The organism is Luteibacter sp. dw_328 (genome assembly GCF_018449605.1).
Classification (GTDB): domain Bacteria; phylum Pseudomonadota; class Gammaproteobacteria; order Xanthomonadales; family Rhodanobacteraceae; genus Luteibacter.
Map to the genome: position 1 here is coordinate 57672 of NZ_JAAVUW010000010.1, position 111350 is coordinate 169021.

The 111350-nt window shown below is 64.3% G+C and carries 112 protein-coding genes and 5 tRNA genes (2 of these 117 cut by a window edge); 39 read left to right on the top strand and 78 right to left on the bottom strand.

The window, feature by feature from the left end:
* From secY to HB634_RS21275, 40 genes are all read right to left on the bottom strand, one after another.
* A protein-coding gene (gene secY, locus HB634_RS21080) for a preprotein translocase subunit SecY (protein ID WP_046967237.1) crosses the window boundary here: on the bottom strand, nucleotides 1-486 show its 5' end (the start). It extends 834 nt beyond the left edge of the window; only the first 486 of its 1320 coding nucleotides appear in the window; the start codon lies at nucleotides 484-486; the stop codon falls past the left edge of the window.
* Nucleotides 487-490: 4 nt separating this feature from the next.
* Nucleotides 491-922 (bottom strand): 50S ribosomal protein L15, encoded by a 432-nt coding sequence (gene rplO / locus HB634_RS21085; RefSeq protein ID WP_063570891.1) that lies wholly within the window; start codon nucleotides 920-922, stop codon nucleotides 491-493.
* 5 nt (nucleotides 923-927) lie between these two features.
* A complete protein-coding gene (gene rpmD, locus HB634_RS21090; protein WP_063570890.1) occupies nucleotides 928-1131 on the bottom strand; it encodes a 50S ribosomal protein L30 in 204 nt (67 codons plus the stop codon).
* Entirely contained in the window at nucleotides 1124-1633 is a 510-nt protein-coding gene (gene rpsE, locus HB634_RS21095) for a 30S ribosomal protein S5 (RefSeq protein ID WP_046967240.1), read from the bottom strand. The genes rpmD and rpsE overlap by 8 nt, the downstream gene beginning before the upstream one ends.
* 130 nt (nucleotides 1634-1763) lie before the next feature.
* The gene (rplR, locus tag HB634_RS21100; protein WP_063570889.1) at nucleotides 1764-2114 is read right to left on the bottom strand and encodes a 50S ribosomal protein L18; all 351 of its coding nucleotides are present in this window, start codon (nucleotides 2112-2114) and stop codon (nucleotides 1764-1766) included.
* 29 nt (nucleotides 2115-2143) lie between these two features.
* Nucleotides 2144-2671 carry a 50S ribosomal protein L6 gene (gene rplF / locus HB634_RS21105; RefSeq protein ID WP_063570888.1) on the bottom strand — a complete coding sequence of 176 codons (528 nt, stop codon included), beginning with the start codon at nucleotides 2669-2671 and terminating at the stop codon, nucleotides 2144-2146.
* Nucleotides 2672-2681: 10 nt separating this feature from the next.
* Complete coding sequence (gene rpsH / locus HB634_RS21110) at nucleotides 2682-3077, bottom strand: 30S ribosomal protein S8 (RefSeq protein ID WP_063570887.1); 396 nt, start codon at nucleotides 3075-3077, stop codon at nucleotides 2682-2684.
* 128 nt (nucleotides 3078-3205) lie between these two features.
* A complete protein-coding gene (gene rpsN / locus HB634_RS21115; RefSeq protein WP_063570886.1) occupies nucleotides 3206-3511 on the bottom strand; it encodes a 30S ribosomal protein S14 in 306 nt (101 codons plus the stop codon).
* A 13-nt stretch (nucleotides 3512-3524) separates the two neighbouring features.
* A complete protein-coding gene (gene rplE, locus HB634_RS21120) occupies nucleotides 3525-4064 on the bottom strand; it encodes a 50S ribosomal protein L5 (RefSeq protein WP_046967245.1) in 540 nt (179 codons plus the stop codon).
* Between the two features lie 12 nt (nucleotides 4065-4076).
* Nucleotides 4077-4388, bottom strand: a complete 312-nt coding sequence (rplX, locus tag HB634_RS21125; protein WP_063570885.1) for a 50S ribosomal protein L24 — start codon at nucleotides 4386-4388, stop codon at nucleotides 4077-4079.
* Nucleotides 4389-4402: 14 nt separating this feature from the next.
* Complete coding sequence (rplN, locus tag HB634_RS21130; protein ID WP_063570884.1) at nucleotides 4403-4771, bottom strand: 50S ribosomal protein L14; 369 nt, start codon at nucleotides 4769-4771, stop codon at nucleotides 4403-4405.
* A gap of 11 nt (nucleotides 4772-4782) precedes the next feature.
* Entirely contained in the window at nucleotides 4783-5043 is a 261-nt protein-coding gene (gene rpsQ / locus HB634_RS21135; protein ID WP_063570883.1) for a 30S ribosomal protein S17, read from the bottom strand.
* A gap of 11 nt (nucleotides 5044-5054) precedes the next feature.
* Nucleotides 5055-5240 (bottom strand): 50S ribosomal protein L29, encoded by a 186-nt coding sequence (rpmC, locus tag HB634_RS21140; RefSeq protein ID WP_046967249.1) that lies wholly within the window; start codon nucleotides 5238-5240, stop codon nucleotides 5055-5057.
* Complete coding sequence (gene rplP, locus HB634_RS21145; RefSeq protein WP_046967250.1) at nucleotides 5240-5653, bottom strand: 50S ribosomal protein L16; 414 nt, start codon at nucleotides 5651-5653, stop codon at nucleotides 5240-5242. The genes rpmC and rplP overlap by 1 nt, the downstream gene beginning before the upstream one ends.
* Nucleotides 5654-5664: 11 nt before the next feature.
* The gene (rpsC, locus tag HB634_RS21150) at nucleotides 5665-6387 is read right to left on the bottom strand and encodes a 30S ribosomal protein S3 (protein WP_063570882.1); all 723 of its coding nucleotides are present in this window, start codon (nucleotides 6385-6387) and stop codon (nucleotides 5665-5667) included.
* 15 nt (nucleotides 6388-6402) lie between these two features.
* The gene (gene rplV, locus HB634_RS21155; RefSeq protein WP_046967252.1) at nucleotides 6403-6738 is read right to left on the bottom strand and encodes a 50S ribosomal protein L22; all 336 of its coding nucleotides are present in this window, start codon (nucleotides 6736-6738) and stop codon (nucleotides 6403-6405) included.
* Nucleotides 6738-7010, bottom strand: coding sequence for a 30S ribosomal protein S19 (gene rpsS, locus HB634_RS21160; protein ID WP_029213892.1), 273 nt, complete (start codon nucleotides 7008-7010; stop codon nucleotides 6738-6740). The genes rplV and rpsS overlap by 1 nt, the downstream gene beginning before the upstream one ends.
* Before the next feature lie 13 nt (nucleotides 7011-7023).
* Entirely contained in the window at nucleotides 7024-7845 is an 822-nt protein-coding gene (rplB, locus tag HB634_RS21165) for a 50S ribosomal protein L2 (RefSeq protein WP_046967253.1), read from the bottom strand.
* Nucleotides 7846-7863: 18 nt separating this feature from the next.
* Entirely contained in the window at nucleotides 7864-8157 is a 294-nt protein-coding gene (gene rplW / locus HB634_RS21170; protein ID WP_046967254.1) for a 50S ribosomal protein L23, read from the bottom strand.
* Complete coding sequence (rplD, locus tag HB634_RS21175; RefSeq protein ID WP_063570881.1) at nucleotides 8154-8756, bottom strand: 50S ribosomal protein L4; 603 nt, start codon at nucleotides 8754-8756, stop codon at nucleotides 8154-8156. Before rplD ends, rplW begins: the two co-directional genes overlap by 4 nt.
* A gap of 11 nt (nucleotides 8757-8767) precedes the next feature.
* Complete coding sequence (gene rplC / locus HB634_RS21180) at nucleotides 8768-9409, bottom strand: 50S ribosomal protein L3 (protein WP_063570880.1); 642 nt, start codon at nucleotides 9407-9409, stop codon at nucleotides 8768-8770.
* Nucleotides 9410-9429: 20 nt separating this feature from the next.
* Entirely contained in the window at nucleotides 9430-9741 is a 312-nt protein-coding gene (rpsJ, locus tag HB634_RS21185; protein WP_036140140.1) for a 30S ribosomal protein S10, read from the bottom strand.
* Nucleotides 9742-10333: 592 nt separating this feature from the next.
* Entirely contained in the window at nucleotides 10334-11524 is a 1191-nt protein-coding gene (gene tuf / locus HB634_RS21190) for an elongation factor Tu (protein ID WP_063570535.1), read from the bottom strand.
* A gap of 51 nt (nucleotides 11525-11575) precedes the next feature.
* Nucleotides 11576-13699 (bottom strand): elongation factor G, encoded by a 2124-nt coding sequence (fusA, locus tag HB634_RS21195; RefSeq protein WP_213950021.1) that lies wholly within the window; start codon nucleotides 13697-13699, stop codon nucleotides 11576-11578.
* A gap of 29 nt (nucleotides 13700-13728) precedes the next feature.
* Nucleotides 13729-14196, bottom strand: a complete 468-nt coding sequence (gene rpsG, locus HB634_RS21200; RefSeq protein ID WP_063570528.1) for a 30S ribosomal protein S7 — start codon at nucleotides 14194-14196, stop codon at nucleotides 13729-13731.
* A 16-nt stretch (nucleotides 14197-14212) separates the two neighbouring features.
* The gene (gene rpsL, locus HB634_RS21205) at nucleotides 14213-14587 is read right to left on the bottom strand and encodes a 30S ribosomal protein S12 (RefSeq protein WP_046969520.1); all 375 of its coding nucleotides are present in this window, start codon (nucleotides 14585-14587) and stop codon (nucleotides 14213-14215) included.
* Nucleotides 14588-14760: 173 nt separating this feature from the next.
* Nucleotides 14761-18975: a DNA-directed RNA polymerase subunit beta' gene (rpoC, locus tag HB634_RS21210; RefSeq protein WP_063570529.1), complete on the bottom strand. Its 4215-nt coding sequence runs from the start codon at nucleotides 18973-18975 to the stop codon at nucleotides 14761-14763.
* Between the two features lie 25 nt (nucleotides 18976-19000).
* Complete coding sequence (gene rpoB, locus HB634_RS21215; RefSeq protein WP_063570530.1) at nucleotides 19001-23170, bottom strand: DNA-directed RNA polymerase subunit beta; 4170 nt, start codon at nucleotides 23168-23170, stop codon at nucleotides 19001-19003.
* A gap of 234 nt (nucleotides 23171-23404) precedes the next feature.
* Nucleotides 23405-23773, bottom strand: a complete 369-nt coding sequence (rplL, locus tag HB634_RS21220; RefSeq protein WP_046969517.1) for a 50S ribosomal protein L7/L12 — start codon at nucleotides 23771-23773, stop codon at nucleotides 23405-23407.
* A gap of 46 nt (nucleotides 23774-23819) precedes the next feature.
* Nucleotides 23820-24350, bottom strand: a complete 531-nt coding sequence (rplJ, locus tag HB634_RS21225; RefSeq protein ID WP_063570531.1) for a 50S ribosomal protein L10 — start codon at nucleotides 24348-24350, stop codon at nucleotides 23820-23822.
* A 344-nt stretch (nucleotides 24351-24694) separates the two neighbouring features.
* Entirely contained in the window at nucleotides 24695-25402 is a 708-nt protein-coding gene (rplA, locus tag HB634_RS21230; protein ID WP_063570532.1) for a 50S ribosomal protein L1, read from the bottom strand.
* A gap of 3 nt (nucleotides 25403-25405) precedes the next feature.
* The gene (gene rplK / locus HB634_RS21235; protein ID WP_046969514.1) at nucleotides 25406-25834 is read right to left on the bottom strand and encodes a 50S ribosomal protein L11; all 429 of its coding nucleotides are present in this window, start codon (nucleotides 25832-25834) and stop codon (nucleotides 25406-25408) included.
* A 201-nt stretch (nucleotides 25835-26035) separates the two neighbouring features.
* Nucleotides 26036-26596 carry a transcription termination/antitermination protein NusG gene (gene nusG, locus HB634_RS21240; protein ID WP_063570533.1) on the bottom strand — a complete coding sequence of 187 codons (561 nt, stop codon included), beginning with the start codon at nucleotides 26594-26596 and terminating at the stop codon, nucleotides 26036-26038.
* Nucleotides 26597-26604: 8 nt separating this feature from the next.
* A complete protein-coding gene (gene secE / locus HB634_RS21245) occupies nucleotides 26605-27000 on the bottom strand; it encodes a preprotein translocase subunit SecE (RefSeq protein ID WP_063570534.1) in 396 nt (131 codons plus the stop codon).
* Nucleotides 27001-27013: 13 nt separating this feature from the next.
* A tRNA-Trp gene (locus HB634_RS21250) sits at nucleotides 27014-27089 on the bottom strand.
* A gap of 51 nt (nucleotides 27090-27140) precedes the next feature.
* A complete protein-coding gene (gene tuf / locus HB634_RS21255; RefSeq protein WP_063570535.1) occupies nucleotides 27141-28331 on the bottom strand; it encodes an elongation factor Tu in 1191 nt (396 codons plus the stop codon).
* Nucleotides 28332-28394: 63 nt separating this feature from the next.
* Nucleotides 28395-28470: transfer RNA gene (locus HB634_RS21260), tRNA-Thr, on the bottom strand.
* Between the two features lie 27 nt (nucleotides 28471-28497).
* A tRNA-Gly gene (locus HB634_RS21265) sits at nucleotides 28498-28571 on the bottom strand.
* Between the two features lie 17 nt (nucleotides 28572-28588).
* Nucleotides 28589-28674: transfer RNA gene (locus HB634_RS21270), tRNA-Tyr, on the bottom strand.
* 166 nt (nucleotides 28675-28840) lie between these two features.
* Complete coding sequence (locus HB634_RS21275) at nucleotides 28841-29326, bottom strand: acyl-CoA thioesterase (RefSeq protein ID WP_159892979.1); 486 nt, start codon at nucleotides 29324-29326, stop codon at nucleotides 28841-28843.
* 101 nt (nucleotides 29327-29427) lie between these two features.
* Here HB634_RS21275 and HB634_RS21280 point away from each other — a divergent pair, with 101 nt between their 5' ends.
* From HB634_RS21280 to HB634_RS21290, 3 genes are read left to right on the top strand one after another with little or no spacing between them, the layout of a single operon-like run.
* Entirely contained in the window at nucleotides 29428-31341 is a 1914-nt protein-coding gene (locus tag HB634_RS21280; protein WP_213950022.1) for a SpoIIE family protein phosphatase, read from the top strand.
* Entirely contained in the window at nucleotides 31322-31747 is a 426-nt protein-coding gene (locus HB634_RS21285) for an ATP-binding protein (RefSeq protein ID WP_063573788.1), read from the top strand. The genes HB634_RS21280 and HB634_RS21285 overlap by 20 nt, the downstream gene beginning before the upstream one ends.
* Nucleotides 31744-32118 carry an STAS domain-containing protein gene (locus HB634_RS21290; protein WP_063573787.1) on the top strand — a complete coding sequence of 125 codons (375 nt, stop codon included), beginning with the start codon at nucleotides 31744-31746 and terminating at the stop codon, nucleotides 32116-32118. The genes HB634_RS21285 and HB634_RS21290 overlap by 4 nt, the downstream gene beginning before the upstream one ends.
* 15 nt (nucleotides 32119-32133) lie before the next feature.
* On the opposite strand, the gene HB634_RS21295 is transcribed toward HB634_RS21290, so the two are convergent.
* Nucleotides 32134-32601, bottom strand: coding sequence for a MarR family transcriptional regulator (locus tag HB634_RS21295; protein ID WP_213950023.1), 468 nt, complete (start codon nucleotides 32599-32601; stop codon nucleotides 32134-32136).
* Nucleotides 32602-32711: 110 nt separating this feature from the next.
* Between HB634_RS21295 and HB634_RS21300 the strand changes: the two genes are divergently transcribed.
* Nucleotides 32712-33011: a hypothetical protein gene (locus HB634_RS21300; RefSeq protein ID WP_213950024.1), complete on the top strand. Its 300-nt coding sequence runs from the start codon at nucleotides 32712-32714 to the stop codon at nucleotides 33009-33011.
* 174 nt (nucleotides 33012-33185) lie between these two features.
* Nucleotides 33186-33791, top strand: a complete 606-nt coding sequence (locus tag HB634_RS21305) for a DUF6338 family protein (protein WP_213950025.1) — start codon at nucleotides 33186-33188, stop codon at nucleotides 33789-33791.
* A gap of 256 nt (nucleotides 33792-34047) precedes the next feature.
* Here HB634_RS21305 and ychF read toward each other — a convergent pair whose 3' ends face one another.
* The 8 genes from ychF to HB634_RS21345 form a co-directional block, all read right to left on the bottom strand.
* Nucleotides 34048-35139: a redox-regulated ATPase YchF gene (gene ychF / locus HB634_RS21310; RefSeq protein ID WP_213950026.1), complete on the bottom strand. Its 1092-nt coding sequence runs from the start codon at nucleotides 35137-35139 to the stop codon at nucleotides 34048-34050.
* 34 nt (nucleotides 35140-35173) lie between these two features.
* Nucleotides 35174-35752: an aminoacyl-tRNA hydrolase gene (gene pth / locus HB634_RS21315; RefSeq protein WP_063573734.1), complete on the bottom strand. Its 579-nt coding sequence runs from the start codon at nucleotides 35750-35752 to the stop codon at nucleotides 35174-35176.
* Nucleotides 35753-35899: 147 nt separating this feature from the next.
* Nucleotides 35900-36553, bottom strand: a complete 654-nt coding sequence (locus tag HB634_RS21320; protein WP_213950027.1) for a 50S ribosomal protein L25/general stress protein Ctc — start codon at nucleotides 36551-36553, stop codon at nucleotides 35900-35902.
* A gap of 83 nt (nucleotides 36554-36636) precedes the next feature.
* Nucleotides 36637-37575 (bottom strand): ribose-phosphate diphosphokinase, encoded by a 939-nt coding sequence (locus HB634_RS21325; RefSeq protein WP_213950081.1) that lies wholly within the window; start codon nucleotides 37573-37575, stop codon nucleotides 36637-36639.
* Between the two features lie 71 nt (nucleotides 37576-37646).
* Nucleotides 37647-37723 (bottom strand) — tRNA-Gln (locus HB634_RS21330).
* A 39-nt stretch (nucleotides 37724-37762) separates the two neighbouring features.
* Nucleotides 37763-39151 (bottom strand): 4-(cytidine 5'-diphospho)-2-C-methyl-D-erythritol kinase, encoded by a 1389-nt coding sequence (ispE, locus tag HB634_RS21335; RefSeq protein ID WP_213950082.1) that lies wholly within the window; start codon nucleotides 39149-39151, stop codon nucleotides 37763-37765.
* Nucleotides 39152-39196: 45 nt separating this feature from the next.
* Nucleotides 39197-39811, bottom strand: coding sequence for a lipoprotein insertase outer membrane protein LolB (lolB, locus tag HB634_RS21340; protein ID WP_255548732.1), 615 nt, complete (start codon nucleotides 39809-39811; stop codon nucleotides 39197-39199).
* Complete coding sequence (locus tag HB634_RS21345) at nucleotides 39808-41547, bottom strand: tetratricopeptide repeat protein (protein WP_345777523.1); 1740 nt, start codon at nucleotides 41545-41547, stop codon at nucleotides 39808-39810. Before HB634_RS21345 ends, lolB begins: the two co-directional genes overlap by 4 nt.
* 107 nt (nucleotides 41548-41654) lie before the next feature.
* On the opposite strand from HB634_RS21345, the gene hemA reads away from it, so the two are divergent.
* The 3 genes from hemA (at nucleotide 41655) to ppk2 (ending at nucleotide 44893) form a co-directional block, all read left to right on the top strand.
* The gene (gene hemA, locus HB634_RS21350; protein WP_213950028.1) at nucleotides 41655-42926 is read left to right on the top strand and encodes a glutamyl-tRNA reductase; all 1272 of its coding nucleotides are present in this window, start codon (nucleotides 41655-41657) and stop codon (nucleotides 42924-42926) included.
* Nucleotides 42927-42957: 31 nt separating this feature from the next.
* Complete coding sequence (gene prfA / locus HB634_RS21355; RefSeq protein WP_213950029.1) at nucleotides 42958-44040, top strand: peptide chain release factor 1; 1083 nt, start codon at nucleotides 42958-42960, stop codon at nucleotides 44038-44040.
* Nucleotides 44041-44116: 76 nt separating this feature from the next.
* On the top strand, nucleotides 44117-44893 hold the full coding sequence (gene ppk2 / locus HB634_RS21360) for a polyphosphate kinase 2 (RefSeq protein WP_213950030.1): 777 nt from the start codon (nucleotides 44117-44119) through the stop codon (nucleotides 44891-44893).
* Here ppk2 and HB634_RS21365 read toward each other — a convergent pair.
* The 7 genes from HB634_RS21365 to HB634_RS21395 all read right to left on the bottom strand — a co-directional run bounded on the left by HB634_RS21365 (nucleotide 44887) and on the right by HB634_RS21395 (nucleotide 53586).
* Entirely contained in the window at nucleotides 44887-45738 is an 852-nt protein-coding gene (locus HB634_RS21365) for a cytochrome c oxidase assembly protein (protein ID WP_063573915.1), read from the bottom strand. The two genes, ppk2 and HB634_RS21365, sit on opposite strands and share 7 nt — an antisense overlap.
* A gap of 4 nt (nucleotides 45739-45742) precedes the next feature.
* On the bottom strand, nucleotides 45743-47605 hold the full coding sequence (locus tag HB634_RS21370; protein ID WP_213950031.1) for a Gldg family protein: 1863 nt from the start codon (nucleotides 47603-47605) through the stop codon (nucleotides 45743-45745).
* On the bottom strand, nucleotides 47602-48336 hold the full coding sequence (locus HB634_RS21375; protein WP_213950032.1) for an ABC transporter permease subunit: 735 nt from the start codon (nucleotides 48334-48336) through the stop codon (nucleotides 47602-47604). Before HB634_RS21375 ends, HB634_RS21370 begins: the two co-directional genes overlap by 4 nt.
* Nucleotides 48333-49268, bottom strand: a complete 936-nt coding sequence (locus HB634_RS21380; protein WP_213950033.1) for an ABC transporter ATP-binding protein — start codon at nucleotides 49266-49268, stop codon at nucleotides 48333-48335. The genes HB634_RS21375 and HB634_RS21380 overlap by 4 nt, the downstream gene beginning before the upstream one ends.
* A gap of 816 nt (nucleotides 49269-50084) precedes the next feature.
* Nucleotides 50085-51452, bottom strand: a complete 1368-nt coding sequence (locus HB634_RS21385; protein ID WP_213950034.1) for a polyketide cyclase — start codon at nucleotides 51450-51452, stop codon at nucleotides 50085-50087.
* A gap of 227 nt (nucleotides 51453-51679) precedes the next feature.
* A complete protein-coding gene (locus tag HB634_RS21390; protein WP_107912726.1) occupies nucleotides 51680-52321 on the bottom strand; it encodes a response regulator transcription factor in 642 nt (213 codons plus the stop codon).
* Nucleotides 52318-53586: a sensor histidine kinase gene (locus HB634_RS21395; protein ID WP_213950035.1), complete on the bottom strand. Its 1269-nt coding sequence runs from the start codon at nucleotides 53584-53586 to the stop codon at nucleotides 52318-52320. Before HB634_RS21395 ends, HB634_RS21390 begins: the two co-directional genes overlap by 4 nt.
* A gap of 203 nt (nucleotides 53587-53789) precedes the next feature.
* Between HB634_RS21395 and HB634_RS21400 the strand changes: the two genes are divergently transcribed.
* Genes HB634_RS21400 through HB634_RS21420 form a run of 5 tightly spaced genes read left to right on the top strand, consistent with a single transcriptional unit; the run spans nucleotide 53790 to nucleotide 56757 of the window.
* Entirely contained in the window at nucleotides 53790-54386 is a 597-nt protein-coding gene (locus tag HB634_RS21400; protein WP_063571634.1) for a GNAT family N-acetyltransferase, read from the top strand.
* A complete protein-coding gene (minC, locus tag HB634_RS21405) occupies nucleotides 54383-55156 on the top strand; it encodes a septum site-determining protein MinC (protein ID WP_213950036.1) in 774 nt (257 codons plus the stop codon). Before HB634_RS21400 ends, minC begins: the two co-directional genes overlap by 4 nt.
* A gap of 34 nt (nucleotides 55157-55190) precedes the next feature.
* Nucleotides 55191-56003, top strand: a complete 813-nt coding sequence (minD, locus tag HB634_RS21410) for a septum site-determining protein MinD (protein WP_063571636.1) — start codon at nucleotides 55191-55193, stop codon at nucleotides 56001-56003.
* Between the two features lie 2 nt (nucleotides 56004-56005).
* The gene (gene minE / locus HB634_RS21415; RefSeq protein WP_063571637.1) at nucleotides 56006-56275 is read left to right on the top strand and encodes a cell division topological specificity factor MinE; all 270 of its coding nucleotides are present in this window, start codon (nucleotides 56006-56008) and stop codon (nucleotides 56273-56275) included.
* The gene (locus tag HB634_RS21420) at nucleotides 56272-56757 is read left to right on the top strand and encodes a hypothetical protein (protein WP_213950037.1); all 486 of its coding nucleotides are present in this window, start codon (nucleotides 56272-56274) and stop codon (nucleotides 56755-56757) included. Before minE ends, HB634_RS21420 begins: the two co-directional genes overlap by 4 nt.
* Before the next feature lie 102 nt (nucleotides 56758-56859).
* On the opposite strand, the gene HB634_RS21425 is transcribed toward HB634_RS21420, so the two are convergent.
* Nucleotides 56860-58128, bottom strand: coding sequence for a multidrug effflux MFS transporter (locus HB634_RS21425; protein ID WP_063571639.1), 1269 nt, complete (start codon nucleotides 58126-58128; stop codon nucleotides 56860-56862).
* Nucleotides 58129-58218: 90 nt separating this feature from the next.
* Between HB634_RS21425 and crcB the strand changes: the two genes are divergently transcribed.
* From crcB to HB634_RS21440, 3 genes are read left to right on the top strand one after another with little or no spacing between them, the layout of a single operon-like run.
* On the top strand, nucleotides 58219-58608 hold the full coding sequence (gene crcB / locus HB634_RS21430; protein ID WP_063571640.1) for a fluoride efflux transporter CrcB: 390 nt from the start codon (nucleotides 58219-58221) through the stop codon (nucleotides 58606-58608).
* A 47-nt stretch (nucleotides 58609-58655) separates the two neighbouring features.
* Nucleotides 58656-59780 (top strand): cyclopropane fatty acyl phospholipid synthase, encoded by a 1125-nt coding sequence (gene cfa / locus HB634_RS21435; protein WP_213950038.1) that lies wholly within the window; start codon nucleotides 58656-58658, stop codon nucleotides 59778-59780.
* A gap of 35 nt (nucleotides 59781-59815) precedes the next feature.
* Complete coding sequence (locus HB634_RS21440) at nucleotides 59816-61252, top strand: MFS transporter (protein ID WP_213950039.1); 1437 nt, start codon at nucleotides 59816-59818, stop codon at nucleotides 61250-61252.
* On the opposite strand, the gene HB634_RS21445 is transcribed toward HB634_RS21440, so the two are convergent.
* The 3 genes from HB634_RS21445 to HB634_RS21455 all read right to left on the bottom strand — a co-directional run bounded on the left by HB634_RS21445 (nucleotide 61181) and on the right by HB634_RS21455 (nucleotide 63818).
* Nucleotides 61181-62434 carry a hypothetical protein gene (locus tag HB634_RS21445; protein WP_213950040.1) on the bottom strand — a complete coding sequence of 418 codons (1254 nt, stop codon included), beginning with the start codon at nucleotides 62432-62434 and terminating at the stop codon, nucleotides 61181-61183. The genes HB634_RS21440 and HB634_RS21445 overlap by 72 nt on opposite strands.
* Nucleotides 62435-62535: 101 nt before the next feature.
* A complete protein-coding gene (locus HB634_RS21450) occupies nucleotides 62536-63441 on the bottom strand; it encodes a PAS domain-containing protein (RefSeq protein ID WP_213950041.1) in 906 nt (301 codons plus the stop codon).
* A gap of 89 nt (nucleotides 63442-63530) precedes the next feature.
* A complete protein-coding gene (locus HB634_RS21455) occupies nucleotides 63531-63818 on the bottom strand; it encodes a hypothetical protein (protein ID WP_063572629.1) in 288 nt (95 codons plus the stop codon).
* A 153-nt stretch (nucleotides 63819-63971) separates the two neighbouring features.
* Between HB634_RS21455 and HB634_RS21460 the strand changes: the two genes are divergently transcribed.
* On the top strand, nucleotides 63972-64181 hold the full coding sequence (locus HB634_RS21460) for a hypothetical protein (protein ID WP_046980021.1): 210 nt from the start codon (nucleotides 63972-63974) through the stop codon (nucleotides 64179-64181).
* Here the strand turns inward: HB634_RS21460 and HB634_RS21465 are convergent.
* From HB634_RS21465 to HB634_RS21485, 5 genes are all read right to left on the bottom strand, one after another.
* Nucleotides 64156-64599: a hypothetical protein gene (locus HB634_RS21465; protein ID WP_213950042.1), complete on the bottom strand. Its 444-nt coding sequence runs from the start codon at nucleotides 64597-64599 to the stop codon at nucleotides 64156-64158. The genes HB634_RS21460 and HB634_RS21465 overlap by 26 nt on opposite strands.
* An 82-nt stretch (nucleotides 64600-64681) precedes the next feature.
* Nucleotides 64682-67114: a GH92 family glycosyl hydrolase gene (locus HB634_RS21470; protein WP_213950043.1), complete on the bottom strand. Its 2433-nt coding sequence runs from the start codon at nucleotides 67112-67114 to the stop codon at nucleotides 64682-64684.
* Between the two features lie 24 nt (nucleotides 67115-67138).
* Nucleotides 67139-68518, bottom strand: a complete 1380-nt coding sequence (locus tag HB634_RS21475) for a glycoside hydrolase family 125 protein (protein WP_255548737.1) — start codon at nucleotides 68516-68518, stop codon at nucleotides 67139-67141.
* Nucleotides 68519-68571: 53 nt separating this feature from the next.
* The gene (locus HB634_RS21480; RefSeq protein WP_213950044.1) at nucleotides 68572-71199 is read right to left on the bottom strand and encodes a glycoside hydrolase family 2 protein; all 2628 of its coding nucleotides are present in this window, start codon (nucleotides 71197-71199) and stop codon (nucleotides 68572-68574) included.
* Nucleotides 71199-73847, bottom strand: coding sequence for a TonB-dependent receptor (locus HB634_RS21485; RefSeq protein WP_345777524.1), 2649 nt, complete (start codon nucleotides 73845-73847; stop codon nucleotides 71199-71201). The genes HB634_RS21480 and HB634_RS21485 overlap by 1 nt, the downstream gene beginning before the upstream one ends.
* 565 nt (nucleotides 73848-74412) lie before the next feature.
* Between HB634_RS21485 and HB634_RS21490 the strand changes: the two genes are divergently transcribed.
* The gene (locus HB634_RS21490; protein WP_213950045.1) at nucleotides 74413-76278 is read left to right on the top strand and encodes a DUF3300 domain-containing protein; all 1866 of its coding nucleotides are present in this window, start codon (nucleotides 74413-74415) and stop codon (nucleotides 76276-76278) included.
* Nucleotides 76279-77047: 769 nt separating this feature from the next.
* Here the strand turns inward: HB634_RS21490 and zwf are convergent.
* From zwf to recQ, 4 genes are all read right to left on the bottom strand, one after another.
* Nucleotides 77048-78889: a glucose-6-phosphate dehydrogenase gene (zwf, locus tag HB634_RS21495; RefSeq protein WP_213950046.1), complete on the bottom strand. Its 1842-nt coding sequence runs from the start codon at nucleotides 78887-78889 to the stop codon at nucleotides 77048-77050.
* Nucleotides 78886-80712 (bottom strand): glycoside hydrolase family 15 protein, encoded by a 1827-nt coding sequence (locus HB634_RS21500; RefSeq protein ID WP_063571676.1) that lies wholly within the window; start codon nucleotides 80710-80712, stop codon nucleotides 78886-78888. Before HB634_RS21500 ends, zwf begins: the two co-directional genes overlap by 4 nt.
* A gap of 67 nt (nucleotides 80713-80779) precedes the next feature.
* Complete coding sequence (gene ybaL, locus HB634_RS21505) at nucleotides 80780-82444, bottom strand: YbaL family putative K(+) efflux transporter (protein WP_213950047.1); 1665 nt, start codon at nucleotides 82442-82444, stop codon at nucleotides 80780-80782.
* Nucleotides 82445-82604: 160 nt separating this feature from the next.
* Nucleotides 82605-84422 (bottom strand): DNA helicase RecQ, encoded by a 1818-nt coding sequence (recQ, locus tag HB634_RS21510; RefSeq protein ID WP_063571674.1) that lies wholly within the window; start codon nucleotides 84420-84422, stop codon nucleotides 82605-82607.
* A 177-nt stretch (nucleotides 84423-84599) separates the two neighbouring features.
* On the opposite strand from recQ, the gene HB634_RS21515 reads away from it, so the two are divergent.
* A complete protein-coding gene (locus HB634_RS21515) occupies nucleotides 84600-84890 on the top strand; it encodes a hypothetical protein (protein WP_213950048.1) in 291 nt (96 codons plus the stop codon).
* Nucleotides 84891-84902: 12 nt separating this feature from the next.
* On the opposite strand, the gene HB634_RS21520 is transcribed toward HB634_RS21515, so the two are convergent.
* Entirely contained in the window at nucleotides 84903-85262 is a 360-nt protein-coding gene (locus tag HB634_RS21520; RefSeq protein ID WP_046967019.1) for an MGMT family protein, read from the bottom strand.
* 76 nt (nucleotides 85263-85338) lie between these two features.
* On the opposite strand from HB634_RS21520, the gene HB634_RS21525 reads away from it, so the two are divergent.
* Nucleotides 85339-85743 carry a hypothetical protein gene (locus tag HB634_RS21525; RefSeq protein WP_213950049.1) on the top strand — a complete coding sequence of 135 codons (405 nt, stop codon included), beginning with the start codon at nucleotides 85339-85341 and terminating at the stop codon, nucleotides 85741-85743.
* Nucleotide 85744: 1 nt separating this feature from the next.
* Here the strand turns inward: HB634_RS21525 and HB634_RS21530 are convergent, their stop codons facing one another.
* Together HB634_RS21530 and HB634_RS21535 are read right to left on the bottom strand one after the other, a co-directional pair.
* Nucleotides 85745-86869, bottom strand: a complete 1125-nt coding sequence (locus HB634_RS21530) for an inorganic phosphate transporter (protein WP_213950050.1) — start codon at nucleotides 86867-86869, stop codon at nucleotides 85745-85747.
* A 13-nt stretch (nucleotides 86870-86882) separates the two neighbouring features.
* Entirely contained in the window at nucleotides 86883-87512 is a 630-nt protein-coding gene (locus HB634_RS21535) for a hypothetical protein (protein WP_063574362.1), read from the bottom strand.
* A 150-nt stretch (nucleotides 87513-87662) separates the two neighbouring features.
* On the opposite strand from HB634_RS21535, the gene HB634_RS21540 reads away from it, so the two are divergent.
* Nucleotides 87663-88985 carry a hemolysin family protein gene (locus HB634_RS21540; RefSeq protein ID WP_213950051.1) on the top strand — a complete coding sequence of 441 codons (1323 nt, stop codon included), beginning with the start codon at nucleotides 87663-87665 and terminating at the stop codon, nucleotides 88983-88985.
* A gap of 108 nt (nucleotides 88986-89093) precedes the next feature.
* Here the strand turns inward: HB634_RS21540 and HB634_RS21545 are convergent, their stop codons facing one another.
* The gene (locus tag HB634_RS21545) at nucleotides 89094-89858 is read right to left on the bottom strand and encodes an RNA methyltransferase (RefSeq protein ID WP_213950052.1); all 765 of its coding nucleotides are present in this window, start codon (nucleotides 89856-89858) and stop codon (nucleotides 89094-89096) included.
* Nucleotides 89859-89992: 134 nt separating this feature from the next.
* On the opposite strand from HB634_RS21545, the gene HB634_RS21550 reads away from it, so the two are divergent.
* Nucleotides 89993-90796, top strand: coding sequence for an inositol monophosphatase family protein (locus HB634_RS21550; protein WP_063572998.1), 804 nt, complete (start codon nucleotides 89993-89995; stop codon nucleotides 90794-90796).
* A 267-nt stretch (nucleotides 90797-91063) separates the two neighbouring features.
* On the top strand, nucleotides 91064-92113 hold the full coding sequence (locus tag HB634_RS21555) for a metallophosphoesterase (RefSeq protein WP_213950053.1): 1050 nt from the start codon (nucleotides 91064-91066) through the stop codon (nucleotides 92111-92113).
* A gap of 5 nt (nucleotides 92114-92118) precedes the next feature.
* Here HB634_RS21555 and hda read toward each other — a convergent pair whose 3' ends face one another.
* The 3 genes from hda to HB634_RS21570 all read right to left on the bottom strand — a co-directional run bounded on the left by hda (nucleotide 92119) and on the right by HB634_RS21570 (nucleotide 95025).
* Nucleotides 92119-92814 carry a DnaA regulatory inactivator Hda gene (gene hda / locus HB634_RS21560; protein ID WP_213950054.1) on the bottom strand — a complete coding sequence of 232 codons (696 nt, stop codon included), beginning with the start codon at nucleotides 92812-92814 and terminating at the stop codon, nucleotides 92119-92121.
* Entirely contained in the window at nucleotides 92811-93968 is a 1158-nt protein-coding gene (locus HB634_RS21565; protein WP_213950055.1) for an AI-2E family transporter, read from the bottom strand. The genes hda and HB634_RS21565 overlap by 4 nt, the downstream gene beginning before the upstream one ends.
* A gap of 70 nt (nucleotides 93969-94038) precedes the next feature.
* A complete protein-coding gene (locus HB634_RS21570) occupies nucleotides 94039-95025 on the bottom strand; it encodes a DUF2066 domain-containing protein (protein WP_213950056.1) in 987 nt (328 codons plus the stop codon).
* Between the two features lie 137 nt (nucleotides 95026-95162).
* Here HB634_RS21570 and purM point away from each other — a divergent pair, with 137 nt between their 5' ends.
* The 3 genes from purM (at nucleotide 95163) to HB634_RS21585 (ending at nucleotide 97689) form a co-directional block, all read left to right on the top strand.
* Entirely contained in the window at nucleotides 95163-96200 is a 1038-nt protein-coding gene (gene purM, locus HB634_RS21575) for a phosphoribosylformylglycinamidine cyclo-ligase (RefSeq protein ID WP_063573959.1), read from the top strand.
* An 8-nt stretch (nucleotides 96201-96208) separates the two neighbouring features.
* Nucleotides 96209-96847: a phosphoribosylglycinamide formyltransferase gene (purN, locus tag HB634_RS21580; RefSeq protein ID WP_213950057.1), complete on the top strand. Its 639-nt coding sequence runs from the start codon at nucleotides 96209-96211 to the stop codon at nucleotides 96845-96847.
* A gap of 140 nt (nucleotides 96848-96987) precedes the next feature.
* The gene (locus HB634_RS21585) at nucleotides 96988-97689 is read left to right on the top strand and encodes a DUF3108 domain-containing protein (protein WP_213950058.1); all 702 of its coding nucleotides are present in this window, start codon (nucleotides 96988-96990) and stop codon (nucleotides 97687-97689) included.
* A gap of 746 nt (nucleotides 97690-98435) precedes the next feature.
* Here HB634_RS21585 and murA read toward each other — a convergent pair.
* The gene (gene murA / locus HB634_RS21590; RefSeq protein WP_063573707.1) at nucleotides 98436-99695 is read right to left on the bottom strand and encodes a UDP-N-acetylglucosamine 1-carboxyvinyltransferase; all 1260 of its coding nucleotides are present in this window, start codon (nucleotides 99693-99695) and stop codon (nucleotides 98436-98438) included.
* Between the two features lie 52 nt (nucleotides 99696-99747).
* Nucleotides 99748-99987, bottom strand: coding sequence for a BolA/IbaG family iron-sulfur metabolism protein (locus HB634_RS21595; RefSeq protein WP_063573706.1), 240 nt, complete (start codon nucleotides 99985-99987; stop codon nucleotides 99748-99750).
* 170 nt (nucleotides 99988-100157) lie between these two features.
* Between HB634_RS21595 and HB634_RS21600 the strand changes: the two genes are divergently transcribed.
* The 13 genes from HB634_RS21600 to HB634_RS21660 form a co-directional block, all read left to right on the top strand.
* Nucleotides 100158-101171 (top strand): KpsF/GutQ family sugar-phosphate isomerase, encoded by a 1014-nt coding sequence (locus HB634_RS21600; protein WP_213950059.1) that lies wholly within the window; start codon nucleotides 100158-100160, stop codon nucleotides 101169-101171.
* 20 nt (nucleotides 101172-101191) lie between these two features.
* Complete coding sequence (locus tag HB634_RS21605; RefSeq protein ID WP_213950060.1) at nucleotides 101192-101740, top strand: HAD-IIIA family hydrolase; 549 nt, start codon at nucleotides 101192-101194, stop codon at nucleotides 101738-101740.
* 5 nt (nucleotides 101741-101745) lie between these two features.
* Complete coding sequence (lptC, locus tag HB634_RS21610; RefSeq protein ID WP_063572636.1) at nucleotides 101746-102336, top strand: LPS export ABC transporter periplasmic protein LptC; 591 nt, start codon at nucleotides 101746-101748, stop codon at nucleotides 102334-102336.
* Nucleotides 102299-102952 (top strand): lipopolysaccharide transport periplasmic protein LptA, encoded by a 654-nt coding sequence (gene lptA, locus HB634_RS21615; protein ID WP_063572633.1) that lies wholly within the window; start codon nucleotides 102299-102301, stop codon nucleotides 102950-102952. Before lptC ends, lptA begins: the two co-directional genes overlap by 38 nt.
* Nucleotides 102953-102956: 4 nt before the next feature.
* On the top strand, nucleotides 102957-103676 hold the full coding sequence (gene lptB, locus HB634_RS21620; protein WP_063572632.1) for an LPS export ABC transporter ATP-binding protein: 720 nt from the start codon (nucleotides 102957-102959) through the stop codon (nucleotides 103674-103676).
* A 99-nt stretch (nucleotides 103677-103775) separates the two neighbouring features.
* Entirely contained in the window at nucleotides 103776-105257 is a 1482-nt protein-coding gene (locus tag HB634_RS21625) for an RNA polymerase factor sigma-54 (RefSeq protein ID WP_213950061.1), read from the top strand.
* 117 nt (nucleotides 105258-105374) lie between these two features.
* Entirely contained in the window at nucleotides 105375-105725 is a 351-nt protein-coding gene (raiA, locus tag HB634_RS21630) for a ribosome-associated translation inhibitor RaiA (protein ID WP_046967002.1), read from the top strand.
* A 77-nt stretch (nucleotides 105726-105802) separates the two neighbouring features.
* Nucleotides 105803-106753, top strand: a complete 951-nt coding sequence (gene hprK / locus HB634_RS21635) for an HPr(Ser) kinase/phosphatase (RefSeq protein ID WP_213950062.1) — start codon at nucleotides 105803-105805, stop codon at nucleotides 106751-106753.
* Between the two features lie 20 nt (nucleotides 106754-106773).
* Nucleotides 106774-107655 carry an RNase adapter RapZ gene (gene rapZ, locus HB634_RS21640; protein ID WP_213950087.1) on the top strand — a complete coding sequence of 294 codons (882 nt, stop codon included), beginning with the start codon at nucleotides 106774-106776 and terminating at the stop codon, nucleotides 107653-107655.
* A gap of 39 nt (nucleotides 107656-107694) precedes the next feature.
* Nucleotides 107695-108087, top strand: coding sequence for a PTS fructose IIA subunit family protein (locus HB634_RS21645; protein ID WP_063573064.1), 393 nt, complete (start codon nucleotides 107695-107697; stop codon nucleotides 108085-108087).
* On the top strand, nucleotides 108080-108349 hold the full coding sequence (locus tag HB634_RS21650; RefSeq protein WP_063573065.1) for an HPr family phosphocarrier protein: 270 nt from the start codon (nucleotides 108080-108082) through the stop codon (nucleotides 108347-108349). The genes HB634_RS21645 and HB634_RS21650 overlap by 8 nt, the downstream gene beginning before the upstream one ends.
* Nucleotides 108350-108352: 3 nt before the next feature.
* A complete protein-coding gene (gene ptsP / locus HB634_RS21655) occupies nucleotides 108353-110101 on the top strand; it encodes a phosphoenolpyruvate--protein phosphotransferase (RefSeq protein ID WP_213950063.1) in 1749 nt (582 codons plus the stop codon).
* A gap of 211 nt (nucleotides 110102-110312) precedes the next feature.
* Nucleotides 110313-111350, top strand: the 5' portion of a protein-coding gene (locus tag HB634_RS21660) for an acyltransferase (protein ID WP_213950064.1). The gene runs 78 nt beyond the window's last position; the window shows 1038 of its 1116 coding nt (coding positions 1-1038); the start codon lies at nucleotides 110313-110315; the stop codon falls past the right edge of the window.

The window sequence follows — 111350 nt, forward strand, 5'->3', positions numbered from 1 at the left end:
ACCGACGACGGATGCCATGACGAAGCCCGCACCGGGCATATAGACCACCGGACCGCTCGCGCCGACCTGCTTCTGCAGGGCAACCGCGATGCCGAACGCCTGAAATGCCGCCAGGCCAACCGTGCCGAAGCGCGTGTACATGGTCATCTTGCGACGACCGGACTCGCCTTCCTTGCGCAGAGCCATGAGCGACGGAATGACCGAGCCCATCATCTGCACCACGATCGACGCCGAGATATACGGCACCACACCGAGAGCGAACACCGAGAATCGGGAAAGCGAGCCGCCCGAGAACATGTTGACCATGTTCAACAGACCGCCGCCACCCTCAACCAGGCTGGTCATCGCCTCAGGATTCACGCCCGGAACGGGAATGAACGAACCGAGGCGGAAGACCACCAGCGCACCAATCAAGAAGAAGATGCGCTGACGAAGTTCCGTCAGTTTGCCCAGCGAGCCGAGCGTTGTGCCCTGCGCTGCTGCCACCTGATTACTCCACGCTGCCGCCGGCGGCTTCGATAGCCGCCTTGGCGCCGGCCGTCGCAAGCACGCCCGTGAGCTTGATCGCGCGGGTGATTTCACCCTTGAGGACAATCTTGACCTTCTTCGCGCGGCTGGTCACGAGACCGGCAGCGTGGAGAGCGATCAGATCGATCGTGTCGACCTTCAAGGCAGCCAGCTGGTACAGACGCACTTCTTCGGTGTCGCGCTTCTTCAGCGAGCGGAAGCCCACCTTCGGAAGGCGACGCTGCAGCGGCATCTGGCCGCCTTCGAAACCGTAGCGATGCGTGCCACCGGCACGTGCATGCTGACCCTTATGGCCGCGGCCGGCAGTCTTGCCGAGGCCGGAACCAATACCGCGAGCGACGCGCGTGCGGGACTTGCGGGCGCCCTTACCGGGACGTAGATCGTTAAGACGCATGATTCTTACTCCTCGACCCGAACCAGGTAGTAGACCTTATTGATAAGGCCACGGACCTGCGGGCTATCCTTCAGTTCGCGCACATCGTTGATGTGGCTCAGGCCCAGGGCCTTCACACTCAAACGATGACGACCCTGCACACCGCGCAGGCCCTTGACCAGGCGGACGCGGACGGTACCGCCAGCGGCGGTTTCGGTGTTCTTAGCCATTGCCGAGGACCTCTTCGATCGTCTTGCCACGCTTGGCGGCGATGCGCTTCGGCGATGCGACGGCCTGCAGACCCTTGATCGTCGCGCGGACGAGGTTGATCGGGTTGCGCGAGCCGACGGCCTTGGCGAGCACGTCCTTCACACCGACCACTTCGAGGACAGCGCGCATGGCGCCGCCGGCGATGACGCCGGTACCCTGGGAAGCGGGCTGCATGTAGACGCGAGCCGCACCGTGGTTAGCCTTGATGGCGTACCACAGCGTGCCCTGGTTCAGTTCAATCGTGACCATGTTGCGACGGGCGCGTTCCATAGCCTTGGAAATGGCGACCGGCACTTCACGTGCCTTGCCATAACCAAAACCGACGCGGCCTTCGCCGTCGCCAACAACGGTCAGCGCGGTGAAGCTCATCTGGCGGCCACCCTTGACGGTCTTGGCCACGCGGTTGACGGCGATAAGCTTTTCAAGCATGCCGTCCGAATTTTCGCGATCTGTCGAGGACATCTCTTTTCCTGATAGCCCGGAATGATAGTTAGCCGGGACTTCTGTTTACGGCTCGGTCGCCGCTTGGAGTTGTAGGAGCTAAATCGGGCGACATCGGCCCCGAGGGACCGATGTCGTTGCCTGACGCCTCTTAGAACTTGAGGCCGGCTTCACGGGCTGCATCGGCGAGAGCCTTGATGCGACCGTGGTAACGGAAACCCGAGCGATCGAACGCGACTGCCTCGATACCGGCGGCCTTGGCGCGCTCGGCTACGATGCGGCCGACGGTGGTCGCGGCTTCCATGTTCTTTGTACCCTTCAGACCTTCGGCAACCGCGGACTGCACGGTCGAGGCGGCTGCCACGACAGTACCGTTCGGTGCGAACACCTGGGCGTAGATGTGCTGACCGGTGCGGTGCACGCTCAGGCGGTGGACCGCGAGCTCACGGATGTGAGAGCGGGTCGACTTGGCGCGGCGCAGGCGGGAATCGTTCTTGTTCATCTTATTACTCCAGAAAGCGGATAGACCGATTAGGCCTTCTTGGCTTCCTTCAGGATGATCTTCTCGCCCGCATAACGGACGCCCTTGCCCTTGTAAGGCTCCGGCGAACGGAACGCACGGATCTTCGCCGCCGTCTGACCCACGAGCTGCTTGTCAGCGCCCTTGATCAGGATTTCGGTCTGCGTCGGGACTTCGATGGTGATGCCTTCCGGCGCCTCGAAGACGACCGGGTGCGAGAAACCGAGCGAGAGGTTGACGGCCTTGCCGGCAAGCTGTGCGCGGTAACCGACGCCGACCAGCTCGAGCTTCTTCTCGAAACCGGCGGTGACACCCTGGACCATGTTGGCGACAACGGCGCGAGCCGTACCACCGAACTTGTCGTCGGCGCCCTCGGCGAGAACGACGGTGGCGACGCCATTGTCCTGCTGGAACGTAACGCCCGGCAGTTCATGGGTCGTCAGCGTGCCCTTCGGGCCCTTGACGGAGACAGTACCGTTGGCGATCGAGATCTCGACGCCCTTGGGGAGATTGATAGGCAACTTGGCTACACGTGACATACGGGACTCCTTACGCCACCTGGCCGATGACTTCGCCGCCAAGACCCTTAGCACGGGCCTGAGCGTCGGTCAGGAGACCGGCGGAAGTCGAGATGATGGAGATGCCCAGGCCGCCGAGGACCTTCGGCAGCTCGTCCTTGCCGCGGTAAACGCGAAGACCGGAACGGCTGACACGGGAGATGGTTTCGATGGCCGGGAGGCCCTCGAAGTACTTCAGCTTGATCTCGAGCACCGGCTTGCCCGCTTCATCAGCGGAACGGGCGTCGAGGATATAACCCTCTTTCTGCAGGAGCTGCGCGAGGGCCAGCTTCATTTTCGACGACGGCATACGAACAACCGCTTTGCCAGATGCCTGGCCATTACGGATGCGCGTAAACAGATCGGCGATGGGATCAGTCATGCTCATAAGAAAACCCTTGAGAGTGCACCGATATCCGAATTACCGGAGATCTTTAAATTGTAAAGCCGACAGAAGTCGGTCTGCGTTGCGCAGACCGACGACTATAACAGCTTGCCCCGCCGATGGCGAGTTTTTTACCAGCTAGCCTTACGCAGGCCCGGCACATCGCCGCGCATGGTGGCTTCGCGAAGCTTGTTGCGACCAAGGCCGAACTTGCTGTAGACGCCACGCGGGCGGCCGGTCAGGGCGCAGCGATTACGCTGGCGCGCTGGGCTGGCATCACGCGGGAGCTTCTGCAGCTTCGTCTGGGCTTCCATCTTTTCCTCATACGAGGCAGTGGAGCTCAGGACGACCGCCTTCAGTTCGGCACGCTTGGTAGCGAACTTCTTGACGAGCTTGGTGCGCTTAACATCGCGCTGGATCATCGAGGTCTTAGCCATGTTCTACCTGTAATCAGTTGCGGAACGGGAAGCTGAATGCTTCCAGCAGCGCCTTGGCTTCTTCGTCGGTCTTGGCGGTCGTGGTGATGGAGATATCCATACCGCGCAGCGCATCAACCTGATCGAAGTCGATTTCCGGGAAAATGATCTGTTCCTTGATGCCGAAGTTGTAATTACCACGGCCATCGAAAGCACGGCCCGAAACACCACGGAAGTCGCGCGTACGCGGCAGCGAGATGTTGATCAGGCGATCCAGGAATTCCCACATCTGGGCACGACGCAGCGTGACCTTGCAACCGATCGGCCAACCGTCGCGGATCTTGAACGAAGCGACCGACACGCGGGCCTTCGTCGTGATCGGCTTCTGGCCGGCGATCTTGGTCATATCGGCGACCGCGTTCTCGAGGATCTTCTTGTTACCGGCGGCTTCGCCGACGCCCATGTTGAGCGTGATCTTCGAGATGCGCGGGACTTCCATGACGTTCTGGTAACCGAAGCGCTCAGTGAGCTTCGACATTACCGACTCTTTGTAAAACGTTTCAAGGCGGGTCATGACTTCGATTCCTTACGCGTCGACGACTTCGCCAGAACGGAACACGCGCACTTTGCGCCCGTCCTCGAGCGTCTTGGTGCCAGCGCGCTCGCCCTTGTTCGTGGCGGAGTTGAAGAGCTGTACGTTGGAGATATGGATCGAAGCTTCACGCTCGACGATACCGCCAGGCTGGTTGGCCTGGGGATTCGGCTTGGTGTGACGCTTGACCAGGTTGACGTTCGAGACGACAACGCGCTCGCCGTCGACACGCAGCACGTCGCCGCGCTGTCCCTTGTTCTTGCCGGTGGTGACGACGACGTTGTCACCCTTGCGGATACGGTTCATGTTCTGGCCTCCGCTCAGAGCACTTCGGGCGCAAGCGAGACGATCTTCATGAACTTCTCGGTGCGCAGCTCGCGTGTAACCGGCCCGAAAATACGGGTACCGATCGGCTCGAGCTTATTGTTGAGGAGGACAGCTGCGTTACCGTCGAAACGGATAACGGAGCCATCGGCGCGGCGAACACCCTTGGCGGTACGAACCACCACGGCATTGTAAACCTCGCCCTTCTTGACCTTACCGCGAGGAATGGCGTCCTTGATGGTCACCTTGATGACATCACCAACGCTGGCGTAACGGCGCTTCGAGCCGCCGAGCACCTTGATGCACATCATTTCCTTCGCGCCGCTGTTGTCAGCTGCGGAAAGCGTGCTCTGTACCTGAATCATGGCAGCTCTCCTTAGACTTCAGCGCGCGTGATGATTTCGACCACGCGGTGATGCTTGGTCTTCGACAGCGGACGGCATTCCGCGATGCGCACCAGGTCACCTTCGTTCGCACCGGTCTCGTCATGTGCGTGAAGCTTCGTGGAGCGACGGATGATCTTGCCGAGCAGCCAATGCTGCACCTGGCGCTCGATCAGCACGGTCACGGTCTGGTTCATTTTGTTGCTGATGACGCGACCCGTAAGGGTACGCGCGGTCTTCTTGATTTCGCTCATGTCCGCCGTCCTTACTTCTTAGCGCCGAGCACGAATTTCGTGCGGGCGATGTCACGCCGAACGCGGCGCAGCTGGTGCGGCTGGGTGAGCTGACCGGAGCCTTTCTGCATGCGCAGATTGAACTGCTCCTTGCGAAGGTCCAGCAGATCCTGCTTGAGCTCGTCCGCCGACTTCTGGTTGATATCTTTGCTGGCCATTACATCACCGCCCTGGAGACGAACTGAGTCTGCACGGACAGCTTGGCTGCCGCCAGGCGGAACGCTTCGCGTGCCGTCGTCTCGTCGACACCTTCGATTTCATAAAGCATGCGGCCAGGCTGGATCGGGGCGACCCAGAACTCGACGCTACCCTTACCCGCACCCATTCGAACTTCGATGGGCTTACGGGTGATCGGCTTGTCCGGGAACACGCGGATCCAGAGCTTGCCGCCACGCTTGACGAAGCGCGTGATGCAACGACGGGCCGCTTCGATCTGACGTGCGGTCAGCTGACCGTGCGTCGTCGCCTTGAGGCCGTACTCGCCGAAGCTCACGAGGTTGGAATTGAATGCAAGGCCGTCATTACGACCCTTATGCATCTTGCGGTACTTGGTACGCTTAGGTTGCAACATGGCAACACTCCTTACTTGGCCGTCCGCTCGCGGCGGTTTTCACCACCATCGCGGCGCGACTGCTGAGGCTGCTGTTCTTCCTTCGACTCGGCGGTAGCTGCTGCCAGATCGAAGATCTCGCCCTTATAGACCCATACCTTGACACCGATGATGCCGTACTGGGTCTTGGCTTCGGCGGTGCCATAGTCGATATCCGCACGCAGCGTGTGCAGCGGAACGCGACCTTCACGGGACCACTCGGAGCGGGCGATCTCGGCGCCATTCAGACGGCCGGAGACGTTGATCTTGATGCCCAGGGCACCGAGGCGCATCGCGTTGCCGACCGAGCGCTTCATCGCGCGGCGGAACATGATGCGACGCTCGAGCTGCTGAGCAATCGATTCGGCAACAAGCTGGGCGTCGAGCTCCGGCTTACGGACTTCGCTGACGTTGATGTGCGTCGGAACGCCCATCATGTCGGTGACTTCCTTACGCAGCTTCTCGATGTCCTCGCCCTTCTTGCCGATCACCACGCCCGGACGGGCGGTGTGAATCGTCACGCGGGCGGTCTTGGCCGGACGCTCGATCTGGATCTTCGAGATACCGGCAGCGGCGAGCTTCTTGCGGAGCATCTCGCGGACCTTGAGGTCAGCTGCGAGATAGACCGCATATTCGCCCTTATTGGCGTACCACTTCGAGTTCCAATCCTTGGCAATGCCGAGGCGGATACCGGTGGGATGTACTTTATGACCCATCGTGTCTTACCCCAGTCAGTTGCCAACAACCACAGTAACGTGGCTGGTGCGCTTCAGGATGCGCGAACCGCGGCCTTTGGCGCGGGCGTACATACGCTTCATCGCCGGACCTTCGTCTACGAAGATACGGACGACCTTCAGCTCGTCCACGTCGGCGCCGAGATTGTTTTCGGCGTTGGCGACGGCGGAGAGCAGCACCTTGCGAACAAGGTGAGCGGCCTTCTTGTTGGTAAAGGCGAGCACGTCGCTGGCTCGGCCCACGGGCATACCGCGGACCAGGTCAGCCACCAGGCGTGCCTTCTGCGCCGAAATGCGGGCGCTGCGCAGGATCGCTTTGGCTTCAGTGCTCATCACTTGCCCTTCTTGTCGCCGGCGTGGCCCTTGTACGTGCGGGTCACCGCGAACTCGCCGAGCTTGTGCCCGACCATGTTCTCGTTGATCAACACAGGCACGTGCTGGCGGCCGTTGTGGATGGCGATGGTCAGACCGACCATCTCCGGCAGGATCATCGAACGACGCGACCAGGTCTTGATCGGACGCTTGTTATTGGCGGAAACGGCGGCTTCCACCTTTTTCACGAGGTGCAGGTCGACGAACGGACCTTTTTTTAGAGAGCGCGGCATGATCGTTTCCTAATTACTTGCGACGACGCACGATGAACTGCTGGGTGCGCTTGTTGTTACGCGTCTTGTAACCCTTGGTCGGGGTACCCCACGGGCTGACCGGGTGACGGCCGCCAGAGGTCTTACCTTCACCACCGCCATGCGGATGGTCGACCGGGTTCATCACCACGCCGCGAACCGTCGGACGGATACCCGCCCAGCGCTTCTTACCGGCCTTGCCGAGCTTGCGCAGGCTGTGCTCCGAGTTGCCGACTTCACCAATGGTGGCGCGGCATTCAACCGGGACGCGACGCATTTCGCCGGAGCGAAGACGCAGCGTTGCATAACCCTGCTCACGAGCGACCAGCTGGACCGATGCACCGGCGGAACGCGCAATCTGCGCACCCTTGCCCGGCTTCATCTCGATGCAGTGGATCGTCGAACCGACCGGGATCGAACGAAGCGGCAGGCAGTTGCCCGGCTTGATCGGGGAGTCGGAGCCCGACACGAGACGGTCACCCACCGCCACGCCCTTCGGCGCGATGATGTAGCGGCGCTCGCCATCGGCGTAGCACAGCAGCGCGATATGCGCGGTGCGGTTCGGGTCGTATTCAAGACGCTCGACAACGGCGGCAATGCCTTCCTTGTCGCGCTTGAAATCGATGATGCGGTATGCCTGCTTATGACCGCCGCCGCGATGACGCGTGGTGATGCGACCGTAGTGGTTGCGGCCACCCGTCTTCGACTGCGATTCGGTCAGGGGCGCGTAAGGTGCGCCCTTGTGCAGACCTTCGGTCCGCACGCTGACAGCGTCGCGGCGTCCCGGGGAGGTCGGCTTGTGAGTGATCAGTGCCATCTCAATTCAACTCCTGGCTCAGGCCTTGGCCGACACGTCGATCGTGTGACCGTCGGCGAGGCGCACGTAGGCCTTGCGCTTGCCCTGGCGGTTGCCAGTGCGAAAGCGGAACGACTTGACCTTGCCCTTTGTGTTCACGAGGTTCACGTCCACGACTTTGACGTCGAAGAGATGTTCCACCGCTGCACGGACATCGGCCTTGGTCGCCTCAGGCGCCACGACGAAAACGTACTGGTTGTTCTCAGCAAGGCGAGCCGACTTCTCAGAGATGTGCGGCGCGCGAAGCGTATTGAGCGTGCGTTCAGTGCTCATGCGAGCCACTCCTCGACTTTCTTGACCGCGTCCACCGTCATGACGACGAAGTCGCTACCGACGAGGCTGACCGGATTCAGGGCCAGAACGTCGACGACGTGGATGTACGGAATATTGCGAGCGGACAGGTAGAGCGCTTCGGTGGCATCTTCCGACACCAGCAGCACACGACCCTTGACTTCGAGCTGGGCCAGCTTGGCGATCATGCCCTTGGTGCTCGGGCCTTCGATCGAAAGCTCGGGTACAACCTTCAGGCGACCCTGGCGGGTCAGCTCGGCAACGATCGAACGGATCGCCACACGATAAGCCTTGCGGTTGACCTTCTGCTCGAAGCTACGCGGCTTCGCTGCGAACGTCCTACCACCACCGACGAAGATCGGAGCGCGGTAATCGCCGTGGCGAGCACCGCCGCCCTTCTGCTTCTTGAACTTCTTGGTCGTACCGGACATCTGACCGCGAGACAGCTGAGCCTTCGTACCGGCACGGCCAGCCGCCTGATAGGCGGTGACAACCTGGTGCACGAGGGCCTTCTTGTACTCGCCGCCGAACACTTCGTCCGACACGGTGAGCGCCTTGGCGCCAATAACGTTGAGTTCCATGGCGTCTCTCCTCAGCCCTTGGTCGTCGGACGAATCACGACGTCACCGCCCGGCGCGCCAGGGACTGCGCCCTTGACTGCGATCAGGTGGCGCTCGGCGTCGACCTTGACAACTTCGAGACCCTGCTGGGTGCGGTTGACCGCGCCCATGTGGCCCGACATCTTCTTACCAGGAAACACGCGACCCGGCGTCTGGCGCTGACCGATCGAGCCAGGGGCGCGATGCGACAGCGAGTTACCGTGAGTAGCATCGCCCATCTTGAAATGGTGACGCTTGATGGTGCCCTGGAAACCCTTACCCTTCGACACGCCTGCGACGTCGACCGTCTGACCGACGGTGAACACGTCGTCAGCCTTGATCTCGGTGCCGATCGCGTACTTGCCTGCGTCTTCCGCGGACACGCGGAATTCCCACAGGCCGCGACCCGGCTCAACCTTGGCCTTGGCGTAATGACCCTTTGCGGGGCCCGTCAGCAGCGACGCGCGCTTGACGCCGGTCGTAACCTGCACCGCGCTGTAGCCGTCGTTTTCTTCGGTCTTCACCTGCGTCACACGATTCGGGGTCGCTTCAATCAGCGTCACCGGAATCGAGCGGCCGTCTTCGGTGAAGAGCCGGCTCATGCCGCATTTGCGGCCAACTAGTCCGATACTCATCTTCGTATCCTTTATTCCGCTCAGCCGAGCTTGATCTGCACGTCAACGCCAGCCGCAAGATCGAGCTTCATGAGCGCGTCCACGGTTTTGTCGTTGGGGTCGATGATGTCAAGAACGCGCTTGTGAGTACGGGTTTCGTACTGGTCGCGGGCATCTTTATCGACGTGCGGCGACACCAGAATGGTGTAGCGCTCAATCTTGGTCGGCAGGGGGATCGGGCCGAGGACCGTAGCGCCGGTGCGCTTGGCCGTCTCGACGATCTCGCTGGCCGAACGATCGATCAGACGATGATCGAACGCCTTGAGCCGAATGCGAATCTTTTGGTTCGCCATAAAAACCGTGTCCTGTTATCGAAAGAACGTTCTTGTGATTCGGAATGGCTTCTCGCCACCCCGCACAACCCAATTACCTAACTACGGGTGCTGCAACGGGCCACTCTGGAACGGCAAAAACCGCCCGGAACGACCCGAAAAGTTCAGGCAGACCGAGTTATCGGCCTGCCCAGACAGAAAAGTATAGAATACACAACGAATTGGGTCAACAGAGCTTCCGCCCCGTGGCCCGTTGGCACCCTACCCGGCATCCTTGCCTGCGAACTCGAAGCACATTCCGTGCACCTCATTTCGCTGTGTGTCGGCGCCCTTGAAGGGCACTCGACGTATATAACCCGACGAATATATCGGATCCAGGGAAAAAAGGGAAGCTTTTTCCATCAGGAAATGTCGGAGCCGATTCATCGGCGAAAAGCCAACGAAGCGGAATAGCCCCACCCTGCCCTGCCCGTTATCTAGGACCAGCTTCAGGGGCGATAGCCAGGTCGCTGCAACCCCATCGCCGGCATAGCCGGCTCCCACAAAAAAACGGAGGCCCGAAGGCCTCCGTTTTTCGATACCTGGGCAGGTCACCCTGCCCTGGCGATCGTTCTTACTTGTTGATCTTTGCCACGACGCCGGCGCCGACGGTACGACCGCCTTCACGGATCGCGAAACGCAGGCCTTCGTCCATGGCGATCGGGAAGCCCAGCGTGACGTTGATCTTCACGTTGTCACCCGGCATCACCATCTCGACGCCTTCCGGCAGCTTGATCGAACCGGTCACGTCCGTGGTACGGAAGTAGAACTGCGGACGATAGTTGCTGAAGAACGGCGTGTGACGGCCACCCTCGTCCTTCGACAGGATGTACACCTCACCCTCGAACTCGGTGTGCGGCGTGACCGAACCCGGCTTGGCCAGAACCTGGCCACGCTCGACGTCTTCACGCTTCAGACCGCGGACCAGCACGCCGACGTTGTCACCGGCCTGACCCTGATCGAGCAGCTTGCGGAACATTTCCACGCCCGTGACCGTCGTGGTCTGGGTGTCCTTCAGACCGATCACTTCGGCCGGGTCACCCACCTTGACGATACCGCGCTCGACACGACCGGTCAGCACCGTACCGCGACCGGAGATCGAGAACACGTCTTCGACCGGCAGCAGGAACGGCTTGTCGATGTCACGCTCCGGCTGCGGGATCCAGCTGTCCAGCGCGTCCACCAGCTTGATGATCGACGGCACGCCGATTTCCGACTGGTCGCCATCAAGAGCAAGACGGGCCGAACCGTGGATGATCGGGGTGTCGTCGCCCGGGAACTCGTACTTCGACAGCAGTTCGCGGACTTCCATCTCGACCAGCTCGAGCAGCTCGGCGTCGTCCACCATGTCGGCCTTGTTCAGGAACACGACGATGTACGGCACGCCAACCTGGCGCGACAGCAGGATGTGCTCGCGCGTCTGCGGCATCGGGCCGTCAGCGGCCGAGCACACCAGGATCGCGCCGTCCATCTGCGCCGCACCGGTGATCATGTTCTTGACGTAGTCAGCATGTCCCGGGCAATCGACGTGGCCGTAGTGGCGCATCGGCGATTCATATTCAACGTGGGCGGTCGAGATCGTGATGCCGCGTGCCTTCTCTTCCGGCGCAGCGTCGATCGAACCGTAGTCCTTGAATTCACCGCCGAAACGCTCGGCACCGATCTTCGTCAGTGCAGCCGTCAGCGTGGTCTTGCCGTGATCGACGTGACCGATGGTGCCGACGTTGACGTGCGGCTTCTTGCGCTCGAACTTACCCTTTGCCATGACCTGAAACCTCGAAAAAAAACGTTATAAGTTTAAGAGAAGAAGCCCTTATCAGGACCTCTTCATGACCTCATCGGCGACATTGCTGGGCGCCGGATCGTAATGGTCGAATTCCATGGTGAACGTGGCGCGACCCTGCGACAGCGAACGAATCGTGGTCGCGTAACCGAACATTTCACCAAGCGGAATCATCGCATTGATCGTATTGCCCGACGGCGTTTCTTCCTGACCGGTCAGCATGCCGCGACGGCGCGAAATATCGCCCATCACGTCACCGACATAGTCAGGCGGCGTCACAACTTCGACCTTCATGATCGGCTCGAGCAGTACCGGCTTGGCCTTCGCAAAGCCCTGCTTGAACGCCATCGACGAGGCGAGCTTGAACGCCATTTCCGACGAATCGACGTCATGGTACGAACCGAAGACGAGCTTCACCTTCACGCCGACGACCGGGAAGCCCGCGAGCGGACCGCTGGTGATCGTCTCGCGCAAGCCCTTTTCGACCGACGGAATGAATTCCTTCGGAATCACGCCACCGGAGATGTCGTTGATGAAAAGGAAATCGTCCTTGATCGTGAGCTTCGGATCGGCACGATCGGCATCGGTGATCGGCGACAGTTCGATCACGACGTGACCGTACTGACCCTTACCACCGGACTGCTTGGCGTGCTTGTAGTCCGACTTGACGTCCTGCAGCGTAATCGTTTCGCGATAAGCCACCTGCGGCTTGCCGACGTTGGCTTCGACGTTGAACTCGCGACGCATGCGGTCCACCAGGATGTCCAGGTGAAGCTCGCCCATGCCCGAGATGATCGTCTGACCCGACTCTTCGTCCGTCTTGACGCGGAACGACGGATCTTCCGCGGCCAGACGGCCGAGGGCGACACCCATCTTTTCCTGGTCCGACTTGGTCTTCGGCTCGACCGCCATCGAGATCACCGGCTCCGGGAACGTCATGCGCTCCAGGGTGATGATGTGGTCCTGCGCGCAGAGCGTGTCACCGGTCGTGACGTCCTTGAGGCCGACCGCAGCAGCGATATCGCCAGCGCGGACTTCCTTCAGTTCGTGACGCTCGTTGGCGTGCATCTGCAGCATGCGGCCGATGCGCTCCTTCTTCGACTTGACCGGGTTGTACACCGGGTCACCAGCGTTCAGCGTGCCCGAATAGACACGGAAGAACGTCAGCGCACCGACGAACGGATCGGTCATGATCTTGAACGCCAGCGCCGAGAACGGAGCGTCATCCTTTGCTTCGCGGGTGTCCGGCTGCTCGTTCTCGTCGATACCTTCGACCGGCGGACGGTCGAGCGGCGACGGCAGCAGGTTGACCACCGCGTCGAGCATGGCCTGGACGCCCTTGTTCTTAAAGGCGGTACCGCACAACACCGGAATGATCTCGCTGCGCAGGGTGCGCAGACGCAGACCTTCAATGATCTCGAGCTCGGTCAGCTCTTCGCCACCGAGGTACTTGTCCATGTACGCTTCCGTCGCTTCCGCGGCGGCTTCGATCATTGCCGTACGTGCCGTCGTAGCCTTCTCGAGCAGCTCAGCCGGAATCTCCTTGTACTCGAACTTCATGCCCTGGGACTCCATGTCCCAGTTGATTGCCTTCATCTTGAGGAGGTCGATAACGCCGTCGAAGTTGTCTTCGGCACCGATCGGCACCTGCATCGGCACCGGGTTGGCGCCAAGGCGAGCCTTCAGCTGGTCGACGACCTTGTAGAAGTTCGCGCCCGTGCGGTCCATCTTATTGACGAACGCAATGCGCGGAACCTTGTACCGGTTGGCCTGACGCCAGACAGTCTCGGACTGCGGCTGCACACCACCCACGGCACAGAGCACGAACACCGCACCGTCGAGCACGCGGAGCGAACGCTCCACTTCGATGGTGAAGTCGACGTGTCCCGGGGTGTCGATGATGTTGAAGCGGTGCTCGGGCAGCGAACGATCCATGCCCTTCCAGAATGCCGTCGTGGCAGCGGAAGTGATGGTGATGCCGCGCTCCTGCTCCTGCTCCATCCAGTCCATCGTCGCCGCACCGTCATGCACCTCGCCAATCTTATGACTGACGCCGGTGTAGAACAGGATGCGCTCCGTGGTCGTGGTCTTGCCGGCATCGATGTGAGCCATGATGCCGAAGTTGCGGTAGCGCTCGATGGGAGTGGTGCGTGCCACGGTCTTTCCTCAATCTGAAGCTGTAGTAATTACCAGCGGTAATGCGAGAAGGCCTTGTTGGCCTCTGCCATACGATGCGTTTCTTCGCGCTTCTTGACAGCGCCGCCACGGGATTCCGAGGCTTCGAGCAGTTCGGCGGCCAGCTTGCGCGGCATGGACGTCTCGCCGCGCTTGCGCGCCGCGTCGATCACCCAGCGCATGGCAAGCGCCATACGACGGCCCGGACGGACTTCGACCGGCACCTGGTACGTAGCACCGCCAACGCGACGCGACTTCACCTCGACGGCCGGGGCGATGTTTGCCAGGGCCTTCTCGACGAGCTGCACCGGCTCACCATGCTTTTCGCTGATGTGCTGGAGGGCGCCGTACACAATGGATTCGGCAACGGACTTCTTACCGGACTTCATCACCATATTGATGAAGCGGGCAATCAGCTGGCTTCCGTGCTTCGGGTCCGGGAGGACCACACGGGCGGGATGGGAACCTTTACGCGACATAATTCTTGTCCTTTGCTCAGCTCTTCGGGCGCTTGGCGCCGTACTTCGAGCGCGACTTGCGACGCTTGGTCACGCCGGCGCAGTCGAGACTGCCGCGAACCGTGTGGTAACGCACACCGGGGAGATCCTTGACGCGACCGCCACGGATCAGGACCACCGAGTGCTCCTGGAGATTATGACCTTCGCCACCGATGTAGCTGATGACTTCGAAACCGTTGGTGAGGCGCACCTTGGCAACCTTACGCAGCGCCGAGTTCGGCTTCTTCGGGGTGGTCGTGTAAACGCGCGTGCAGACGCCGCGACGCTGCGGGCTGCTCTGCAGGGCCGGCGACGCGCTCTTGTACGCCTTCGGGCTGCGGGCTTTGCGAACCAACTGGTTGACTGTCGTCATGCGAAGCTATTCCTGAGAAACATAAAGGCAGACCGAATGATCGGCCCGCCAGATAAGCGTTGTTGACGTGCGCAGCCCGCAAAGCGGGTTGGCGCCCATCGTCCGTGATTCCGAACACGAGGCGCTTCCTTGCGCCTCATTTCGTATGTAACAAGCAAAACCCGTGGAGGGCCTTACTCGGCGCTATCGTTGGACCCGGCGGAGGCCTCTTCGAACGTGACAGCCGGGGTCGAAACCGAGAGGGTTTCGAGCTCCGAGGCCGTCAGACCGCCCTGGCTACGACGCGAAGCGTGGTATGCCAGACCCGTACCCGCAGGGATTAGCCGTCCAACAATAACATTTTCCTTGAGGCCGCGCAACGTGTCGCGGGTGCCACGAACCGCCGCTTCCGTAAGGACGCGGGTGGTTTCCTGGAACGATGCCGCCGAAATGAACGACTCGGTGGCCAGCGACGCCTTGGTGATACCCAGCAGGATCGACTCGAACCCGGCCCGACGCTCGCCCCGCTTCTCGGCGCGATCGTTTTCCTCGTTGATCCGGACGCGCTCGATCTGCTCACCGCGCAGGTAGGTGCTGTCACCCGCCTCGGTGATCTCGACCTTGCGCAGCATCTGGCGAATGATCGCTTCGATGTGCTTGTCGTTGATCTTCACGCCCTGCAGGCGGTAGACGTCCTGGATTTCCTTGACCAGGTACGAGGCCAGCGGCTCGACACCCAGCAGGCGCAGGATGTCATGCGGATTCGGCTCGCCGTCGACGACGGTCTCGCCCTTCTCCACGTGCTCGCCTTCGAAGACGATGACCTGACGCCACTTGGGAATCAGCTCCTCGTGCTCGTTGCCGTCTACATCCTTGATGATCAGGCGCTGCTTACCCTTGGTGTCCTTGCCGAAGCTGACGATACCCGAACGCTCCGCGAGGATCGCCGGCTCCTTCGGCTTGCGGGCTTCGAACAGGTCGGCCACGCGCGGCAGACCACCCGTGATGTCGCGGGTCTTCGAGGTTTCCTGCGGGATACGGGCGACAACGTCACCCACGCCCACTTCGGTACCGTTCTGGATCGACACGATCGCGCCGGCCGGCAGGAAGTACTGGGCCGCGATATCCGTACCCGGCAGCTTGAGCTCACGGCCCTTGCTGTCTTCCAGGCGGACGATCGGGCGCAGATCCTTGGCCTGCGTACCACGACGCTTCGGATCGGTGACCACCGCCGACTCGAGGCCGGTGAGTTCATCGGTCTGCGACTGCACGGTGATGCCGTCGATGAAGTCGATGAAGCGCACCACGCCCGCCACTTCCGTGACGATCGGGTGGGTATGCGGATCCCAGTTGGCCACGGTCTGGCCGGACTTCACCGGGTCGCCATCCTTCACGGCGATGGTGGCGCCATAAGGCACCTTGTAACGCTCGCGCTCGCGACCGTTCGAGTCGATGACGCTGACTTCGCCCGAACGCGAGACCGCGACCAGGTGACCCTGGTTGTGCTCGACCGACTTCAGGTTGTTGAACTTCAGCGCACCGGTCGTACGGATCGTGACGTTGTCGACTGCCGCCGCACGAGACGCCGCACCACCGATGTGGAACGTACGCATCGTCAGCTGGGTACCCGGCTCACCGATCGACTGAGCGGCGACCACACCCACGGCCTCACCCATGTTGACCAGGTGACCGCGAGCAAGGTCGCGGCCGTAGCACAGGGCACATACGCCATGGCTGGCGCGGCAGGTGATCGGCGAACGCACCTTGATCAGCTGCACGCTGGCCTTGTCGAGCTTGTCGACCAGGTATTCGTCGAGCAGGGTGTCGCGGGTCACGATGGCCTGGTCGTCGTCGCCCGGGGCGTAGACGTCCTCGACCACGACGCGACCGAGCACGCGATCGCGCAACGGCTCGACCACGTCACCGCCTTCGACGATCGGAGACATCATGACGCCGTCTTCGGTGCCGCAATCGTGCTCGGTGATGACCACGTCCTGCGCCACGTCGACCAGACGACGCGTGAGGTAACCCGAGTTCGCCGTCTTCAGCGCCGTATCCGCGAGACCCTTACGGGCACCGTGGGTGGAGTTGAAGTACTGCAGGACGTTCAGGCCTTCACGGAAGTTCGCCTTGATGGGCGTCTCGATGATGGAGCCGTCCGGACGAGCCATCAGGCCACGCATACCCGCCAGCTGACGAATCTGGGCCGCGCTACCACGCGCACCGGAGTCCGCCATGATGTACAGCGAGTTCATGGACTTCTGGTTGACCAGCTTGCCATCGGCGTCCATGACCTTCTCGGTACCGATGCCGTCGATCATCGCCTTGGCGACGAGTTCGTTGGTACGGGACCAGATGTCGACGACCTTGTTGTAGCGCTCGCCGGCGGTCACGAGACCCGACTGGTACTGCTCCTGGATCTCGACGACTTCCTTCTCGGCTTCCTCGAGGATGCCCTTCTTCTCAGCCGGGATCTTCATGTCATCGATACCGATGGAGATACCGGCGCGCGTCGCGAAACGGAAGCCGGTGTACATCAGCTTGTCGGCGAACACGACCGATTCCTTCAGACCGAGCAGACGATAGCTCTGGTTGATCAGGCGCGAGATGTTCTTCTTGGTCAGCTCGGTATTGACCAGCGCGAACGGCAGGCCCTCCGGGATGATTTCCATCAGCAGGGCACGGCCAACCGTCGTATCGACGATGGCGGTACGCGAGGAGGTTGCACCCTCTTCGTCCTGCTCGGTGATGTGGATGCGGACCTTGACCTTGGCGTGCAGTTCGACGGCGCGGTTGTCGTACGCACGACGCACTTCGGCAACGTTCGCGAACACCATGCCGGCGCCCTTGACGTTGATCAGTTCGCGGGTCATGTAGTACAGGCCGAGCACGACGTCCTGCGACGGCACGATGATCGGCTCGCCGTTCGCCGGCGACAGGATGTTGTTCGACGACATCATCAGCGCGCGGGCTTCGAGCTGTGCCTCGATCGACAGCGGCACGTGCACGGCCATCTGGTCACCGTCGAAGTCGGCGTTGAATGCCGTACACACGAGCGGATGCAGCTGGATCGCCTTGCCTTCGATGAGGACCGGCTCGAACGCCTGGATACCCAGGCGATGCAGGGTCGGGGCACGGTTGAGCATGACCGGATGTTCGCGGATCACGTCTTCCAGGATGTCCCACACCTGAGCCTCTTCGCGCTCGACGAGCTTCTTCGCGGCCTTGATGGTCGTGGCTTCACCACGAGCCTGCAGCTTGGCGAAGATGAAGGGCTTGAACAGCTCGAGCGCCATCTTCTTCGGCAGGCCGCACTGGTGCAGGCGCAGCGTCGGGCCGACCACGATGACCGAACGGCCGGAGTAGTCGACGCGCTTGCCGAGCAGGTTCTGACGGAAGCGACCCTGCTTGCCCTTGATCATGTCGGCCAGCGACTTCAGCGCGCGCTTGTTCGTGCCGGTGATGGCACGACCGCGACGGCCGTTGTCGAGCAGCGCATCGACCGATTCCTGCAGCATGCGCTTCTCGTTGCGGACGATGATGTCCGGCGCAGCGAGTTCGAGCAGGCGCTTCAGGCGGTTGTTACGGTTGATGACGCGGCGGTACAGGTCGTTGAGGTCGGAGGTCGCAAAGCGACCGCCGTCCAGCGGCACGAGCGGACGCAGGTCCGGCGGCAGCACGGGAAGGACGGTCATGACCATCCATTCCGGCTTGTTGCCAGACTCGAGGAACGCCTCGATCAGCTTCACGCGCTTGGTGAGGCGCTTCAGCTTGGTCTCGGAATTGGTCGCCGTGATCTCTTCCTTAAGGCGAATGACTTCGCCCGGCAGGTCGAGGCTCTTCAGCAGCTCGTAGACGGCCTCGGCACCCATGCGGGCATCGAACTCGTCGCCGTGCTCTTCGGTCGCTTCCAGGTACTGGTCTTCGCTGAGCAGCTGGCCGCGCTCGAGCGCGGTCAGGCCTGGATCGATCACGACGAACGCTTCGAAGTACAGGATGCGCTCGATGTCACGCAGCGTCATATCCAGCATGAGGCCGATGCGCGAAGGCAGCGACTTCAGGAACCAGATGTGCGCGGTCGGGCTGGCCAGCTCGATGTGGCCCATGCGCTCGCGACGGACCTTGGCCAGGGTGACCTCGGTGCCGCACTTCTCGCAGACCACACCACGGTGCTTCATGCGCTTGTACTTGCCGCACAGGCACTCGTAGTCCTTGATCGGGCCAAAGATGGCCGCGCAGAACAGACCGTCACGCTCAGGCTTGAACGTGCGGTAGTTGATGGTTTCCGGCTTCTTGACTTCACCGTACGACCACGAACGGATCAGCTCCGGCGAAGCCAGAGCGATCTTGATCGCGTCGAAGTCCAGCGTCTGTCGCTGCTGGTTGAACAGATTGAGCAGGTCTTTCATGCGTAATCTCCGGTAGCCGCGACGATCACTTGATCTCTTCCAACTCGATATCGATGGCGAGCGAGCGGATTTCCTTCACGAGCACGTTGAAGGATTCCGGCATGCCTGCCGCCATTTCGTGGTTGCCGTCGACAATGTTCTTGTACATCTGGTTGCGGCCCTGCACATCGTCGGACTTGACGGTGAGCATTTCCTGCAGCGTGTAAGCCGCGCCGTATGCTTCCAGTGCCCAGACTTCCATTTCGCCGAAGCGCTGACCGCCGAACTGCGCCTTGCCGCCCAGCGGCTGCTGGGTAACGAGCGAGTACGGACCCGTCGAACGCGCGTGCATCTTGTCGTCGACGAGGTGGTTCAGCTTCAGCATGTGCATGTAGCCCACGGTGACCGGGCGATCGAACGCCTCGCCGGTACGGCCGTCGTAGAGCATCGTCTGGCCGGATTCCGGCAGATCAGCGAGCTTCAGCATGTGCTTGATCTCGGACTCTTCGGCACCGTCGAACACCGGCGTCGCCATCGGCACGCCGTCACGCAGGTTGTCGGCGAGCTGGATGATCTCGGCGTCCGTCATCGACTTGAGGTCGACGTGGCGCACCGCACCTTCCGCACCGGCATTGCCGTGGTTGTAGATCTCGTCGAGGAACTCGCGCAGCTTGGCCGGCTTCTCGTTGGCTTCGATCATGGCCGAGATCTTGTGGCCCAGGCCCTTGGCGGCCCAGCCCAGGTGAACCTCGAGAATCTGACCGATGTTCATACGCGAAGGCACGCCCAGCGGATTCAGGCAGATGTCGACCGGACGACCGTCGGCGGAGAACGGCATGTCCTCGACCGGAACGATCATCGACACGACACCCTTGTTACCGTGACGGCCGGCCATCTTGTCGCCGGGCTGGATGCGGCGCTTAACGGCCAGGTAGACCTTGACCATCTTGAGCACGCCCGGTGCGAGGTCGTCGCCCTGGGTGATCTTGCCCTGCTTTTCCTTGAAGCGCTTGTCGAAGGCCTCGCGATGACGCTTGACCTGGTCGGCCGCGCGCTCGAGGAATTCCGAGACTTCCTCTTCCTTGACGTTGATCTTGAACCAGTCGTCTTTCTTGAGCGTATCGAGGTAGGCGTCGTCGATGACGGTGCCACGCTTGAGGCCGCCCGGGCCGCTCATCGCCGACTTGCCGACGAGCTGCGAACGCATACGAGCGTAGATCGCGCCCTCGAGGATACGGAACTGGTCGTCGAGATCCTTGCGGATACGCTTCAGCTCGGTCTCTTCGATCTGCTTGGCGCGCTTGTCCTTCTCGATGCCGTCGCGAGTGAAGACCTGCACGTCGATGACGTTGCCGTCCATGCCCGGGGGCACGCGCAGCGAGCTGTCTTTCACGTCCGAAGCCTTCTCGCCGAAGATCGCGCGGAGGAGCTTTTCTTCCGGCGTCAGCTGGCTTTCGCCCTTCGGCGTGACCTTGCCGACGAGGATGTCGCCCGCCTTCACTTCCGCACCGATGTAGACGATGCCGGACTCGTCGAGACGGGCCAGGGCCTGCTCGCCGACGTTCGGGATGTCCGCGGTGATTTCTTCGGCGCCGAGCTTGGTGTCACGGGCGATGCAGGTCATTTCCTCGATGTGGATCGAGGTGTAACGATCTTCCTGGACCACGCGCTCGGAGATCAGGATCGAATCTTCGAAGTTGTAGCCGTTCCACGGCATGAACGCGACGAGCATGTTCTGGCCGAGCGCGAGCTCACCGAGGTCGGTCGAGGAACCGTCCGCCAGGGTGTCGCCCACCGCCACCACGTCACCGACGTTCACCAGCGGACGCTGGTTGAGGTTGGTGTTCTGGTTGGAGCGGGTGTACTTGGTCAGCGTGTAGATATCGACGCCGGCGTCGTTCTCGTCCACTTCCGACTCGTTCGCGCGCACCACGATACGGGCGGCATCGACCTGGTCGATGACACCGCCGCGCTTGGCGGACACGGTAACGCCCGAGTCACGCGCCACGGCGCGCTCGATGCCCGTGCCGACAAGCGGCTTCTGGCTGCGCAGCGTCGGGACGGCCTGACGCTGCATGTTCGCGCCCATGAGGGCGCGGTTCGCATCGTCGTGCTCGAGGAAGGGCACGAGCGCCGCTGCAACCGATACGGTCTGCATCGGCGAGACGTCCATGTAGTTGATCTCGGCCGACGGACGCAGCTCCGACTCACCGCGGAAGCGGCAGGAGACGAAGTCTTCGATGAACTTGCCTTCCTTCGTCAGGGGCGAGTTCGCCTGCGCGATCACGTGGTCGCCTTCTTCGATCGCGGAGAGGTAATCGACCTTGTCGGTCACCTTGCCGCTTTCGACCTTGCGGTACGGCGTCTCGAGGAAGCCGTAAGAGTTGGTGCGGGCGTATACGGCCAGCGAGTTGATCAGGCCGATGTTCGGGCCTTCCGGCGTCTCGATGGTGCAGACGCGACCGTAATGGGTCGGGTGCACGTCGCGGACTTCGAAGCCGGCGCGCTCACGGGTCAGGCCGCCTGGTCCAAGCGCGGAGACACGGCGCTTGTGGGTGACTTCGGACAGCGGGTTGTTCTGATCCATGAACTGCGAGAGCTGCGACGAACCGAAGAACTCCTTCACCGCTGCCGCAACCGGCTTGGCGTTGATCAGTTCCTGCGGGGTCAGGCCTTCGGATTCAGCCAGCGACAGGCGCTCGCGAACCGCGCGCTCGACGCGGACGAGACCGATGCGGAAGGTGTTCTCGGCCATTTCGCCGACCGAACGCACGCGACGGTTACCGAGATGGTCGATATCGTCGACCGTTCCGATACCGTTACGGATGTCGATGAGCACGCGCAGCACGTCGAGGATGTCGGAGGTCTCGCCCTGCTCGGCGACCAGACGCTGCGACTCTTCTTCCTTGCGCTCGCTGAAGTACTTGTGGTCGTACAACACGCCCGGACCCACGACGTCCTTGCGGCCGACGCGACGGTTGAACTTCATGCGGCCGACGCCCGAGAGGTCGTAACGGTCGAAGGTGAAGAACAGGTTGAAGAACAGGTTCTGCGCGGCATCCTTGGTCGGCGGCTCGCCCGGACGCATCATCCGGTAGATTTCGACCAGGGCCTCGAGCTGCGTGCGCGTGTTGTCGATGCGCAGCGTGTTCGAGATGTACGCACCGCGATCGAGATCGTTCACGTACAGCGTCGGCACCGTCTCGATGCCGCCCTTGCGGAACTTCTCGAGGTGGTCGAGCGTGAGCTCGTCGTTCGCCGCGGCGATGATCTCGCCCGTGTCCTTGTCGACCATGTCGACGGCCACGATGCGGCCGACCGGGTAGTCGTCCGGCACTTCGAGCGTGGTGATCTTCTCGCTGGCGAGCTGGCGAACGTGGCGCGCAGTGATGCGCTTGCCGGCTTCGACCAGCACCTTGCCGTCGATCACGAGATCGAACGAGAGGGTTTCACCGCGCAGGCGCTCGGCGACGAGGTCGAGCGTGACGCCGCCCTTCTTGCCCAGATGGAACGTGTTGTGCTCGAAGAAGATCGAGAGGATCTCTTCGTTGTTGTAGCCGAGCGCGCGCAGGAGCACCGTCACCGGCAGCTTGCGACGACGATCGATACGGGTGAACAGCGCGTCCTTCGGGTCGAACTCGAAATCGAGCCACGAGCCACGGTAAGGAATCACGCGAGCCGAGAACAGGAGCTTGCCCGAGCTGTGCGTCTTGCCACGGTCGTGATCGAAGAACACGCCCGGCGAACGGTGCAGCTGCGAGACGATGACGCGCTCGGTGCCGTTGATGATGAAGGTGCCGGTGTCGGTCATGAGCGGAATCTCGCCCATGTAGACCTCCTGCTCCTTCACGTACTTCACGGCCTTCTTCGACGCCGGGCTGTCCTTGTCATAGATGACCAGGCGCACGGTGGTACGCAGCGGCGCGCCGAAGGTCATGCCGCGGTTGCGGCATTCACGTTCGTCGAACGCCGGTTCGCCGAGCCTGTAGTCGACGTATTCGAGGGCGGCGTTGCCGGAATAGCTCGAAATCGGGAACACCGACTTCAGCGCGGCGTGGAGACCCTTCTCCTCACGCTGCTTGGAGCTGACCTGCTCCTGCAGGAATTCCTTGTACGAGTCGGTCTGGATCGTCAGCAGGTTGGGCACGCCCAGCACGGGCGGACGCTTGCCGAAATCCTTACGGATGCGCTTCTTCTCGGTAAACGAGTAGGTCATGGTGGGTACCGCCTCGGTTCAGTAGCAAAAAATAGATCGAAAATCGGAGATCGAGATTCGACTGCAGGGCATCGCTACCCTCAACTCCCGATGTCCCATTTCCGATGGACGGAACATGGAACGTGGATCTGCAAACACGATCGGTCGAACACGGCCGGGAACGGCCAAAGCCCGGGGGCTTACGCCCCCAGGCTCACTTGACGCTTATCGAACTACTGGCGCGCAAAGCGCCGATTACTTGAGTTCGACCTTGGCGCCCGCAGCTTCCAGGTCCTTCTTGAACTTGGCAGCGTCGTCCTTCGAAGCAGCTTCCTTCACGACGCCACCGGCCTCGGTGAGGTCCTTGGCTTCCTTCAGGCCGAGGCCGGTGATGGCGCGAACGGCCTTGATCACGTCGACCTTCTTGTCGCCGGCGGAGATCAGGATGACGTCGAATTCGGTCTGCTCTTCAACAGCGGCAGCAGCCGGACCGGCAGCAGCGGCAACCGGAGCGGCGGCCGAGACGCCAAAGGTCTCTTCGATGGACTTAACCAGTTCCATGATTTCCATCAGGGACTTGGCCTTGATGGCTTCGACGATCTGTTCGGTGGTCAGGGTGGACATTGTTTCTTACCTTCTGAAATGGTTTCGGTATGGAAAGTCGACGGGATCAGGCTTCGACCGGGGCTTCTTCGGCGGCGACAACGTCGCTACCACCCTGCTGGTCGGCCACGGCCTTGGCGGCGCGGGCAAACATCGCGATCGGCTCGATAAGGACGCGAGCCAGCATGGCAAGCGCTTCCTGACGGGTCGGCAGCGAAGCAAGCACATCGACGTGGGCGGCGGGAAGCAGCTTGCCTTCCACGGACACGACCTTCGCGATCAGCTTGTCGTTGGTCTTCGCGAATTCCTTGATCACGCGCCCGGCAGCACCGGGCTCTTCGAGCGAGAACGCATACAGCAGCGGACCGACCAGGGCGTCTTGGACGACCTCGAAATCGGTGCCGGCCACGGCGCGCGAAGCCAGCGTATTCTTGACAACTTTCAAGAAAACACCGGACTCACGAGCCTTCTTACGCATCGCGGTCATCTGAGAGACCGTGGTGCCTGCGTACTCGGCGGCGACCAAGGAGTGAGCTTTCGCGGCGATTTCTGCCAGCTCGGCGACTACTTCTTGCTTCTGGGACAGATTGAGAGCCATTGCACTCCTCCAATTGAACTCCGCTTGCGACTCCTGCCGCTTGCGGTCCTGGGCGACATCGTCCTGACGTCGGGGACACGAAGTGTCCCGGGTGGTGGCCTTTCCAGATTCGAAACGAATACCAGAAGGGGCAGCACCATCTACGCAGGCCAGACCCGTGGAGGCGTCCGATTAAGCGATCCCGCTAACGACGACGGCGTTTCCATGCCAACACGAGCTCCCTGCTCGTCGCCGTCGCGCGCTGATCGCGCCTACGGTCTTTGACGGCTGCACCGGACTTACGACCGGGGCTGCCTTCAAAAACGTTCCTCCGCCGGGAGACCCGGCGGAGGCCGTAAAACGAATTACTTGGTCGAGGTGTTCACGGTCGAGGTATCGACCGGCACGCCCACGCCCATGGTGCTCGACACCGAAACGCGCTGGATGTACTGACCCTTGGCTGCGGCCGGCTTGGCCTTCAGCAGGTCCGCGACCAGCGTGTTCAGGTTTTCCGCCAGCTGGGCAGCGTCGAAGCTGGCCTTGCCGATGGTGGCGTGAATGATGCCGCCCTTGTCGTTACGGAACTTGACCTGGCCAGCCTTGGCATTCTTGACGGCCGTGGCGACGTCGGCGGTGACCGAGCCATCCTTCGGGTTCGGCATCAGGCCACGGGGACCGAGGACCTGACCGAGCTTACCGACGACGCGCATCGCGTCCGGGGTGGCAATGACGCGGCCGTAGTTCAGATCGCCAGCGGCCATCTTCTCGGCGAGGTCGTCCATACCGACAGCGTCGGCGCCCGCGGCGAGAGCGGCGTCAGCCTTCTCACCCGGCGGCACGAACACGGCGACGCGGATGGTCTTGCCGGTGCCGTGCGGCAGCAGCGAGGAGCCGCGCACGCCCTGGTCCGACTTCTTCGCGTCGATACCCAGACGGACGGAGACATCCACCGACTCGGCGAACTTCGCCTTGGCGTTGTCCTTGACGATCTTCAGAGCCTCATCGAGACCATAGGTCTTGCCGGGCTGAACGGCGGCCGTGGCGGCCTTCATACGCTTCGTGAGCTTTGCCATTTCTTAACCCTCCACTACCAGGCCCATGGAACGCGCGCTGCCGGCGATCGTGCGCACGGCGGCATCCAGATCGGCAGCCGTGAGATCCGGCTCCTTCTGCTTCGCGATTTCCTCGAGCTGGGCGCGGGTGACCTTGCCCACCTTGTCGGTGTTCGGCTTCGGCGAGCCCTTGGCCACGCCCGTGATCTTCTTGAGAAGGATCGAGGCCGGCGGGGTCTTCGTGATGAAGGTGAAGGTACGGTCCGAGTAGGCCGTGATCACGACCGGGATCGGGAGACCCGGCTCGAGCTTCTGCGTGGCGGCATTGAACGCCTTGCAGAACTCCATGATGTTCAGGCCGCGCTGACCGAGCGCCGGACCGACGGGCGGCGAGGGGTTAGCCTGACCGGCCTTCACCTGCAACTTAATGTAACCAATGACTTTCTTTGCCATTTAACTTTCCTCGCGAGTGCTGGCGCCTTGCGGCTCCTCGCTGTAGACCTTCCCTGGTGGTGATGGATTCGCTTATGCGAACCCCTGAAACACGGACACGCCGGAGCATAAAGCTCCAGCGTGGACCGGGCATTATAGGCGTCCGGCGCGGGCTAAGCAACGCCCGTGCCGGATGGGTCGGGAGAACCGACCAGGAGGCCCTTAGGCCTTCTCCACCTGGCCGAATTCGAGCTCGACCGGGGTAGAACGACCGAAAATGAGCACCGCGACGCGCAGGCGGCTCTTTTCGTAATTCACTTCTTCAACGACGCCATTGAAGTCGTTGAACGGACCTTCGGTGACACGGACCATTTCGCCGGGCTCGAAGAGGACCTTCGGACGGGGCTTCTCGACACCTTCGCGGACCCGGCTGAGGATGGCCTCGGCCTCGGTGTCCTTGATCGGGTGCGGACGGTCGGCGGTGCCGCCGATGAACCCCATGACCTTCGGGGTTTCCTTGACCAGATGCCAGCATTCGTCGTCGATACGCGGCGTCTTGCCGTTGGTATCGGTTTCGATCTGCACCAGAACGTAACCGGGGAAGAACTTGCGCTCGCTGCGACGCTTCTGGCCGCCGCGCATCTCGATGACTTCCTCGGTCGGAACCAGGATTTCACCGAACTTCTCTTCCATGCCCTCGCGCACGACGCGCTCGTTCAGGGCCTTGCGAACCTGCTGTTCGAACCCCGAATAGGCGTGAACCACGTACCAGCGTTTGCTCATGCCTTACCTCAATGTCCGAGCTTAAGCAGCCAATCGAGCACGACCGTCTTCAACAACCAGTCGATCAGCCCCATTAGCAGCGAGAGAATGATGACGACCACGATGATGATACCGGTGGTCTTCAGCGTTTCGTCGCGCGACGGCCAGACGACCTTGCGCAACTCGAACTGCGACTCGGCGATGAAGCCGCGAAGCTTACGGCCAGGGACCGTAAAAGCACCGATCGCCAGGGCGGCGGCAACAGCGGCAATAACGCCAATAACGCGCGCGAAAGACGGCACGTTCGGGTTATCGCTGAAATAGTAGAAACCGACGATGCCGGCGATGAGCACGATGGAAGCAAGCGCTAGCTTGCCGATGTCGGCCGGGCCCATACCCTTGGCTTGTTCTGCCTTCGTGTTCATGCGCGCTCAAGAATGGCACGCCAGGAGGGACTCGAACCCCCAACCTGCGGTTTTGGAGACCGCTGCTCTGCCAATTGAGCTACTGGCGTACAAATGAAACAGTAGGGATGCCGGCCCCTAAGGGGCCGGCATCACGTGTATTACTTGTTGATCTTTGCCACGACGCCGGCGCCGACGGTACGACCGCCTTCACGGATCGCGAAACGCAGGCCTTCGTCCATGGCGATCGGGAAGCCCAGCGTGACATTGATCTTCACGTTGTCACCCGGCATCACCATCTCGACGCCTTCCGGCAGCTTGATCGAACCGGTCACGTCCGTGGTACGGAAGTAGAACTGCGGACGATAGTTGCTGAAGAACGGCGTGTGACGGCCACCCTCGTCCTTCGACAGGATGTACACCTCACCCTCGAACTCGGTGTGCGGCGTGACCGAACCCGGCTTGGCCAGAACCTGGCCACGCTCGACGTCTTCACGCTTCAGACCGCGGACCAGCACGCCGACGTTGTCACCGGCCTGACCCTGATCGAGCAGCTTGCGGAACATTTCCACGCCCGTGACCGTCGTGGTCTGGGTGTCCTTCAGACCGATCACTTCGGCCGGGTCACCCACCTTGACGATACCGCGCTCGACACGACCGGTCAGCACCGTACCGCGACCGGAGATCGAGAACACGTCTTCCACCGGCAGCAGGAACGGCTTGTCGATGTCACGCTCCGGCTGCGGGATCCAGCTGTCCAGCGCGTCCACCAGCTTGATGATCGACGGCACGCCGATTTCCGACTGGTCGCCGTCAAGAGCAAGACGGGCCGAACCGTGGATGATCGGGGTGTCGTCGCCCGGGAACTCGTACTTCGACAGCAGTTCGCGGACTTCCATCTCGACCAGCTCGAGCAGCTCGGCGTCGTCCACCATGTCGGCCTTGTTCAGGAACACGACGATGTACGGCACGCCAACCTGGCGCGACAGCAGGATGTGCTCGCGCGTCTGCGGCATCGGGCCATCAGCGGCCGAGCACACCAGGATCGCGCCGTCCATCTGCGCCGCACCGGTGATCATGTTCTTGACGTAGTCAGCATGTCCCGGGCAATCGACGTGGCCGTAGTGGCGCATCGGCGATTCATATTCAACGTGGGCGGTCGAGATCGTGATGCCGCGTGCCTTCTCTTCCGGCGCAGCGTCGATCGAACCGTAGTCCTTGAATTCACCGCCGAAACGCTCGGCACCGATCTTCGTCAGTGCAGCCGTCAGCGTGGTCTTGCCGTGATCGACGTGACCGATGGTGCCGACGTTCACGTGCGGCTTCTTACGTTCGAACTTACCCTTTGCCATGAGCGCTAAACTCCGCTGGAGCCAATGAGATAGTAAAAAAGGAACCGCCGCGGACGACGAAGATGGTGCTCATGACTGGAATCGAACCAGCGACCTCTTCCTTACCAAGGAAGTGCTCTACCGACTGAGCTACATGAGCACGATTACGCAGCGCGCGAAGTTACAATGGAGCGGGAGACGGGAATCGAACCCGCACAATCAGCTTGGAAGGCTGAAGTTCTACCATTGAACTACTCCCGCACTGCGCGGAACTCGTCTGGTGGAGGAAGGTGGATTCGAACCACCGAAGGCGTAAGCCAGCAGATTTACAGTCTGCCCCCGTTGGCCGCTTGGGTATTCCTCCAACATAGAACGCCTATTGTCGCGAGCGTCCCGGAAACTGTCAATAACTTCTGCAGGCGAATCAGCGTGCAATGACGGCTTCCGGAGGCCCGGACACACCGTCGATACGGGCCGTCGACGGGTGGGCCGCGAAGTGTAACGAGGTACCCCTGTGAAGGGAAGCGTTTTTACGCCTCGCGGGTCGCAAGAACCAACGGCTCCATGGCGCGCGACATCTCCATGAGCTTGAGGGCGTACTCCTGCAGGCGCAGGTCTTTCGCTTCCACCGGCTTCCACGGCGGGACCGGGGTCGGCTTGCCGCCGTCCGGCTTGTCGAGCGCCACGAAGACCATCACGCAGCTGGTCGCGAGGCGTTGCTCGCCGCTGCGCAGGTCGCGGGCCAGCACATCCACCGAGAGGTGCATGCTCGAGGTACCTGTATGGATCAGGCGGGCACGCACGGTGACCAGGTCGCCGATCAGGATGGGGGCAAGGAACTGGATGCCACTGACCGAGGCGGTGACGCAATAGGCGCCGCTCCAGCCCACGGCACAGGCATAGCCGGCCTGGTCCAGCCACTTCATCGCCATGCCTCCATGGACCTTTCCACCGAAGTTCACGTCGGTCGGCTGGGCCAGAAAACGGAATTCGACCTCACGTTGCGTGCCGGGCATGCAATTACCTTGCTCTGAAAAGTCGCATTATGGCCTCCCGACGGCTTGTCCGGCCGCCCCGGCCGGCATAGATTCGGCCCTACATACCCGTGGAACACCCGATGGTCCTTCGCAGCGTCGCCTCCCGACTCGCCCTGGCCGTCCTGCTGGGGTCGGCGATCGTCCTGATCGTCACGGGCGGCCTGCTGCTGACGCATACCCGTGAGCAGACGCTCCGGCAGACCGAACGCGAGGCTGCAGCCATCGCCGGGTCAGCCGCCAACCGCATCCAGGCGCGAATCGACGGCGTCGCCAAGGTCGACCAGGTCCTCGCCGGCCTGCTCAGCACCCGGCGCGAACAGGCGCCGGCGATCATCCACGATATCCTCCAGGCCAACCCCGAGATCGGCGACATCAGCGCCGCCTTCATTCCCCGCGACCATTCGGCGCTACGTGAAGAGGACGCCCCGGTCGCGCGGCGCAAGCCGGATGGCGGCATCATCATGGGCAGCCGCCTCAGCGATCCCGAGCCCTACTGGAGCTCGCCATGGTTCATTCGCGGCCTGAACTGCGACAACGGCTGCTGGCAGCCGCCGTTCCGTTCCACCGAGCGCAATGAGACCCTGGTCGGCTACTCCATGGCCATCCCGGGGAAAAACCTGCCGGTGATCGGTGTCGCCGACGCCACCATCAGCCTGGGTTGGCTGCAGAAGCTGCTCGGTGAACTGACCAAGCCCGAGCACGCATCGGCCTTCGTGCTCGACGCCAATGGCGAGTTCCTGGCACACGACTGGGAGTCCTATATCGGAACCCGTGGGAGCCGGCCGCTTCTCGCGGCCGTGGCGGCGAATCGCAACCCGGTACGCATCACACCGGAGGAAGGCGGCCGCGTAAGCGAGCCCGTCTGGATTTACTTCGTGCCGATCAAGGGGACGCGCTGGATCTTCGGCCTGAATATGCCGGAACGTCAGGTCCTCGCCGACCTGCGTCACACCTATATGGTCGACATCCTGCTCGGCGTGCTTGCTCTCGCCGGCGTGTCGCTGATCACCCTGGTCGTGACGCGCCGCCTGATGGCCCCGCTGGGCGTGCTGGCCGAGCGCGCGGAGAATGTCTCACGCGGCGACCTCGACTTCGCCCTGCCCGTGGTTCGCCGTAACGACGAAGTGGGCCGGCTCACCCGCGCGTTCGATCAGATGCGCCATCAGCTTGCCGGGCATATCGACACCGCCAAACGCACGGCGCGCGAGCAGGAACGCATGGCCAGCGAGCTCGAAATCGCGCGGCAGATCCAGCTCGCACTGATTCCTGAGGCCCATTGGCTTGCCGACGACGGCCGGCTCGAACTGCATGCCGCGCTGCGCCCCGCGAGCGCGGTCGGCGGCGACCTCTATACCTACTTCGCGCTCGGCGCGAGGCACGTCTGCGTCATGGTCGGCGATGTCTCGGACAAGGGCATTCCGGCCGCGCTATTCATGGCGCGCACGATCACCCTCGCACGCACGATCGCCACCCATGCGCGCTCGCCCAGCGACATCCTCGGTTCGCTCAACCGGGAACTGTGCAAGGGCAACGACACCTGCATGTTCGTCACCCTGTTATGTGGCGTGATCGAGACCGAAACCGGGCTGCTCGCACTGGCCAGCGCGGGGCACGAACAACCCGTTCTGCATGCAGGCGGGAGTGCCATCCTGGTCGATGTGGAAACCGGCCCCGCCCTCGGCCTGGACCGCGAAGCGCGCTACCCTGTACGCGTACTCACGTTGCTTGGGGGCGACACCGTGCTCATGTATACCGACGGCGTCAGCGAGGCGCACGCGGGAGACCAGAAGCTCTATGGCGCACACGCACTGCTCGACAGCGTGTCGCGCATCGAGGAGGGCGCCACGCCGGAAACCTTCGTCGAGCATGTATTGAGCGATGTCGACGCCTATGTCGAAGGTGCTGCCGCCTACGACGACATCGCCCTGCTCGCCCTGACCTGGCACGACACCAGCGCCGAGGGAGCCCGCCTCGATGCGGCTGTGCATTCCTAACCGCCTGGAGGACGTGTTCCTCGCCCTTGATCGGGCCGAGCTGACGCTCGACCTTGCCGACATCGACCATGCCTGTCGCGCCGACGTGCGCCTCGTTCTCGAAGAGCTGCTGGTGAACACGGTTCGCCACGGCTATCCGGACGGCCGCGAAGGCCGGATCGATATCCATCTCGAGATCCACGCCGACATCGTCCGTCTGGAGTTGCGCGACGACGCCGAGGCATTCGATCCACTCCAGCACGAACCGCCCGAGCTGCCCGGTGACATCGCGCACCGCGAAGTCGGCGGGTTGGGCCTCCACCTGGCGCGCAGCATCGCCAGCGAATTCGAATATGCACGCGATCCACACGGCAACCGTGTCGTTATCCGGTTCGACCCCTCCCTGTCCGACGAGCCCTCCCTATGACCCTGATCGTTCGCAGCGAAAGCCTGACCCCTGCCCGCACCACCGTCTGGCTCGAGGGGCGACTCGACGCGGCGACCTTCGGCGATCTCGACAGCGCCCTGCGTGACATCACACCCATGGTGGACAACGGCGGCACGCTGGTCATCGACCTCTCCCGCCTGGAATACATCAGCAGCGCCGGACTGCGCAGCCTCGCGCAGTTGCGCAAGCAGATGCACGACCGCGACGGCCGCACGCTGTTACTCAATCCGCAGCCGCAGGTGAAGAAGGTGTTCGAGATCGTGAAAGCGGTACCGGTGGCCGAAGTGTTCGCCAGCGTGGCGGAACTGGATCAGTACCTGGATCACATGCAGCGGCAGATCACCGGCTGACCACCGGCACGCCGGTCAGGCGTTGTTCGTATCGATGAGGCCGGCGCGGAGCTTTTCCAGCTGGCTCTTGAGACCAATCACCTCGTCGATCCCGCACCCGGTCGCGCAGAAGACATCCACCGGGACCTGACCCGCCTTCTCGCGAAGCGCCCTGCCCTCGTCGGTCAACGTGACGATGACCTGACGTTCGTCGTGGGTACCGCGCGTCCGCTGGACCAGACCTGCCGCCTGCAGCCGCTTCAGCAACGGCGTGAGCGTCGCGGAATCCAGGAACAGGCGATCGCCCAGTTCCGACACCGTGATGCCGTCGCCCTCCCAGAGCACCAGCATGACCAGGTACTGCGGGTAGGTAAGGTCCAGACCGGAAAGCAGCTGCCGGTAGACCTTGCCCATGGCCAGATTGGCCGAATACAGCGCGAAACACAGCTGCCCGTCGAGGGTACGCGGTGCTTCGATGCCTGGCGGGAGGGTGTTCTTGCTCATGATTCGAATGTAGGGTCGTGGATATTGAATTGCAAGCGATTGAATTGTGCTACCGGCACGGCCACGGGGAGTCTTCGTATCATCGGCCCAGGGCGGATCGGGAGCGACGCGTGATTTTGGGCCACCTTTGGGATTTCCTCACATCGACCTGGGTCGCGGACATCCTCGGAGTGATCGGCAATATCATCCGCGTCATCCCCTACACCCTGCTCTTTCTTCTGGGCTTCCTCATCGTGCAGGGCCTCATGGCTTGCCATGCCTCGGTCGATATAGGCAACGGACCAGCCGCTCGCGCACTCGTGCACGGCGCGTTCCTCGATAGCCCGGGACTCTGGTGGTCACTCGGTGTGCCGACCGTGCTCGTCGGGTGGAAGTGGCTGGCGAAGGTTACGGCGGGGCCGCGGGACTAGCGAAGAGTTTTTGAAAGCCTCGTCGGACGCCTTCAGTCCATCGTCAGTCAGACTTATCGACTTTGCCACCCCGGATAACCTTCAGCGCGCACCTACATCCCACCAAGGGCGGAAGTGAATGGTCGAAGCACGTCCGCCCGGGCAAGTTAGCCAGCCCACCCTGGCACTGATGACATGCCCGAGATATCGACCGAAGTCGTCGCGCTCCTCCAGTACCTGGCCCCCGGATTCCTCGTGACCTGGGTGTACTTCGGGCTGACTCCGCACGAAAAACCTTCTCAGTTCGAGCGGACGGTGCAAGCCTTGATATACACGGCCGTGGTCCAACCCCTTGTTGCACTCGAAAATCTGCTCGCCATGCGCGTCGGCGAATGGCATGCGTTCGGATACTGGACAGCCAACAGCCACATGTTCGCTGGCGCGTTGACGGCACTTGGACTGGGACTGTTCGTTGCCACGATCACCAACCACGATCTGGTACCTGGCGCACTGCGGAAGCACAACGTCACCACGAGAACATCGCATCCCTGCGAATGGTTCACCATTTTTTCGGATTATTCGCAATTCGTCGTGTTGCACCTCAGGGACAAATCCACGGTTTATGGCTGGCCAGTCATCTGGCCCTCGAACGCTGAGAAAGGCCATTTTCTAGTGACGGACGCCACTCGCAAACTTCCCGGCACCGCGGGGAACATTTCACACAGTTACGCGATGGTGATAAATGTGGCCGACGTGGCGCTCGTCGAGTTCGCGACGCCGAAGGAGAACGACAGTGAGTAAACCAGACCGCCAGACCCCTGACATCAATACGCTTTTCTATGGCCGTTTCTACAATGCAAATCCGCCGCCGCCATACCCGACCCCGCCGCCACCGCCGAGCTTCTTTCAGGCCTCTGTTCGGAATGCCCGAGTGCCGCGACCCGAGGCGCCGCCTGGCTACCGCTGGGTCCTTATCGCTGTCGAAGACATCGATCCCCGCTAACAAAAAAGCCACGGCGCGAGCCGTGGCTTTTTTGTCGAACAACAACGCCAGCAATCAGACGTTAAAGCGGAAGTGCAGGACATCGCCTTCCTTCACCAGGTATTCCTTACCTTCCAGGCGCAGGCGGCCGGCTTCCTTGGCACCCTGCTCGCCCTTGAACTTGATGAAGTCGTCGAAGGCGACCGTCTCGGCGCGGATGAAGCCACGCTCGAAATCGGTGTGGATCACGGCGGCGGCCTGCGGCGCGGTGGAGCCGGCGCGGACCTGCCAGGCGCGAACTTCCTTCTCACCGGCGGTGAAATAGGTTTGCAGGCCAAGCAAACGGTAGCCAGCGCGAATGACGCGGTTGAGGCCGGGCTCTTCGAAGCCAAGGTCCTTCAGGAACTCGTCGCGGTCGGCGTCTTCGAGCTGGCCGAGCTCTTCCTCGATCGAGGCGCAGACCGGCACCACTTCAGCACCTTCCAGCGCCGCGTGTGCGCGCACGGCGTCCAGGTGCGGGTTGTTCTCGAAGCCGTCTTCCGCCACGTTGGCGATGTACATCAGCGGCTTCATCGTGATCAGGAACATGTCACGGACGAGCGCCTTCTCTTCCGCATCGAGACCGGCCGAGCGCGCCGACTTGCCCTGGTCGAGGGCGACGCGAAGCTTCTCCAGCACCGGCTTCTTCGCCGTCGCCTCCTTGTCGTTGGCCTTGGCCGCGCGCGTCGCACGGTCCAGTGCCTTCAGCACGGCTTCGAGATCGGCCAGCGCCAGCTCGGTGTCGATGGTTTCGATGTCGGAGATCGGGTCGACCTTGTTCGCCACGTGGATGACGTTGTCGTCTACGAAGCAGCGGACCACGTGCGCGATGGCGTCGGTCTCGCGGATGTGAGCGAGGAACTTGTTACCCAGGCCCTCGCCCTTCGACGCGCCAGCCACGAGGCCGGCGATGTCGACGAATTCCATGGTGGTCGGAATGACACGCTGCGGCTTCACGATATCCGCGAGCTGCGTCAGGCGCAGGTCCGGCACAGGAACGATGCCGGTGTTCGGCTCGATGGTGCAGAACGGGAAATTCGCCGCGGCGATGCCCGCCTTCGTCAGCGCGTTGAACAGGGTGGACTTGCCGACGTTAGGCAAGCCGACGATGCCGCATTTGATGCCCATGGCGATTAAGGTCCGGTAGAAGTGATTGGTGCGGTCAGGCGACCGTATGCAGGCGTTTCATCGCCTCTTCGAACTTGCCATCCAGCGCCAGCGGCAGCACGTCGAACGCGCGCCCGATGCCGTGCATGATGGCGTCCTCGTCGGCCGCATTGGGACGGCCGAGCACCCACGGGGTGACCTTGTCCTTGTGCCCCGGATGGCCGATGCCGATCCGCAGGCGGTGAAACTTGCCGTGGCCGAGATGGGCCACGATGTCGCGCAATCCGTTCTGGCCGCCGTGGCCGCCATCGAACTTCATGCGGACGGTGCCGGGCGGGAGGTCGAGCTCGTCGTGTGCGACGAGACACTCTTCCGGCGCGATCTTGTAGTAGCGCAGCGCCGAAGCAACGGCGATGCCACTCTTGTTCATGAAGGTCGCGGGCTTGAGCAGCCAGACGGTCTCGCCACCGAGGCGCAGCTTGCAGGTTTCGCCATGCAGCTTGCCGTCGAAGGTCCAACGCTCTCCCTGATCCATCGCCAGGGCGTCGACACACCAGAACCCGGCGTTATGCCGGGTCCTGACGTATTCGGCCCCGGGGTTACCGAGGCCGACGATGAGACGTAGTGTTGCCATTGTTTCATCAGGCTTTTGTAGGAGCCGATTTATCGGCGATGGCTGGGCAATTGGACGAATCGGCATCGCCGCTCCGTTGGTTTTCGCCGATAAATCGGCTCCTACATTGCCCTGATCGCCGGTGAATCGGCTCCTACATTTGCCTAATTACTTCTTGTCGGCCGGCTTGTCTTCGGCAGCCGGTGCTTCCGCGCCTGCAGCCGGTTCCGGATCGACTTCTTCCTGGACCGACGCGACGGTCACGACGGCAACGTCGTGTTCCTTGCCCAGGCCCAGTTCCGGGATTTCCACACCGGCCGGCAGCTTGAGGTCGGACAGGTGGACGATATCGCCGGCGGACAGCTTGGCAAGGTCGAGTTCGATGAACTCCGGGAGGTCCTTCGGCAGGCACGAGACGGTGACTTCCGTCAGGTTATGCGAAATGACCAGACCGGCGGTCTTGCCGGCGGGCGACTTTTCCTGGTTCAGGAAGTGCACCGGCACGGCGACCTTGAGGACTTCGTTCTCGTTGACGCGCTGGAAGTCCATGTGCAGCATGAGCTGCTTGAACGGGTGCTTCTGCCAGTCCTTGATCAGGATCTTCTGCAGCTTGCCGTCGACCGTGAGGTCGATGACCGAGGAGTAGAAGGACTCGAAGCGCGAGCCGAGCAGGACGTCGTTATGCAGGACCTGAACGGCCTGCGGTGCTTCGGTGCCGCCATAGATGACAGCCGGTACGTAGCCAGACAGGCGGAGGCGGCGGCTCGCACCCTTCCCCTCGACCTTGCGGCTGGTAGCCGTGAGCTTGTGATTCGTTGACATGGTGTTGCCTCAGTGTTGAAAGCCGCCTTCCGGCGACTGGTAAAGGGCTCCTCCGCGACCAGGGGAGCCCGAAAAACGATACGTCAGTCGATGTAGAGCGAGCTCACCGATTCGCCAAAGGCGATGCGGCGGATCGTCTCCGCGAGCAGCTCCGCTACCGACAACTGGCGGATTTTCGCACAGTCGCGGGCGTTGTCGCGCAACGGCAGCGTATTGGTGACCACCAGCTGGTCGAGCTGGGAGCCTTCGATGTTCTGGATCGCCGCACCCGAAAGCACCGGATGGACGCAGTACGCGACGACCTTGCGGGCGCCTTTTTCCTTCAGCGCCGCCGCAGCGGCGCAGAGCGTACCGGCGGTGTCGACGATGTCGTCCACCAGCACGCAGGTCTTGCCTTCCACGTCGCCGATGATGTTCATGACCGTGGCCACGTTCGCCTTCGGACGGCGCTTGTCGATGATCGCCAGGTCCGCGTCGTCGAGGCGCTTGGCCAGGGCGCGGGCGCGCACCACACCACCGACGTCCGGGCTGACCACGATCAGGTCATCCATGCTGTGGTGACGCCAGATGTCGGCCAGGAGCACCGGTGAGGCATACACGTTGTCGACCGGGATATCGAAAAAGCCCTGAATCTGGTCGGCATGCAGGTCGATGGTCAGAACGCGGTCGGCACCCGCCGTCGCAATCATCTTGGCAGCCAGCTTCGCCGTGATCGGCACGCGCGCCGAACGCGGGCGTCGATCCTGGCGGGCATAGCCGAAATACGGCATCACCGCGGTCACGCTGCCGGCCGATGCGCGCTTGAGCGCGTCGATCAGCACCAACAGGTCGAACAGGTTCTCCGCGCTGGGGGCGCCCGTCGGCTGAATGACGAAGACCTCCTGCTTGCGAACGTTTTCCTCGATCTCGATCTGAGCCTCGCCATCGCTGAACCGGCCGACGAGGGCCTTACCCAGCGGAATACCGAGACGGGCGGCGACATCGTCGGCGAGCAGGCGGTGCGCATTGCCACTGAACAGCATCGGGGTGGACGTATCCACGTAGGAACTCCTGGCGTGAGAGAGGGATGGATCGGCTCTGCCACCGCGAACGGTGGCTGGGGCGGCAGGATTCGAACCTGCGTATGCGGGAATCAAAATCCCGTGCCTTAACCAGCTTGGCGACGCCCCAACAAATACGTTCTGCCGCAGCCCGCGGCCTTTCCCGTCCTTACGACACGATGCCCGAAGCCTCGATCCGTTGCCGCGCGATGTGCAGCGGCGAGGGGTCGATACCCGCCGCCACATGGGCCCTGAAGCCCCTGGGACAGCGCGAGGCGACCGCAAGGGCCGCCTCGTGGGTTCTCGTTTCCAGAAAAATGCAACCACCACTGCCGGACAGGCGCGCCTGGCCGAAGCCACCCAGCCAGTCCAGTGCAGCCGCTACCTGCGGGTGACGCGCGCGAACCACCGGTTCGAAGGCGTTCTCCGCAGAATCCCCAGAAACAAAGGATGAAATTGTCGCCCGCGGGGCATTTCGTGTCAATTCGGTGGCTTTGAAAAGCGCGCCGGTGGGCACGTTCTCGCGGGGGTCGACCACGACATACCAGCGGCGCGGCAGACGCATCGGGGTCAGTTGTTCGCCCACCCCCTCGGCCCAGGCCGAGCGCCCCCTGACGAAGACCGGGACATCCGCGCCGAGCCTGACACCGAGCGCCGCCAGGGCGTCTTCATCAAGGCCGGTGCGCCACAGCAGGTTCAGGCCGACAAGCACGGACGCCGCATCCGAACTGCCGCCCCCCAGCCCACCGCCCATGGGAATGCGCTTGGCGACCTCGATATCCGCGCCCAGCTCGGTCCGCGTCTCAGCGGCCAGGAGACGCGCGGCGCGAACGGTCAGGTCCGCGTCTTCGGGAACGCCACTGATGGGATTGGGCCGCGTAATGACGCCGTCGCCGCGAATCCGCAGCCTCACCTCATCGCCCCAGTCCAGCAGGCGGAAGACGGTCTGCAACTCGTGGTACCCGTCATCGCGGCGACCGACGATGCGAAGAAAGAGGTTGAGCTTGGCCGGAGCGGGCCAGACGGTCCAGTCGCCCTCCTCCAACGGCGCCAGCGGGCGGCTCATGAACACGCGCAGGTGGTCGGGGAAGCCATTTTCACGGTCACGCGCAAGCGCGCGGGCGAGCGCCGGCGCGTGCTTGTCGACCACGCTGAAGCCATGCTTGGCGTAGAACGGCGCATTCCAGGGCACGTCGGCCAGGGTACCGAGGTCAACCCGGCGATACCCCGCCTCGCGAGCCCACCGGCAGGCATGCTCGAGAAGCGCCGCACCAATGCCCTTGCCGCCGAAGGCCGGGAGCACGTCGATCTCCGCCACCCCGATCGTATCGGGCAGGCCATCCGTATCGAGGCACACGAAGCCCACGATCTCTTCGTCGACCGTGGCGACCCATACGAGGCCACGGACGATCAACTCACGAACAACGTCGCCGGGCAGCGCCATCGAGGAATAGCTGTGCCACGCCTCGTGTCCACGGAACAGCTCGACGGCCGCCCGCTCGATGGCACAGAGGCGCTCGGCGTCGTCCGCGAGAGCGCGGGAGATCTGGAAATTCATCATGGGCCGGGGTGCTTCGACAGGGGCGGAGTATAGCGGCGGGGGCTATCGCCCGAACGACCAGTTCTCCACCGATAGCCTGACCTTGTATGGCGCCTTTTCCGCGAACACCCGCGTAGGCATCGCCGGTTGCCGCGTCACGTCCCACTGCTTGTAGTCGACGGTCCAGCCATCCTGAACCAGGCGCGACGGCAGCCGGTCGTCTCCGAAGGCGATGTCCGCCGGCCCGGTATCGGCGCGCAGGCCAAGCGCCCAGCGCTTCAGCTCTGCCAGGGGAATCTGCCAGCCCACGGTGCTCGCCATGAGGGATTCCGCGTCGGCGCCGCGGCGCGGGCCGCCATCCAGACCCGCCAGCTCGGCGCCGTCAGGACCGCCGGTGAGCCGGAACGTACGGCCGGTGATCGGTCCACGCACGGTAAATTCGTAGCGTTCGCCGTCCTGCCGCCAGGTCAAGGAGCCGGAGTTGCTGTCCTTGCCGTCACTGACGGACAGTTTGCCCTCGAGCGTCCAGTGGTCGGTATCGGCGAGGCTGCGTTCGCGCTGCTCCTGCATGCCGAGCGTGGCCGCGTCGCCCTGGATGCGCACCGGAACCCTCGTGGTGGCGCAGGCGGCAAGCAATAGCATTGGCAGCAGGACGACGCTTTTCGGTAGGAACCTCAAGGGCTGAGCTTCCGTTCGGTCCGCTCCAGGGAAGCGTTCTTGGGATCGATGCGGCGCACTTCGTTGAGCACCTTGCGGGCTTCGTCGTGCTCGCCACGGTCCCACAACACTTCGGCGAGGTGCACGCCGATGTCCGCGTCCTTGCGCTTGAGCCACGCGCTGCGCAGGGTGTTCTCCGCCTGGTCGAGCTGACCCTGGCGGAACTGCAGCCACCCCCAGGAATCGGCGACGGACGGGTCGTCCGGACGGGCACTGCGGGCTGCCTCGATGAGGCTTTGCGCCTCGCCGAGATCGCGATCGTTGTCTGCCAGCGTGTAGCCGAGCGCGTTACTCGCTTCGACGTCGCCCGGCTTGAGCTCCAGCACCTTGCGGAAGTCGGCGACCGAAAGATCGATCTTTCCCGCCTCAGCGTAGGCGAGGCCGCGACCGTAAAGCATGTCGGTATCGTCAGCCTTGACGCGCAACGCCTTGCTGTATGAGGCGGCGGCGGCATCGAACTGACGGGCGTCCATGTACAACTCGCCGTCGAGCGCGAAGGCCTTCAGCAACTGCTCCGGGCGATCGGCATAGGTGGTCTGCAGCTCGGCGACGATCTCATGCGCGTCATCGTCCTTGCCTTGCGTGTGAAGGACAACGGCGCTGCGAACCGACGCGTCGTAAATGTGGGGATCGTCGTCGCCGACCGCCGCGTACCAGTCCAGCGCGTCCTCGTCCTTGCCGAGTAACTCGGCCAACTGGCCCAGGGTGAAGGCGTTGTCGGATTGGACATCGTCAGGCCGGTGGCGAATGTCTTCGTAGAGGCGCGCCACGGCCGCCTTGTCATTCGCACGGGCAGCGAGCGTCATCCGCATCGTGTAGGTATCGCTGTCCTGGGGGCCCGCTGCGAGCAGCTTCGCGGCTGCCTTCTCGTCACCGCCCTGAGCCAGAACACTGGCGTAGGCCAGGCGCAGGCGGGTGTTCTTCGGATCCTTGGCGACGGCCTTGGCGAACAGCTTCTTCGCACCTTCCTTGTCGCCGGCACGAAACTTCTGCTGCGCGGCCCAGGCGTAGGTGGTGCCGTCATGGAAACGCGCCATGGCGCCATCCCCGATAGCCTTCGCGTAATCGTGGCGGCCCAGGTTCTCGCCCAGCTCGCTCATCGCCAGCCAGGCACTCGAATCGTTCGGCAGTCGCTGCGGTGTGGCGATCTTCTCGAGCAGCACGCCCGCCTGGGCGGCGTCGCGCGCGCTCATCAGGGTCCGGCCGATGTCGCGCCAGGCGTCCGCATCACCGGTGGCGATCATGGCGTCGAGCTGGCGCTCGGCCTCTGCCGTATCCCCGCGATCGAGGGCCACCCTCGCCCTGCCCTCGGCCAGATCGAGCGGCTTGGCGTGGAGTGCCGCCCAGCGGTCCAGCGCCCTGGTGGCCGCGGCCTGGTCGTGCACCGCCAGGGCCAGCTCGGTCGCCCGCCCGGCAACGCGGGGGTCGTCACTGAGCTGCGCCGCCTTGCCGTACGCGTCGGCGGCGGCCTTGAGATCGTTGGCGGCCAGCGCAAAGTCACCTGCCATGAGCTGGGCCTGGACATCGCGCTCGGGTGGCAGAATGGCCACCTGGAGCCGATCGAGGGGCTGGACGCCGGTTCGGGTCGCTCGGGGCGCCTCGTGGGGCGCCACGGCACACCCGGTCGCGGCGGCCATGAGGCTGGCCAGGACCACACAATGCCGCAGTTGCTTGAACTTGAACCGACCGCTCAGCACACTAGTCTCCGTCATAATCGATAGGGCGCTGCAAGAGCCACACGCCTTGTTAGCGCACAATGCGCCCTTAGCTTAGCCGACGCCACCGAAGCCGACTCACGCCCGTCATGCCACTCATCGCCCTCGGGCTCAATCACCTCACCGCGCCGGTCAGCCTGCGTGAACAGGTGGCATTCGATGCCGCGGTGGCTCCGCAGGCGCTGGACGACCTTGTCCGCCAACCGGGTGTCGAAGAGGCCATGATCCTCTCCACCTGCAACCGCACCGAGCTGTACTGCAGCGTGACCGAAGGCTTCGAGGCCGTGCCGCGCCAGTGGCTCTCACGTCAGCACCGATTGACCCCACAACGCCTGGACGAGTTCCTTTACCGGCACGACGAACAGGAAGCGGTACGCCACATGTTCCGCGTCGCCACGGGGCTGGACTCCATGGTGCTGGGCGAGCCGCAGATCCTCGGCCAGGTGAAGGACGCCTACCAGCAGGCCCGCACGGCACAGAGCCTGCGTGCGCCGATGGAACGCCTGCTGCAACATACCTTCGCCGTGGCCAAGCGCGTCCGCACCGATACCCGCATCGGCGCGCACACCGTTTCCGTGGCGTACACCGCCGTGCGACTGGCCGAACAGGTATTCACCGACCTGCGCCAGGCCTGCGTGCTGCTGATCGGTGCCGGCGAGACGATCGAACTGGCAGCGCGGCACCTGTCCGACAAGAAGGTGCGCCGTCTCATCGTGGCCAACCGCACGCTGGAGAACGCCCAGGAACTGGCCGGCCGCTACAGTGGCTACGCCATCGCGCTGGCCGACCTGCCCCGGCACCTCGCCGAGGCCGACATCGTCATCACCTCGACCGCCTCGCGCCTGCCCGTGGTGACGAAGCAGATGGTGGCCGACGCCATCGCCGCCCGCCGTCGCCGTCCCATGTTCATGGTGGATATCGCGGTCCCGCGCGATATCGAGCCGGAAGTGGCCCATCTCGACGACGTGTATCTCTACGGTATCGACGATCTCAAGCAGGTCATCGACGAGAACCGCCGCTCGCGTGAGCTTGCCGCCCGCGAAGCCGATGCCATCATCGACCTCCAGGTCGATCGCTACATGTCCTGGCGCCGGGCCCTGAGCCTGCGCAATCCCGCCGTGGACATGCGCGTCGCCGCCGAAGCCCAGCGCGACGAGGTCCTGGCCAAGGCCCAGGCCATGGTCGCCAGGGGCCGCTCACCGGACGAGGCCCTCGCCTTCCTCGCCAACACCCTGACCAACAAACTGCTTCACGCCCCTAGCGCGCGCCTGCGGGACGCCGCGCTTTCCGGCGATCTCGACCTGCTCCATGCGGCCGGCCGGCTGTACGGACTGGACCCGGACGACGACATTTCCGCATGATGTGCGGCTCCTGCCACACCCCGTGCCCCGAATGACCCCCTCGATCCGCCGCAAACTCGAAGCCCTGGCCGAGCGATACGAAGAAATCGGCCTGCTGCTCGCGCAGCCGGACGTGCTCGCCGACGGCCAGCGTTTCCGCGACCTCTCGCGCGAATATGCGCAGCTGGAAGCGGTGACCCTCTCGCTGAAAGACCATGACACGGCCGAGCGCGAGCTGGCCGAGTCCCGGGTCATGCTCGACGACGCGGAAATGCGTGAGATGGCGGCCGATGACATCGCGCGGATCGAAGCCCATCTTCGCGTGCTCGACGCCGACCTGCAGTTGCTCTTGCTGCCCAAGGACCCGCGCGACGACGGCAACCTCTTCCTCGAGGTTCGCGCCGGCACCGGTGGCGACGAAGCCGCTATCTTCGCCGGCGACCTGTTCCGCATGTACGTCCGCTATGCGGAACGGCAGCGCTGGCACGTGGAGATCCTGCACGCCAATGAAGGTGAGCATGGCGGGTACAAGGAAGTCGTCGCGCGCGTCGAAGGCCGCGGCGCGTACTCGAAGCTGAAGTTCGAATCGGGCACGCATCGCGTGCAACGCGTGCCGGAAACCGAGTCCCAGGGTCGCATCCATACCTCGGCGGCAACGGTAGCGATCCTGCCCGAGCAGGACGAGGTCAACGACATCGACATCCGCGACGGCGACCTGAAGGTCGACACCTTCCGCGCATCCGGTGCCGGCGGCCAGCACGTGAACAAGACCGACTCGGCCATCCGCATCACCCACCTGCCCACCGGCACCGTGGTCGAATGCCAGGACGAGCGCAGCCAGCACAAGAACCGCGCCCGCGCGATGAGCCTGCTGAAAGCCCGGCTCCTCGACGCCGAACGCAGCAAGCTGAGTGCCGCCCAGGCCGAGTCGCGGCGCCTGCAGGTGGGCTCGGGCGACCGCAGCCAGCGCATCCGCACCTACAGCTACCCGCAGGGACGGATCACCGATCACCGCATCAACCTGACCCTCTACCGTCTCCTCGAGACCATGCAGGGCGATCTGGACGAGTTGATCGATACGCTCACCCGCGAGCACCAGGTCGACGAACTGCAGACATTGATCGGCGCGGACTGACGAGCGTCGCTCGCGCAAAACTTACATTTCCTGCCTCACAATGCCGGTCACCTCCCCGTAAAACGGACGCGAACCGATGGGCAAGAAGAAAAAGAAAGCCTACGAGCACGACCTCGAGGCCCTGCAGATCGAACTGGTCGGCCTGACGCGCTGGCTGCGCGCGACCGGCAAACGCATGCTGGTGATCCTCGAAGGGCGCGATGCCGCGGGCAAGGGCGGCACCATCAAGGCGATCACGGACAAGCTGGACACCCGGGCCGCGCGCGTCGTCGCCCTGGGCAAGCCATCGCACACCGAAGAAAGCCAGTGGTATTTCCAGCGCTATGTCACGCAGCTGCCCGCCGCCGGTGAGCTGACGATTTTCGATCGCAGCTGGTACAACCGTGCCGTGGTCGAACCGGCCATGGGTTTCTGCACGGAAGAACAGTACGACGCCTTCATGAAGGCCTGCCCCGCCTTCGAGAAACTGCTCACCGACGACGGCATCATCCTGTTGAAGTACTGGCTCTCGGTCGATCAGGAACCCCAGGAAGAGCGCTTCGCCGAGCGTGCGGCCGATCCCCTCAAACGCTGGAAACTCTCGCCCGTGGACCTCAAGGCCCGCGAGAAGTACGCCGAAATGGGCGACCTGCGCGACGCGATGATCCAGCACACGCACACCGCCGATGCACCGTGGTTCGTCGCCGACTTCAACGACCAGAAAGAAGGTCGCCTGAACCTGATCCGCCACCTGCTCGATCAGGTGCCCGACAAACTCACGCCGGACAAGGAATTCGACCTTCCGCCGCTGAAGGGCAAGCTCAAGAAGGACAAGGTCACCGCCAAGGCGGAGAAGGTACCGAAGGTCTACTGACGCACGGCGGCGCGACGCACGGGCGCCCTGCGAGGCAGGCGTCCGCTTCGCGACAACCGCAACCATTGCCGCAAGGCGAGCAAGCCGCCCGCCGACTCGATCATCGCCGCGGGCACCCACATGATCACGCCGCCGATCAACTGGCCGGTGAGGACGTTGAGGGTGAAGGCGCGTCCGCAGATTTCGAAGATCGGATAGAGGTCGGTCTTCGAAAAGGTGACGATCGCGCCGGCGACGATCTGCGGCGTCATGGTGATCGCCGGTGACAGCACCCGGATCCCCGGTGACATCCGCCCCGGTGGCTTCGGCCGATGGTCCAGCACGATCCACCAGTAGGCCAGCCCCGAGAGCACCATCGACCAGTTCATCGCGCGATAGATCCGCCAGTCGAGCATCGCCATGGTCTGCATGTCGGGAATGAGCCAGACCAGGATCAGCGCGACGAAGAACAGGGTGACAAAGGCCGGATGGAACAGGCACCCGGCGGCCACACGCCATATCGACGATTGCCCGGCACGGCGCAGGCGAACACGCAGCGGCAAAGGCAGCCCGGCACGTAGCACCGTTCCGGGATACGCCGCGATGATCAACAACGGCGCGAGATGATGCAGGAGCACCTGCTGGATGCGGTGCATGAAGAACTCATGCTCGGCGTAGTAATCGAAGTAGGTGTGCAGCGCCACGTAGACCATCGCCATGCCGACCCAGAACGCCGCCTGGCGCAACGGGGCCACGTGCAGACGCCTGCTACCGGCGACGTACGCCACGGCCACGGCAAGGAAAACGATCAGGAACACCCAGGAGAATTCCCAGGGGACGATCCACTTCATGACGCCGGCGCCCATGCGCTCAGACGACCCGACGGGCGCGACGCGTGCGCCGCCACCCGTAGATCAGGCCGAGCAGCGCGACCAGGCCCGGCACCAGCACGATATCGATGAACTTCAGGCGCAGGCCCAGTGCGTCGATCTCGGCGTTGAGCTGGTGCTGTACCTCGCGCAGTTCCTTGCCGATCGCGAGCTTGCGTTGCAGGTACTGCTCCACCTCCCTGCGTTGCTCCGCCGTGGCGGTCGCCGGGCCGGTCGCGCCCTTCGCCGGCTGCAATTCGGCGAGCCGGCGCTGGGTTTCGTAGAGCTCGTTCTCGAGCTCGCGCTTCTTGACCAGGAACTTGCGATCCGCCGCCGCCTGGAGCGCCTTCACGCGGGTAAAGGGCCGCTGCGAATTCACCCGACCGCGGATCGAAAGCAGGGCTGTCGAGCCGCCCAGGTTATCGACCAGGTTGGCTACGAAGTCGCCGTTGTTGGCGAATGGCGTCAGTTGCTGCTGGCCGAGCAAAGGCTGCACGTCGATCCAGAGGCGGTCCGACAGCAGGTCCGTGTCGGCGACCAGCACCACTTCGCCGGGGCCACTGGCGACGGCAAGATGGCCCTTCTCGCGACGCTCCGGGAACGCCGTGTGGAAGGTATCGCGCAGGCGCGCGGCGAGCAGGTAGCGCTCGTGGGTCGGCTCATAGTTCTCGAGCAGGCTGGTCGGATCGCTGGCCGAATCGCGCACGCGCTGGGCCGGCACGATCGCTGCTTCGTCCGAGGTCTGCACCAGCGGGATCAGGCGAGCCTTCGTGTCCGGCGCCAGCTCGAAGAAACCGGCCGTCGAGAAATTGATCCGCTGCAGGCTGGCCGTCACCACATCGTCGTGGTTGAGGTCCTGCGCGCCGAGGCCGAGCATGGCCGGGTGGCCAATGCTGTTGCCATTGAGTTCGATGGTCAGCGACTGCGAACGGTCCAACACCACCCGCGTCGGATCGAAGACCACGCCCCAGGCCTGGAACAGGCGCGGCAGATTCGAGTCGTGATCGTCCACCGTTCCGTGGGAGTCGATCAGCGGTGCCGTGTCCATCTCCGCATCGGGATCGACGAAAACGACCAGATGACCTCCACGCAGCACGAACTGGTCGAGGGCATACTGCGCGTTGTCAGACAGGTGCTTGGGGTGAATGAGGAGCAGCACGCTGATCGACGGATCGATGCGGGTAACGCTGTCCGGATCTATCGAGGTCACGTCGGCCAGCTGGTCGAGCTGATGCATCAGCGTCCAGGGTGACTCGCCGATCACCAGGTTTCCTTCCACCGGCAGGGAGCTCATCACACCGAGTCGTGGCTTCTTCGGCATGCCCAGTTCGTAGAGCAGCTTGGCGATGTCGTACTCGACGAACGCTTCGCGCGCCGGATCGAAGAAAGGAATAGCCTGCGGCGCGGTATCGCCGGGGCCACTGCTGCCGACCAGGCCGAAGAACACGCGCTCGCCGTTGCTGCCGCCCGTGGCGGGTGTGAGGCCATAGCTTTCGGCGGCATCCTCGTCATCCGAGTAGGGCACCGGGTCGATCACGCGAAGGCGGATCCGGCCGTGCGCCCGCACGGCGATCTCGCGCAGCATTTCGTGCACGCGCTGTTCGTAGCTACGCAGTTGCGCCAGGTCGCGCGTGGCGTGATCGGAGAAGTACAGCGTAAGCGTGAGCGGCTTGCTCAGGCCGTCGACGATGTCGAGGGTGCCGGGAGTCAGCGTGTAGATGCGATCGGACGTGAGGTCGACACGCGCCGTGCGCAGCGATAGCGAACTGATGGCGATCGTGACCAGGAACAGGGCCGCGATGCCGAGCAACGACAGCCGCAGCAGGAACGGTCGGGACAGATGCAAGTGGCGCGACGTGCTCATCGCGTCCTCTTCAGGTCGAGGACCACGACGCTGGCGGCAAGCCAGGCCACGATGGTGGCGAAGAAGTACACCAGGTCACGGAGATCGAGCACGCCGCGCGCAATGGCATTGGCATGCCGGGCAATGCTCAGCTGGCCTAGCGCACCGATCACCCTCGGGGGCACCGCGTCCTGGAAGAAATCGAGTACCTGCGGCTGGCCGCAGAGCAACAGCAGGAAACACACCGCCGCGGTGAGGATGAAGGCGATGATCTGGCTGCGCGTCGCCGTCGACATGCACGTACCGATGGCGATGAAGGCGCCGGCCATCAGCCAGCTGCCGACATAACCGGCGAGGATCACACCGTTGTCGGGGTCGCCGAGATAATTCACCGTGATCCAGATCGGGAAGGTCAGGACCAGGCAGATACCGATGAAAGCCCAGGCGGCGAGGAACTTGCCGAGCACGGCCTGCGAGATCGACACCGGCAGGGAGAACAGGAGTTCCAGCGTGCCCGAAGCGCGCTCCTCGGCCCACGTGGACATGGTCACCGCAGGTACGAGCACCAGGTAGAGCCAGGGATGCATGTCGAAAAAGGGCTGGAGGTCGGCGAGTCCACGATCGTAGAAATCCCCCGTGTAGAACGTGAGCACCCCGGCCATGACCAGGAAAATCACCATGAATACATAGGCCACGGGCGTGACGAAGTAGCTCCACAGCTCACGGCGCATGATCGCCGTCACGCCGCTCATGACTGCGCTCCGCGCGGCTGCGTGGTGATCTGCCGGAACACCTCGTCGAGACGTCCCTGCTCCAGCTGGATCTCGGAGACTTCGAGGTTCTGCGTGCGTAACAAGGCCTGCACCTCCTCGAGAATCGGCTGTCCATGGCGCGGGAAGACGGTGACGCGACCGTCGAGCGGATCGACTTCCACCGACGCGACGCTGGGAATACGCGCCAGCATCTCGCGGGACACGCCACTACCCGCTGCACTGAACGACACGGCGCCGTGGTAACGCGAGCGCGCTTCGAGCTCCGCAGGCGTCGCGTCGGCAAGCAGCTTGCCGTTAGCGATAATCGCCACGCGGTTGCATAGCGCGTGCACTTCCTCGAGCAGATGCGTGGAAATCAGGATCGTGCGTTCGCGAGCCATCGCGTCGATGAGCATGCGCACCGAGTGCTTCTGGTTCGGATCCAGGCCATCGGTCGGCTCATCCAGCATCAGCACGGGCGGATCGTGCAGGATGGCCTGCGCCAACCCGACGCGCCGGCGCAGGCCTTTCGACAACGTGCCGATGGTCTGCTCGAGCACATCCTCCAGTTCGAGCCGCATCACCACTTCGTCGAAACGGCGGAATGCGATGTCCCGGTCCAGGCCACGCACGCGCATCATGAAGACGAGGAATTCGCGGATAGTCATCTCGCCGTAGCTGGGCGCCCCTTCCGGCAGGTAGCCCAGCGCGCGCTTGGCGGCGAGCGGCTCCTTGCGCACATCGTGGCCGCATACGCGCGCCGTCCCCGAGGTCGGCGCGAGGAAGCCGGCGATCATGCGCATGGCCGTCGACTTGCCAGCGCCGTTGGGGCCCAACAGCCCAAGCACCTGCCCCGGCTCGGCGCGCAGGGTCAGGGCATCCACCGCGGTCAGCGGCCCATAACAACGAGTGAGTCGGTCGGTCTCGATCATTGCCCGCAGTGTAGCGAGCGGCTCGATAAAAGGGTCGGCGCCTCACGCGTAAGGGTGGCGCGGTGGCACGGTGGCGGTGGCGCGGCGCAGAGCCTTCGGTGCCCACCCTCGCTGCTCAGACACGTCCTCCGCGTTTCGTACCGGAAAGGCCGCTGCGCGGCCCCTGTTCTTATTGGCCTGCGGCCGCTCCACTTGTGCGGAACTCGCCTCGAGGGTGGGCACCGAAGACTCTTCCCATCCCTGAGGTTCGTGTGGGTCGAGCCGACAGAGCAGCGCCGCTCCGGCTGCTGGCTCGTCGGCGTTGCCATCGCTAAACGTTCGACCCCAGCGAGCCCGTCGAGATCGCCCGCGCGAGGCAGCGCAGCGGCGAGGAAGGCACTCACCGAGCTGGAATGGTCGTACCAGCAGGACGGCCGTCACGGCGAGCTTCGGCGGCAACACCCACGCCCAACGGCTCTCCGTCCAGCTGACCGTATCGTCGTGAGAGACCTTGGTGTCCACCCTCGAGGCGAGTTCCGCACAAGTGGAGCGGCCGTAGGCCAAATAGATACATGGGCCGCGTGAACGGCTTTCCTTGTCGAACGCGGAGGACGTGTCTGAGCAGCGAGGGTGGACACCAAGGTCTCCCCGCGAAACGCCCAAGTGTAGAGAGCGACGGCAAAGCCGAGCCCGCGAAGCCGAAGGCGAGCCATGCGCGAGGTGCGAAAGAACGCCCGGCCTGAGAGCCGAGCGCCCGGACCCCAGACTTCCGTGAAGAACCATAAAAAAAGCCCCGCCGTTCCCGGCGGGGCTTTCAGGTGTTGCTTGGCGCGAAACTTACTTCGAGAGCGTCGGCGCGGAGGCCGCTTCGGCCGGAGCCGCGGCGGTGCCTGCCGGAGCCGGGGCCGTGGACGAACCGGCCGGGGCCGCGGTGTCCAGCGTCTGCGGCTTCAGGCCGGCTTCCTGCTCCGGGGTCTGCTCCGGGAGGTTGTCGCCCTGCAGCGGCAGGTAGATCTCGAACTTCTGCTCGTCGTAACCCTCGATGGTGCCGTGGTTATTGGTCGGAGCCTTCGTCTGGATGTCGTAAGCGCGGAACACCACGTCGTCGTACTTGTAACCGTGGGTCTGCGAATAGGCTTCCAGCATCTGACGCGTCTGCGGCAGGCCGGCACCGGTGCCTTCCCAATCGGCCTTCAGGGCCTTGCCACCGAAGGCGAGTACGGCCTTGACGTTACCGTCGACGATGACGCGACCCAGCTTGTCCTTGCTGCCCGGAGCTGCGTTGTCGGCAGCGGCCGGAGCGGCGGAGGTCGAAGCTTCGGCCGGATCCAGCGACGGACGCTGGGCGGCGGTGATCTCGACGTCCTGGCCGTTGATCTTCAGCGTGGTGGCGTCGATCTCGGCGGCCACGTCGAAGGTGTAGTTCTGATCGCCCCAGTTCGTGGTGATCGTGATACGCGGGCTGGTGATGTTCACGCCCAGCTTCTTGGCGGTCGCCTGGATCTCGGCCATCGCCTTGTCCGACGCGGTATCGACATCGTCGAGGGTGCGCGGCGCGGTGGTGGAGACGAACAGGATCGGCTTGGCCGGCTGGTCGACGATCGACGGAACCATCTTGCTGTAGTCGATGTTGGGAATCGACGCCATCAGGTTCTGCAGATTGGACAGGCTGAACTGGATCAGCGCGTCCGGATCGCCGTGGATGTAGAGGTTCGAGAAGCGGTTGATCAGGTTGAAGCCGTACGAGACGTCGTAAGCCCAATTGACCTTGACCAGCTTCTGACTACGACCGGTGCGCTCCAGCGTGATCGTGAACTTCTTGTCGCTACCGCGCCAGCCGTTGTCCAGGTTCCAGACAATGGTGCCCTTGCCGGCATCGGAGATCTGGGCGAAGCCCGGATCGATAGAGGCAATTTCGAGGGCGCCATCACCGACCTTCGGGTCGGAAGCCTTCCAGGAAATCTTTGCACCCGGGCCGTACGCCTTACCCGACAGCTCGAACTGGACCTTCGAATCGAAGGAACGCAGCACGGTGTAGTCGGGGAAGCGACGGAAGTTGCTGAAAACGTCGTAAACCTGACGCAGATCCTTGCTAATCAGCATTTCGCGCTCAACATGTCCGGTTGAGGGCATAGCAACGCCGACCACGACACCGAGTACGGCGACGATGACGAGGGCGACAATAAATTCTAACAGACGCGTCATTCCACGGTTCTCCGAACGTCTTACGAACGGGCTCTACGCACAGCCATGGACGCCGTACGCTCACCCCTGAAGAATCGGCCCGTGGCAGGGGTTCGCCCGCGCCGAAAGAGCCGATGGTACTTGCTCGCGGCGGGGAACGCCATTGGGTGCCCTGCCCTTTTTCGCAAGCGGGTACAAGGCGGTTTTCGGCCGCGGCGGCCCGGCGGGGGCCGCCGGTCAGCGTCGGGTCAGACGATACCCAGCTCCAGAGCCTTCAGGACGGCGCGCGTGCGGTCCCGGACACCCAGCTTGGACAGGATATTGGAGACGTGGTTTTTCACCGTTCCTTCGGCCACGCGCAGCGAATTGGCGATCTCCTTGTTGCTGTAGCCGCCCGAGAGCAGGCGCAGGATCTCGGTTTCGCGCTCCGTCAGGGGATCGGGCTGCTCGAGGCTGGAGAACTGGTTCTGGATGCGCCCCACCCCGGCCAGGAGTCGCTGGGTCACCATCGGGGCGACCAGCGACCCACCCGCGGCCACCGTACGCACCGCTTCCACCAATTGGTCGAGCGAGACGTCCTTGAGCAGGTAACCGCGCGCGCCGGCCTTGAGCCCGGCCAGCACGAGCTGATCGTCGTCGAAGGTGGTCAGGATGATGGTCGGCGGCAGTTCGTTGCGGCCGCCGAGGGTCTGCAGCACGTCCAGGCCACTCATGTTGGGCATGCGCAGGTCCAGCAGGACGACATCCGGGCGGATCTGCGGGATGGTCTGCACCGCCTGGGCGCCATCGGCGCATTCAGCCACCACGCGGATGTCCCCGGCGAGGTCGAGCAGCGAGCGAATGCCCTGGCGAACCAGGTTCTGATCGTCAACGAGACAGACGGAGATCATGAATGACCCTCGGAAGGAAAGGGAATTGTGGCACGGGGCGGAAGGTCCGGATCGTCGACCAGCCCCCGCTCCAGCGCGGGTCGCGCCGGCGCATGGGCCAGGGTCGGCTCCTCGCCCAGGGGAAGGCGCGCGGTCAGGGCAAAGCCGCCGTCCGTACCGGTTCGAAAATCGACGGTGCCGCCGAACTCGGCCAGCCGCTCGCGCATGCCGTTGAGGCCGTTGCCCGGGCGGACCGCGCCGCTGCCATCGCCACGACCGTCGTCGCGCGCTTCAAGACAGAGTTCGTCAGGACCGGTGTGACGAAAGGTCAGCCACAAGTGTCTCGCCTGCGCGTGGCGCACCGTGTTGGTCAGGATTTCCTGCACGCAGCGCAACAACATCTGCGCCCGGCGAGGATCTTCGACGCCGAAGCGCGGGGGCACGCTCAACTGCACCTGCAGGCCCGGCACGCCCTCGATCAGGCTGCGCACGGCCTGGGTCAGGTCGATGGCGTCGTCCTGACGCAGCTCGCTGACCACCTCGCGCACATCGGCCAACAGTTGCTTGGCGGTGCGCTGGGCCTTGAGAACGTGCTCCCGGGCCGTGTCGTTGGTGAGATGGCTGGCCACCTCGAGGTTGAGGCTCAGGGCGGTAAGGTGATGGCCGACCAGATCGTGCAGGTCACGTGCGATGCGCATGCGCTCGGCGATACGGGTGGATTCGGCCAGCAGGGCGCGGGTGGCACGCAGCTCGGAGTTCAGTTGCCGCAGCTCTTCACGCTCGTCGGCCTGCTGGCTCGCCACCATCGAGGCGATGAAAACCAGGGCGGAGAAGCCGAAATACAGACACGCCTGCATGGTCGAAGCGACCAGCGTGAACGGAATCTCAAGGAAGACCGGGATCAACAGCAGATGCGCCAGCACCATCCAGGCAATGCCGATAGGCAGCGTGACCAGCCAGGGCACCACGGTCGCCACGATGATCAACAGGAGCGCCGCGACGCCACTCTTACTGAATACGCCGACCGCCAACGCCGTACCGGTGAGGATCAGGAGCACGGCGATGCGCGTGAACCCGTCTACGCGAAGTCCGAGATTCCGGGTAAGCAGCCAGTACACAAGGCCAAAAATCAGATAACTCGCGGTCCAGCCCAGCAACGGCATATCGCCGATCGTGCCGGGGCCGCCCCCCACCCGTTGCATGGAGAGCGGCAGGCCCACGCACAGGAAGACAAAGTACGTGGCGTACTTGAGGAGGCGGACGTTATTGAACTGAACCTTCGACATGGCCGCATCATAGGGCTTCGCGCCCGCCGCACCACCTGATAGAAGTCACGCTCCGGCAAACGGCAAGCGTCGGCTTTACAACGGTTTTACATACGCGACAGCGCGCCGCTAGGGTGGCCGGCGTGCCATAATGCCGCGCATTCGGCGGCCCGGGGGTCGCCCGTTTCGAAACCATCATTCCAGAACCCTTAGCGGAGCAACGAATGGCCCTTGCCATCCGCGACGTGCGTGAGCACGACCTGGATGCCGTGCTGGCACTCAATAACGAGGCAGGCACCGGTATCCTCGCCACGGACCGCAGCCGCCTGCGTCACCTGTACGAGATCGCGCATTATTTTCGCGTCGCCGAACAGGATGGCCGCATCCTCGGCTTCCTCATCGCCATGCGACCGGACGCCGAGTACAGCAGTCCGAATTTCCGCTGGTTCCAGGGCCATTACGAAAGCTTCGTGTACATCGATCGGATCGTGATCGCGTCCGAATCGCGTGGCCATGGGCTGGGCCGAATCTTTTATTGCGATGTGCAGAGTTATGCCGAGGTACGTGTGCCGCTTTTGACCTGTGAAGTTTTTCTCGAACCGCGAAACGACCAGACCGTGCTGTTCCACGGCACCATGGGTTTCCAGGAAGTGGGCCAGCAGAAGATGGGCGATACCGGTCCGAAGGTGAGCCTGCTCGCGCGCGAGCTGCCGAGCTTTCCTTTCGTTCGTGAGCGCTACATCGAGCAGGACGGGCTGCCCTCCGTGGCCTGGCTGAGCGAACGCCAGCGTCCGATCGATGGCCACAAGGTGAACGCATGAACGCCCGTGCCGAATCCCTCGAGGCCGCCTGCGACCTCCGTTTCGGTCAGGTTGGCATCGCCTGCGTGCGTCTTCGCCGCGTGGACGCTGCCGCCCTCGTGGAAGAGCTGGAGCGTCGCGTGCGGGCGGCACCGCAAATGTTCGCCCGCGCGGCGGTCGTGCTCGACCTCTCGCACCTGCCCAAACTGCCCGACGACGGCATGGTGGACGCCCTGCTCGAAGCCATTCGCAGCGCCGGCATGCTTCCCGTCGGCATCGCCTATGGCACGCCCGAGACCGAAGCGCTCGCCGAACGCATGAACCTGCCGCTGATCGCCAAGTTCCGCGCGCAGTACGAACCCGGCCAGTCCGCCGCAACGCCCGCTGGCGGCGCACCTGCACGCAGCGAGCCGGTGGCGGCCATGGCGCCGATCGACCAGGATGTCGAGCCGGGCAGCGCCACCACCGCTCAACACCACACCGGCAGCGCCGTGCGTTCCGGCCAGCAGATCTATGCGCGGGACCGCGATCTGGTCGTCACGGCAGCGGTGGCCAATGGCGCGGAAGTCATCGCCGACGGTTCGATCCACATCTACGGCGGCCTTCGCGGTCGCGCCATGGCCGGCGCACAAGGCGACGAATCCGCACGCATCTTCTGCTCCGACTTCCGTGCCGAACTGGTCGCGATCGCCGGGCATTACCGCGTATTCGAAGACATGCCGAAAGAATTCGAGGGCCAGGCCGTGCAATGCTGGCTCGATAATGGAAAACTCATGATCGCGCGCCTGTGACGCGCGGTCCCACGCTTATTCGCGGAGACATCTCTTGACAGAAATCATCGTCGTCACCTCCGGCAAGGGCGGAGTCGGCAAGACCACCACCAGCGCCTCCCTCGCCACCGGTCTCGCGCTCGAAGGCAAGAAAGTCGCCGTCATCGATTTCGACGTCGGCCTGCGCAATCTCGACCTGATCATGGGCTGCGAGCGGCGCGTGGTTTACGACTTCGTCAACGTCGTGCACGGCGAAGCCACGCTCAAGCAGGCCCTGATCAAGGACAAGCGCCACGAGACCCTGTTCGTGCTCGCCGCGTCGCAGACGCGCGACAAGGACGCGCTCACCCAGGAAGGCGTGGAAAAAGTCCTCGACGAGCTGACCAAGGAAAACTTCGACTACGTCGTCTGCGATTCCCCGGCCGGTATCGAAAAGGGCGCGCACCTGGCGATGTACTTCGCCGACCATGCCGTCGTCGTCGTCAACCCGGAAGTCTCCTCGGTGCGCGACTCGGATCGCATCCTCGGCCTGCTCGCCAGCAAGACCCGTCGCGCCGAAAAGGGTGAAACGCCGATCAAGCAGCACCTGCTGCTGACGCGCTACAACCCGAATCGCGTCGAAGCCGGCGAAATGCTCAGCGTGAAGGACGTCGAGGACATCCTCGGTATCAACGTCGTCGGCGTGATTCCGGAATCGGAAAACGTGCTCGCCGCATCCAATGCCGGTGTACCGGTGATTCTCAACGACGACTCCAATGCCGGTCTCGCCTACAAGGATACGGTTGCCCGCATCCTCGGTCGCGAGCTTCCGCTACGTTTCGTCGAGCCGGTCAAGAAGGGCTTCCTCAAGCGCGTCTTCGGAGGTTGAGCATGGGTATTCTCGATTTCCTGAAGCGCAAACCCGAAGCGACTGCGGGCGTAGCCAAGGAGCGACTGCGCATCATCGTGGCCCAGGAGCGCTCCACGCGCGGCGGTCCCGACTACCTGCCGCTGCTGCGTAACGAGCTGCTCGAAGTCATCCGCAAGTACGTCAATGTCGACGTCGATGCCGTGAACGTCACGCTCGACCGCGACAGCGGTCACGAGGTGCTCGAACTCTCGGTCGCCCTTCCCGACGGCAAGCCCGCCACCTCGGCATGAACGTATCCGATCCCGCCGACGCGGTCCTCCGCGTCGGCGCCATCGGCTTCGACGAACCGCGCGTCCTGCTCGCCCGCTACGGCCTGATGCTCATCGAGGTCGCGGATGGCGACGCCATTCCCGGCAGTTTCTGGGGCGACACCGAGGCCGGCATCATCGGCACGACGGTCTACGCCCGTGCCGATACGCCCGTGCACTCGCTACTGCACGAGGCCTGCCACCTCATCGTGCTTCCCGAAGACAAGCGTGCCCTGGTGCATACCGACGCCACGGACTCCATCGAGGAAGAAGACGCGACCTGCTACCTGCAGATCGTCCTCGCCGGGCAATTGCCGTCCGTCGGTTCCACACGCCTGATGGAAGACATGGACCGCTGGGGTTACACCTACCGACTGGGTTCAACGCGTGCGTGGTTCGAGCAGGATGCACCGGAAGCGCAAGCGTTCCTGCGCGAGCGCGGCTTGCCAACGCGTTCCTTGTAGGAGCCGATTCATCGGCGATCCCGCGGCAGCGGGCAAGACCGTCGCAAGCTCTCAATCGCCGATGAACCGGCTCCTGCCAGGCGAGGGCTGCCGTCAACCGGACTAACCCGGCTCGTTGCGCTCGATTTGCGACACGACGCTCGAAGCGGCGCCAGCCTGCGTGCGAGCGAGGCGACGGCGCTCGAGCGTGGCGTAACAGATCCACGCGGCCAGGCCGATCAGGCACATGCATGTGGTGCCGATGGCGAGGGCGAGCATGCTGCCGGACAGCGCCGGCGAGAGTACGCCGGCGACGACGGCCGTGAACATCAGGCTGCCGAAGGCCTGGACGGACGACACCCCACCGCGCTGCTCGGGGAAGCGATCGAGCAGGAGCAGGGTCAGGGTCGGAAAGGCCAGTTGTACGCCACAGCCATAGAGAGCCAGTGGCAGGGTGGACCACGGCACGCGTGGATGGTCCAGCGTCAGCGCGAGGATCAGGTTCAGGGCACACGACGACAGCATGGCCGCGTAACCCCAGTTCACCGTGCGCGCCGCACTCGCCCGCCCGGCCACGCGGCCGGAAACGAAGGCACCGAAGACCATCCCGCTGACGACCGGGACAAACAACCAGGGGAAGCCATCGGCGCCCAGATGGAGCAGGTCACGGATCAGCTGCGGTGCCGACGCGATGTAAAGGAACAGGCCGGCGAAGTTGATCGAACTGGCGATCGCCAGCGGCCAGAACGGCAGGTCGCGAAGAATCGTCAGGTAGCCGTGCAACAAGGGCCGCGGTCGGAACACCGTGCGCTTTTCCTTCGGATGCGATTCGACCAGCAGGCGCGCCACACTCACCGTGAGCGCCACAGTGAAGGCAGCCAAGGCCCAGAAGATGCCCCGCCAGCCATCGATGCCGAGCAACCACGCGCCGATGATCGGGGCGATGGCCGGCGCCACGCCGAAGATCATCATTACCTTCGACATCATCCGCTGGGCCTCTTCGCCCTGCATGGTGTCGCGCACGACGGCACGCCCGATGACGATGCCCGCGCCGCCGCACATGCCCTGGACGATGCGGCAGCCAAGCAGGAAGCCGAACGTCGGTGCCATCGCCGCGCCCACCGAGGCGACGGCATAGATGGCCATGCCGGTCACGATGACCGGCTTACGCCCGTAGGCATCCGACAGGGCGCCGTGAAACAGGCTCATCACGGCATAGGCAAGCAGATACACGCTGAGCAGCTGCTGCAAGGCCACTTCGCCCACGCCGAAATCGCGCCCGATATCCGGAAAGCCCGGAAAAATGGCGTCGATCGAGAACGGCCCGATCATGGACAGGGCCGCCAGCAGGAACGGCAGGTAGCGCCGCAGGTCGCGGGTCGCGGAGGTCATGGACCTTCAAGGCGGTGGCAAGGGGACTGAGCGAGTATAGCTTCAAGGTTTCGGTCCATAATCGTGCCATCGAACTACGCAGGAGTTGCCGTGGGTTACACCGGTTTTCTTGCCGTCGGCATCGGCGGCGCACTCGGTTGCTGGTTGCGCTGGGGGCTGGCCATCATGTTCAACCCGCTCTTCCCGAACCTCCCGCTCGGCACGCTGGCGGCCAATCTTGCCGGCGCCCTGCTCATGGGCGTCACGCTGGGCGTGTTCGACCACTTCACTGCCTTGCCGATGGAAGCGCGGCTGCTTGTCGCCACCGGATTCCTCGGCGGCCTTACGACCTTTTCGACCTTCTCGGCCGAGGCCACCGGCTTGCTCCTTCGCGAGCAGTACGGCTGGTTCGCCGCGCATATCGGGTCAAACCTGGTCGGCTCCATCGCCATGACGATTGCCGGCCTCTTCATTACACGCGGAGTACTGAAGCACTTTTAAGCGCCACGCCGCGCGGGGCGGCGAGAGGATCACCAGGGATCACATCGATGAGCCACGATTCTTCTTCTCTCAAGGCACGGGCGCAGGCCCTGCTGGAACAGGCCGGCATCACCCTCGGCGGAAACCGGCCTACCGACCTCGTCGTGCATGACGAGCGCACCTATCCCCGCGTATTCGCGCACGGCTCGCTAGGCCTGGGCGAGGCCTATATGGAAGGCTGGTGGGACGTCGGCGACCTCCCGGCCTTCTTCGCCCGCGTACTCGGCTCCCATGTCGACGACTCGCTGCGTACGCTGGACACCCTCGTCGCGCACCTGAAGGCGCGTTTCCTCAACCTGCAGCGCGGCGACCACGCCTGGGACGTGGGTCGGCAGCATTACGACCTGGGCAACGACCTTTTCGAAGCGATGCTGGGCAAGCGCATGGTCTATTCCTGCGGTTACTGGGCGAACGCAAGCAACCTCGACGATGCCCAGGAAGCCAAGCTCGACCTGATCTGTCGCAAGTTGCGCCTGCGTCCTGGCCAGCGCCTGCTGGACATCGGTTGCGGCTGGGGCGAGGCCCTGAAGTACGCGGCGGAACGCTATGGCGTGAGCGGCGTCGGCGTGACCATTTCGAAGGAACAGGCCGAGTACGCGCGCGAACTGTGCAAGGGCCTGCCGATCGAGATCCGCCTGCAGGACTACCGCGATCTCGACGAACGCTTCGATGCGATCCTGTCGGTAGGCATGTTCGAGCATGTCGGCGGGAAGAACTACCGCACCTGGTTCGAAGTGGCGCGGCGTTGCCTGCATCCCGAGGGACTGGCTGTCCTGCATTCCATCGGCAGCAACGAACAGCCGGGCCGGCCCGACCCATGGATCGAGAAATACATCTTCCCGAACTCGGTCATACCGGCGATGAGCCAGGTGGCGACCGCGCTTGAAGGGCTGTTCGTGGTCGAGGACTGGCACAACTTCGGCACCGATTACGATCGCACGCTCACCGCGTGGCTGGCCAACTTCAACGCGGCGTGGCCGCAACTGGCCGGACGTTACGACGAGCGGTTCCGCCGTATGTGGCAGTTCTACCTCGGTTGCTCGGCCGGTATCTTCCGCAGCCGACGCGATCAGCTGTGGCAGCTCACCCTCTCGCCCAGGGGTGTTGCCGGCGGGCTCCGCGTACCGCGCTGACGCCGCGACGACTTCGTGCCCCGTACGGTCGGGGCATGAACGAGCGGGCGAACGCCAGCGGCGGCGTGGTGGAAACAGACGTACCGGCCCGGCTGGACCGCCTGGCGTGGGGACGCTTTCACACGCTCGTCGCCGTCGCGCTAGGCATCACCTGGATACTCGATGGCCTGGAAGTCACGATCACCGGGTCGATCGCCGGGGCGCTGAAGTCCAGCCCGGTACTGCACCTCAGCGACATGCAGGTGGGACTGGCCGGCAGCCTGTATCTCGTCGGCGCCGTCGCCGGGGCGCTGGTCTTCGGTTGGCTGACCGATCGCCTGGGCCGCAAGAAGCTCTTCACCGTCACGCTCGGCCTGTACCTCGTCGCGACAGCCGCGACCGCGTTCTCGCCGAGCTTCGTCACCTTCGTGATCTTCCGCATGCTGACCGGGGCCGGCATCGGCGGCGAGTACGCCGCCATCAACTCAGCCATCCAGGAGCTGATCCCGGCCCGCTACCGTGGGCATACCGACCTGGTGATCAATGGCAGCTTCTGGGTGGGTGCGGCGATGGGTGCCCTCGGTGCCGTCGCCCTGCTCGACGGCGGCTTGGTCTCCGCCGAAATCGGCTGGCGGCTCACCTTCGGCCTGGGCGCGATCCTCGGCCTGGGCGTGCTCGTGCTTCGACACTGGGTACCGGAAAGCCCCCGCTGGCTGATGCTCCACGGACGCATCGACGAAGCCGAGGCGGTCGTCGCGCAGATCGAACAGCGGCTGGGCGTTCCACCGCCGTCGGAACCGTTGCCGACGCTGCGCCTGCGGCCCCGCCGACTGACCCTTGGCGCCGTCGCTACCACCTTGTTTCGCGACTATCCAAAGCGGACCGTGCTCGGCCTGATCCTCATGGCCACCCAGGCGTTTTTCTACAACGCGATCTTCTTCACGTACGCGCTGGTGCTCGGGCGCTTCTACGGTGTCGCCGACGCCGATATCGGTTTCTACCTGTTGCCCTTCGCCGCGGGCAATTTCCTCGGCCCGCTGCTGCTGGGGCGGCTGTTCGACACGGTGGGACGAAAGCCGATGATCGCCATCACGTATGCCATGTCCGGCCTGCTCCTGTTCGCCACGGCGTGGTTGTTCGTCCACGGCAAGCTGGATGCCCGTACACAGACCATGGCGTGGAGCGTCGTGTTCTTCTTTGCCTCGGCGGCGGCGAGCTCCGCGTACCTCACGGTGAGCGAGAGCTTTCCGCTCGAGCTCCGTGCCCTCGCCATCGCGCTGTTCTACGCCTTTGGCACGGCGCTCGGCGGCGTGGTCGGGCCATGGTTTTTCGGCTCTCTCATCGGCACGGGCGAACGTGAGGCCATCGGTTGGGGCTATGCCCTTGGTGCCGGCCTCATGCTGCTGGGCGCGGCCGCCGCCCTAGCTCTCGGGATCGCTGCCGAGCGGCGTCCGCTGGAGGATATCGCCGCTCCGCTCGGGCGCGCCGACTGACCGTAGGAAACGCCTGCGCAACAGGCTCCGGATGAAGTAGAGCGCGGGCTGTGGGTCGTCCCGCCGAAAGGTATGCAGGTGCGCCCTCGCCCACTGGCTCAGCACGCGCAACCAGGGCAGCCGTTGGCGCTTTCGCAGGGCGAGCACCGTCGGGATATCGTGGTAGAGGTCGACGCAGGCCACGCCCTCCGGGTAAGCACGCGTCGCACGCGTCACCGGGAGTCCCTGCGCATCCTGCCAGGCCATCTCGCACACGTTCATGCCGCAGCGTGCGGCGAACTCGACGTAAGTCCACGCGCGCGTGTTCACCTCGATGATGCGATAGACGCCGTCGCGCGGATCGCGTTTGAATTCGGCGCTGAAGATGCCCCGATAATCCAGGCCATCCAGCAGGCGGCGCAAATGATGGACCGCGTCCGGCAGGATCGCGAGTGGCACGGAGTGACAACACGAGCTGTTGCCGAAGTCCGGTGGCGACATGCGCAGGCGCCGTCGGGCGAAGACGCCGGCATACGCGCCATGCCTGTCGCGAAAGCCATCCACGAAGAAATGCTCGCTGGCCGGACCGGGAACGTATTCCTGGGCCATCACGCTGAAGCCCTGCGCATGCAGACGCGCCCACGTTTCGCGCAGCGCCTCGGGGTTGTCGACCCAGATCCCTTTCACGCCGGTGACATCGCTGAAGCGCTGTGAGTTCACGGGCTTGACGAAGACCCGGTCCATCGCGTCGAACGGGATGGTTTCGATGTCTTCCAGGCAGGCGATGCGATACGTCCGCGGATGCGGAATGTGCGCGGCCGCCAGGTAACCGGCGAAGACCGCCTTGTCCTGCAACAGCTCCTGGGCGTCGCGGCTGGACGTGCTGACCAGGAAACGCTCGCCGAGCCCGGTCGACGGCAGGTCGGCGAGCCAGAGCGCGGCATCGTCCGCGCCGGGAATGATGACGGCCCTGTCCAGCGGCATCGCCCGTAACGCGGCGAGCGCCTGTTCGCCCGGTTGGCCATCCCACGGGTCGCTGCCCGGCGTCGGCCGGTACCAGCGCGAACGGGTGACGAGATCGCCGGGTGGGCAGGCCACATAGGCGGGAATACCGGCGATCTGAAGGCAGCGAAGGATACCCAGCGCAGTGGGTCCGCGCCCCATGACAATGGCGGGTATCCGCTCGTCGCCGCACGTAATCATACCGCCCCCTGTGGCGGGTTCCGACGCCGGAATGGCGCACCCTGCAAGGGGAATGTGACATCGGTGAGGGCGACCGGCCAGATCGCCACACGGCCTATGCCCTATCGGTTGGCGCCACGCTGTTCGGCGAGGGCCGCATCGATGGCCGCATCCATGGCCAGTGTGCCCGCGCGCAGGGCGGCGCCGTCGATCAGCTCGAGCACGTCCGCGAGGCCAGCCGACGACCCGGCGGCCGCGGGTGGCCTCGCTGCCGTGCCGGCAGCCTCCGCACTCATTTCGGTGGCGTACTTCACGATCTTCACGGGACGGCCGTTGGCGTCGAAGATCGGGTTGTACGTTGCCTGTATCCAGACCACGACCTGGCCCTTGGCCAATCGTCGATACAGCCCGGCCTCGTGAAGGCCGGACCGCAAGCGCCGCCAGAAGCCGATATAAGCATCCGAACGGCTTTCGTCCTGATCGACGAAAACACTGTGGTGTTTGCCGACGATTTCATCGAGGCGGTAGCCGGTGAAGCCAAGGAATACGTCGTTCGCGTCGAGGATCATGCCGTCGAGCGAGAATTCCACCACACCCTGGGTACGATCGATCGCTTCCACCCGCTGCTCGCGCGTGGCGACCGCCGTGCGCTCGTCGGAGATATCGCAGGCATACAGGAGCACGGACGAAATCCTTCCGCCCCGGCCGGCGACCGGAATGTAGACGGCCTGGAACCAGACCTCTCGCCCCTGGGCGCCCAAGGCGCGATAGGTGCCAGCGACCTGCTCGCCACGGGCAAGGGCTCGCCAGAGGTGCTCCGCATCATCCAATGGGAAGAAGCGGCTGTGGGGCTGGCCGACCACAGCCTCCGCACGGCAGCCGAGTGCCGCAAGGAAGCGCTCGTTGACCGAGCGCACGACACCATCCAGGCCGAACTCGACGACCGACTGGCTGCGCGAAAGCGCGGCGATGATCGCGCGCTCCGTGCGGGCGGTGCGTCTGCCGCGCACCCATCCGAACATACCCATCGTCGCGCCCCGTACTGCAATGTGATTCAAACTGGCTTATCGGCCGGAGGCGGTCCGGGCTTTAGGCGAACGATACCAGTTTCGTCATTTCACATTTGCCCGTCGGCCACGGCGAACGGAACCACCCCCGGGTCACGGGACTCACTGGCCTGGCGTCGCATCGGCGCTGCGGGACGCGGCACCGAGGGTGACGTGCGCCCCAGGGTGATGTTCTTCGAGGCGCGAACCTCCCGGTTCGCGAAGGTCCAGATCTCGCCGGTTTCGGTGACGAATACCGTCCAGTAAAGGTCCGACTCCGGACCGTAGTCGATCAGGAAATGGGCGAAGCCCTCCCCCTTGGGGGTATTCATCGGAAGCGGTGGGTTCAGTTGCAGCATGATGTCCTCCTCGTGTGCCGATTAGCTCCAACAGCGCGTGGGGCCGGAGTGAACGTGCCGTCGATCACGCATCACCGGACGCGGACACCACTTTTCGTCGCGGGTGGGTAACATGGCGCCATCCGAGCGAAGGTCCATCAGGGGATACAGGGCGTGCAGGCACGTAATTTTGCGGTATCGGTTGTCCAGCCCGGTGGCAAGGTCGCCATCGAGATCGAATTCAACGAAAAAATCCACGGGCTTTCCGGCGACACGCTGTGGCTGTCCCTGGAGGACGATGCCAGCCTCGCGGATGCAGAAGCGCTACGCGCCCTGCTCGAACGGGTGGGTCACCGCCTTACGGTGACGAACGTACGCGCCTGACCGGCGCCGTCGCGGCGTCCGTCACGGTGGTCACCGCGACGGCCAGCGGTACCACCACCGGCGCCAGCCGGTGGTTCACGCCATGTACTTTTCGGCAGCCGAGGCAATGGCGGGTCATGCCCAGGCCACGCCGGGACGCACGCGGGGTGCTCAGGAGACAGCCGCAGACATAGCAGCTGGCGATCGCGCCGCGATCCCATAGCTTGACGCGAACGGCCTGCACGGCCACCCAGCCTACCGCCGCCGTGACCGACCCGGCGACGATCCAGCCCGGGAGGTTGGAATACAGGGAGAGGATGCCGAGGTCCCCGGGCATCTGCTGTACCGCCTTCATCGCCGTCGCCGCGATCGCACCGACGCCAAGGACCATCAGGCCCGGCGAAAACATCCGAAAGTACATCCGTCCGGCGTACGACATGTGGCTCCCCTTCCCCAGCCGGATGCTCCCGGCGGGGTCAGGTTGGAGGCTACAGGGTCTACCCGCCGTGAACGAGCGACGGTCAGGCCGCGGCCGTCCCGAACGACGGCGGCCGGTCGGCCTTTGCCTTGCCGAACGCCTCGTTCGGCGTGTCGCCCATGACGAAGCTCAGGGTGCCACCGGCGACCAGCTCCTTATGGGAAATCCAGCTCCTGGTCCACGGCTGTCCGTTCCAGCTCACCGACTGGATGTACGGCCGGCCGGGGCCATTGCCCTTCGCCTCGATCACCAGCGTCCGGCCCCCGCCCACCTGCACTTCCGCGCGGTCGAGGAGCGGGCTGCCGAAGACGTAATTCGTGCTGACCGGATCGACCGCGTACAAGCCCATCGCGCTGATCACGTACCACGCGCTCATCTGGCCGCAGTCTTCGTTGCCGGGGAGACCGTCGGGCTCGGGCAGGTACATGGATTCAAGGATCATGCGCACCCGCGCCTGGGTCTTGTGATGCGAGCCCGAGTACGCGTAGAGGTAAGGCATGTGGTGACCCGGCTCGTTGCCGAAGGCGTACTGGCCGATCATGCCGGCGATATCCGGCGGCGCATTGTCCGGAAGCGCCGGGTCCGCATTGAAGAGGCCGTCGAGCTTGGCCTCGAACGCGGTTTCGCCACCGAACAGCGTCATGTAGTTGTACACGTCATGCTGGTTGAGGAAGGTGGCCTGCCAGGCATTCGATTCGGTGAAGTCACGCCAGCGCTTCGAGTGACCGATCGCGATCGGGTCGAAAGGCAGAAGCCAGCTGCCGTCGTCGCCACGCGGGCGGACGAACTGCGTGTCCTTGTCGAACACGTTGCGATAGTTCTGCGACTGCGTGCGAAGGAGGGCTGCGTCGTCCGCATGACCGAGCGCGTCGGCCATGTGCGCGACGGCCCAGGCGTCGTACGCGTATTCGAGGGTCTTGCTGGCCGCCTCGCCTTCCTTGTCGCTGGGGATGTATCCCTTCGCGCGGAACGCCGGCAGGCCGAAGTAGTCGTCCTGCAGGGCGCGGCGACGGAGCACCGGCCAGGCTTTCGCATAGTCGATGCCGGTGAAACCCTTGGCCTGTGCCTCGGCGATCACCGGTGCGCAGTGGTAGCCGATCATGCATACGGTTTCGATGCCCTGCAGCGGCCACACGGGCGCGCCACTCGGGCTTTCCACGGCCAGACGCACGAGACCATCGACTAGGTCGGGCACGCGCTCGGGCTGATACAGCGTGAACAACGGATGCTCGGCACGATACGTATCCCACAGCGAGTAAGTGCTGTAGTTGTGGCGACCCTCGGGCAACGTGTGCACCGCCTTGTCCATGCCGCGGTAGCGACCGTCGAAGTCGCTGAAAACGGTCGGCGCGAGCATGGTGTGGTAAAGCGAGCTGTAAAACGTGCGCTTGATCTTGTCCGACGAGGACTCGATGCGGATACGCGAAAGCTCGTGCTCCCACTCAGCCTCGGCCGAGGCGCGCACGCCGTCGAAGTCCCAGCCGGGGATTTCGTTATCCAGATTGCGCATGGCGCCGTCGATGTCGACACCCGAGATGCCGACCTTCACCAGCAGGGGTTCGCTCGACGCCTTATCGAAATGCAGCGCCGCCTTCAGCTGGTTGCCCTTGATCGTGTTTGCCCCCTTGGGCAAGGCCTTGTCGTCGCTATACAGCGTGGCGCTGACGACAGGTCGCGACAGCTTCATGGCGAAGTAAATGACGCGGCCGGTCGCCCACTGGTACACGCGACGGCCGCCGACGACGGTGTCGTTGCCGACGAGGGTCAGCTCGACATCACTGAGCCGGGTCGGCGTCTCAATGTTGTCCTGGTAGCCGTGTGCGAGGTCGAGCAGGATGTGGGCCTCGCCCTCCTTCGCGAAGGTATAGCGGTGTATGCCGGCCCGCAGCGTGGCAGTGAGCTCGGCAAGGATGTCGTGCTCGGTCAGCTTCACCCGGTAGTACCCTGGATGCGCCTGTTCGCCGGTGTAATGCGAGCGGTAGCCCTTCACGTGCGTGCGATAGCCCTTCTCCGGCTTCTGCCCACCCTTGTGCTTGGCGTCGAAGCGCGACACGTAGTTCACGCCGTCGAAATCGCGGTCGCCGGGCTGCAGGCGCACCGCACCCATCGCCGGCATGACCAGGAAGTCGAGCATGTCCGCTGCGCCGGTGCCGGACAGGTGCGTATGCGAGAAGCCCATGATGGAGCCGTCGCCCTGGTGGTAGCCGGACGAACCGTCCCACTCGGCGTTGTTGGTGTCCGGGCTCAGCTGGACCATGCCGAACGGCCGCGTCGCACCCGGATAGGTGTGACCGTGGCCGCCCGAACCGACGAAGACGTCGACGTAACGCAAGACGCCATCCGCAGCGGTGCCGCCGCTGGCGGGTGGCGCGTTCAGGCCTTTGTGTACGCCACCGGCCAGTGCGGTGAGGGAACCGAGCTGACCGACGGCCGAAACAGCGGCCATCCCTTGCAGAAAACGTCGACGGGTAACCATGAATCGCTCCAGCTCAATGCCGCGTCAGACGCGGCGCAGGGAATCGGGATGCTTATCGGCGAGGTGGACGACCAGCTCGCCGAACAAGGTATTGGCCCACGCGAACCACACGCGGGTGAACTGTTTCGGATCATCCTGATCGAACGCTTCGTGCATGAAACCGGTACCGGCATGCGTGGTCTTCAGCCAGTGCAGGCACTGCCGCTGCTCGGCCACGTCGTCCGTGGTGAAGGCCTTCATCATGATCGACATCGGCCAGATCATGCGCAGGCCTTCATGCGGACCGCCGACGCCTTCCGCGGCGCTGCCCTTGAAGAAGTACGGGTTGTGCGTGCTCCAGACCCGGTCACGCGTGCGCTGGTAGCGCGCGTCGTGCGGCGCACTCTCCAGGTAGGGCATGGCGAGCAGGCTTGGCACGTTGGCGTCGTCCATGAACAGCTGGTTGCCGTAGCCGTCCACTTCGTAGGCCCAGTAATCGCCCTGCGGATCCTTGATCACACCGTACTGCTCGACGGCGGCGGCGACGTCGTCGGCCAGCGCATGGCATTCATCGGCGAACACCTGGTCGCCATAGAAGCTGGCGTGCATCTGGGCGAGACGGCGCAGGGTGACCACGGCAAACAGGTTGCCCGGAATGTTGAACGCGTAGACGGTCGCATCGTCCGAAGGGCGGAACATCTGGTGGATCATGCCCACCGGGCGGGTCGGCTGGCCGTAGCCTTTCAGGAACTGGCTCTCGGTCGGATTGGGCGACTGGCGCTGGAAGTGGTACGGACCAGGGCCTTCCTTGCGCTGCTGCTCGCGAAAGGTCGTGACGATACGACGCGTCGAAGCGCGCCACGCGTCGTCGAAGGGCTCGCGGTCACCGGTGACCTGCCAGTAACCGTGCGCGAGACGCACCGGGTAGCACAGTGAGTCGATTTCCCATTTTCGCTCGGCCACGCCGGGATGCATGTCGGTCTGGTCAGCCTGCGCCCAGTCCAGCTTGCTCTTGCCCTTGGGGTCGGGAAGGAAGGCGTTTGCGTAGGGGTCGATGGCGATGCAGCGTGCCTGCCGGCGGATAAGGCCACGGAACAGCTTGCGCAGCGCTTCGTCTTTCGGCGCCAGCGGCAGGTAAGGCCAGACCTGGGCCGAGGAATCGCGCAGCCACATCGCGTCGATATCACCGGTGACGACGAAGGTATCTTCATAACCGTCGAGACGACCGACTTCCACGGTGGTGTCGAGGGTATTGGGGAAGCAGTTCTCGAACAGCCAGGCCAGTTCCGGATCGGCAATCTTCTTCTTCGTCGTGGCGATCAGCGCTTCGACGGCGTCGCTGGTGAACTTGCGCTGGGCAACCGGCGGACGCTTGCCGGGAAACCGCGAGGCGGCGAATGCCCCTGCACTGATGCCGCCGACCATGGCGACACTGGGAACCAGCGACATCCACTTGATGAGATTGCGACGACTGGGATTCACGGCTGGCTTTCCTTCAGGGCATCGATCAGTGAGCGTACCGACAAAGCGTGACGAAGCGTATCGAGAGCGACCTTGCCGTCGATCGCGATATCGACGCTCTCGCCAGGCAGCAGGTCGAAAGCGTTATCGGACAGGCGCACGTCGAGGTCGCCCGTGTCGATCCAGACCCCACGCGCCAGTCGCTTCGCGGTGACTGTCAGGACGAGACCGTGCCCGCTGTCGCGCAGTGTCGTGGCGAGCTCGGGTGTCGGCAGGGCAAGCGTGCGCGCCGCGCCAAAATACAGCAGATGATGCGCAACGGTCTGACCCTTCTCGACCAGGTCGAAGGCCACTACGGTGTGTCGTGGATCGGCACCCTTGAGCAGCGTGGGATCGTCAAAGTGCCCCGCACTCGTACTGGTGAGAGCAGCGGCGTGCACGGCCTGGCTCTCGTCGCGCAACAGCTTGCCACCCATGTCGTAGACACGCGTGCGCAGCGTGGCCTCGAAGTCGGCGGTGCGATCGGACACGGCGAACACGTCGGTCTTGCCGTCGCGGCGCAGCGGCACGATATCGACCGGCGCGTAGAAGCGCTTCGCGTGAAACTGCAGGGCTTTCCAGCGATTGAAGTAATCCACGCTGGCCCAGGAGGCGCCCGGCCAGACATCGTTGAGCTGCCAGTACAACGAGCCCATGCTGCGCGGCCGCGCACTGCGCAGGTGCTCGGCCGCCAGCTCGATTCCTTCGGCCTGCATCACCTGGCTCAGGTAAACGAACGAGGGGAAATCCTTCGGCTCGCCGTATTCCTGACGGATGTACAGCAGCAGGCGCTGGTTGCCGTCACCGTTGGCGAACTTCTGGTGGGCGCGCATCACCTTCGATTCCGGCGCCATGTCGCCGGCTTCGGCGAAGGCCTTGATCGTCGCCATCACCGGGAAGGACTGCAGCCCGTACTCCGACTGGAAGCGTGGGGTGACATCCAGGTAATGGGAAATCGGTTCGGAGCCAGACCACACCTTCCAGTAATGGAAGTCACCGTCGTTCTCCACATTGGCTTCGCCGTCGTAGTCGGTGCTGGGCGAGCTGGCCCAGTACGGCGTCTGCGGTGACAGATCGCCGACCACCTTGCGCAAGGTCTTGCCGAACAGCTCGCGCATACCCTCGTCGAGACGGCGCACTTCGTCGGCATTGACGAATTTGCGGAAATCCTCGCGATCCGGCCAGGAGTCCCAACCTGTCTGGACTTCGTTGTTACCGGCCCAGAGCACGATGGACGGGTGGTCGCGCAGGCGGGTGACCTGCTCCACCGCTTCGACCCGCGAGCTTTCGCGAAAGGCCGGGTCGTAAGGCGTGATGGCACCGCCGAACATGAAGTCCTGCCAGATCATCAGGCCCATGCGGTCGGCCGCGGCGTAGAACGCGTCGTCCTGATAGGTGCCACCACCCCACATGCGCAGCATGTTCATGTTGGCATCGCGCGCGGACCGCAGGAGGGCCTCCATGCGCGCCGGCGTTACCCGCGCGGGGAAGCTGTCGAACGGAATCAGGTTGGCGCCCTTGGCGAAAATCGGCACACCGTTGACGACGAACGCGAAGCCCCTGCCCCACTGATCCTTGTCGCGGCGGAGTTCCACGCTGCGTAGGCCGGTCTCGCGGTCGGCGTCGGCGACCATCGCGCCACCCGTGCTTACGCTCGCGTGAAAGCGATAGAGGTTCGGGTCGCCGTAGCCGACGGGCCACCAGCGCTGCGGGTGGTCGATATCGATGGGCACGGCGACGTGGTTTTCACCCACCGTCAGTGCGACGTCGCGTTCCTGCACGCCGTGCGTGCCGTTCGGCGCGGTCCACTCCACGGCAACCTTGACCGGGCCGGCCTTGTCGGCCCGCAGATCGAGCTGCGCTTCGACATGCGCGTTGGCTTCATCCACCTTCGCCTGGGCGATATGGAAGTCTGCAAGCCGCAAGTCGTCCCAGCTTTCCAGGCGCACGGGGCGCCAGATGCCGGCAGCGAGATAACGCGGACCCCAATCCCAGCCGTAGTGGTAGTTGGCCTTGCGGACGTAGTTAGAGGTCTGCTTGCCTTTCGGCTCGTCGCCGAAGGACGAATCGAATTCACCCGGCAGCGCATAGGGCTGTTTGAGGAGCCACGGCTGCAGGCGGGCGATGGGTGACTGGAAATGCACCAACAGCGTGTTGCTGCCGGGATGGAGCGTCTCTTTCACCGGCAGGCGCCAGCGACGGAACATATTGTCCGCGGCGAGCAGCTTCTTGCCGTTGAGGCTGACCTCGGCAAAGGTGTCGAGGCCGTCGAAAACGAGATCGACGTGGCCGCGCTTGAGCGCGGCCACGTCGACGTCGAAGGAAAGCTGGTAGTCCCAGTCGGCGAGGCCGATCCACTGCAGACCGGCTTCGTTGTCGCGCCAGAACGGATCGCCGATCCGTCCCAGCGCCAGCAGGTCCGTCTGGACGGCACCCGGCACGATGGCCGGTTGCCAGTCCGTCGGGGCCTTTTGCGCGATCGCTGGCACCGCCCCGGGAGCGAGGTGGAACCGCCAACCGGCGGAGAGGTCTCTCTCCACCGGCGTGGCCGCCGTGGCGGCACTGGCGACAAGCCAGGCCACCACCGCCAGCGACGCGCGGCGCATCACAGCTTGAAGCCCATCGTCAGCGTGTACGTCCGGCCGTTCTTGTAGGCATTGAGCGGCTCGGCCGGCGTGTTGTTGTACACGTAGTACGTTTCGTCGAGCAGGTTGGTGCCATCGAGCGAAATACGCATGTGGTCATTCACCTGGTAGCCGATGGAAGCGTCGAGTTCACGGAAGATACCAGTGATCTGCGCCGACTCCAGCTGTGCGATCTGGGTGAAGTACGCCGAGCGCCAGCTATACGTAATGCGCGCATCCCACGGGCCCTTCTCGTAGTACGGGCTGAGGTTGAACGCGTTCTTCGAGTTGTACGGCAGCGGGAAATCGTTGCTCGTGCTCGCATCGGAATACGTGTAGTTGGCCAGCATGCCGAAGCCGTACTTGAAGGTCTGCTGATAGGTAAGCGACAGACCCTTGACCTTGGCCACGCCGGCATTCACCGGAATCTCCATGTCATACACGTCGTCGCGCAGGTTGGTCAGGTTGTAATGCGTCTGCTTGACGTTGGTGTTGAGGATGTAGCCGGAGATGCGACGGAAGAACGCCTCGGCGGACAGCACGCTGTTCTCGGAGAAGTACCACTCTGCCGACGCATCGTAGTTGGTCGACTTGTACGGCTTGAGGTCGGTGTTGCCACCGGAGCCGGTGAGCGTGCGGTCGTCCAGCGCGATATACGGGGTCATCTCCTGATAACGCGGGCGGGCCATGGTCTGGGCCGCGCCGAAACGCAGCGTCACGTCTTCGATCGGGTCATAGGCGATGTTGAACGACGGCAGCCAGTCGTGATACGCGCTGCGCTTGTTCACCGGCGTGTACTGATCCGGGCCGATGCTGTTGTAACCGTTGACCGTGTCACGCGTGCGGTAATAACGCACACCGAGGTTGCCGCGGTAGGAATCACCGGAGAAGTCGCCCTGGATGTAGAAGGCTCGGTTCTGCTCGGCGATGCTGTAGGTGGCCTTCGGATCGAGCGGCGTGCTGGTGACCAGGCTGTTGACGTAGTCCTTCAGGCCACCGCCGCTGATCGTGTTCCAGTTGGCCATGCTGCCCGTGCCGTCGAGACCGCCCAGGTAGCCGCTCGGCGTACCGCCGCCTTCGAGATCGGCCAGCGAAACACCGCTGCCGTCCGGCGAGGGGATGCGAGCCGCATAAGCGTCCTGACCGTTCAGGTGATTGGTCGCCTTGATGCCGACCTCGATCTGGTTCAGCGGACCCCACGACACGTCATGGCGGAAGTCGGTCTGGAAATAGCGCTCGCGATCGTAGCTGGGGGCGTAGCTGAAGCCCGCGCCGTGGGCGAGCATCGCCGTCGCGTCGTTGGGGCTGTTGAAGTTGATCTGCGGGTGCTGGCCGTCGAGGTTCCAGTTGTAGCCACCAAAGCCCTGGAACTGCGCATTCCAGATGCCCTCGGAACCACCGGTGGAACCGGTGTAACCGACCTGGCTCGTCGCCGACCAGCCGTCACCGTACCAATCGGCGCGCAGCTGTGCGGTGCCGGTATTGACCTTGGACTCACGCTCGTAACCGTCGAGGTAGGTCGCCGCACCCGGACCGTACGAACCGCTCGTGCCGACGCCATTCTGGAAGTTGAGGGCGGTGGCGTCGGGCGCGCTGCCGGACCAGTCGCCGTAATGGCTCTGGTTGAAGTTGTCGAACTTCTCGGTGACGTAAAGGCCGGTGAAGTTCAGCTCGAACGCGTCGTTCGGCTTCCACTGCAGGTCGGTCGATACACCGTCGCGCTTGCGCTGCTGCTGGAACCACGCCGTGTTGATCGCGGTCGGATACACGCCCTTGGTGCCCGGCGCGACGACATTCGGATTGAACTGGTGATTCGGGTCGGTATCGGTCGGATCGTTCGCGCGCTGGTAACCGAAGACCTCGGTGCCCTGGCGATCGATGATGCGATCGGAATGCATGACCGAGCCGAGCACGCCGAAGGTGGAATCGTTGTTCTTCCAGCTATAGAGCGCGGACGCATTCGGCTTGCCGGTATCGGCGCGGTCGTTGTAACCGTAGCTGACGGTACCGGTCAGCGTGTTCGCCTTGAGGTCGAGCGGCTTACGCGTATTGACGATGACGGTACCGCCGATGCTGCCCTCGTCGAGGTTCGCCTGCGGGGTCTTGTAGACCTGGGCGTTACCGATGATTTCCGAGGTGAGCAGGCTGTAGTCGAACGAGCGGCTGTCCGGGTTGTTCGGATCCGAGGTCCAGTTGGTCGACGCAAGGGTCTGACCGTTCAGGAGCAGGCGGTTCAGCGCCGGATCCGTACCGAGGATGCTGACCTTGTCGCCTTCGCCGAAGTTGCGGTCGACGCTGATGCCCGGGAGATGGGACAGCGATTCGGCCACGTTGCGGTCCGGGAACTTGCCAACATCCTCAGCGGAAATGGCTTCGATGATGGAATCCGAATTGCGCTTGAGGTCCAGGGACTTCTGCAAGCTGGCACGAATGCCCGTGACCGTGATGCCGGCGAGGTCCGCGGCATTCTGTGCGTCGGCATCGGTGGCCGGGGTCTTGGCTGGCTCCGCCTTCTTGGGAGTCGTTGAGGAGGGCGGGTTCGTCGCGCCGGCGTCCTGCGCCATGGCGGAGCCCGTGGCGAACAGCCCGGCCATGATGGCCATGGAAAGGGCGCTAATCCGGTAATTCACTGCTATCTCCTGGGGATGAGAATGTTTTTTCGGGACGAACGACACCGCGCAAGCTTTCGCCTGCGTTCGTCGACCGTTCCATTGAATGAGTCACTTGCCCTGCGCGCCGGGGGACCCCGGCCGGTTGCTGTTGCAACCTTGTTACGAGGCGGATTTTTAGGGCCCAGTGACAACGTTGTCAACCGATTTTTTAACTCGATCTAAAGTCAGACAAATGATTACAAATGACTGTTAGCAAACGATTTAGTGAAATTATGAAAATACTGCACTGCGGAAAATCTCATAGGGCATTTGGATCGATCCATGCGCGGGCAAGACATTCGATGGCCACGCGTAAACGAATGCTTTCTCTAGGCTTTTCTATGACTTCACGGGAAAGTGACGTGGATGGCCGCCCGGACGACCCTCTTTGCTGCGCTGCAGCGAGGAAAACGGCATATCCAATGCCAACCGGCCGATGAACGACATCGGCAAGTCCTTGCGGAATGTCGATTGATACAGCCATCGGTCACCTGTTTTCGTCGAAGCTGAACGCACGAAGGCCCACGAACGAGCAAAGGAACTCATGGTGATCAAGCGATTCGCACTGGATGTCTCGGTGATGTCCGTCCTATCCGTGTCACTCATCGGCGCCCTTGCGGGTTGCCAGCGCCAGGCGCCGGCCGACGCGCCAGCGCCGGTAGCGGCGGCAACCGCGCCCGCGGCCGAAGCGGCACAGCAACCCGCCTATCAGCAGCCGACGGCAGAGCAGCTCTTCGCCCTGGTCGCGCCGATTGCCCTGTTCCCCGATCGCCTCGTTGCGCAGACCCTCGCCGCGTCCACCCACCCGGACGACGTCGGGCAAGCTCGTGATTTCCTGCAGCAGAACCGCAACCTCACCGGCAGCGCCTTGATCGACGCCGCCGACGGCCAGCCCTGGGATCCGAGCGTGAAGTCGTTGGTCGCTTTCCCCGCCGTGCTCGATCAGCTTGCCAACAACACGGAGTGGACCGCCGCGCTCGGCGCTGCCTATGCCAGCGAACCGACCGATGTCATGAATGCCATCCAGGTCATGCGCGGTCGCGCCCGGGCACACGGCAATCTCCAGAACTCCGCCCAGCAGGTCGTCCAGATCGATCAACGTGGGGCCTCCGACGACGAGACCGTCGCCGACGACAACGGCATCGTCGCCGCGCCCGCGCAGACCATCCTCATCGAGCCTGCCGAGTCGGACGTGGTCTACGTGCCCGATTACGATCCGGACGCCGTGTATGGCGAGCCGATCGTGACGCGCGTCTACTCGCAAGGCTGGTACGAGGAGCCGCGTGAGCGCAGCGACCTCGTCACCACCGGCCTGATTTCGTTCGGCGCCGGCGTGCTGGTCGGCGAGCTGTTCGCGTCGCACGGACACCGTGAGCCGCCGCGCTGGGGTTGGAATTCGTGGAATACGTCGTGGGGCGGTGGCCGCCCCGGCGGTCCACACTACGGCCGCCCGGCGATCGTCTACGACAACCATCCGTACCCCGTGAACCGAACGACGGTGATCAACCGAACGGTCAACATCAATCGTTCGGTGAACATCGATCGCTCGAACCACATCGATAACCGGCACGACTTCAATAACAACAACATCGACAACCGTCGGCAGGCAGCGCCTGTCGCAAACGGGGCCCGACCGGCGCCGCCCGATTACGCGCATATGCAACGTCCGAACTTCACTGCCGGCATGACCCGCCCGACCGCGCCGAACGCACGCCCTGCCCTACCGCCGCCTCAGCGCCAGCAGGTCCAGGCTGCCCAGGGCCAACGTGCGGATGGACGAGGTCCGGAGTCTGGCCAGCGCCCCGGCAGTCCCGCCGAGGCGCGCAACACCAATGCTGCGCAAGCCTTCCATCCCGGGCAGCCGCAGCCCGGCCAGAACGTCTCGCGCAACGAACCGACGCGTTTCGATCCGCACCAGCAGACGCCGGGACAGGTGCCGCACGTGGACCCACGCGAACAGCAGCGGGCCGCTCAGGCCGCTCAGGCCGGACGCCAGGAAGCACGCCCCCCGCAGGTCGCACAGCCCGCGCGCGTCGATCCACGCCAGCAACAGGCGGCACAGGCAGCCCAGGCGCAGCAGCAGGCAAACGCCCGCAATCAGGAGGCCGAACGCTCGCGAGCGGAAGCTCAGCAGCGCGCCGCGGCAGCGCCCCGGCCCCAGCCCGTCGCGCAGCCGCAACGTCCGCCACAGTTCGATCGCCAGCCTGCACAGGAGCACCCGATGCCGCAGCAGCGCGAAGCACCGCAGCGCGTGGAGCAGCAGCAACGTCCGCAGCCGCAACGGCAGGAAGTGCAGCGCGAACAACAGCGCCCGGCTCCGACGCCGCGTCCCGAACCGCAGCACGAGAATCACGCACCCGCGGCGAAGCCCGCACCGCCTGCGAAGCATGACAAGCACGACGATCACTGAGGCTGTGCGGCAAAAGAAAGTTCATCGTGGATTACCGGGACCCGGGCGCTCGGCTTTCGGGCCGAGCTTCTTTCGCACCTCGCCCACAGCTCGCCTTCGGCTTCGCGGGTGGCTCGGCTCCGCCATCGCTCTCTACACTTGGGCGTCTCGCGGGGAGACCTTGGTGCCCACCCTCGCTGCTCAGACACGTCCTCCGCGTTCGAAAAGGAAGGCCGCTCACGCGGCCCGTGTACCTAACTGGCCTACGGCCGCTCCACTTGTGCGGAACTCGCCTCGAGGGTGGACACCAAGGTCTCTCACGACGATACGGTCAGCGGGAAGGAGAGCCGTTGGCGTGGGTGTGGCCGCCCAAGCGGACCGTTACGGCGGTCGTGCTGGCATGTCATTTCCGGCTCGGTGAGCCTTCGTACCCACCGCGCTGCCTCGCGAGGACGACCGCGACCGGCGCGACGCGGTTGACCGTTCCGCGATGCCGACGAGCCAGCAGCCGAAGCGGCGTTGCTTCGTCGGCTCGACCCGCGCGAACCTCAAGGATGGGAAGAGTCTTCGGTGCCCATCCTCGAGGCGAGTTCCGCACAAGTGGAGCGGCCGCAGGCCAATGAGAACATGGTCCGCGCAGCGGACTTTCCGGTACGAAACGCGGAGGACGTGTCTGAGCAGCGAGGGTGGGCACCGAAGGCTCTGCGCCGCGACGTCCACGTAATTCCGCGATGAACCAAAAAAGGGCCCGGCATATGCCGGGCCCTTCGTTCAAGCGAACGCGACGCTGTTACTTCTTGCGCGCGCGCTTTGCGACGGCAGCCTTCTTCACGGCGGCGGGCGCTTTCTTCACCGGTGCGGCCTTGCGTGCCGCAGCGGCTTTCTTCGCCGGGGCCTTCTTCGTCGGAGCCTTCTTCGCAGAAGCCTTCTTCACCGCGACCTTGCGAGCCGGCGCGGCCTTCTTCGTGGCAGCGACGCGAACGGTCTTCTTGGCCACCGCGCGTTTGGCCGTCTTGCGGGCCGCTGGCTTCTTCTCGGCGGCTGACGAAGCGTCCGTCTTGGGCTTGGCCGTACGACGGGCATTGAGCTCCGCGGCGGAGTTCAGCGGCCGCCACGAGCGACCACCCAGTGCCAGCAGCGTGTCGGCCGAGGCCGGGCCCGCGCTGCCCGAGGCGTAGTTCGGGAAGTCGGCCGGCGTGCGCTGCGCCCAGTCGTCGAGGATCGGCTGCACGGCGCGCCAGCAGGCCTCGACCATGTCGGCGCGCTGGAACAGCGTGGCGTCACCGGTCATGCAATCGTAAAGCAGCGTTTCGTAGCCCACGTTCGGCTCGGCGCGGAACCAGTCGGCGTACTTGAAATCCATGCGAACCGGGGCGAGTTCCACCCGCGGGCCAGGACGCTTCACGTCGAACTGCAACGAGATGCCTTCGTCCGGCTGGATCTGCAGGACCAGCCAGTCCGGACCGAACGCGTCCATGCCGGTGCCACGGAACGGGGCGAACGGCGCCGACTTGAAGCGGATCGCGATTTCCGTCGTACGGCGACCCATGTGCTTACCGGTGCGCAGGTAGAACGGCACGCCCGACCAACGCCAGGTGTCGATCGACAGCTTCAACGCCACGAAAGTCTCGGTCACCGAATCCGGCGCGACGTTCGGCTCGTCGCGATACGACGTGGCCAGCTCATTGTTCACCGCGCCCGGACCGTACTGGCCACGTACGGCATCTTCGGGTTGGATCGGACGGATCGCCTCGATCGTTTCGGCTTTGCGCGTGCGCACGGCTTCGGCGTCGAACGAGGTCGGCGGTTCCATGGCCACCATGGCCAGCAGCTGGAACAGATGGTTCGGCACCATGTCGCGCAGTGCGCCGGTCTGCTCGTAGAACGAGCCGCGACGTTCGACGCCGACGGTCTCGGCCACGGTGATCTGCACGTGGTCGATACGGTCTCGGTTCCAGATCGGCTCGAACAGGCCGTTCGCGAAACGGAAGGCCATGATGTTCTGCACCGTTTCCTTGCCGAGGAAGTGGTCGATGCGATAGATCTGGTCTTCGCGCAGCACTTTGAGTATGCGCTCGTTCAACGCGTGGGCCGAGGCAAGGTCGTGGCCGAACGGCTTCTCGATGATCACGCGGCGCCAGAACTGACCGTCCGTGCCACCGTCGTCGACGAGGCCGGCGTTCTTCAGTTGCTCGATCACGTCGCCGAAGAAACGCTCCGGGGTCGCCAGGTAAAAGAGCACGTTGCCCTTGGTGCCGCGGCGGCGCTCGGCATCCTTGAGCTTGGTGGCCAGGCTCTGGAATGCGCTGAGATCGTCGAAGTCGCCGGCGTGATAGCTCATCTGGCTGCTCAGCCAGCCCCATGCATCCTCGTCGAGCTTGGCGCCGGCATTGCTGACGTAACGCTCGAGCGCCGTATGCAGGCTCTTCTTCCAGGCGTTGTCGGCCATCTTGCCGTGATTGAAACCAATCACGGAGAAGTTGTCGGACAACAGGCCGGTACGACGCATGTTGTACAGGGCGGGGACCACGAGGCGGCTGGTGAGGTCACCGGCAGCGCCGAAAATCACGACGGTACACGGGTCGGCCGGGTGAGCGCGCGAGGTAACGCGCTTCGATTGGGCTTGGCTCATGCACGGACTCCTTGGGGATCGGTGGTATTGGGGGAAGCGTGGCTGTCGGCAGTCGCGCTGAAACCGTGCGCGAGACTGAAAGCGGCATTAACCAACGCTACGTGGGAAAAGGCTTGTGGGAAATTGCCCAGTAGTCGTTTCGACCGTGGATCGTACTCCTCTGCGAGCAATCCGAGGTCGTTCGCGAGTCCCACGAGACGGGTGAAAAGCGTCCTCGCCTCATCCATCCGACCGAGCAGGACATAGTTTTCCACCAGCCAGAAGCTGCACGGCAGGAACTCACCTTCGCCTGGCGGCAGGCCGTCAACGCCACTGCGCGTGTCGTATCTGCGGACAAAGCCTTCGACAAGCAGATCCTCTTCGATAGCCCGCACGGTGGCGACGATGCGCGGGTCGTCCGGTGGCAGGAAGTCGGTGAGGGTCACCAGGAGCAGGCTGGCATCGAGTTCGGTCGAGCCGTAGGACTGTGTGAAGCAGCCCCGCACGGGATCCACGCCCTTGGCGAGAATGTCGGCCTTGATCTCCTCGGCCACCCCACGCCAGCGACGAACGAAACCCGGATCACGACCGTCGCGGTTCTGTTCGGCCGCGCGCTGGAATGCCAACCAGGCCATCACCTTGGAATGGACGAAGTGGCGGGGCTCACCGCGGATCTCCCAGATGCCCTCGTCAGGATGTCGCCAGATGCTCTCCAGGTGTTCGAGGAAGACCGACTGCACGTCGTCCGCATCGGGCTGCAAGGCCACGCCATGGCGCACCGCGTGGGCGAAGGCGCCGACGAGTTCACCAAAAATGTCGAGCTGGAACTGGGCCGAGGCCGCATTGCCGACGCGAACGGGCTTGGCGCCTTCGTAACCGGACAGCCACGGCAGTTCGTATTCCTCTAGACGACGCTCCCCCGCCAGGCCGTAAAGAACCTGCAACTGGCCAGGCGACCCGGCGACGGCACGACGCACCCATTCGCGCCAGGCGCTGGCTTCGTCGTGATAGCCCGCGTTGACCAGGGCCGACAGCACGAACGTGGCATCGCGGGCCCAGCAGAAGCGGTAATCCCAATTCCTCTCGCCGCCGAGCTGTTCGGGCAATGAGGTGGTGGGAGCAGCAACGATGCCGCCGGTGGGCAGGTAGCTGAGACCCTTGAGGACAATGAGCGAGCGACGCACGATATCGCTCCACTCGCCGGAATCGTTGCAGCGGCCGGACCAGTCTTCCCAGAAGGCGAGGGAGTCCTTCAACTCGTTGTGCGCGTCGAGTGCCACCGGCGGCGGCAAGTGCGAAGGTCCCCAGGCCATGACGAACGGTATCGAATCGCCTGCACTGACGGCGAAGCGCGCCACGCTGTTCATCCCCTCGCCCTCCACGGCGATCGGGCTGCGAACCACCAGCAGATCAGGCCCTGCGACCGCCGTGATCGTCTGCTCGTCGATCCGGGTCACCCATGGCATGGCGCTGCCGTAATCGAAGCGGATGGTGAGGACACTTTCGAAGTCCACGCGTCCTTCGATCCCCTCCACGATCCGGGTGACGCCCACCTGTTCTCCGGCAAAGGGCATGAACTCGATCACGCGGGCGCGGCCGGTGGCGCATCGCCATTCCGTTTCAAGCACGAGGCTGCCGTCGATGTATTGCCGCTGGCACGTCGCGTCCGGATCGGCGGGCGCAAGGCGCCACCGCCCGTTGCTTTCATCGCCCACGAGCGCGGCGAAACAGGCGGCCGAATCAAAGCGCGGTACACACAGCCAATCAATGGAACCGTTACGTGCTACAAGGGCGGCGCTGCGGCAATTGCCGAGCATCGCGTAGTCTTCGATCAGGGATGCCATGGAGTCCTCGTCGCGGGGGCGCAATTCCGTTTACGGTAGCCGCCGGGACGTTAGAACCGCGTAGCGATCAATGACCCGATGAGGCGACCGGCGCACGATCGCCTCGCGCTGCCTCGAACAGGCTATGCGCAAGTTCCTGCTCACCGTAGATGACCTTGCTCGCACCGAGCCCGGCCAGATGATCCATGCACTCCTGTGAGTGCGCGCGAGCCACGATGGGCAAATCGGCGCGGAGCTGTCGAGCCGCACGCACCACCTGCCCGGCTTCGAACGGATCCGGCACAGCGACAATCAGGGCCCGCGCGCCGGTGAGGTTGGCTTCGGCAAGCACCAGGGCCGCGGCGGCATTGCCGATGACCACGTCCGCGTCGCCCGATTCACGCAGGGAACGCACGGCATCCTCATCGGTCTCGATCACCAGCACGCGTGCGCCGGCCGCACGCAGTTCGGCAAACACGCGCCGCCCGACACGACCGAAACCGACCAGCACCGTATGCCCGCCCGTCGCCGCCGGATGCTGCTCGGGTGCATCGGCATCGTGCTTCGCAATCCAGCGATCCAGTGCCACAAAGAGCAGCGGATTGACCAGGATGGAGACGATGGCCGCGGCGAGGATCACGTCGCGCGCCTGCGCACTGATCAGGCCCACCGACACACCGAGCGCAGCGAGGATGAAGGAGAACTCGCCGATCTGCGCGAGACTGGTGGCGATCGTCAGCGCCGTCTTCACCGGCCGGCCGAAGGCCCGCACGATGACGAACGCGGCGGCCGACTTGCCGATGATGATGATCAGGCAGGCGGCCAGCACGACCCACGGATGCTCGACCAGGATATGCGGGTTGAACAGCATGCCGATGGAGACGAAGAACAACACGGCAAAGGCGTCTCGCAGCGGAAGCGTCTCCTCGGCCGCCTGCTGCGACAACTTCGACTCGCCCATCATCATGCCGGCGAAGAAGGCGCCCAGTTCGAACGAGACGTCGAACAGGTGTGCGGCGCCGAAAGCGACACCGAGGGCCATGGCCAGCACGGCGAGGCGGAACAACTCGCGCGACCCCGTGGCCGACACGGCCTGCAGCGTCCAGGGAATGACACGCTTGCCGACAATGAGCATGAGGGCGACAAAGACCACCACCTTGCCAACGGTCCAAGCGACGGTCTCGAACAGCTCGCCCATCGACGGCGTCGCGCCACCCTTCTCCGAGCCGAGGAAGCCACCGATCGCTGGCAGCAGTACCAGCGCCAGCACCATCGCGAGATCTTCGACGATCAGCCAGCCGACCGCGATGCGGCCGCGATCGCTGTCGAGCAGCCGGCGTTCTTCCATCGCCCGCAGCAGAACCACCGTGCTCGCCACCGACAGGGCCAGGCCGAAGACGAAGCCCTGCGCAAGCGGCCAGCCCAAGGCCCAGCCGAGCAGCATGCCCAGGCCGGTAGCGACACCCATCTGCACGGCGGCGCCGGGGATGGATATTGCCTTGACCGAGAGCAGGTCCTTCAGGGAGAAGTGCAGCCCCACACCGAACATCAGCAGGATCACGCCCAGATCGGCCAGTTCCTGGGCGATCCCTGCGTCAGCCACGTAGCCGGGAGTGAACGGCCCGGCCACGACGCCGGCAACGAGATAGCCGGCGAGGACAGGGAGTCGAAGGCGGTTGGCGATGGCGCCGAAGATGAAAGCGAGGACAAGTCCGCCAACGATGGTGGCGATGAGTGGCGTGGCGTCGTGCATGGGCGGCTCCCTGAGTCGTCGTTGGCCGTGCCCCGAAGACACGGCATGCACCCTCGTCGCTTTGATGTCGGGTCAGCCCCTCAAGATTGGGGACGACAGCCGGGGCATGCAAGCGAATCCGGACATTTTTTGCATATATGACGCGGGGTTGAGAATTACCTCAGGCGCCACTTGCCGTCAGCACCGCGAGGAAATCCTTCCCGTAACGCTTGAGCTTGTTCTCGCCCACACCGCTGATCGAACCCAGTTCGTCTTCGTTTGCCGGCAGCGCGCGTAGCATCGCCAGCAGGGTCGCGTCGTGGAAGATGACATACGCGGGCACGCCATGTTGCTTGGCAAGTTCCGAGCGCACCCTGCGCAATTCGCTCCACAGCGGTTGCTCGATTTCCTCGATGCCAAGCGACCCGCCCGTGGTGGCCGGCGAGGGTCGTGAACTGCGACGCCCCTTGGCCGGTCGCGCATCCTCTCGCAGCCACACCTTGCGCTCGCCCTTCAGCACCGGGCCACTGGTCGGTGACAGGCGCAGCGTTCCATACCCTTCGGGATCGGCTTCGATAAGACCGGCTGCCAGCAGCTGGCGGAACACCGACCGCCACTGCGTGGCATCCATGTCCGCGCCGACGCCAAACACAGTCAGCTGGTCGTGGCGCAGGTCGCGCACGCGCTCGCCGGCTTCGCCACGAAGAATTTCGATGAGATGCCCTGCGCCGTAGCGCTGGCCACTGCGATAGATGCAAGACATCGCTTTCTGCGCAGCGAGCGTGGCGTCCCACGTGGTGGGCGGCACCAGGCAGTTGTCGCAATTGCCGCAGGGCTGGGGGTAGACCTCGGCAAAGGCCTCGAGCAGCAGTTGCCGGCGGCAACGCGTGGCCTCGGCAAAACCGAGCAGGGAGTCGAGCTTGAGGCGTTCGATGCGTTTGCGATCGTCGCCTGCTTCGGACTGCGAAATCATCTGGCTCATGGTGACGACGTCACCGAGGCCGTAGACCATCCATGCCTCGGCCGGCAGTCCATCGCGACCGGCACGACCGGTCTCCTGGTAGTAACCCTCCATGCTGCGTGGAAGGTCCAGGTGAGCGACGAAGCGCACGTCGGGCTTGTCGATACCCATGCCGAAGGCCACGGTGGCCACCATGACCACGGCGTCCTCGCGAAGAAAACGCTGCTGGTGACGCGTACGCATGTCGCCATCGAGACCGGCGTGGTACGGCAGGGCTTCGACGCCCGCCTCCACCAGCCATGCGGCCGTTTCGTCCACCTTGCGGCGGCTCAGGCAATACACGATGCCGGCTTCGCCCCGATGCGCATCGAGGAAATCCAGCAGCTGCCGCCGCGCGTTCTGCCGGGGTGCGACGCGATAGCGAATGTTGGGACGATCGAAGCTCGAGACGAAGCGACGCGCTGCGTGTAGTCCAAGCCTTTCAACGATCTCTTCGCGCGTGCGGTCGTCCGCCGTCGCCGTGAGCGCGATGCGCGGCACTTCCGGGAAGCGCTCATGGAGTATCGCCAGTTCACGATATTCGGGGCGGAAGTCGTGACCCCACTGGGATACGCAATGCGCCTCGTCGATAGCGAACAGAGCAATCGGGATGCGGTCGAGCAAGCCGAGGAAACGCCCGGTCAACAGACGCTCCGGCGCGACGTAGAGCATGTCCAGGTCGCCGGCGAGGAGCAGCTCCTCAACCTCGCGCTGGGTGGCCGAATCGAGGCTGGAGTTGAGGTAGCGGGCACGCACGCCGGCCTCGGTCAGTGCGTCGACCTGGTCCTGCATGAGGGCGATGAGCGGCGACACGACAATGCCCGTGCCGTGGCGCATCAGGGCGGGAATCTGGAAACACAGCGACTTGCCGCCGCCCGTAGGCATCAGGACGAGTGCGTCGCCGCCGTTGGCGACCTCCTCGACGATGGCCTGTTGCTGGCCGCGGAACTCGGGGTAACCAAAAACGGAATGAAGGAGATCGTGGGCCTGGGACTGCATGCCGCCATGCTAACAAACCGGGGCTTTCATCAGGATGCGCTGGCAGCTGAACGGGCTGTAGGCCTACGCCGATTTGGGACGAAAGCGATGTTCTTAATCGCCAAGTCGGCAGGTAATAAGTACGGGCCCGTTGTCCGCGGCTCGTCGATCGTTCGTGCCCTTCGGTGGAGAAGGTCTATGAAGCATCCGTGTCTCGCCGTGTCGTGCCTGGCCTGCGCCGTGCTCGGCAGCGCCCCGTGCATCCGTGCCGAAAGCGGCACCATCGTCTTCACCGGTGCGATCGTCGAGCAGGCGTGCCCGCTGCGGCATGGCACCCTCGATTGTCCGTCCGGGCACCAGGTAGGTGCCGTCATCCGGCCGCTCGACATCGCGTCGGCACGACGCCAGCTCCCCGCCGGCTTGTTCGCCTATGCACTGGCGCGAGATCGCGCTGCCACCTGGCAGGTCATCGACATCACCTATCGCTGAGGTCGCACCGCGTCAGCCCCAGATGGCGCGGTCCAGGTCGTGATCCAGCCCGAAGGCACTCATCGGTACGCGGCCGTCTTTCACGGTGACGCCTTCCGCCTTGAGTCGCCGGCACTGCTCGCGAAAGCCTTGTGTGCCGGCAGGGATGCCGATCCGGCCGTCGGCTCGCAGTACCCGGTGCCAGGGAAGGTCGAGCCGGTTGGGCGCATCGCCCAGCACCCGGCCAATCAGGCGGGCGCGTCCCGGGTAGCCGGCACGAGCGGCAATGGCGCCGTAGCTGGCCACGCGGCCACGCGGAATCGCCGCCACCGCTTCGATGATCCGTGTCGCGCGGAGCGCGCGGGCCTCATCGTCGTCGAGTTCATCCGTCATGGTCGTTTCGTGCATGTCTGGAAACGGCGGGGAGCGTACCATCGACTTTCCCCCGTGACGGACCTTACCCACAGCCATGCGACACTTCGAGGCCATCCGCTCCCATGTCGGCGGCGTCCACAAGCTCCGTCAGAACGAGCCCTACCTCATCAGCTTCGACCTGGAGTTGCCGGACGGCCGCCACCAGGGCATCTACCTGGCTGAGCTGGAAGATTCCGAAGGCCTGCGCTTCCTGCGCCTGTCGACTCCGATCGGCCCGCTGGCCGGCGTGGACGCGCGACGCTGCCTTCGTTTCAACTGGGAGCAGCGCACGGGTTACCTCGCCGAGGCGGACCTCGACGGCTCGCCTTATCTGCACCTGTGCGAGAACCGCCCTTACGATTACCTGGACGAGCACGAACTCGCTCGCCTGATCGAAGAACTGGGCGCGACCGGCGACCAGCTCGAGCAGGTCGTCAACGGCGAGGCCGACGCCCTCTGAGTCAGAGGAACAGTCGGCTGAGTTTGACCAGGCCGTAACCGATACCCGCCGTGATCGGCAGGGTAAGGATCCAGGCCCAGACCATCCGCTCGACAACAGACCAGCGGATGGCGTTCCAGCGCTTTGCCGCGCCGACGCCCATGATCGACGCCGATACATTGTGCGTGGTCGACACCGGCACGCCGAGCAGGGAAGCGGTGAGGATCACCGCGGCCGAACTGCCCTCGGCCGCGAAACCATTGATCGGATGCAGCTTGACCATCTTGTGGCCCAGCGTCTTGATGATGCGCCAGCCACCCCCAGCCGTGCCGGCGGCCATGGTGAGCGCGCAGACGACCTTGACCCAGACCGGAATCGGGAAGCCACCGGGCGCCGCCGGGTCGTGCGGGATACGCAGGAAGTGCAGGATCGTCGGCAGATGATCGAAGTGGCCGGCCGCCGTGGCACCGGCCAGGGCGAGGGCGATGATGCCCATGCTCTTCTGCGCGTCGTTCATGCCGTGGGACAGGCCCATCGCACTGGCCGAGACGATCTGTGCCTTGCCGAAGAAGCTGTTGACGAAGGGGGTGCGGCCGAAACGGCGCAGCGGGCCCTTGCGGCTGGAAAAGAAGCCGAGCAGCGCGTAGAGGCCGCCCATCAGAAGGTACCCGATGACGAAACCGAGGAAGGGCGAGACGATCATTGGCAGGATGACCTTGGGCATGACGCCCTTGCCCAGCCACCAGTGTGCCCCACCCTCCCACCAGATGATCGAGTGCAGGTTACCGTCCGAGGCCGCCAGGGCGGCGCCGACCAGCCCGCCGACCAGGGCGTGGCTCGAGCTTGAGGGCAGGCCCATCCACCACGTGATGAGGTTCCAGATAGTGGCGCCCAGCAGCGCACTGATCAGCAACTGCGAGCCCACGTCCACCACGCCGGTATCGATGAGGCCCGAAGCGATTGTGGCCGCGACGGCCGTGCCCCAGAGGGCGCCCGCGAGGTTCGTGACCGCCGCCAGCAGGACGGCCTGGCCGGGGGTGAGTACCTTGGTCGCGACGACGGTGGCGATGGAGTTCGCCGTGTCGTGGAAACCATTGATATAGGTGAACGCGAGGGCGATCAGGACGACCGCGATAACCATGCTCATGGGACCGCCGCCCTCAGGAGTTCTTGAGCACGATGGAATAGACGACGTTGCCGACGTCGCGGCACTTGTCCACGGCCTTCTCCACCAGCTCGAACAGATCCTTGGCGAGAATGGCCCGCAGCGGATCGGTGCCTACGGCGTAGAGCGTACGGTAGGGGTCGAGCAGGAGGCGGTCGGCCTCGGACTCCAGTGCCTGGAGCTGGTCGCGCAGCTTCTTCACCGGGTCGATCTTCAGGCCGTGGCGCAGCTGGCCGATCATGGCGACGACCACCTCGGCCGACCGCTCGAGCAGGGCCGCGCGCTGACCGAAGTCGATGCCGTCAAGGCGCTCGGCGACGATCACGTAGCGTTCGGCGAACTTCTCGATGGTCTTGGGAATCTTGTACAGCGCGGAGTTCAGCGCCTCGATATCTTCACGATCCAGGGCGGTCACGAAGGTGTTGACCAGTTCCTCGCCGATCTGGCCATGCAAGGCCTTCTCGCGGGCGCGGGCCGTACTGAAAGCGGCCATCACGGGGTTACGGTCGGCCTGGGTGACCAGCTCATGCATCGCCTTGGCGCTTTCGCGGGCGGCTTCTGCGCTCGCCTCGAGCAGGCCATAGAACTTGTCGCCCTTACCGAACATCGTCTGGAGTGAAAACATGGGGTCGCCTGGAGGAACCTGGGGGATTTGTGACCGCAATGTTACCGGATAAGGAAATGTGGGAGCCGCTTCAGCGGCGAAAAGCCAACAAGGCGGTGATGCCAGCTCCCCCCAATCCCCAAACACCCCCGGTCTGATATATATCCCCCAATGTTCTCCGACATCCTGCTCGTCCTCGTCCTTTCCCTCGGCAACGCGTTCTTCGCGCTGTCCGAGATGTCCGTCGTTGCCTCACGCAAGAGCCGCCTCAAGCAGATGGCACGGACCAGCCGCCGGTCCGCGGCCGCGCTCCGCCTGGCCGAATCCCCGGAACGGTTCCTGTCGACCGTGCAGGTCGGCATGACCCTGATCATCCTGGTCACCGGCGCCGTGGCCGGCGACACGCTGGGCGCGCAGTTCACCACCCTCCTCCATAACGGCGAGCCCGCCTGGCTGGAGCCGTACGCGAAGATCATCGGCTGGCTGCTAGGCTTCCTGCTGATGTCGCTGGTTCAGATCGTCATTGGCGAGCTGGTCCCCAAGCGTGCCGCACTGACCGCACCCGAGCGCATCGCCTCGCAGATCGCCGTGCCCATGCTGGTGATCTCCCGGATCACCCTGCCGATGGTCTGGCTGCTCAACCATCTCTCCAGCGGCATCCTGCACGTGCTCGGCCTGCGCCGCGGCGACGCCTCCGCCGCCACGGAAGAGGAGATCCGACTACTGGTGGCCGAAAGTGCCGAGCAGGGCATCCTCGACCTCGACGAACGCAACATGGTCAACCGCGTCCTTCGCCTGGGCGATCGTACGGTGGGCTCGGTGATGACCCCGCGGATGAAGATCGCGTGGCTCGACATGAATGCACCGCTGGAGGACAACCTCGAGGTGCTGCGCGAGACGCCGTTTTCGCGCTACCCGGTCTATCGCCGCGACGAGAGCGAGGTGGTCGGCACGGTAGAGGTGAAGTCACTGTTCGGCTCGATGCAGCGAGGCGAGGTGGACCTGTTCAAGCACCTCGCCCGTCCGCTTTTCGTGCCGGCGACCGCACGCGCGCTCGATCTGCTCGAATCCTTCCGCGACGCCGACACCCAGCTGGCACTGGCCGTGGACGAGTACGGCGACATCGAAGGCCTGGTCACGCTCAATGACCTCCTGTCGGCCGTGGTCGGTGCCACCGCACCCTCCACCGAGGACACCGCCCACGACGGCCCCATCGTCCGCCGCGAGGACGGCAGCTGGCTGGTCGACGGCAGCCTTCCCGCGGAAGATCTGCGCGAACTGCTGCAGATCGACCGCCTGCCTAACGAGGAAGAACACGATTTCCGGACCGCGGCAGGCATGGTCACGACCAATTTCGGGCACATCCCGCATGCCGGCGAGTCCTTCGTCTGGCAGGGTATCCGCTTCGAAGTCCTGGACATGGACGGCGCCCGCATCGACAAGCTGCTGGTCAGCGTTGTCGGCGCCAACGAGGCGCTTGCGCAGGAGCAGTAGGTGCGGATAGCCGCTGCGCGGCTCGTGTTTCCAGCGGCGTTGCCGCTGGTTACATGGGGCGCGCAGCGACCGTCCTTTCGCCGATGAATCGGCTCCTACAGTAGAGGGTCAGTCCTTTTTATGCGCGATGTCAGCCATGCGCTGGGCGTCGGCGAGGATGCCGTGGAGGATGCGGAGCTCACGCAGTTCGGGGCGCGCCCGGAGGAAGAGCTTGCGCAGCTTCAACATGATGGTGACCGGCGAACGGCCCTTGTGGAACTCGATGTCATCCAGGGTCTGCTCCAGATGGGTAAAGAATCGCTCGAGCTGCTCCGCGTCGGCCGGGACCTCGTCGGGGTCGATGTCGGCCACCGGTGCCTGTGCCTCATCAGCCAACAGGGCCGTACGCAGCTCGTAGGCCACCACCTGCACCGCCTGGGAAAGATTCAGCGAGCTGAAATCGTCCACGCTGGGGATGCGGATCATGGCATGGCAGCGGGAGAGCTCGTCGTTCTCCAGGCCCGTCCGCTCGTTGCCGAACACCAGGGCGACCTGCTCGCCCCGACGGGCGGCGGCGAGGGCCTGGGCCACACCCTCCCGCGGATCGAGCTCGGGGATGTTCACCCCGCGGCGTCGCGCCGACAGGCCGAGGGCGAAGGTCGTGCCGGCCAGTCCCGCCACCAGATCGTCCTGGACGGACGCGTTGCCGAGCACATCGTCAGCGCCCGCCGCCAGCGCCGTGGCTTCCGGATCCGGGAACCGGTGGGGAGCCACCAGGGTCAACCGGTCGAAGCCCATGGTGCGGATGGCCCGCGCCGCCGAGCCGATATTGCCCGAATGCGAGGTACGGACGAGGACGAAACGGAGACGATCGTTGAGCTCTGAAAGGGCCATGGCATCGGGGGGCTGAACGGGAGGACCGGAAAGTCTACAACGGCAATGACTTGGGTGAGCCGCAAGGCGGTGTTAAACTGCCCGACCGACGCGGCCCGACCGCGCTCACCTGTTCTTTTACCAAGTCGACCCCCATGCCCAGACCCGCCGTCAACGTTGCGGCGCGCGCCGCGCGCTCCGCAGGAAACATCATCCTGCGCTACATGAATCGCCTCGAGGGCCTCGCGGTCGTCGAAAAGCAGCGCATGGACTTCGCTTCCGAAGTCGATCGCCTCGCTGAAGCCGAGATCGTGAAGGAACTCCGTCGCGCCTACCCCACCCACGCCATCCTTGGCGAGGAATCGGGGCAGATCGGCAAGGGACCGTTGACCTGGGTCATCGATCCGCTCGACGGCACGCACAACTACCTGCGTGGCATCCCCCACTTCTGCGTCTCCATCGCCCTGGTCGAAAAGGGCGAGCCGGTCTACGGCGTGGTCTTCGACCCCCTGCGCGATGAGCTCTTCACCGCCAGCAAGGGCGACGGCGCCTACCTCAACGATCGCCGCATCCGCGTGGGCAAGCGTGAGGGGCTCGCCGGTGCGCTCATCGCCACCGGTTACCCGTATCGCGCCCGCAACCATCTCGAACCGCAGCTGGCGATGACGGCGGCCCTGCTCGCCGAGGCCGAAGACATCCGTCGCATGGGCTCGGCAGCGCTGGACCTGGCCTACGTGGCGTCCGGCCGCGTCGACGGCTTCTTCGAGCCGGCACTCAACATCTGGGACATCGCCGCGGGTGCCCTGCTGGTACGCGAAGCCGGCGGCATCTACGGCGACTTCGCCGGCCGCGAAGGCCTGCCCGAGAGTGGCAACATCATCGCCGGCAACATCAACGTCGCCAAAGCGATGACGGACGTGATCAAGGCCAACGCCACGGCGCGCTTGCTCGGGGTTTGATCCGACAAGCAATGTAGGCGATTGGCTCGCCTGGATGAGCGACTACGCCGCATGACCGACAACCAAAGCGCGCGCCCCGGACAGGGCGCGCGCTTTGCGTTTGGGCTCCAGAAAAACAAGCTCGGCGAACGCCACGGTTCACTGTCGTCCTCAAGCTTGAACAGCCCTGGCGATCGCCTACAGGCGCCGGCTTGCCATCGGTCTAGCCTGTCGTCGTTGCGAACCGGACGTTCGCACGCATCCGCAACGACACAAGGACGACATGCCGTGCCAGGAAAACCCCTCACCCGCTGCACCCTCACCGTGGCGATCGCCATCGGCGCCCTCACCTTCGCCGCGCACGCCGCCGCCGAGGTCCGGACGATGATCGTCACGTCCGACCCGCAGTACCCCTGGACGGATCGCACGGACAGGGGCGCGCAGGAAAGCGACAACGAGCGCGACCAGCGTTCCGAAGCCCTCATCACCGAGCAGTACCGGAGCATCGCCGCTTTTCGGGCGCAACGACCCGGCGAGGACATTCCGGTGTTCATCAACGGCGATCTGACGGCCTACGGACATGGCGACCAACGCAGCGTCATGGCGAGGCTGCTGCCCATCCTCGGCGACAACGTACACCTTGGACTCGGCAACCACGATTACCAGAACAATATCCGCCGGGTAAACGAGAAGGGCGAGACGCAAGGCTGCTACAACGACGGCTGCGCGCGCGACAGCATCGCTGGCCTCGTTCAGCACGTGACGGATAAAGCCGCGAAGGTCGCCTTCGATTTTTCGGTGAAACCGGGTGTATTCAGCGCCCTTCACGAGGGTAGCCTCGCCTATGCGGTGCAAGCTCCTGGACTGGATCGCGTACTGAACATCCAGCTCAACAACTTCCCGGAGTACACGGTGACCTTCGAGTCGACTGAAGGACTCCGCGTGCAGCGCCACCAGATTGTTTCCTCCCTGCCGTGGCTAGGCAACCTCATCGAGAGCAAGCTGGAGAAGCCGGCCTTCGGAGACTGGAAGGATCGCGACTACGACTTCGCCATCGTCCACATGCACGACCCGACCGAGTACAGCGGCGACTTCGCGAGGCTGGTCACGAACGCCGACGTTGCCGTCATCTTCGCCGGTCATCTCCATGAGGACATGGGTCGCTATCGCAACATCGGCAGCGTCCCCGTCTTCCTCAGCGGTTCGGCATCGCAACGCACCTACCTCATCGTCGAACATGACACCGATGAGGGCGTGCTGAGGGTATACGGCGTGCGCGGAAACAATCCTGCGCTGAAGGAACTGATCGGCACCGTGCCGGTGCACCGAGATCGGTGATCGCCTCAGTCGTTCCTGAGCAGATTGCGCAGGAACGGCACCGTCACCCGTCGCTGCGCGGCGAGCGACGCGCGATCGAGCGTGTCGAGCAGATCGAGCAACGCGCCGAGGTCGCGGGCATGGTGCGCGAACAGCCAGTCGAGCACGCTGTCGTCCAGTTCAATGCCACGGCCGGCCGCGTGGTCGCGGAGCACCTGACGCCGCTCGCCATCGGCCAGGGGCTTCAGCAACGCCTGCGTGAGCGAGCCGAGCCGCGACCGAAGATCCGGCAGGGCGATGTCCATCGAGGCGGGCGCACCGACGGAGGCGAATAGCAAGGTGCAGCCATCGGCGCGATACCGGTTGAAGGTATCGAACAGCGCATGCTCGGCGTCGGCCTCTCCGGCGATGGAATCGACATCGTCGATAGCGAGCACGTCGCTACCGGCCATGCCGCGAATGGCCGCTGCCCGGGGGCCACGCAGACCAGCCAGCGGCAGGTACTGCGCCGTGCGTCCCGCGTCGATGGCCGCCTGACAGGCTGCGATCAGCAGATGCGTGCGGCCGCTCCCCACCGGACCGGCGACGAAGACCCAGGGCGCCGCCGGATCGACGGCGGCGGCATGCACCGCCTCGACCGCCACGGCGTTTTCGCCCGCATGGAAGTGTTCGAATCGCTGGCGGCGCGGCCAGCGCAGCGCGAGAGGGAGCTGGGTCGTCATGGACCGCCGGCGCCCGGAATGGTGGGTTGGACCGGCTTCACTTTCACATCCACGTCCACATCGACATCGATGCGTTCCGGCTCGCTCACGGCGGCCGGCTCCGTGTAGAGATCGCTCTCGCGGTAACGCGCGAACACGTAGCGCATCAGTACCACGACGACCGACGCCGCCGGCAGAGCCAACAGCACGCCGAGGAAACCGAACAGGTGGCCGCCGGCGAGCACGGCGAAGATCACCGCCACCGGATGCAGGCCGATCTTGCTACCGACCAGGCGAGGCACCAGCACATAACCTTCGAGCAACTGGCCCACGGTGAACACACCTGCGACCAGGAGGACGTGGGTCCAGTCGCCGTATTGCACGAGAACGGCAATCATCGCGGCGACGAAGCCGATCATGAAACCCAGGTAAGGCACGAAGCTGAGCAGGCCGGCGACCATGCCGATCAAGGGACCGATCGAGATGCCGCACAGCGTGAGGCCGAGGCCATAGAACACGCCGAGCGCCAGCATCACCAACAGCTGGCCACGAACGAAGGCGCCGAGCACCTGGTCCGACTCGCTCGAAAGACGCACCACGGTCGGCTCGATGGAGCGCGGTAGCAGGCGCTGGATATGCGCGATCATCGTGTCCCAGTCGCGCAGGAGATAGAACGCGACGACCGGGATCAGCACGAGGTTGGTCAACCACATGACGATGCCCATGCCGGACTGCGTCACCTTGGTCACCGCTGTCGCCAGCACGCTGCTCACCGAGCCGATGTGCTCCTTGATCGTCGCGATCAGGCGATCAGCGTCGAAGACGTCGGGGTCAAGGTGCAGGCGCTGCTGAATCCACGGCAAGGCCGTGCTCTTGGCCCATTCCACGTAACGCGGCAGGTTCTCGGCGAGGTTCTCGAACTGGTGCTGGATCAGCGGAACCAGAAGCAGCAGTGCGCCAATGACGATCAGCGCGATGACCGCGAAGACGATGCTGACCGCCCACGAGCGCCCCATGCCCAGGCGCTGCAGGCGATCCGCCAGCGGGTCGCCGAGGTAGGCGAGCATCGCGGCGACGGCGAAGGGCATGAGCACCGGCGCAAGCAGCCAGATCACGAAGATGATGACGGCGCCGATCGCAAGCATTTGCCAGCGGCGCGAAGTGTCGTGAGTCATGCGATTCCAGTTTCGACGTAGGGAAGACGCCGCCATCGTCCCGTGGCGGCGGTGACGCCATTGTCGCGGATCAGGGGATCCAGCGAACGGCGAGGTCGGCGCCGTCATGGGCGTCGGCGGCCAGAACGTGGCCTGCGGAGGCATAACCGGCGATCAGGCGGGCCAGCGGCGCCGTGGCACTCACCGTGAACAGCACGCCATCGGCGGTGGCCCCGACAGGAGCCACTGACTTCACCGAGGGGTCGCTCTGGAAGGTCGACAACAGGCCGGCATAGTCGGCGGCCGAACGCAGGCCCGACACCCATACCTTGCCACTGGAGCTTCCGCCCTGGGCCGCCGTGAACTGGCGGTCCAGCTTGTCCGCCATGGCGTTGGCGCCGTTGGAGAGCAACGCCGCCCGCGCCTCACCGCTGTCCTTCCAGCTGGACGCGCGTCCCGCCGAGACCAGGGTCCAGTCGGTCTGGTCGCCGCCGACCTTGCCGATAAGGATCACGGCCGTGTTGTACTGGCGCGCCACGGTGGCGATCGCCGCGGCGTCGCCGCCGGCGATGGCGCTCGCATCAAGAGTGGAATCCGGCTTCGGCAGGACGATCTGGTAGCCGCGGGTGTCGGCCATCTGCGACAGCGGCAGGAGATCCTGCTGACCGAGGGTCTTGCCGGTCGCGTCGCGGGCAATCACCAGCACCGGCGGCTTCGGCGCCGCCGCGGCGGCATCGCCGACGGCCAGCACGCGGCGGATCGCGCCGGGGTCGAACACGATATCGAGGCTCAGCGGTGCACCATTGGCCCCACCGGTGCGCGCGTACTGATACTGCTGGACCAGCCCACCGGGCTGCTTCATGGCGTCGGCATAACCCGGTTTGGACCGGGGATCCGCGCCATTCGAGGCCCGGGCGAGCACCTGGGTAAGGCCGTTGGCAAAGGCCTGGTCGCGCACCGCGGCGCTGGTATCGGCCACCGGCACCGTGACCGTATAGATCGCGGTCTGCGCCGCCGCCGTGCCGACGAAGGACAGCAGGAAGAGCATCAGGAAGGCGAGGAGACGGGCTGGGCGCATGGTTTTGGCGTCGCTTTGTGAAGACGGGGAGTCTGCCCAAACCTTGCCATGCCGTCCATCCAGACGGCGTGCAGGGCAAAGCCATGGGGCTGCTTGCTGTTATCATGCACGGTTTCCAATACGCGCCGGAATCGCTTATGTCCTCCGACCAGGGCTCCCTTACCTACCGCGACGCGGGTGTCGACATCGACGCCGGCAACGCCCTTGTCGAACGCATCAAGCCCATGGTCAAGCGGACCTTCCGCCCTGAAGTCATGGGCGGGCTCGGTGGTTTCGGCGGCCTGTTCGACCTCTCCGGGCGTTATAAAGAGCCGGTCCTCGTCTCGGGTACCGATGGCGTAGGCACCAAGCTCAAGCTCGCACAGAACCTGGGACGCCACGACACCATCGGTATCGACCTGGTGGGCATGTGCGTCAACGACGTGCTCGTGCAGGGCGCGGAGCCGCTGTTCTTCCTCGACTATTTCGCCACCGGCAAGCTCGACATCGATACCGCCGCCGCGGTCATCAGCGGCATCGCCCGCGGCTGTGAACTGGCCGGTTGTGCCCTCATCGGCGGCGAGACCGCGGAAATGCCGGACATGTACCCGCCGGGCGAGTACGACCTCGCCGGCTTCACCGTTGGCGCGGTGGAAAAGTCCGCCATGAACGATGGCTCGACCATCGTCGCCGGCGACGTCATCCTCGGCGTAGCCGCCTCCGGCCCGCATTCCAATGGCTACTCGCTGATCCGCAAGATCCTCGAGCGGGCCGGCTCGCCGCTCGATCTCGACATCGGTGGCGTGAAGCTGGGCGACGCGCTGATGGCGCCCACGACCATCTACGTGAAGCCGATCCTCGACCTGCTGACGAAAGTGGACGTGCACGGCATGGCCCACGTCACCGGTGGCGGCCTGAAAGAAAACATCATCCGCGTGGTGCCCGACGGCCTCGGCCTGAGCATCGATGCCTCCTCGTGGGAGTTGCCGCCGGTATTCCAGTGGCTGCAACGCGAAGGCAACGTGGCCCGCGAAGAAATGTGGCGCACGTTCAACTGCGGCATCGGCTTCACCGTGCTGCTCGCCCAGGACCAGGTCGACGCCGCGAAGGCCGCACTGGCCGCCCACGGTCTCGCCTCCTGGGCGATCGGCTCGGTCGTCGCCGCCAGCGGCGACGAGCGCGTCCACATCGCCTGATCCGCTCCGTGGATCGACCCTTGCGTGTCGCCGCGCTCGCTTCCGGGCGCGGCAGCAACCTCGCCGCGCTGATCGCTGCGCGGCTGCCGATTGAATTCGTGCTGGTGGGTAGCGACAAGGCCTCCGCTGGCGCACTCGCGGTGGCCGCAGAGTCCGGCATTCCCACCGTCGCACTGAATCCCCGTGACTACGCGACGCGTACCGATTTCGATCGCGCGTTGTTCGGTCGCGTTGCCGATGCCGGTGCGGATCTCCTGGTTCTGGCCGGTTTCATGCGGATCATCGACGCGGGCGTTGTCGCCGACTGGGAAGGCCGTGCCATCAACGTGCATCCGTCGTTGCTGCCGAAGTATCGCGGCCTGCATACGCACCGCCGATGCCTCGAAGCCGGCGACGCCGAGCACGGTGCCAGCGTTCACTTCGTCACGGCGGAACTGGATGGTGGCCCGGTCGTGGCACAGGCACGGATCCCCGTCCGCCAGGATGACACCGAGGCCTCACTGGCCACGCGGCTGCTTGTCGAAGAGCACCGGTTGCTGCCGGCCGTCGTCGGCGCGATCGCCAGCGGTCGTTTGCGGTGGGAAGGCGGGGCCGTCTTCGACGGCGACCCGCTGACCACTCCCCTGGACATCACCGAGCTCTTGTAGGAGCCGATTCATCGGCGATCCCGCGGCAGCGGGCCCGGTCATTGCAAGCACCCATTCGCCGATGAATCAGTTGCTACCGAGCTGGCCCGTCCGCGATCCCACATGCCCCACATTCAGGCGCCGCCGCTAAACTCGGAGGCATGAAGACGACTCCCCTGCTCCGCGCCGGCCTTGCGCTGGCCCTCGCCCTGCCTGTCGCCGCGTTCGCCGCGGATGTACCGCAGTCCTTCACCGCGACGTATCACGTGCTCCAGGGCGGCGATCCGCTCGGCGACGCGACCATCACCCTGAAGTCCGTCGGTGGTGGCCAGTTCGAATACAGCAACCAGACCAAGGGCACCGGCGGCCTTGCCGCCGCCGTGGGCGCCAACGTGACCGAGAACTCGCGTTTCGCCTGGTCCGGCAAGGTGCCGGCGGCGATCAGCTATCACTACCAGCTGGATTCGTCGTTCAAGAGCAAGACACGCGACCTGACCATCCAGGGCAACACGGTGCAGGTGCAGGACACCAAGAAAGCCTATAGCTATGCGGCCGTACCGAACATGGTCGAGCGCAACACGCTGCCGCTCGCGCTTGGCGTGGCACTGGCGGCGGGAGAGCAGCAGGTCACCCTCCCCGTCGCGGTTAAGCAGGCCGTGGAGAACCAGTCGTTCAAGGTCTCGGGCAAGGAGAAGGTCACCGTCCCCGCCGGTTCGTTCGACGCCGTGCGTGTGGACCGTGCCGATCAGGCCGCGAGCTTCAGCGCCTGGTATGTCCCGACGAAGTATCCGGTCCCGGTAAAGCTGGCTCAAAAAGACGGCGGCGACCTGACACTGGAGCTGGTGAGCTTCCAGGGTAAATAAAAGGTTCTTCGCGGAATGCCGGGGACGCCGAAGACGGTGAGGCGCAGAGCCTTCGGCGTGTAGACGTGGCGGCGCAGAGCCTTCGGTGCCCACCCTCGCTGCTCAGACACGTCCTCCGCGTTTCGTACCGGAAAGTCCGCTGCGCGGACCATGTTCTTATTGGCCTACGGCCGCTCCACTTGTGCGGAACTCGCCTCGAGGGTGGGCACCGAAGACTCTCCCGGACCCTGAGGTTCGTGTGGGTCGAGCCGACAAAGCAGCGCCGCTTCGGATGCTGGCTCGTCGGCATCGCCAAACGGTCGACCCCAGCGCGCTGAGATCGTCCGCGAGTCAGCGCAGCGGCGAGGAAAACGCTCGCCGCGCCGGAAATGACGTATCTGCACGACCGCCGTAACGGTCCGCTTGGGCGGCCACACCCACTCCAACGGCTCTCCTTCCACTCAACCGTATCGTCGTGAGAGACCTTGGTGTCCACCCTCGAGGCGAGTTCCGCACAAGTGGAGCGGCCGTAGGCCAGTTAGGTACACGGGCCGCGTGAGCGGCCTTCCTTTTCGAACGCGGAGGACGTGTCTGAGCAGCGAGGGTGGGCACCGAAGGCTCTGCACCTCATCCCCTCACTCAAGCGGCGGCTCGAGCTGGCAGCAACGGGCCAGGCGCGGCGGCCGGCCAGGGTGACGCGAGCACCCGTTCGCCGATGAATCGGCTCCTACAGGAACCGAAAGGGCCGGCAGGCGCCGGCCTTTCCTTTAGCCCGGCAGGCGACGGATCGTCGCGCCGAGTACGCCCAGCTTCTCTTCGATGTTCTCGTAGCCGCGATCGATGTGATACACGCGATCCACGGTCGTGTCGCCCTCGGCAACCAGGCCGGCGAGGACCAGGCAGGCGGACGCACGCAGGTCGGTGGCCATGATCGGGGCGCCGCTCATCTTCGGCACGCCGGTGATGATCGCCGTGTTGCCCTCGAGGCGGATATCCGCGCCCAGGCGCTGCAGCTCCAGGGCGTGCATGAAGCGGTTTTCGAATACCGTCTCGGTGATCACGCCCACGCCTTCCGCGATGCAGTTGAGCGCGGTGAACTGTGCCTGCATGTCGGTCGGGAACGCCGGGTAAGGCGCAGTGATGAGGTTGACGGCCTTCGGACGGCGCCCACCCATGTCGAGCTCGATCCAGTCCTTGCCCGTGCTGATGTGCGCGCCGGATTCTTCCAGCTTCTGCAGGACGGCATCCATGGTATCGGCGCGCGCACCACGTGCACGCACCTTGCCGCCGGTCATCGCGGCGCCGACCAGGAAGGTGCCCGTTTCGATGCGATCGGGGAGCACTTCGTAGTGCGCACCGTGCAGGCGTTCCACGCCTTCGACGATGAGCGTGGAGGTACCGATGCCGTCGATCTTCGCGCCCATCGCCAGCAGGCAGTGGGCGAGATCGACCACCTCCGGCTCCTGCGCAGCGTTTTCGATGATGGTGGTGCCCGAGGCCAGGGTAGCGGCCATGAGAATGTTCTCAGTGCCCGTGACGGTGACCATGTCCATGACGATGCGGGCGCCCTTCAGGCGGCCGGCCTTCGCCTTGATGAAGCCGTTCTCCACCGTGATTTCGGCACCGAGCGCCTGGAGTCCGCGAATGTGCTGGTCCACCGGACGCGAGCCGATCGCGCAGCCTCCGGGCAACGAGACTTCGGCCTTGCCGTAGCGCGCCACCAGCGGGCCCAGCACGAGGATCGACGCACGCATGGTGCGGACGAGGTCGTACGGTGCGACGCAGGAGTTTTCCGGGCGCGGGTCGATATGCATCTTCATGCGATCGTCCAGCACCACGCGTACGCCCATGCGGCCGAGCAGCTCGATAAAGGTCGTGACGTCGTGCAGATGCGGCACGTTGCCGATGCTTACCGGTTCGTCGGCGAGCAGGCAGGAAGCGAGAATGGGCAGTACGGCGTTCTTCGCACCGGAAATGCTCACATCACCCACGAGCGGGTTGCCGCCGGTGATCAGGATCTTGGCCATGGAATTCGAATACCTGGAAAGGGAGGTCGTACGAAGGGCGTCGCGGCGCGCGTCAGCGGCGGCCGGCGGCCTCTTCGGGAGTAAGGGTCTTCAGGCCCAGGGCGTGGATGGCACCGCCCATGAGGTCGCCAAGCGTGGCGTAAACAAGGCGGTGACGGGCCAGCGGCAACTTGCCGGCGAACTGTTCCGAGATGACATCGGCTTCGAAGTGCACGCCGTCGTCGCCGCGAACGTTCACCAGGGCGCCGGGCAGGCCGGCTTCGATCAATGCCTGGATGCGGGCAGCGTCCATGGATTCTCCGTTGGAAGGGGGTCGTCGAACCGCAGGGTTCCGAAACGGACCCTGAACCATCGTTCGATGGCGGCGACGATAAAATGAGAATATGTAATGGTAATGGAAATCCGGTGTCGCAGAAATGGACATCCCGGGTCAAACGCCCCCACCCGGACCCCCGAGGCCGCATGAATGCCCGCACCGCACCGCCTCTCGATCACCCGCTAGTGAACGCCGACATCGTCGTCCGCAGCGCGCGCACCGTGATCGTCACCGAGGCGGCGGCCATCCGCGCCCTGGAAAACAAGGTCGATGCGTCATTCGTGGCCGCCTGTCAGATGATCCTGGCCTGCAAGGGCCGCGTGGTCGTCTCCGGCATGGGCAAAAGCGGGCACATCGCCCGCAAGATTGCCGCCACGCTGGCGTCCACGGGAACGCCGTCATTCTTCGTCCACCCCGGCGAGGCCAGCCACGGCGACCTCGGCATGATCCAGCCGGACGACATCCTTCTGGGAATCTCCTACTCCGGCGAGACTGACGAACTCCTCTTCATTCTTCCGGCGATCAAGCGCCAGGGCATTCGGCTGATCGCGATCACGGGCAACCCGAAGTCGTCGCTGGCCAGGCAGGCCGACATCAACATCGATGGCAGCGTGAGTTCCGAAGCCTGCCCGCACGGCCTTGCCCCCACCGCCAGCACCACGGCGGCGCTGGTCATGGGCGACGCGCTCGCGGTGGCCCTGCTCGAAGCCCGCGGATTCACGCCGGACGATTTCGCCCGCTCGCATCCCGCTGGCAGTCTCGGCCGCCGCCTGCTCCTGCACATCGCGGATGTCATGCACTCGGGTGACGATGTTCCCCGTGTGCGCCTGGGTGCCACCCTCAGCGAAGCGCTCGTCGAGATGAGCCGCAAGCACCTGGGCATGACCGCCGTGGTCGACGACGAGGGTGTCCTCCATGGTGTCTTCACCGACGGCGACCTTCGCCGCTGCCTCGACGACGATGGCATCGACCTCCGTAACGCCACGGTCGCCCAGTTGATGACAAGCGGGCCGAAGACCATCGGTTCGGACAAGCTCGCCGTGGAAGCCGCGCAGCTGATGGAAAAGCACCAGATCAACGCGCTGCTGGTCACCGATGCCGACGGGCGTGTGGTCGGCGCACTGAACATCCACGACCTGCTCCGCGCCCGCGTCGTCTGACGCCCATTAACCAGAAGCCCATGCCCTACACGCATTACACCGAGATTCCCGCCGATGTCGCCGAGCGCGCCGCCCGAGTACGCGTGGTCGTTTTCGACGTGGACGGGACGCTCACCGACGGTCGCCTGTGGTACGCCGAAGACGGTCGCGAAACCAAGGTCTTTCATGTGCACGACGGCCTGGGCCTGAAGCGCCTGCAGGAAAACGGCATCAAGGTCGCCATCATCACCGCCCGGATCAGTCACCCGGTGTCGCTGCGCGCGGAAGAACTCGGCATCCAGCACGTTTACCAGGGCCAGAAGGACAAGCGCGCCTGCCTGACCGAACTGCTGGACGCGCTACGGCTTGCACCCGAGCAATCCGCCTTCGTCGGTGACGACCTGCCCGACCTGGCCGCCATGCGCATCTGCGGACTGGCCGTGGCCGTGGCCAACGCGCACCCCTGGGTGGCCGAGCATGCCCACGTCCGCACCCGCCTGTCCGGTGGTTATGGCGCCGCCCGTGAAGTGGCCGACCTGATCCTCGCCGCCCAAGGCAAGGCCGAAGCCGAGCGGGATCGCTGGCTGTGAGCCTGATGCTCCTGTTCAAGGACCGCAGCGCCGCGGGCGTCGCCGGCGTGCTCGCCGTGGCACTCGGCGCGAGCGTGCTGCTCTATTACTGGGTCGCGCCCGACAAGAAGGTCGACGACTTCGTCGGCCCGCCGCGTTCGGGCTACACGTTGACCAACTTCAATCTCGACTCTTACAACGACTTCGGCCAGCCGGCCTTCAAGTTGATCGCGCCTCACCTGGAGCGCCGCGAGGACGACGAGTCGCTATACATCAATGCGCCCGATTTCGTCCTGCCACCAACCAAGGACCTGACGGCGCCGCCGTGGAAAGGGCATTCGCAATACGGCTGGGTGAACAAGGACGGCAGCCTGCTGAAGCTGCAAGGCAAGGTCCACATGGACCGCATCGCCTTCGGGCAGACCCCTCCGGCGAGCATCGACACCTCCGAAGTCACGGCGTGGCCCAAGGAGAATCGCCTGGAGACGGCCGAGGCAGCCCGGATTGTTCAGGGAGCCTCTACAATGGATGGCGTTGGCATGCGCGCCAATCTCGATACCAAGCATTTGGAGCTTCTCGATGCAGTCCACACCGTCTATCCGCCGCGCAAGCGCTAAGGCCCTCTTCGCGGTGCTCGGCGTGGCGCTCGTCACGAGCCTGCCCGCTGTCGCCAAGAAGTCCGATCGCGACCAGCCGACCAACGTCACGTCGACGTCGTTCGACGGCACCCAGCAGCAGGCGAACAGCACGCAGCCGGGCAAGGTGATCTGGACCGGCAATGTGGTGCTCACGCAGGGCACGCTGAAGATCACCGGCAGCAAGGCCACCGGCTTCCTCGACGCAGACAACCAGATCACCCGTGTCATCGTCGACGGCAGCCCGGCCACCGTCCAGCAGTTGGACGAGCAGGACCTGCTGATGCGCGGCCATGCCAGCAACATCGACTACAAGCCGGACGACGGTTCCAATAACAGCGGCAACGGCATCGCCGTGCTGACCGGCAAAGCGCATGTAGACAAGCAGACCGACACGACCGACAAGAGCAAGCTCAACCAGAGCGACGGCGACAAGATCACCTACAACACGACCAACAGCACGATGACGGGCGAAAGCAATGGCCCGGAGCCCGTGCACATGACGTTCCAGCCGAAGAATCCGCCGCCCGGCGCGGCTCCGGCAACGCCGGCCGCGACGCCGCCGGCCGCGAAACCGACCCCACCGAAGAAGCCCTGACCCGATGCTTTCAGCCCAAGGCCTCCAGAAGCGCTTTCGCGCGCGCCAGGTAGTCCGCGATTTCGCTTTCTCGATCCGCGAGGGTGAGGTGGTCGGACTGCTCGGCCCCAACGGCGCCGGCAAGACCACCTGCTTCTACATGGTGGTTGGCCTCATCCAGGCCGACGCCGGCGTGATCAAGCTCGATAACCAGGACATCACCGGCCTGCCCATGCATGCCCGCGCCAAGCTCGGCATCGGCTACCTGCCCCAGGAAGCCTCGGTATTCCGCCGCCTGAGCGTCTCGGACAACATCCTGGCCGTGCTCGAACTACGCGACAACATGACCGCACGGCAGCGCGAAGAGGAGCTGGAAAGCCTGCTCGACGAGCTGAAGATCGCCCACATCGCCGAGCAGAAGGGCATCAGTCTCTCCGGCGGCGAGCGTCGCCGCGTGGAGATCGCCCGCGCCCTGGCAGCCCGCCCGCGCTACATGCTGCTGGACGAGCCCTTTGCCGGCGTCGATCCGATTTCGGTCGGCGAGATCCAGCGCATCGTCCGCCACCTGAAGGAACGCGGCATCGGCGTGCTCATCACCGATCACAACGTACGTGAGACGCTCGGCATCTGTGACCGCGCGTACATCCTCAATGACGGCGAAGTCCTCGCTCGGGGTACGCCGCAGCACATCCTTGCCGACGAAAAAGTGCGCGAGGTGTATCTGGGCCGTGAATTCCGTATCTGACACACATAAGTTTCGGCCGGTGGGCATAGCTCGCCGGAACGCTGGTTTGGGAAGGTCGCAAAGGGTTACGATGGATTCGGCACCTAACGCATCGAAGGCATGAAACCCGGACTCCAGTTTCGCCTGCATCAGCAGCTCACGCTGACGCCCCAACTACAGCAGGCTATCCGCCTGCTCCAGTTGTCGCAGCTGGAGCTTGAGGCCGAACTCCGCCAGATCGCGGAAAGCAATCCGCTGCTTGAGTTCGCGGAGGATGCGGAAGCCGAGCCCGAATTGCCCGAAGAAGGCGACTACGACGGCCCGGACTTTCCGGCGCGCGACGAGGTCCCTGTCAAAGCGTCCAAAGCCGAGGAAGAATCCACGGTCACGCCGTCCGAGGAGCTCGCTCCCGAGTGGGACGACGACCGCTTCCACGGCGAGGCTGGCGACTATGCCGGCGCTCCTTCGCGGTCTGGTGGTGGCGACGAAGAGGGCTTCGAACCTCAGAATGCCGCCCCGGAAAGCCTCCAGCAGCATCTGGAATGGCAGCTCAACCTCTCCCAGTTTTCGCCGCGCGACCACGCCATCGCCACGGCGATCATCCATGCGCTGGATGAAGACGGCTACCTTCGCGACGGCGTCGAAGCGGTGGAAGCCGCCCTGCCCGCCGAGTTGAATGCCAGCGCGGAGGAAATCGAACGCGTGCGTCAGCGTGTGCAGCGTTTCGATCCCACCGGCATCGCCAGCCTGGATCTGCGCGACTGCCTGCTCTGCCAGTTGTCGCAGTTCTCCCTCGAAACGCCCCATCGCGACCTCGCCATCCGTGTGGTCAGCGACGAGCTCGAACTGCTGGCGCGCAACGACGCCGCCAAGATCGCCCGCCGGCTGAAGGCCGCCGAGGAAGACGTGGCGGCCGCCGCCGCCCTGATCCGCAGCCTCGATCCGCGCCCCGGCTCGGCGCTGGACGCCACGCCGGTCGAGTACGTCGCCCCGGATGTCTACGCGCGCCGTGAGAACGGCCGCTGGCAGGTCAGCCTCAATCCCGACGCCCAGCCCCGGCTGGGCCTCAACCAGCACTACTGCAACCTGATCGCCCGCGCCCGTGGCGACGACGCCACCTGGATGAAGGGTCAGCTGCAGGAGGCCCGCTGGCTGCTGAAGAGCCTGCAGTCGCGCGCCGAGACCCTGACCAAGGTGGCCGACGTGATCGTGCGCCGGCAGAGTGCCTTCCTCGACTACGGCCCGGAAGCGATGCATCCGCTGGTGCTGCGCGAGGTGGCCGAGGAGGTCGGCATGCACGAATCGACAATTTCACGGGTCACTACGCGCAAGTACATGCACACGCCGCGCGGTACCTTCGAACTGAAGCACTTCTTCTCCAGTGGCGTGGCCACGGAGGACGGCGGCAGCGCCTCGGCCACCGCGATCCAGGCCATGCTCCGCAAGCTCATCACAGGCGAGGACGCACGGCGCCCGCTGTCCGACCAGGCCCTGGCCGAGGAACTTCATCGACGCGGAATTCAGGTGGCCCGCCGTACGGTGGCCAAGTACCGGGAAGCCCTGCGCATCCCCAGTTCCAGCGAACGTGTCCGCGCCAGTTGAGGCGCGGGGAACCCTCACGGAGGTCCACGGTCACACTGTTTCAGGCTTGAGGAACGGCACTCCGTCGTTCCGCACTCGTCGCCCCCAAGGCGGCACCCTCAGCAAGAAGGAGGCGTCATGCAAATCCAGATCAGCGGCCAGCACATCCATCCCACCCCTGCCCTGCGCGAGCGCGTGGAACAGCAAATCAGCCGCTTCGAACGCCTTTTCGACAACATCACTGCCCTCGACGTGGTCCTTTCCGTCGACAAGAACGAGCACAAGGCGGGTGGCACCCTCCATTGTGCCGGCGTCCGTCTTCACGCCGATGGCGTAGCCAGCCTCGAAGACGAAAAGAAACCGGACGCCCTCCACAAAGCCATCGACGCGATGATCGCCAAGCTTGCCGACCAGCTGAAGAAGCACAAGGAAAAGCTCAAGGATCACCACAACGCCGAGGGCCGCGACGCGCGCGTCGCCGCTCCCTGAACCCCCGTCCACGCTTGATGGCACAATAGCCCCAGCCGGCGCCCTCGCGCCGGCTTCGCCATTTCAAGGGATCCAGCGTGGACCGGCTGACCGCCAGACAACTCTTCGACGGAGTACACGAGCGCATGGCGCTGCGTTGGGCCGCAGGCATGCGCGGCGAGTCGCGCGTGCTCGAACCCAACGCCAAGCAGAGCCGCCGCCCGTCCCTGGTCGGCTACCTGAACGTGATCTACCCCAACAAGGTGCAGATCATCGGCACCGAGGAACTCAATTTCCTCGACGGCCTGGAGCCGCGCCAGCGCTGGGAAGTGATCCACAAGATCGCCGCCTACCAGCCCGCGGCGCTCGTCGTCACCAAGGACCAGGCGATCCCCTCGGACCTGCGTGAAGTAGCCGAGGAAACCGATACCCCGCTGTGGCAGAGCACCCGCCGCGGCCACGAATTGCTTACCTATCTGCAGTACCACCTGGCGCGCACGCTGGCGCCGCGGGTCACCCTGCACGGCGTGTTCCTCGAGGTGTTCTCGATCGGCGTGCTGATCACCGGCGAGCCAGGCTCGGGCAAGAGCGAACTGGCGCTGGAACTGGTCAGCCGCGGCCACCGCCTTGTGGCGGACGATGCCACCGAATTCACCCTGATCGCCCCGGATGTCATCGACGGCGCCTGCCCCGACCTGCTTCAGGACCTTTTGGAAGTACGCGGCCTGGGCGTGCTGAACATCCGCGAGATGTTCGGCCACACCGCCGTCAAGCCCTCGAAGTACCTGCGTCTGGTCATTCACCTCAAGCCCATGCTCGTGGGTGAGGAAACGGACGCCATGACCCGCCTCACCGGCGATGTCAGCCGGCGCAACGTGCTCGACGTCGACGTACCGAAGATCACCATTCCCGTCGCGCCGGGCCGCAACCTCGCGGTACTGGTCGAGGCCGCTGTGCGCAGCCACGTGCTCAAGAGCAAGGGCATCGACCCGGCGCAGACCTTCATCGACCGCCAGGCGCACCAGATGCGTCGGCTGCCACCGTGGTGACCCCCGTGATCGACGAAGTCATGAGCCCGATCGTCGACCCCGACGCGATTCACCTGATCGTCCTCACCGGCATGTCCGGTGGTGGCAAAACGGTCGCGCTGCGCGCACTCGAAGACCTCGAGTTCTATTGCGTGGACAACATGCCCGCCGAGCTCATCCCGCAGCTGGTAGCAGCGGTGAGCCAGGGCGAGCACGGCCCGCGCCGCCGTATCGCCGTGGGCGTGGACGTGCGCAACCGTCGCGTCGACCTCTCGCGCATGCCTCACGTGCTGTCCGAGCTGTCCATGGCCGGCGTGCACGTGCACCTGATCTTCCTCGACAGCCGCGACGACGTGCTGATCAAGCGCTACTCGGAGACCCGCCGGCGTCATCCGCTGGCCGCCGAAAAGCTCTCGCTGGCCGACTCGATCGCCCAGGAACGCAAGCTGCTGCGCCCGCTGATCGCGATCGCCGAGAAGGTCATCGACTCCAGCGACCTCAACGTGCACCAGCTGCGGCGCCTGTTCGCCACCGGTTACGCGGCGGCCTCTGACGGCACTACCCTGCTGTTCGAGTCGTTCGCCTACCGCCGCGGCCTGCCCTCGGACGCCGATTTCGTCTTCGACGCCCGCTGCCTGCCAAACCCGCACTGGGATCCCCGCCTGCGCCCGTTCTCGGGCAAGGACCAGCCCGTCAGGGAATTCCTCGACGCGAACCCCCTGGTAGGCGAATACTATGCCGACGTGACTCGCTGGCTCGAAACGTGGTTACCACGCTTCGAGGGCGAAGATCGCAGCTACGTCACCGTTTCGATCGGCTGTACGGGCGGGCGCCATCGCTCGGTCTACCTCGTCGAGAAGCTGGCCCAGCATTTCCGCTCGGAACGCGGCAACGTACTGACCTTTCATCGTGAGCTCGAATAACGCCATGACCCAGCCCATGCACCACCGAGACACCGGGCGATGAGCGTCGGCGTCCTCCTCATGACCCACGAAGCGGTCGGCAAGGCTCTGATCTCGGCCGCGCGCCACGTCATGCCCAAGCTGCCGATGGACGTGGACGCCGTGGAAGTACCACCCAGCGCGGATCCTGACGTCATGCGCACGCTCACGGCCAAGCATGCGCGCGATCTCGACCATGGCGACGGCGTACTCGTCCTCGCCGACCTTTATGGCGCCACGCCCTGCAACATCGGGCTCTCCCTGAGCGAACTGGGCGTGCACCTGCGTTGCGTGTCGGGCCTGAACCTGCCGATGCTGCTGCGCGTACTCAACTACTCGGATAAATCGCTGACCGAACTGACCGAGATCGCGGCCAGTGGCGGTCGCGGAGGGATCTTCATCGACCATGCTTGAACGGGACATCGTGGTATCCAACCGGCTGGGCCTGCACGCACGCGCCTCCGCCAAACTCGTCCAGCTGGTTTCCAGCTTCAAATCGACCGTCTGGATCATCAGCAAGGGTCGCGAAGTGAATGCCCAGAGCATCATGGGCGTCATGATGCTGGCCGCCGGCATGGGCACTGCCCTGGGCGTGCGCGCCGATGGCGAAGACGAAGAGGCCGCGCTGGCGGCGGTGGTCGATCTGTTCGACCGCAAATTCGACGAGGGTGCCTGACCGATGAGAGTCGTGCTGACCGGCACGCAAGCCGCCCGGGGCATGGCCCTGGGTCGCGCGCGTCTGGTCCAGCCGAGTATCTATGCGGTCGACACCCGCATGCTCGAGGACGCGGAGATCGCGCCCGAGATCGAGCGGCTGCACAAGGCCATCGACAGCGCCCGCACGGAACTGCGTGAGCTACGCGGCAAGCTGCATGGCGCGCTGGCGCGCGAAGTAGGCGATTTCATCGACGCGCATAGCCTGCTCCTTGACGACGAAGAGCTGCTGCGCGGCCTGGACGAACTCGTCGCCGTTGGCCACTACACCGCCAGCGCGGCGCTGAAGATGCAGCGCGACCGCCTTGCCGCGGTATTCGACGCCATGAACGACCCTTACCTCAAGAGTCGCGGCGAAGACATCGACCAGGTCATCGGCCGTGTCATGTCCGCCCTCCTCCAGCAATCCAGCCGCGAAGAGCGCAAGCTCGCCGCCCGCGTGGGCGAGATCGTCGTGAGCGACACCGTCGCCCCCGCCGACATGGCCAGCATGGCCGGCCAGGGCATGCTCGGCGTCATCGCCAGCGCAGGCAGCATCTACTCGCATAGCGCCATTCTCGCGCGCAGCTTCAACCTGCCGATGCTGGTCGGCACCAAGGACGCGCTGGCGACGATCAACGACGATGACCTCGTCCTGATCGACGCCGAGCACGGCGAAGTCATCGTGCATCCGACCGCGCAGGACCTCGCCCGCTATCGCCAGTGGCAGCGTCAGGCCGCGGCAGAAGGCCGCCGCCTGGCTGCACTCGCCTCGGCTCCGACACTGACAAAAGATGGCGCCCACGTGCGCCTCTACGCCAATGCCGAACTGATCGGCGACATCACGCTGGCCCGCGCCCGTGGCGCGGACGGCGTCGGCCTGTACCGCTCTGAGTTCCTGTTCCTGCGCCAGCGCGGCCTGCCCTCGGAAGAAGAGCAGTTCATCGCCTACCGCGACGTCGTTCTCGGCATGGGTGGCCTGCCCGTCACCATTCGCACGCTCGACCTCGGCGCCGATAAGGCCGATGCGGCTGGCCTCGCCATTCGTGGGGAAGACAACCCCGCCCTCGGCGTGCGCGGCGTTCGTCTGTCGCTGCGTTACCCCGACATTTTCAGCGTGCAGCTGCGCGCGATCCTGCGCGCTGCGTGCTATGGCCCTGTGCGCATCCTTGTCCCGATGATTACGCATCTTGGTGAGATGACCGACGTTCGCCGGTTGATCAAGAAGGCGCGTGAGGATCTCGCACGTGACGGCCAGGAATTGCCGGAGCGGTTGGATGTCGGCGCGATGATTGAAGTACCGGCTGCGGCGATCGGCGTCACGTCGATTCTCGAGAAAGCCGACTTCCTCGCCATCGGGACGAACGACCTTGCGCAGTATGTGCTCGCAGCCGACCGTAACAACGATGCGCTCGAAGGCATCTACGATCCGTTGCAGCCGGCGTTCCTGCGGTTGATTGCGCACGTGATCGCTAGTGCGCGGCGGGCGAAGAAGCCGGTCAGCCTGTGCGGGGAAATTGCCGGCGATACGCAGTTCACAGCACTGCTCCTGGCCATGGGCCTGGAAGAATTCAGCATGCACCCGGGGCAGCTGCTCCAGGTGCGCGACCGCCTGACCACGCTGGACTGCCGCGCGCTTCGTCGTGCGGCGCCGCGGTTGTTCCGCGCGCATTCGCGGGACGAAGTGGAGGCGCGGTTGCTCGAGGTTGTCTCTCTCCAGGACAACTGCGCGTAACCCTGCTTGCGTGTGCTTCCTGTGGGAGCCGCTTCAGCGGCGATGCTCCATCGAAGCCGCCTCACGCTCGTGCTACATGAGAGTCGCGAACGGGTGCGAATTTCCGTATTCCCGCATCCCTTTGAAGTCAGCCGTCGCAGAATCCGAAGTATCTCAAGGCTACCCGTTCACTTGCGCGCGGCCTCACGCTTATACTGCCGACCTTTGTGTCATGGACGACCGGATCGTGATCTACACCCTTCAGTATCTACGTGCGTTGGCCGTGGCCCTTGTCGTCATGTCCCACATCGCCTTCAAATCATCCGTTGTCGGCAATGCCGTCTTCGAAGGGTTTCGGATCGGCGCAAGTGGCGTCGACATCTTCTTCGTCGTTTCGGGCTTTGTCATGGCGATGATCTACACAAGGTCGTCGCTGCGCGACACCGGTGGCATGACCGACTTCTGGGTCGCGCGTTTCAGCAGGATCTTCCCGCTGTACTGGCTCGTCAGCACCGCGGCGCTGATCCTTTTCCTGGCAAATCCCCATCTGGTCAATGCCAACAGCGGACCGACGAGCGTGTGGCGTTCGTACACTCTTGTCCCAACGTTGCAGGCCAGCCCGGTTCAGTTCCTCATCGGCCCCGGCTGGAGCCTGAGTTTCGAGCTGTACTTCTATCTGCTGTTCAGTGGCGTTTTCCTGATCGGGCGCAAGGCCACAGGACTCAACCTGGTCACGGCCCTATTGGTGCTTCTCGCCGCCGGCTCACTCACCGGCATAGCCACCACCTATCTTTTGACGAGTCCGCTGCTGCTGGAGTTCGTCTTCGGCATCGTCATTTTCCGAATCTACAACGCCGTGCAAGGTCGGATACCCACGGCTGCCGGTGTCACCAGCGCCCTTCTGGGATTTGCCGGGTTCGTCGCATTGAACCTTCCGGGGAGTTTCGTACTCACCCAGCGATGGTGGCAGGCAGGCCTACCCGCTGCCTTCGTGGTCCTCGGATTCCTCACGTTCGAATCGCGCGCTGAGCGCAAGCCTTCGCAAACCCTGGTGCTGATCGGTAACGCCTCCTACGCACTCTATCTTGTCCACGTGTTCGTCCTGGGAGCGGCCTCACGGCTGTCCTCCATGCTTTCCCTGCGCACATGGGGTACCACCGCCGAGACGATCTTCTGGCTGGGTACACTGGTGGCCACGGTGATCGCCGGATGCGTGGTGCATGTGTACGTCGAGAGGCCGTTGAACCGCGCAGTGCGCCGGTGGTTCGCC

What these genes read in the sequence shown, in the direction of transcription:
- rplO (WP_063570891.1), bottom strand. Translation starts at nt 922, where the DNA reads ATGCGTCTTAACGATCTACGTCCCGGTAAGGGCGCCCGCAAGTCCCGC.
- rpmD (WP_063570890.1), bottom strand. Translation starts at nt 1,131, where the DNA reads ATGGCTAAGAACACCGAAACCGCCGCTGGCGGTACCGTCCGCGTCCGC.
- rpsE (WP_046967240.1), bottom strand. Translation starts at nt 1,633, where the DNA reads ATGTCCTCGACAGATCGCGAAAATTCGGACGGCATGCTTGAAAAGCTT.
- rplR (WP_063570889.1), bottom strand. Translation starts at nt 2,114, where the DNA reads ATGAACAAGAACGATTCCCGCCTGCGCCGCGCCAAGTCGACCCGCTCT.
- rplF (WP_063570888.1), bottom strand. Translation starts at nt 2,671, where the DNA reads ATGTCACGTGTAGCCAAGTTGCCTATCAATCTCCCCAAGGGCGTCGAG.
- rpsH (WP_063570887.1), bottom strand. Translation starts at nt 3,077, where the DNA reads ATGAGCATGACTGATCCCATCGCCGATCTGTTTACGCGCATCCGTAAT.
- rpsN (WP_063570886.1), bottom strand. Translation starts at nt 3,511, where the DNA reads ATGGCTAAGACCTCGATGATCCAGCGCGATGTTAAGCGCACCAAGCTC.
- rplE (WP_046967245.1), bottom strand. Translation starts at nt 4,064, where the DNA reads ATGACCCGCCTTGAAACGTTTTACAAAGAGTCGGTAATGTCGAAGCTC.
- rplX (WP_063570885.1), bottom strand. Translation starts at nt 4,388, where the DNA reads ATGAACCGTATCCGCAAGGGTGACAACGTCGTCGTCACCACCGGCAAG.
- rplN (WP_063570884.1), bottom strand. Translation starts at nt 4,771, where the DNA reads ATGATTCAGGTACAGAGCACGCTTTCCGCAGCTGACAACAGCGGCGCG.
- rpsQ (WP_063570883.1), bottom strand. Translation starts at nt 5,043, where the DNA reads ATGAGCGAAATCAAGAAGACCGCGCGTACCCTTACGGGTCGCGTCATC.
- rpmC (WP_046967249.1), bottom strand. Translation starts at nt 5,240, where the DNA reads ATGGCCAGCAAAGATATCAACCAGAAGTCGGCGGACGAGCTCAAGCAG.
- rplP (WP_046967250.1), bottom strand. Translation starts at nt 5,653, where the DNA reads ATGTTGCAACCTAAGCGTACCAAGTACCGCAAGATGCATAAGGGTCGT.
- rpsC (WP_063570882.1), bottom strand. Translation starts at nt 6,387, where the DNA reads ATGGGTCATAAAGTACATCCCACCGGTATCCGCCTCGGCATTGCCAAG.
- rplV (WP_046967252.1), bottom strand. Translation starts at nt 6,738, where the DNA reads ATGAGCACTGAAGCCAAAGCGATCCTGCGCAGCGCCCGCATTTCGGCG.
- rpsS (WP_029213892.1), bottom strand. Translation starts at nt 7,010, where the DNA reads ATGCCGCGCTCTCTAAAAAAAGGTCCGTTCGTCGACCTGCACCTCGTG.
- rplB (WP_046967253.1), bottom strand. Translation starts at nt 7,845, where the DNA reads ATGGCACTGATCACTCACAAGCCGACCTCCCCGGGACGCCGCGACGCT.
- rplW (WP_046967254.1), bottom strand. Translation starts at nt 8,157, where the DNA reads ATGAGCACTGAACGCACGCTCAATACGCTTCGCGCGCCGCACATCTCT.
- rplD (WP_063570881.1), bottom strand. Translation starts at nt 8,756, where the DNA reads ATGGAACTCAACGTTATTGGCGCCAAGGCGCTCACCGTGTCGGACGAA.
- rplC (WP_063570880.1), bottom strand. Translation starts at nt 9,409, where the DNA reads ATGAGTATCGGACTAGTTGGCCGCAAATGCGGCATGAGCCGGCTCTTC.
- rpsJ (WP_036140140.1), bottom strand. Translation starts at nt 9,741, where the DNA reads ATGGCGAACCAAAAGATTCGCATTCGGCTCAAGGCGTTCGATCATCGT.
- tuf (WP_063570535.1), bottom strand. Translation starts at nt 11,524, where the DNA reads ATGGCAAAGGGTAAGTTCGAGCGCAAGAAGCCGCACGTCAACGTCGGC.
- rpsG (WP_063570528.1), bottom strand. Translation starts at nt 14,196, where the DNA reads ATGTCGCGTAAAGGTTCCCATCCCGCCCGTGTGGTCCTCCCGGACCCG.
- rpsL (WP_046969520.1), bottom strand. Translation starts at nt 14,587, where the DNA reads ATGACGACAGTCAACCAGTTGGTTCGCAAAGCCCGCAGCCCGAAGGCG.
- rpoC (WP_063570529.1), bottom strand. Translation starts at nt 18,975, where the DNA reads ATGAAAGACCTGCTCAATCTGTTCAACCAGCAGCGACAGACGCTGGAC.
- rpoB (WP_063570530.1), bottom strand. Translation starts at nt 23,170, where the DNA reads ATGACCTACTCGTTTACCGAGAAGAAGCGCATCCGTAAGGATTTCGGC.
- rplL (WP_046969517.1), bottom strand. Translation starts at nt 23,773, where the DNA reads ATGTCCACCCTGACCACCGAACAGATCGTCGAAGCCATCAAGGCCAAG.
- rplJ (WP_063570531.1), bottom strand. Translation starts at nt 24,350, where the DNA reads ATGGCTCTCAATCTGTCCCAGAAGCAAGAAGTAGTCGCCGAGCTGGCA.
- rplA (WP_063570532.1), bottom strand. Translation starts at nt 25,402, where the DNA reads ATGGCAAAGCTCACGAAGCGTATGAAGGCCGCCACGGCCGCCGTTCAG.
- rplK (WP_046969514.1), bottom strand. Translation starts at nt 25,834, where the DNA reads ATGGCAAAGAAAGTCATTGGTTACATTAAGTTGCAGGTGAAGGCCGGT.
- nusG (WP_063570533.1), bottom strand. Translation starts at nt 26,596, where the DNA reads ATGAGCAAACGCTGGTACGTGGTTCACGCCTATTCGGGGTTCGAACAG.
- secE (WP_063570534.1), bottom strand. Translation starts at nt 27,000, where the DNA reads ATGAACACGAAGGCAGAACAAGCCAAGGGTATGGGCCCGGCCGACATC.
- tuf (WP_063570535.1), bottom strand. Translation starts at nt 28,331, where the DNA reads ATGGCAAAGGGTAAGTTCGAACGTAAGAAGCCGCACGTGAACGTCGGC.
- HB634_RS21275 (WP_159892979.1), bottom strand. Translation starts at nt 29,326, where the DNA reads ATGCCCGGCACGCAACGTGAGGTCGAATTCCGTTTTCTGGCCCAGCCG.
- HB634_RS21280 (WP_213950022.1), top strand. Translation starts at nt 29,428, where the DNA reads ATGGTCCTTCGCAGCGTCGCCTCCCGACTCGCCCTGGCCGTCCTGCTG.
- HB634_RS21285 (WP_063573788.1), top strand. Translation starts at nt 31,322, where the DNA reads ATGCGGCTGTGCATTCCTAACCGCCTGGAGGACGTGTTCCTCGCCCTT.
- HB634_RS21290 (WP_063573787.1), top strand. Translation starts at nt 31,744, where the DNA reads ATGACCCTGATCGTTCGCAGCGAAAGCCTGACCCCTGCCCGCACCACC.
- HB634_RS21295 (WP_213950023.1), bottom strand. Translation starts at nt 32,601, where the DNA reads ATGAGCAAGAACACCCTCCCGCCAGGCATCGAAGCACCGCGTACCCTC.
- HB634_RS21305 (WP_213950025.1), top strand. Translation starts at nt 33,186, where the DNA reads ATGCCCGAGATATCGACCGAAGTCGTCGCGCTCCTCCAGTACCTGGCC.
- ychF (WP_213950026.1), bottom strand. Translation starts at nt 35,139, where the DNA reads ATGGGCATCAAATGCGGCATCGTCGGCTTGCCTAACGTCGGCAAGTCC.
- pth (WP_063573734.1), bottom strand. Translation starts at nt 35,752, where the DNA reads ATGGCAACACTACGTCTCATCGTCGGCCTCGGTAACCCCGGGGCCGAA.
- HB634_RS21320 (WP_213950027.1), bottom strand. Translation starts at nt 36,553, where the DNA reads ATGTCAACGAATCACAAGCTCACGGCTACCAGCCGCAAGGTCGAGGGG.
- HB634_RS21325 (WP_213950081.1), bottom strand. Translation starts at nt 37,575, where the DNA reads ATGCTGTTCAGTGGCAATGCGCACCGCCTGCTCGCCGACGATGTCGCC.
- ispE (WP_213950082.1), bottom strand. Translation starts at nt 39,151, where the DNA reads ATGAATTTCCAGATCTCCCGCGCTCTCGCGGACGACGCCGAGCGCCTC.
- hemA (WP_213950028.1), top strand. Translation starts at nt 41,655, where the DNA reads ATGCCACTCATCGCCCTCGGGCTCAATCACCTCACCGCGCCGGTCAGC.
- prfA (WP_213950029.1), top strand. Translation starts at nt 42,958, where the DNA reads ATGACCCCCTCGATCCGCCGCAAACTCGAAGCCCTGGCCGAGCGATAC.
- ppk2 (WP_213950030.1), top strand. Translation starts at nt 44,117, where the DNA reads ATGGGCAAGAAGAAAAAGAAAGCCTACGAGCACGACCTCGAGGCCCTG.
- HB634_RS21365 (WP_063573915.1), bottom strand. Translation starts at nt 45,738, where the DNA reads ATGGGCGCCGGCGTCATGAAGTGGATCGTCCCCTGGGAATTCTCCTGG.
- HB634_RS21370 (WP_213950031.1), bottom strand. Translation starts at nt 47,605, where the DNA reads ATGAGCACGTCGCGCCACTTGCATCTGTCCCGACCGTTCCTGCTGCGG.
- HB634_RS21375 (WP_213950032.1), bottom strand. Translation starts at nt 48,336, where the DNA reads ATGAGCGGCGTGACGGCGATCATGCGCCGTGAGCTGTGGAGCTACTTC.
- HB634_RS21380 (WP_213950033.1), bottom strand. Translation starts at nt 49,268, where the DNA reads ATGATCGAGACCGACCGACTCACTCGTTGTTATGGGCCGCTGACCGCG.
- HB634_RS21385 (WP_213950034.1), bottom strand. Translation starts at nt 51,452, where the DNA reads ATGACGCGTCTGTTAGAATTTATTGTCGCCCTCGTCATCGTCGCCGTA.
- HB634_RS21390 (WP_107912726.1), bottom strand. Translation starts at nt 52,321, where the DNA reads ATGATCTCCGTCTGTCTCGTTGACGATCAGAACCTGGTTCGCCAGGGC.
- HB634_RS21395 (WP_213950035.1), bottom strand. Translation starts at nt 53,586, where the DNA reads ATGTCGAAGGTTCAGTTCAATAACGTCCGCCTCCTCAAGTACGCCACG.
- HB634_RS21400 (WP_063571634.1), top strand. Translation starts at nt 53,790, where the DNA reads ATGGCCCTTGCCATCCGCGACGTGCGTGAGCACGACCTGGATGCCGTG.
- minC (WP_213950036.1), top strand. Translation starts at nt 54,383, where the DNA reads ATGAACGCCCGTGCCGAATCCCTCGAGGCCGCCTGCGACCTCCGTTTC.
- minE (WP_063571637.1), top strand. Translation starts at nt 56,006, where the DNA reads ATGGGTATTCTCGATTTCCTGAAGCGCAAACCCGAAGCGACTGCGGGC.
- HB634_RS21420 (WP_213950037.1), top strand. Translation starts at nt 56,272, where the DNA reads ATGAACGTATCCGATCCCGCCGACGCGGTCCTCCGCGTCGGCGCCATC.
- HB634_RS21425 (WP_063571639.1), bottom strand. Translation starts at nt 58,128, where the DNA reads ATGACCTCCGCGACCCGCGACCTGCGGCGCTACCTGCCGTTCCTGCTG.
- cfa (WP_213950038.1), top strand. Translation starts at nt 58,656, where the DNA reads ATGAGCCACGATTCTTCTTCTCTCAAGGCACGGGCGCAGGCCCTGCTG.
- HB634_RS21440 (WP_213950039.1), top strand. Translation starts at nt 59,816, where the DNA reads ATGAACGAGCGGGCGAACGCCAGCGGCGGCGTGGTGGAAACAGACGTA.
- HB634_RS21445 (WP_213950040.1), bottom strand. Translation starts at nt 62,434, where the DNA reads ATGATTACGTGCGGCGACGAGCGGATACCCGCCATTGTCATGGGGCGC.
- HB634_RS21450 (WP_213950041.1), bottom strand. Translation starts at nt 63,441, where the DNA reads ATGGGTATGTTCGGATGGGTGCGCGGCAGACGCACCGCCCGCACGGAG.
- HB634_RS21455 (WP_063572629.1), bottom strand. Translation starts at nt 63,818, where the DNA reads ATGCTGCAACTGAACCCACCGCTTCCGATGAATACCCCCAAGGGGGAG.
- HB634_RS21465 (WP_213950042.1), bottom strand. Translation starts at nt 64,599, where the DNA reads ATGTCGTACGCCGGACGGATGTACTTTCGGATGTTTTCGCCGGGCCTG.
- HB634_RS21470 (WP_213950043.1), bottom strand. Translation starts at nt 67,114, where the DNA reads ATGGTTACCCGTCGACGTTTTCTGCAAGGGATGGCCGCTGTTTCGGCC.
- HB634_RS21475 (WP_255548737.1), bottom strand. Translation starts at nt 68,518, where the DNA reads ATGGTCGGCGGCATCAGTGCAGGGGCATTCGCCGCCTCGCGGTTTCCC.
- HB634_RS21480 (WP_213950044.1), bottom strand. Translation starts at nt 71,199, where the DNA reads ATGCGCCGCGCGTCGCTGGCGGTGGTGGCCTGGCTTGTCGCCAGTGCC.
- HB634_RS21490 (WP_213950045.1), top strand. Translation starts at nt 74,413, where the DNA reads ATGGTGATCAAGCGATTCGCACTGGATGTCTCGGTGATGTCCGTCCTA.
- zwf (WP_213950046.1), bottom strand. Translation starts at nt 78,889, where the DNA reads ATGAGCCAAGCCCAATCGAAGCGCGTTACCTCGCGCGCTCACCCGGCC.
- HB634_RS21500 (WP_063571676.1), bottom strand. Translation starts at nt 80,712, where the DNA reads ATGGCATCCCTGATCGAAGACTACGCGATGCTCGGCAATTGCCGCAGC.
- ybaL (WP_213950047.1), bottom strand. Translation starts at nt 82,444, where the DNA reads ATGCACGACGCCACGCCACTCATCGCCACCATCGTTGGCGGACTTGTC.
- recQ (WP_063571674.1), bottom strand. Translation starts at nt 84,422, where the DNA reads ATGCAGTCCCAGGCCCACGATCTCCTTCATTCCGTTTTTGGTTACCCC.
- HB634_RS21515 (WP_213950048.1), top strand. Translation starts at nt 84,600, where the DNA reads ATGAAGCATCCGTGTCTCGCCGTGTCGTGCCTGGCCTGCGCCGTGCTC.
- HB634_RS21520 (WP_046967019.1), bottom strand. Translation starts at nt 85,262, where the DNA reads ATGACGGATGAACTCGACGACGATGAGGCCCGCGCGCTCCGCGCGACA.
- HB634_RS21525 (WP_213950049.1), top strand. Translation starts at nt 85,339, where the DNA reads ATGCGACACTTCGAGGCCATCCGCTCCCATGTCGGCGGCGTCCACAAG.
- HB634_RS21530 (WP_213950050.1), bottom strand. Translation starts at nt 86,869, where the DNA reads ATGAGCATGGTTATCGCGGTCGTCCTGATCGCCCTCGCGTTCACCTAT.
- HB634_RS21535 (WP_063574362.1), bottom strand. Translation starts at nt 87,512, where the DNA reads ATGTTTTCACTCCAGACGATGTTCGGTAAGGGCGACAAGTTCTATGGC.
- HB634_RS21540 (WP_213950051.1), top strand. Translation starts at nt 87,663, where the DNA reads ATGTTCTCCGACATCCTGCTCGTCCTCGTCCTTTCCCTCGGCAACGCG.
- HB634_RS21545 (WP_213950052.1), bottom strand. Translation starts at nt 89,858, where the DNA reads ATGGCCCTTTCAGAGCTCAACGATCGTCTCCGTTTCGTCCTCGTCCGT.
- HB634_RS21550 (WP_063572998.1), top strand. Translation starts at nt 89,993, where the DNA reads ATGCCCAGACCCGCCGTCAACGTTGCGGCGCGCGCCGCGCGCTCCGCA.
- hda (WP_213950054.1), bottom strand. Translation starts at nt 92,814, where the DNA reads ATGACGACCCAGCTCCCTCTCGCGCTGCGCTGGCCGCGCCGCCAGCGA.
- HB634_RS21565 (WP_213950055.1), bottom strand. Translation starts at nt 93,968, where the DNA reads ATGACTCACGACACTTCGCGCCGCTGGCAAATGCTTGCGATCGGCGCC.
- HB634_RS21570 (WP_213950056.1), bottom strand. Translation starts at nt 95,025, where the DNA reads ATGCGCCCAGCCCGTCTCCTCGCCTTCCTGATGCTCTTCCTGCTGTCC.
- purM (WP_063573959.1), top strand. Translation starts at nt 95,163, where the DNA reads ATGTCCTCCGACCAGGGCTCCCTTACCTACCGCGACGCGGGTGTCGAC.
- HB634_RS21585 (WP_213950058.1), top strand. Translation starts at nt 96,988, where the DNA reads ATGAAGACGACTCCCCTGCTCCGCGCCGGCCTTGCGCTGGCCCTCGCC.
- murA (WP_063573707.1), bottom strand. Translation starts at nt 99,695, where the DNA reads ATGGCCAAGATCCTGATCACCGGCGGCAACCCGCTCGTGGGTGATGTG.
- HB634_RS21595 (WP_063573706.1), bottom strand. Translation starts at nt 99,987, where the DNA reads ATGGACGCTGCCCGCATCCAGGCATTGATCGAAGCCGGCCTGCCCGGC.
- HB634_RS21600 (WP_213950059.1), top strand. Translation starts at nt 100,158, where the DNA reads ATGAATGCCCGCACCGCACCGCCTCTCGATCACCCGCTAGTGAACGCC.
- HB634_RS21605 (WP_213950060.1), top strand. Translation starts at nt 101,192, where the DNA reads ATGCCCTACACGCATTACACCGAGATTCCCGCCGATGTCGCCGAGCGC.
- lptC (WP_063572636.1), top strand. Translation starts at nt 101,746, where the DNA reads ATGCTCCTGTTCAAGGACCGCAGCGCCGCGGGCGTCGCCGGCGTGCTC.
- lptA (WP_063572633.1), top strand. Translation starts at nt 102,299, where the DNA reads ATGCAGTCCACACCGTCTATCCGCCGCGCAAGCGCTAAGGCCCTCTTC.
- lptB (WP_063572632.1), top strand. Translation starts at nt 102,957, where the DNA reads ATGCTTTCAGCCCAAGGCCTCCAGAAGCGCTTTCGCGCGCGCCAGGTA.
- HB634_RS21625 (WP_213950061.1), top strand. Translation starts at nt 103,776, where the DNA reads ATGAAACCCGGACTCCAGTTTCGCCTGCATCAGCAGCTCACGCTGACG.
- raiA (WP_046967002.1), top strand. Translation starts at nt 105,375, where the DNA reads ATGCAAATCCAGATCAGCGGCCAGCACATCCATCCCACCCCTGCCCTG.
- rapZ (WP_213950087.1), top strand. Translation starts at nt 106,774, where the DNA reads ATGAGCCCGATCGTCGACCCCGACGCGATTCACCTGATCGTCCTCACC.
- HB634_RS21645 (WP_063573064.1), top strand. Translation starts at nt 107,695, where the DNA reads ATGAGCGTCGGCGTCCTCCTCATGACCCACGAAGCGGTCGGCAAGGCT.
- HB634_RS21650 (WP_063573065.1), top strand. Translation starts at nt 108,080, where the DNA reads ATGCTTGAACGGGACATCGTGGTATCCAACCGGCTGGGCCTGCACGCA.
- ptsP (WP_213950063.1), top strand. Translation starts at nt 108,353, where the DNA reads ATGAGAGTCGTGCTGACCGGCACGCAAGCCGCCCGGGGCATGGCCCTG.